Genomic DNA, 108,933 nt, shown 5'->3' on the forward strand with positions numbered 1-108,933 from the left:
CGCCGGCAAGCCGGCTCCTACGCAAGGTACGCTCGGTGTTGCGTTGCACCGTAGGAGCTGACTTGCCAGCGAAGGCGTTGGCAAGGGCGATGGAAGACTCAAGGGCCTCTTCGCCGGCAAGCCGGCTCCTACGCAAGGTACGCTCGGTGTTGCGTTGCACCGTAGGAGCTGACTTGCCAGCGAAGGCGTCGGCAAGGGCTATGCAAGGCTCTGGGACCTCTTCGCCGGCAAGCCGGCTCCTACAGGGCCAGGAGTTGCGCGGTGCACTGGGCGATGCGGCGGCAGGCTTCGGCCAGCCGTTCGCGGTCCAGCACCAGGGCAATGCGAATGTGCCCGACCACGCTGGGGCCGAAGGCTTCGCCCGCCAGCACCGAAACCCCATAACCCTCCAGCAGTCGCTCGGCGAACGCCTGGGCGCCCAGCCCGGTGCGGCGTACGTCGACCATGACGAACATGCCGCCATCGGGCAGCACTGGCCGCAAGCCCGGGCACTGCCCGAGCAGCGTGCACACCAGGTCGCGGCGCTGGCGGTACTCCTCGCGCATCCGTGGCAGTTCCGGCAGTTCGCGGGTCAGCGCCACCACTGCCGCATTCTGGATGAAGTCCGGCAGGCCGTAGAGCATGCACAGGGCCAGATTGCTCAGGTGCCCGGCCAGCACCGGCGGAGCGATCACCCAGCCCACCCGCCAGCCGCTCATGGCATGGGACTTGGACAGGCTGTTGATGGTGGCGGTGCGCCCGCCCATTCGCGGCAGACCGCCCGGGCTCAGGTGCTGGCCTTCGTACAGCAGGTCGCCGTAGACCTCGTCGGAAACCAGCCACAGGTCATGCTCCATGCACAACCGCGCCAGGACCTGCCAGTCATCAAGGGACAGGCTGGCCCCGGAGGGGTTGTTGGGGCTGTTGATGAGCATGGCCCGGGTCCGCGGGCTGATGCGCGCCGCCACTTCCTGCGGGTCCAGGCGAAAGCCCTGTTCGGCCCGTACCGGCACCGGCACCACGGTGGCGCCACAGGCACCGAACACCCCTTCGTAGGTGACGTACATGGGCTCGGCCACCAGCACCTCGTCCCCAGGGCCCAGCAGGCACTGGGCCACGGAGAACACCGCACACTGCGCCCCCGGCAGCACCACCACGTGCTCGGCATCGACGATCTGCCCGGTGCGCTGGTGGTGGCAACGGGCGATGCAACTGCGCAACGCCAGGTTGCCGCGCACATCCGAATAGTGGGTGTCACCGGCCAGCAGGCTGTCGATGGCCGCCTGGACCACCGGCCGGGGGGTGTCGAAATCCGGATCGCCGATGGTCAGCAACAGCACATCGCGCCCCTGCTCGCGCAAGGCCAAAGCTCGGTAATGGATATCCCAGGCGGCGGAACCTTCTCCGGCAATCCGTTGGGTCAGGGCTGAATAGCGCATCGCTTTCTCCATGAAAGATGCTTCAGCCAGAACCCTAGGTGCTGGCGCGGCACTCGTCGAGCGAGCGCCAGCGCCGTTGGACGCTTAGATCACAAAACGCGCCACCAGAGCGTTCAGGTCCACCGCCAGGCGCGACAGCTCATGACTGGCGGCGCTGGTCTGGTTGGCCCCGGCCGCCGACTGGGTGGCCAGGTCGCGGATGTTCACCAGGTTGCGGTCCACCTCGCGGGACACCTGCGCCTGCTCTTCCGAGGCGCTGGCGATCACCAGGTTGCGCTCGTTGATCTGGTTGATGGATTCGGCAATCTGCTCCAGGGCCACACCCGCGGCGCGGGCCAGTTCCAGGGTGCTCTGGGTACGCTGGTTGCTCTGCTGCATCGACTCCACCGCGTCGCCCGTGCCGTTCTGGATGCCGGCCACCATCTTCTCGATTTCCTGGGTCGACTGGGCGGTGCGATGGGCCAGGGCCCGCACCTCGTCGGCCACCACCGCAAAGCCGCGCCCGGCCTCGCCGGCACGGGCCGCCTCGATGGCCGCGTTGAGGGCCAGCAGGTTGGTCTGCTCAGCGATGGCCCGGATCACGTCCAGCACCTTGCCGATATCCCGGCCCTGGGTCGCCAGGCCTTCGATCATCACCGAGGTGCTCTGCACGTCGTGGGTCATGGTCTGGATCGCGTCCACGGTTTCCACCACCCGGTCGCGACCTTCGCGAGCGGCCTGGGTCGACTGCCGGGAAGCCTCGGAAGTGGACACCGCGTTGCGCGCCACCTCCTCCACCGCGGCGGTCATTTCGTTGACCGCGGTGGCCGCCTGTTCGATCTCGTTGTTCTGCTGCTGCAAGCCGCGGGAAGCCTCTTCAGTGACCGCGCTGAGTTCTTCCGAGGCCGAGGCCAGCTGGGTCGCCGAGCCGGCGATCTGCTCGATGGTGCGGCGCAGGCTGGCCTGCATCTCGGCCAGGGCCTGCAACAGCCGCGCCGGCTCGTCCTTGCCATCGACCTCGATGGCCTGGCGCAGGTTGCCGCCGGCGATCACCTGCGCGGCATTCAGGGCCCTGTTCAGGGGGGTAACGATGCTGCGGGTGAGCAACAACGCCAAAACAATGGTCAGCAGCGCGGCAAGCACAGCCACCGCCACAATCCCGGCGATGGCGCTGCTGTAGTGCTCGCCGGCAGCCTTGGAAGCGCTCCTGGCATCGGCGGCATTGATCGCGATCAGTTGGTTCAACTGCTCGCCCATCTGGTCTGTGCCTTCCTTGATCCGCGAATTGATCAGGCTGCGCATTTCATCCAGCTTGTTCTGGCGCGACAGTTCGAGCATCTCGTTCTGCGCCTGCAGGTAGTTGTCCAGGGTCGTAGCGAAGGTCTTGTACAGCGCCGCCTCCTGCGGCCCCGCCGGCAAGGCCGCATAGCTGGCCTGGGCCTTCCTGGCGTTGTCCACCAGCACGCCGATGCGCGTCTGGGCTTCTGCCAGGCCTGCCGGCTCGCGGTTCACCAGCACACGGAAGGAAAGAATCCGCAGGCGCAGCACGTTCTCGGTGAGGTTGCCGAGAAAGCCGACACTGGGCAGCTGGTTGCTTTCCATGTCCACCGAGGCTTCGCGGATCACCGCCATGCGATTGACCGCAAACACCCCCAGCACCACGACCAGCAAGGCAATGAAGGCAAAACCGAGGAAAGCACGAGGGGCGATATTCAGGTTACGCAAGGACATAGGACGACTCTCGAGGGAGAACGGGCGACGGGCATCCATGCCGTTGAGCCGTCGGCGCATCAGGGGCTGTGCCGACGTGGGGCGCCGCGCTGTTGGAAGTCCGCGGGCCTGTCAGAGATATCGGCCGAACTTGAGCTTTCATATGGCTGATTGTTAAAAATATTTCTGAATGTGACCGGTGTATCACTGCTGATACAACACAACGCGAAGTGAATCGATAAAGCGCTACAGCATCGCCCCTCAGCCACCGTTTTCGACCCTGGCTCCGGCCACCCGCCTCCCTATGAAAAGTGCAATTCATTCGCCGGAAAAGCCATTTAGTCCATTCCCGCGGCTGCCCATCATGGCCCCAGTCAATAAAAACAACGCTGAGACTGGATATGAAACCTGAAGACTTTCGTGCCGCAACCGACCGCCCGCTGACCGGTGCCGAATACCTGGCCAGCCTGCGCGACGACCGTGAAATCTACATCTATGGCGACCGGGTCAAGGACGTCACCACCCACCCGGCCTTCCGCAACTCCGCGGCCTCCATGGCCCGCCTGTACGACGCCCTGCACGACCCGGCCACCAAGGAGCAACTGTGCTGGGACACCGACACCGGCAACGGCGGCTACACCCACAAGTTCTTCCGTTCGGCGAAAAGCCCCGATGAACTGCGCCAGCAGCGCGACGCCATCGCCGACTGGTCGCGCCTGACCTATGGCTGGATGGGCCGCAGCCCCGACTACAAGGCCGCCTTCGGCAGCGCCCTGGGGGCCAACCCGGAGTTCTACGGGCGCTTCGCAGACAACGCCCGCACCTGGTACAAGCGCATCCAGGAAGCCTGCCTCTACCTCAACCACGCCATCGTCAACCCACCCATCGACCGCGACAAACCGGTGGATCAGGTCAAGGACGTGTTCATCTCGGTGGACGAGGAAGTCGAGGGCGGGATCATCGTCAGCGGCGCCAAGGTGGTGGCCACCAACTCGGCCCTGACCCACTACAACTTCGTCGGCCAGGGATCGGCCCAGTTGCTGGGGGACAACACCGATTTCGCCCTGATGTTCATCGCGCCGATGAACACACGGGGCATGAAGCTGATCTGCCGCCCTTCCTATGAACTGCAGGCCGGCATGACCGGCTCGCCCTTCGACTACCCGCTGTCCAGCCGCTTCGACGAGAACGACGCGATCCTGATCATGGACAAGGTGTTCATCCCCTGGGAAAACGTGCTGATCTACCGCGATTTCGAGCGCTGCCGCCAATGGTTCCCCCAGGGCGGGTTCGGCCGCCTGTTCCCGATGCAGGGCTGCACCCGGCTGGCGGTCAAGCTGGATTTCATCACTGGCCTGCTGGTCAAGGCCCTGCAATGCACCGGTTCCCTGGAGTTTCGCGGGGTCCAGGCGCAGGTTGGCGAAGTGGTGGCCTGGCGCAACCTGTTCTGGTCCCTGACCGACGCCATGCATGGCAACGCCAGTGAATGGATGAACGGTGTCTACCTGCCCAGCACCCAGGCGCTGCAGGCTTACCGGGTGCTGGCGCCCCAGGCCTACACCGACATCAAGAAGATCATCGAGCAGGTGGTGGCCAGCGGCCTGATCTACCTGCCCTCCGGCTCCCGCGACCTCAAGGACCCGGTCCTCAACCAGTACCTCGGCACCTACTGCCGGGGCTCCGGGGGCATGGGCCACGAGGAGCGGATCAAGATCCTCAAGCTGCTGTGGGACGCCATCGGCACCGAATTCGGCGGCCGCCACGAGTTGTACGAGATCAACTACGCCGGCAGCCAGGACGAGATCCGCATGCAGTGCCTGCGCCACGCCCAGGCCAGCGGCTCGATGAAAGCCATGACCGACCTGGTGGACAAGTGCCTGGGGGACTACGACCTCGACGGCTGGACCGTGCCGCACCTGAGCAACCCGGATGACATCAACATGCTGGACCGCATCCGCCAATAGCCACGAAGCCAGCGTGTGTAGGAGCTGGCTTGTGTAGGAGCTGGCTTGCCAGCGAAGACGCCCGCCAGAGCACCACAAGCCTCCAGGCCCGCTTCGCCGGCAAGCCGGCTCCTACAGGCCAAGTCCGCCGTCAGCCCCGCGTTGGCAGCCAGACACCCGGCTGCCCTGCGTCCACGAGGAATTCGTCATGTCTGTACTCGATCCCAAGCAACTCGCCTTTCGCAACGCCATGGCGCACATGACCGCAGCGGTCAACGTCATCACCAGCAACGGCCCCGCCGGCCGCTGCGGCATCACCGCCACGGCGGTCTGCTCGGTCACCGACAGCCCGCCGACCCTGATGGTCTGCGTCAACCGCAACAGCGCCCTGAACCCGGTGTTCAAGGGCAACGGGCGGTTGTGCGTCAACGTCCTCAGCGGCGAACACGAAGAAGTGGCCCGGCACTTTGCCGGCATGACCGGCGTGGCCATGGACCAGCGCTTCGGCCTGCACCCCTGGCGCGATGGCCTGCAGGCCCTGCCGGTGCTGGAGGGCGCCCTGGCCAGCCTGCAGGGGCGCATCACCGAGGTCCAGGAAATCGGCACGCACTCGGTAATGCTGGTGGAACTGGATGAAATCGGCGTGCTGGAGCACGGCGACTCACTGGTGTACTTCAGCCGTTGCTTCCATCGCCTGGCCCACCCTTGCCGGGCGGCCTGAACCCTTCCCTCCTGGCCGTCATTTCCCGCGCCTGGATGCCCGCCGGCATCCGGGCCAAGGGCCACCTCCTGCATCTGTAGGATGGCGCGGCTCTTCCAAGCCATCGATACTCGAACCAGGCCCTGCCCACGTCCCCTGACGTACCGGTCCCAAACCCCTTCCGTGACGAAAACAATAACAACGTCGCACAGAGGTACAGACCCATGAACCACCCCGAGCGTGCCCCGGCCAGCCTGTTGCAGGCCTTCAGCGAACTGACCCTTGAACTGCAGCAACTGGCGCAGAACAGGGACATCGAAAACCTGCACCAGCATGCACTGGCGCGCATCAGCAGGCTCCTGCCCTTCGACAGCGCCTGGTGGGGCCGTGCCGCACTGGTGGATGGCCTGCCGGATGAACACAGCTGCTACCTGTACCGCCTGCCACCGAGCTACCTGCCGGACTGGCAATCGATCCGCCACATCGATGTCACGGTGAGCCGGGTCCACGAGGTGCCGGGCCGGGCGGTGATCGTCGACATGGCCGATCCGGACAACGGCCCCGGCCTCAACTGGCTGGGCCGCCAGTACAACATCGGCGAACTGCTGTGCGTGGTGCACATCGACCCCCACACCCACCTGAACAATCACCTGGCGCTGTACCGCGCCCCGGGAGCGCCGCGCTTCAACCAGGGCGACTGCCACCTGCTGAACAACCTGATGCTGCACCTGGTGGCCGCAGTGTCGGCCAACCAGATCCGCACCCTGGTGGCCATGCGCGAGAAGCTCACCGGCCCGCGCAACCTGGCCCTGGCCGTGTGCGACCAGCGCGGCGTGCTGCAATGCGCCGAACGCGGCTTCGTCGACCTGCTGCTGCATGAATGGCCGCAGTGGAGCGGCCCGCAACTGCCCATGGCGCTAGACCCCGGCGGCTTCGAAGGCAAGTCCCTGCAGGTGGAATCCTCGGCGGTAGGCGACCTCTGCCTCCTGGCGGCCCGCAGCCGCAACCTGCTGCCCCGGCTCAGCCCACGGGAAAATGCCGTCGCCCAGTGCTTCGGCGAAGGCAAGACCTACAAGGAAGTGGCCCGGGACCTGGGCATGTCGCCCAACACCGTGCGCCATCACATTCGGGCCATCTACAGCAAGCTCGGGGTCAAGGACAAGGCCCGCATCGCCCAGTTGCTGCATGCCCCTCCCGGCTGATTCCGCCCCCTGACCACCCTTGACCAGTGCCGTCGAATGTGACGGCCACGGGCAGCCTTTGCCCTTTTTCCAGCCCCTGCCGTGTGCCGGCGAGCCGTTCGCCGAACAACAACTCCAACAAGAGACGCACCGCCCATGACCACGCCCGTGCCCCGCATCACCCTGGCCCTGACAGCTACCCTGGCCAGCCTTTCACTGAACGCCGCCGACCTCAATGCCCGGGACTTCTTCGCCGCCCCAGCGGGCACCAGCCTGGGCGTGCTGTACCTGCCCGCCACCCGCGCCGGTGATTTCCACGGCCCGGCCGACAGCACGGGCAAGGCCGAGCTGCGAGTCAATGCCATGGCCTACCGCCAAGTGTTCTTCAGCGACCTGTGCGGCACCCTCTGTACCCCGCAGTTCATCGTGCCCTTCGCCGATATCGACGCGCGCCTGCCCGGCGCCGAACGCCACACCGGCGAAAGCGGCTTTGGCGACCCCCAGGTGGGCGGCACGCTGTTCTTCATCAACCAGCCGCAAACCCGCACCTACAGCGGCCTGCTGACCCTGATCACGCTGCCCGTGGGCGAGTACCACGGGCGCAACCCCGACGTCTCCCCCGGGGCCAACCGCTGGGGCGCGACCTTTGTCTACAACTACACCCAGGGCCTGGGGGAAAAGTGGGTGCTGGAGGCCAACCTGGAAGCCCAGCTCTATGGCACCAACGACGACTACTTCGGCAGCGACCTCAAGCAGGACCCGCTCTACCGCCTGCAGGCCTTCGCCTCTTACGACTTCACCCCCGCCACCTATGGTGCCCTGCGCCTGATCCACGCCGATGGCGGCGAACTGCGGATCAACGACCGGCGCATCGACGACACCCACAAGCGCTACACCCAGGTCGGGTTCGAGCTCGGCCACTGGCTGGACAAGCAGAACCAGCTGATGTTCGGCCTGTCGCAGAACGTCGCCACCCAGAACGGCTTTGCCGGCACCGACGCCCTGCTGCGCCTGGTCCATGTGTTCTGACCCCCTTGCCTTAGGAGCCTGTCCATGAACACCCAGAACCCCGCCTTGAGCCAGAACCCGCCGATCACCCACCAACCCCTCGGGCTCCAGGCGGCCATCGTGCTGTTCGCCGCCATCACCCCCGCGGTGCTGCTGACGGCCCCGGCCATTGCCGCGCAACTGGCCAGCCAGTGGCAACTGAGCCCCTCCCAGATCGGCGACCTGTTTTCCGCCGAGCTGGGGGCCATGAGCCTGGCCACCCTGCCCGCCATCTGGTGGCTGAAACACATCGACTGGCGCCGCGCGGCGCTGTGCAGCGCCCTGCTGTTCATTCTCGCCAACCTGCTGTCGATGCTCGCCAACGACTATTCGCTGCTGCTGATCGCACGCTCGTGCAGTGCCCTGGCCGGCGGCTCGCTGATGATCATCTGCCTGGCCAGCGCCGCCGCCAGCCCCAACCCCAGTCGCGCCTACGGCTTCTGGGTGATGGGCCAGCTGGTGCTGGGGGCCATCGGCCTGAGCCTGCTGCCCATGCTCTTCGAACGCTTCGGCCTGGGTGCCTGCTACCTGATCATGGCGCTGCTGATGCTGCTGTGCCTGCCCCTGGCTCGCAGCTTTCCAGCGGGCGCGGCGAAGTCCGCCAGCCATGAAGCCAAGGCCCCGCCGGTTTCCAGGGCCAAGGCCACCCTGGGGATTCTCGGCATCCTGACCTTCTACATCAGCCTCAGCGGGGTCTGGACCTTCATCGGCGCCATCGGTGGCCAGTCCGGCCTTTCGGCACAGACCAGCGGCGACGTGCTGGCCATCGCCACCCTGATGGGCATTGCTGGCGCCCTGTGCGCCACCCTATTCGGCGATCGCCTGCCCCGTAGCGCCCTGCTCCTGCTGGGCTACGGCCTGATGGCCGGCTCGGTGCTGCTGCTTCTGGGCCAGCCGCAACTGGCGCGCTTTGCCCTGGCGGCGCTGGTGTTCAAGTTCACCTGGACCTTCATCCTGCCGCTGATCCTCGCGCGCATGGCCGAAATGGACCGCAGCGGCCGCCTGATGAACGCCTCCAACCTGGTGATCAGCGCCGGCCTGGCCATAGGCCCGACCATCGCCGGGCGGCTGATCGAAGGCAGCGGCGGCTTCCGCGGGCTGCTGCTGGCGGGCGCCGCAATCACCCTGCTGTCCATGGCCCTGGTACTCAGTTGCCGGCCTGCACGCTAACGCTCTCGGTGCCCTGGTGCCCCTGGCACCGAGGGCCTGGGCCAGCCGCTGTCGCGTTGTAAATTCCACCCTGAAAAATGGATATCACCATGACCTGTAAAAGCGCGTTTTTCTTCGACGAACTCAGCCTGTGGCACAGCGGCGGCCCCCACGTCCTGACCCTGCCGGTGGGTGGCTGGGTACAGCCGCCAGCCGCCGCCGGGCACGCCGAATCACCGGAAACCAAACGCCGTTTGAAAAGCCTGATGGATGTCTCCGGCCTGACCCGACAGTTGCACCTGCGCAGCGCCGCAGCGGCCACCGAAGACGACCTGCTGCGGGTCCACAGTGCTGCCTACCTGCAGCGTTTCAAGGCCTTGAGCGACGCCGGTGGCGGTCACCTCGGCGACGAGGCGCCGGTGGGCCCGGGCAGCTATGAAATCGCCCAGCTGTCCGCCGGGCTGGCCATGGCCGCCGTAGACGCTGTGCTCAGCGGCGAAGCCGATAACGCCTATTCCCTGTCCCGTCCACCGGGACACCACTGCACCCGCGACCAGGCCATGGGCTTCTGTTTCCTGGCCAACATCGCCATCGCCATCGAGGCCGCCAAGGCCCGTCATGGACTGGGCAAGGTAGCGGTCATCGACTGGGACGTGCACCACGGCAACGGCACCCAGTCGATCTTCGAGGAGCGGGCCGACGTGCTGACCCTGTCCCTGCACCAGGACGGTTGCTTCCCTCCGGGCTATGGCGGTGAACAGGACCGCGGGCGCGGCGCCGGCCTGGGCTGCAACATCAATATCCCGCTGCTGCCGGGCAGTGGCCACGACGCCTACCTGTACGCCATGCAGCGCATCGTGATACCGGCCCTGGAGCGCTTCGAGCCGGAACTGATCATTGTCGCCTGTGGCTATGACGCCAACGCCGTGGACCCCCTGGCGCGGATGCTGCTGCACAGTGACTCGTTCCGCGAGATGACCCAGTGCCTGAAGGATGCTGCCGAGCGCCTGTGCCGAGGGCGCCTGGTGCTGGTGCATGAAGGCGGCTACTCCGAGGCCTACGTACCGTTTTGCGGCCTGGCCACCCTGGAGGCGCTGTCGGGAATCCGCACCGCCGTCGCCGACCCGATGCTGGAGTTCGTACGCCTGCAACAGCCCAAGGAGCCATTCGTGACCTTTCAACGCCAGTTGCTCGACCTTCAAGCCCAAGCCATGGAGGCTGCCGGGCGCTGACCCCCGCTCTGGCGCCGGAACGGGCAAGCCCCGCCACCCGAGCGGCGGCATCCACCAACGGCGTTCCCCGGAGCCCGGGCTCCAGCCAGCGGAACGCCGCCCTGCCCAACCGGCCATTCTTCCCCCGCTCCCCTGGGCTACTTGCTGCAACAGTGTGGCCCGGGCGGGTCAGTTGCCTTGCTCCAGGCCCCGGAGATTGTCGCCACAGGCTTGACCGACGCTTTCGGCTGCCGGGCTTGCCAGGGTTGCGGCTACCCCAAGGGCGCGTGCCTCACTGGGGGTTTGCTGGAAGCGGCTCTTGAAGGCCCGGGCAAAATGCGCCTGGCTGGCAAAGCCGTGCCGGTAGGCGATCTCGCTGATATCCAGGCCCGCTCCCTGGCTGCTGCACAGCAGTTGACGGGCCTGTTGCAGGCGTTTTTCCAGGATGAAGCGACTGGGTAGCGTTTCTTCCAGAGCGAACAGCCGGGCCAGGTGCCGGGTGGAAATGCCGGTCTGGGCCGCCACCCGCTCGCAGCTCAGGGTCGGGTCGGCCAGCTGTTCATGGATGCACTGCTTGGCCGCCAGCAGGTAGGAGGCGCTCAGGGCGTTGATTGGCCGTTCCCCCACATGCCCGGCAATGATGCTGGCCAGAAGCTCGAAGGCCTGCTCCTGATAAGCCTCGGCCTCGGCGCACAGGGGCTGCTGGAAAAAGCCCCGGGTACGTTCGCCCAGAGTGCGCAACAACAGGCGCTGGACCCCGCTTTCGACGCTGATCCGCAAAGGCCGGTCGAAGCGCTTCAGGCAGCGCTCGGCGAACTGCTGCTGGGGAATATCGAAGATGAACTGGCGCATGGCCCCGGAAAAGCCGAACAGGTAGGGCTTGTCGGTGCGGTAGACCACCAGCTCCCCCGGCTCCAGCACCTGGCAGGCGCCATCCTGGTAGAAGAACGAACCGCTGCCGGTGACCAGGGACACGAAGATCGACTCCTTGGGCACGCCGCGGATCATCGAGGTGTCGCGCTCCACCACGTGTTCGTTGCCGACGATGCGGGCCAGACGCATGGCGCTCAATTGCAGGTTGTCCTGGCTGGCGGCGAAACCGCCCTCGGCGTAGGAGTTGCACTTGAGCCCCACCAGGGTGCTGGCGTTGTAGTCCTCCCAGAAGGCCAGGCGTTGGTCCAGGTCGACGGCCTGGGTGCTGGCATGCCGGGTTTCGAGCAAGGCGCATGGAGACATTGTTGTTCTTCTCATGGCGGCGGGATGTTCCCCGGACGGCAAGGCAGTGTCCGGACACCTGGGGCCGCAGGCACTGCGGGCTGCGGCCATTCATTAACATCTGAACTATATAGCCTGTCAACTTGAAACGCAGTGGGACCCGGTCGCTTTGAGCGCGTCATCGGCTCTCTATCGGCCGTAGGAAAAAAGCCGTCCGAAACAGACAAACAACCAGTCCGATCCGTGCAAACCCTTGCCCCGCTCCCGACCTAAAGTCTGCGCCGTACCCCCATGGCCGCCCTGCCCGGCTGCCCAGGCTCCTCCCATAACAACAACCGAGGCCCACCATGCCCGAAGCCGCCCACCGTGAATTCTGGAAAGACCTGCAACCGATCGCCAACTGCTTCAAGCCCGACGCCAAGCCGGAGGTCTACCTGCCCGACGCCGCCAGCGACGACCTGAGCCTGTACGTGCCCTTCACCGAGACCGTGTCCTCACGGCCACTGTGGATCTCCCCCAGCGAAAACCGCTGGTGCGACATTCTCCTGGCCCGCAGCGCCGGGCTGGTGAACCGCCACTACCACCCCCACGAAGTCTTCGCCTACACCCTGTCCGGCAAATGGGGCTACCTGGAGCACGAGTGGACCGCCACCGCCGGGGACTTCGTCTACGAGACCCCGGGCGAAGGCCACACCCTGGTGGCCTATGAACATGAGCAGCCGATGCGGGTGTTCTTCATCGTCAAGGGCCCGCTGATCTGGCTCGACGAACAGGGCGAGCCCGACGGCTACTTCGACGTGCACTCCTACATCGCCATGTGCCGCGCCCACTACGAAAAGATCGGCCTGGGCGCCGCCCATATCGACACCCTGTTCCGCTGACCGGCGCTGCCCACGCCTCCTTCGGAGAACCACCATGGCTTATAAAAACAACAAGGCCGGTTACGAGAACACCTTGCTGGGGGTGCTGTTCCTGACCTTCGGTTTCGTCTTTTTCGATCGTCTGGCGCTGTCCTTCCTGTTCCCCTTCATGGCTGACGAGTTGCAACTGAGCAACAGCCACCTGGGCATGCTGTCGTCGATCCTGGCCCTGGCCTGGGCGGTGTCCGGGGCCCTGGTGGGTGCCTGGTCGGACCGCCGGGGCGTGCGCAAGCCGTTGCTGATCGTCGCGGTGATCCTGTTTTCCCTGTGCTCGGCGCTGTCCGGGCTGGTCACCGGCTTTCTCAGCCTTTTGCTGTTCCGCGCCATCATGGGGCTGGCCGAGGGGCCGATCCTGCCGCTCTCCCAATCGCTGATGGTGGAAGCCTCCTCGCCCCATCGCCGGGGCCTGAACATGGGCCTGCTGCAAGGGTCGGCGGCGGGCCTGTTGGGCGCGGTGATCGGCCCGCCGGTGCTGATCGCCCTGGCCGAAGCCTACGGCTGGCGCCACGCCTTCATCATTTCGCTGATTCCCGGGCTACTGATCGCCCTGCTGATCTGGCGCTACGTGCAGCCCGACCCACCGCGACACGAACCGCGAGCGCACACCCCGTCCAGCCCGGGTGGCAGCCATCGCCTGGCCCTGCTCAAGAGCCGCAACATCGTGCTCTGCACCCTCATCAGCTGCGTGTTCCTGACCTGGTTCATCATCCTGATTTCCTTCACCCCGACCTTCCTGGTCAAGGTTCGCGACTACAGCCCGGCCAGCATGGGCACGGTGATGAGCTGCCTGGGAGGCGCCTGGGTGCTCTGGGGCTTCGGCGTGCCGGCAATCTCCGACCGCCTCGGCCGGCGCCCGACCCTGGTGCTGTTCTCGCTGATTGCCGCTTGCTGTCCCATCGCCCTGCTCTACGCCTCGTCGCCCTGGATGCTCGGGGTGCTGATGCTGCTGACCTACACCGGCCTGGGCTGCTTCACCCTGTTCATGGCCACCATCCCCGCGGAAACCGTGCCCCGCGAAGTCATGGCCACGGCCCTGGGCATGATCATGGGCATCGGCGAGCTGGTGGGCGGCTTCATCGCTCCGACCATTGCCGGCTTCGCCGCCGACCGCTTCGGCCTGTCGATCGTCATGTGGATGTCCTGCGGCGGCGCATTGCTGGCCGCCGTGCTGGCCCTGTTCCTCAAGGAAACCGCCCCCGCGGTACTGGCCCGCCAACAACGCCGGCACCCCGGCCCCCACCCTGCACCCAGCCCGAGCCTGGGAGGAAACCCATGATCAAAGCACTGCAATGGCATGCCGCCCGCGACCTGCGCCTGACTCAGTTGGAACCGCGCCAGCCCGGCCCCGGCGAGGTGCTGCTGCAAGTCGCCTACTGCGGCATCTGCGGCAGCGACCTGCATGAGTACGCCGACGGCCCTCACTCCATACCTCAGCAGGTGGCTCACCCGCTGTCCGGTTGCCGGGCGCCGCTGACCCTGGGCCACGAGTTCTGCGGCCAGGTAGTAGCCCTGGGCCCGGGCGTGGATGCGCGGCTATTGGGCCAGCGGGTGGCGGTGGAACCCGAATACCGCTGCGGCGAGTGCTCGTACTGCCAGATGGGCCAGTACAACCTCTGTGAATCCATGGGCTTTATCGGCCTGATGGGCGACGGCGGCTTTGCCGAACAGGCGGTGGTACCGGCCTACATGCTGCACCTGCTGCCGGACAGCGTCAGCTTCAAGCAGGCGGCCGTGCTGGAGCCGGCAGCGGTGGCCTACCACGCCTTGAACCAGAGCAGCCTGATGGCCGGCGACAGTTGCGCGGTGTTCGGCCTGGGGCCCATCGGCCTGCTGCTGGTGCTACTGGCACGGTTGCGAGGGGTGGAACGGATCTACGCCGTGGACCTGGACCCCGAGCGCCGGCGCCTGGCCCTGGAGTTCGGCGCCTCTGAGGCCCTGGACGGCGCCGACCCGCAACTGCAGGCACGCCTGCGGCAGCTGAGCGCCGGTGGTATCGACAGCGCCTTTGAGGCCGCCGGTAGCCAGCAGACCCTGAGCCATGCCCTGCACTGCCTGCGCAAGGGCGGCGAAGCGGTGCTGGTGGGCTTGATGGGCGACGTGCAGTTCGATGCCTTCCACCTGGTGAACAACGAGTTGCGCCTGCTCGGCAGCGTCGGCTACCGCCACGTCTACCCCGAACTGATCCAGCTGCTGGCCAGCGGGCGCCTGGACCTGAGCCGGGCGGTCACCCGCTGCCTGGCCCTGGAACAGGCGGTGGAGCAAGGCTTCCAGGCGCTGTTGCAAGACAAGAGCCAGATCAAGGTGCTGGTCAACCCGACCCCGGCCCTGGCCGATGCCTGAACAAACGATGTGCAACCGACACTCAAGACAAAAACAACAAGAATCGAGTACCCGACATGAATGCAACCTATGCGCTGTGCCCGCTGCTGGCCGCCTTGCTGCTGCCCCTTGATTGCCTTGCCCAGACGCCGCCCACGCCGCCCACGCCGCGTACCGGCCCGCTGTCCGACCTGGGGGACTACCTGGCCGACCGTGGCATCACGCCCCATGTGCAGTTCCTCAGCCTGGCCATGAAGAACCTGGACACGGGCCCCCGGCCCCACAGTTTCGGCAACAGCGGCGACCTGTTCGTCGGTGCCGATATCGATCTGGGGACCTTCGCCGGCCTCGACGGCGCAGCCCTGCACTTCGAGCAGACGCTGTTCATCCTCGACCACGAGACCGGCGTGCCCACCTCGCGCAACTGGCAGGGCGCCGCCGGCAGCTACTTCGGCGGCGCGCCGATCCACAACGACCTCACCAGCAACCAGTTGAGCCTGCTGACCTACCAGCAGACCTGGCTCGACGGCCGGGTCGACCTGAGCCTGGGGCGGACCAACGCCCGGCGCTACTTCTATATCTACAACTGCGAAAGCACGGTGACCTGCAACGACCCGATCATCGACTCTTCCACCGGCATCCTGCCGCCGCCCTACGGCAGCTGGGGCGGCTACCTGAAATACCAGCTGACGCCCCAGTGGTACGTGCATGGCGGCGCCTTCGAGTCCAACCCGGTGGACTACCTGAAGGAGCGCAAGGGCCTGGATTTCAGTACCGACGACGCAAGCGGCACCAGCCTGCTGCTGGGCATCGGCAGCCAGAACCGCGATGCCTACAGCTCCCACTACGAGCTCAACGGCTACTACAACACCTCCAAGCAGGTGGACCCGCTGACCGGGGCCATGGACTTCGGCACCGGCGGTGCCTTCTTCAAGTTCCAGCAGGCACTGTGGCGTGCCGACGCCGGTACCGGCAGTGCGCCCCAGGCCCTGCTGCTGTTCGGTTCGCTGTCGGCGGCGGCCGATGACAAGCAGCCCTTCAGCCAGTTCGCCGAGGCCGGGCTGACCTACCTCGCGCCCTTCGACCGGCCCCAGGACAAGCTCAACCTCAAGGCCAGCTACCTGCGCCTCAACGACCACCAGCTGCGCTTCCAGCAGCAGGCCCGCATCGCCAACGGCGGCGACCCGCGCCTGGGCGAACGCAATGTCTACGCACTGGAAGCCAACGCCCATATCGCCCTGACCCGGCAACTGGCCCTGGAGCCCAGCATCCAGTACCTGGTCAACCCGGACAACTTCTACAACCCCGAAGCCCGCGAGCTGAGCGGCAACGGCTTTGTCGTCGGCCTGCAAGTGACTCTCGACGTCGGCTCGCTGCTGGGGCTCTGAGATGGATTTCTGTGACTGCCAACGAGGTACCTCCGATGAGTGAAACAACCACGCAGACCTTCGACTACATCGTGGTGGGCGCCGGTTCCGCCGGTTGCGTGCTGGCCAACCGACTGTCCGCCGATCCCAAGGTCCAGGTGTGCCTGATCGAAGCCGGGCCCAGTGACCGCACCTTGCTGCCCGCCGCCTATGTGCGCACTCCGGCGGGGATCATCCGCCTGATCGCCAACCCGCGCTGGAACTGGATGCACCAGTTCAGCCCACAGGCCAGCAGTGGCGACGTGCCGATCCCCTGCCCCCGGGGCCGGGTCTGGGGCGGCTCCAGCGCGATCAACGGCATGATCTATATCCGCGGCCATCGCCTGGACTTCGACCGCTGGGCCGCCGCCGGCAACCAGGGCTGGAGCCATGACGAACTGCTGCCCTACTTCAAGCGCTCGGAGCATTTCGAACCCGGCACCTCGCCGTGGCACGGCCAGCACGGCGAGCTCAACGTCGCCGAGCAGCGCAGCCCGAGCCCGGTCAATCAGGTGTTCTACCAGGCCGCCACCGAGCTGGGCTGGAGCTACAACCCGGACTTCAATGGCCCGGAGCAGGAAGGCTTCGGGCCCTTCCATGTCACCCAGATCAACGGCGAGCGCTGCAGCGCGGCACGGGCCTTCCTGCACCCGATCCTGCACCGGCAGAACCTGACGGTACTGAGCAGCACCCTGACCCACCGGGTGTTGCTGCAAGGCACTCGTGCCAGCGGTGTGGAAATCAGCCAGGACGGCCGGGTCTGGCAACTGCAGGCACGCCGGGAAGTGATCCTGTGCGCCGGGGCGATCAACTCGCCGCAACTGCTGTTGCTGTCCGGCATCGGCCCGGCCGAGGAGCTTGCGCGCCACGGGATCGTTTCCCGCCACCCGCTGCCAGGGGTCGGGCTCAACCTGCAGGATCACCAGGACATCGTGCTGATGTACCGCAGCGACCCCGAACTGGGCTACGGCATTTCCGCCAAGGGCCTGCTGCCCCTGGCCCGCTCACCCTGGCAGTACCTGACCCGGCGCCAGGGCCCGCTGACCTCCAATACCGTCGAGTCCGGAGCCTTCCTGCGCCTTGCGCCCGAGGACCCGGTGCCGGAACTGGGGCTGATCGTCGCCCCGGCCCTGAAGAACCAGCCCCAGCGCCTGATCCCCGTGGGCCACGGCATCAGCCTGCATGTGGCGGTGATGCACCCGCAGAGCCGCGGCCGGGTGCGCCTGAATTCCGCCGACCCGCACGACAAGCCGCTGATCGACGCCAACTTCCTCAGCCACCCCGAAGACCTGCGCAAGCTGGTGGCCGGCTTGCGCCTGGTGCGCCAGCTGGCAGCGACCCGGGCCTTCTCCCAACGCCTCAAGGGCGAACTGGTGCCCGGCCCGCAGGTGCAGAGCCAGGAGCAGATCGAGCAATGGATCCGCCAGCACCTGGGCACGGTGTTTCACCCGGTGGGCAGCTGCAAGATGGGCCACGACGAACTGGCGGTGGTGGACGACCAGTTGCGGGTCCACGGCCTCCAGGGGCTGCGGGTGGCGGACGCCTCGATCATGCCGAGCCTGATCACCGGCAACACCAATGCGGCGGCAATCATGATCGGCGAAAAGGCCGCAGACCTGTTGCTGGGCACGGCACCGGCGCAACCGAGCAACGTGCTTCAAGGCGAAGCTTGCACCTGATGCCGGGGCTCAGGGGCGCTTGGGTGCATCGGCACTCCAGAGCACCGGCCAGTCTTCGTAGCCCAGGCCGCTGCAGGTGGGCATGCGCCGATAATCGGTGAGCTGGAAGGCCTGGCCATCGAAGTGCCAACTGGCCATTTCACCGCAGTCGCCTATCCCGCGGCCCATGAGGAAACTGCTGAGCTCGCCGGTCTCGGGGTAATAGTTGAGGCCCCCGGCATGGTCGACGCTGCCGGCCGGCAACGCCTGCATCTGCAGGGGCTGCAGCGCATAGGGCGCCGTGCGCGAGCGGCTGCTGATATCGAACAGGCAGATGTAGGCACCGCAATCGGAGAACTCGAAGACCAGCGCCTGCTGCGCGGTCAGGGGATAGACCTCGATCCTCGGTGGCATGACGTAGTCGTCGGCATCTTCGGTCTTTGCCGGCGGCAAGGTTTTGCGCACCGCCGCCAGCAGCCCGGTGCGCTCTCGGGCGCCGAGGGGCTTCACCCCGGGATAGGGGCGCAATGCCGCGGCCGGCTGCAACCCGGGCACCGCGCTGGCCGGCTGTTCGCCGGGTGCCGCCAGGGCGCTGACCGTGCCCAGGCGCTGCTGCACCTGGTCCACCCGTTGCAGCAAGTCCGGCAGCCCCTTGAGCAGCACCTGGGCCGGCTCCTCTCCCGGCAGTTCCAGCACCTGCGCGGTGCGCAGGCGCGCCAGCCATTGCCGGGCTAGGGGCTGGTCATCAACCCGGTAGTACTGTTGTTCACGGGTGCTGTCGGGGGCTTCCACTTCCTGGACCAGCGCCGCCAGCAAGCCGGGCTCCAGCGGCTGGCCATCCAGGCGCAATGCACCGAGTTCCAATGGCGCGCCCTGGTGCTCCAGTTGCAGTTGCAACAGGCCTTCGGGGCCGGCCTGGCTGCGGATTTTCAGGGTCAGGTGGTTGACCCGTTCGGCAAAATCGATGTTCGGCGCGTAGAGCAGTTGGCAGTCGCGGCGGTTGTCGCACGCGCCGATCCAGCCCTCCTGTTGCAACCACAGCGGCGTCAGCTCCGGCAGCTCCCGGGCCAGGCACGGCAAGGCGCCAAACACCAGCAGGGGCAACACAACGGTACGCAGCATGACGACGCTCCTTGTCGGGCAAAGGCGCGGATTCTGCCACGCCCGCCAGGCGGCGAATACCGCCAGGGTCAGTTGCCTGGGCGCGGCTCCATGGCATCAGCCCTGCCCCAGGGATCAGGCACCCGGCGCATTTGCGCCAGGGGCAGGCGCCTGCCCCTGGCGCAAGCGGTATTCCCCCGGCGCGGTCTTGGCGTAACGCTGGAAAAACCGGCTGAAATAGGCCGGGTCCTTGAAGCCCAGCTGGTAGCAGATTTCGTTGATCGAGCTGCCGGTGAACAGCAGCAGGCGCTTGGACTCCTGCATCACCCGTTCATGCACCAGGCGCTTGGACGGCAGGTCGGCGATGCGCCGGCAGACATCATTGAGGCGCGCCTCGGTCACTCCCAGGCTGCTGGCGTAGCGGCCCAGGGGCCAGTGCTCCAGGTAGCGGGCCTCGATCAGCTCGTTGAAGCGGTGGAAGATCTGCAGGTCTTCATGGCGTGCCGGGCGCGCCGTCAGGGAGTTGGCCGACAACCGCAGCAGGCTGATCATCAGCAGCCGAGTCAGGGCTTCCAGCGCCGGCTCGCGCCCCGGGCCCTGCCCGGCAATCTCCCGCTGCAATTCATGGAACAGGCCCTCCAGGCGTCGTACTTCGCCGGCGAACTGCGGCCCCAGGCGCGCCAGGGCCACGCACACCGGCGGCACCTGGGGCGCCGGGGCCAGTGCCGGGTCGGCGCCGATCAACTCCCACACCAGTTGCTGGCGCACGGTCAGCACATGGCCTTCGCTGTCGGCCTCGGTGACGAAGGCGTGGGGAATGGTCGGCGGGGTCAGGAAGAACATCGGCCCCGACTCCAGATACTGCTGATCGTCGAGGTAGACCCGCACCGCACCGCTCTGCACGTAATGCACCTGGAAGAAACGGTCGTGGCGATGCACCGGCATGTTGCGACCGAAGAAGCCGGCCAGGTTGCTGAGCTTGTCGTAGTGCACCTGGGCATCGGCGTAACGCTGGTCGTAGACCTGGCCGATGTTGATGTTGGGAATCGGTTGGCGTGGGTTCATGGCGCCCTTCTGTTTTTTATTTTGATCCACGCGGACCCTGCGCATCCTGCGTGATTCGCGGCTTGCCCGCCACTGCGGGATGGAAGCGGGCAGTCCATCGCTTGACGATCGTTAACATATTAAATATAACGTTAACACATTAACGAAATCGACCCACCAGCGGCAAGCCGCTACGGGTACGGACACCAGGAGAGCCCGATGAGCCGTGCACTGAACGATCACGCCGGCGGCACCCTGTTCGGCGTTGCGCTGAACTACCAGGGGTTGCTGCAGAGCCATCTGCAGAGCTTCACCCAGCCGCCCTACCAGAAGCCGCCGGTGAAGCCGGTGCTGTTCATCAAGACCCCCAACACCCGCAACAGCCATGAGGCGCCGGTGGTGTTTCCCCAAGGTGTGGAGCGCCTGCAGCCCGGCCCGGCCCTGGGCGTGGTGATCGGCAAGCGCGCCAGCCGGGTGCGCCTGGAAGACGCCCTGGAACACGTGGCCGGCTACACCATCGTCAACGAATTCAGCCTGCCGGAAGACAGCTACTACCGCCCCGCGGTCAAGGCCAAGTGCCGGGACGGCTTCTGCGCCCTGGGCCCGGAACTGGTACCGGCCGCCGAGGTTCCCGACCCCCATGCCCTGAGCCTGGAGCTGTGGGTCAACGGCGAGCGGGTGCAGCACAACAGCACCGCCAACCTGGTGCGCAGCATTCCCCAGCTGATTGCCGAGATCAGCGAGTTCATGACCCTGCACCCCGGTGACGTGCTGATCACCGGCACTCCGGAAGGCCGGGTCGATGTACGCCCCGACGATCGGGTCGAAGTGCAGATCAGCGGCCTGGGCCGCCTCGCCAACACCATCGTGGCCGAATAAGGAACCGACATGAAACATGCACGCATTCGTTATCAGGGCCAGGTCCACCAGGCCCTGGTCACCGGCCCCAACACCCTGCAACTGGAAGACGGCCGGGTCCTGGCCGAAGACCAGGTGCAGTGGCTGCCGCCGGCCACCGGGACCATGTTCGCCCTGGGCCTGAACTATGCCGACCACGCCGCCGAGCTGGCCTTCAAGCCGCCCACCGAACCGCTGGTGTTCATCAAGTCTCCCGGCACCTACACCGGCCACAAACAGGTGACCTGGCGCCCGGACAACGTCGCCTACATGCACTACGAGTGCGAGCTGGTGGCGGTGATCGGCAAGACCGCGCGCAACGTCAAGCGCGAGGATGCCCTGGACTACCTGGCCGGCTACACCCTGTGCAACGACTATGCGATCCGCGACTACCTGGAGAACTACTACCGGCCCAACCTGCGGGTGAAGAACCGCGATGCCACCACCCCGGTAGGCCCGTGGATCATCGACGCGGCCCAGGTACCCGAACCCAACAACCTGACCCTGCGCACCTGGGTCAACGGCGAGTTGCGCCAGCAAGGCAGCACCGCCGACATGATCTTCGACATCCCCTACCTGATCGAATACCTGTCCGGCTTCATGACCCTGCAACCGGGGGACATGATCGCCACCGGCACCCCCGAAGGCCTGTCCGACGTGGTGCCCGGCGATGAGGTGGTGGTGGAAATCGAAGGCATCGGCCGGCTGGTCAACCGCATCGTCAGCGAAAGCGACTTCTTCACCCATCACGCCCACCCGGAGCCCACTGCCGTGGCCAAGGAGCACGCATAAATGATCAAGCACTGGATCAACGGCCGCGAAGTCGAAAGCCGCGAAGTGTTCACCAACTACAACCCCGCCACCGGTGAAGCCATTGGCGAGGTGGCCAGCGGCGGCGCCGAGGAAATCGCCCAGGCGGTAGCGGCGGCCAAGGACGCCTTTCCGAAATGGGCCAATACCCCGGCCAAGGAACGCGCCCGGCTGATGCGCCGCCTGGGTGCGCTGATCGAAGAGAACGTGCCGCACCTGGCGGAGCTGGAAACCCTGGATACCGGCCTGCCGATCCACCAGACCCGCAACGTGCTGATTCCCCGGGCCTCTCACAACTTCGATTTCTTCGCCGAGGTCTGCACCCGCATGGATGGCCACAGCTATCCGGTGGACGACCAGATGCTCAACTACACCCTGTACCAGCCGGTGGGCGTCTGCGCCCTGGTGTCGCCATGGAACGTGCCGTTCATGACCGCCACCTGGAAGACCGCGCCGTGCCTGGCCCTGGGCAATACCGCGGTGCTGAAGATGAGCGAACTGTCGCCGCTGACCGCCAATGAGCTGGGCCGGCTGGCGGTGGAAGCCGGGATTCCCGCCGGGGTGCTGAACATCGTCCAGGGCTACGGTGCCACCGCCGGCGATGCCCTAGTGCGCCACCCGGACGTGCGGGCAATTTCCTTCACCGGCGGCACCGCCACCGGCAAGAAGATCATGCAGACCGCGGGCCTGAAGAAGTACTCCATGGAACTGGGCGGCAAGTCGCCGGTGCTGATCTTCGAGGACGCCGACCTGGAACGGGCCCTGGACGCCGCGCTGTTCACCATCTTTTCCCTGAACGGCGAGCGCTGCACCGCCGGCAGCCGGATCTTCATCCAGGAAAGCGTCTACCCGCAGTTCGTCAAGGAGTTCGCCGCCCGGGCCAGGCGCCTGATCGTCGGTGACCCGCAGGACCCCAAGACCCAGGTCGGCTCGATGATCACCCAGGCCCACTACGACAAGGTCACCGGCTATATCCGCATCGGCCTGGAAGAAGGCGCAACCCTGCTGGCCGGCGGCCTGGAACGCCCGGCCAACCTGCCGGCGCACCTGGCCCGCGGGCAGTTCATCCAGCCCACGGTGTTCGCCGACGTGGACAACAAGATGCGCATCGCCCAGGAAGAGATCTTCGGCCCGGTGGTGTGCCTGATCCCGTTCAAGGACGAGGCCCAGGCCCTGCAACTGGCCAACGACACCGAGTACGGCCTGGCCTCCTACATCTGGACCCAGGACATCGGCAAGGCCCATCGCCTGGCCCGTGGCATCGAGGCCGGCATGGTGTTCATCAACAGCCAGAACGTGCGCGACCTGCGCCAGCCCTTCGGCGGCATCAAGGGTTCGGGCACCGGTCGCGAAGGCGGCGAATACAGCTTCGAGGTCTTTGCCGAGATCAAGAACGTCTGCCTCTCCATGGGCAGCCACCACATACCGCGCTGGGGCGTGTAAGGTTCAGAACCGTCCCGGATCACCCCAACAAGAAGATGTTTCAGGAGAAGCACCATGGGCGAAGTCGTCATGGCCGCCAAGGTCTGCCACGTACCATCGATGTACCTGTCCGAACTGCCGGGCAAACACCACGGCTGCCGTGAGGCGGCCATTGCCGGGCACAAGGAGATCGCCCGCCGGGCCCGGGAGCTGGGGGCAGACACCGCGGTGGTGTTCGATGTGCACTGGCTGGTCAACAGCGGGTACCACATCAACTGCGGCGAGGCGTTCAACGGCACCTACACCAGCAACGAGCTGCCGCACTTCATCAAGAACATGACCTACGACTACCAGGGCTGCCCGGCGCTGGGTGAGCTGATCGCCGCCGAGGCCAATGCCGCCGACGTGCGCACCCTGGCCCACAACATTCCCAGCCTGGAACTGGAGTACGGCACCCTGGTGCCCATGCGCTACATGCACATGGACGTGCCCGCTGCCGAGCACTTGAAGGTGGTGTCCATCGCCGCCTGGTGCGCCTGGCACCGCCTCGAAGACAGCTTCACCTTTGGCGCCGCGGTGCGCCGGGCCATCGAGAAGAGCGATCGCAAGGTCCTGGTGCTGGCGTCGGGCTCCCTCTCCCACCGTTTCTCCAACGACCGCGAGGCTGAGGCCAACATCCATAACTGGACCCGGGAATTCGACAAGCAGGTGGACCAGCGGGTGGTGGAGCTGTGGCAGCAGGGCCGCTTCCGCGAGTTCTGCGCCATGCTCCCGGACTACGCCAGCAGCTGTCATGGCGAGGGCGGAATGCACGATACGGCCATGCTCCTGGGGCTGTTGGGCGGGCCTGAATACAACCGCCCAGCGGAAATCGTCACTCCGCTGTTCGGCAGCTCCGGCACCGGCCAGATCAACGCCATCTTCCCTGTCTAGGCCCAGCTGCCACCCTGACTCGCAAGCGGCCGGGTTCCCGCCGGCCACTTGCGAAGGAGTTCCCCATGCCGCATTTCATCGCTGAATACACCGACAACATCGAACAGGCTGCCGACCTGCCGGGGCTGTTCGAAAAGGTCCATGACTACCTGGGCGCCACTGGCGTGTTCCCCCTGGGGGGCATCCGCAGCCGCGGGGTGCGCCTGGACACCTGGCGCATGGCCGACGGCAAGCACGACTACGCCTTCGTCCACATGCGCCTGCAAGTGGGAGCCGGCCGCGACCTGGCCACACGGCGCCAGGTCGCCGAGGGCCTGTTCGAGATCATCAAGGCGCACTTCGCCGAGCTTCAGGGCCAGCGCCTCTTGGCCCTGTCGTTCGAAATGAGCGAGCTGGATGCCGAGCTGAACTTCAAGCACAACAACGTGCACGAGTTCCTGCGCGGACAAGCCTGAGGGTAGCCGCCGGTAGGAACCGGCTCGCCAGCGAAGCGGCCCTCAGGCCTTGTGCCAGCCCCGGATCCGTCTTCGCCGGCAAGCCGGCTCCTGCAGGCCGGCCACCCACACAAGAACAATAACGAGATCATTGCCATGCCCCACTCAACCCTTGCCACGGCGCCGGTCGCCGAGGTCGATGACTGCTATCGCAAGATCACCTGGCGGCTGATGCCGCTGTTGTTCGTCTGCTACATCTTTGCTCACCTGGACCGCATCAACATCGGTTTCGCCAAGCTGCAGATGACCCAGGACCTGGGCTTCAGCGACAGCGTCTATGGCCTGGGTGCCGGGCTGTTCTTCGTCGCCTACGCGCTGTTCGGGGTGCCCAGCAACCTGGCCCTGGACCGGGTCGGCCCACGGCGCTGGATCGCCTTCCTGATGCTGGTCTGGGGCCTGCTGTCCAGCGCCCTGATGCTGGTGGACAGCGCCTGGGGCTTCTATGTTTTGCGCTTTCTGCTGGGGGTCGCCGAGGCTGGCTTCTTCCCCGGCATCCTGGTGCTGCTCAACCGCTGGTTCCCGGCCAGCCGCCGCGGCCAGGTCACCGCCCTGTTCGCCATCGCCGTGCCCATGGCCGGAGTCATTGGCGGCCCCCTCTCCGGGTGGATCCTGGAAAGCTTCCACGACTTCGGCGGCCTGCGCGGCTGGCAGTGGATGTTCCTCATCGAAGGCCTGCCGGTGGTGCTGCTGGGCCTGGTGGTGCTCAAGGCCCTGCCGGAAAGCATCGAACAGGTGGGCTGGCTGACCCCGGCGCAGAAGACCTGGCTGCTGCAGGCCCTGCAACAGGAAGAACAGCACAAGTCCATCACCCGTTTCAGCGGCATCCTCAGGGACCGCCACGTCTGGCTGCTGGTGTGCATCTACTTCGCGGTGATGCTGGCGGTGAACACCATCGCCTTCTGGATGCCGACCCTGATCCACCACGCCGGCATCGCCCGGGACAGCAATGTCGGCCTGCTCAGTGCCCTGCCCTACCTGGCAGGCTGCCTGTTCATGCTCGGCGTCGGCCGCTCCTCGGACCGCCTGCGTGAACGCCGCTGGCACCTGGGGGTGCCGCTGCTGATGTCCAGCCTGGGGCTGATCCTCACCGGGCTGGCCCCGGACAACCCCTGGCTGGTGATGTTCGGCCTGCTGGTGGCGGGCATGGGCGCCAGCGCCGCCTTGCCGATGTTCTGGCAACTGCCGCCGGCCTTTCTCGCCAGCAGCACCCAGGCCGCGGGTATCGCCCTGATCAGTTCCTTCGGCAGCGTCGCCGCGTTCCTTGCCCCTTACCTGATCGGCGTGGTGCGCGACGCCACCCAAAGCGCCAGCCTGGCCCTCTACGCCCTGGCCCTGCTGATTGCCTGCGGCGCCTGGCTGGTGCTCCAGGTACCGGCTCATATCGTCAACCCTCGGGAGAAATAACCATGCTCAGCCCCTCGGATATCCAGGAAGCCGCCGCGCGCCTCAACGCCGCCGAGCGCAGCCGTGAACAGATCGGCCAGCTGTCCCTGCAATACCCCGCTATCAGCATCGAAGATGCCTACGCCATCCAGCGCAGCTGGGTGGAACAGAAAATCCGCGACGGGCGCAAGCTGGTGGGCCACAAGATTGGCCTGACCTCACGGGCCATGCAGGTTTCCTCGAACATCACCGAGCCGGATTTCGGCGCCCTGCTGGACGACATGCTGTTCGATGAAGGCAGCGACATTCCCTTCCAGCGCTTCATCGTGCCCCGGGTCGAGGTGGAACTGGCGTTCATCCTCGGCAAGCCGCTCAAGGGGCCCCACTGCACCCTGTTCGATGTGCTGGACGCCACCGACTGGGTGATCCCGGCGCTGGAGATCATCGATGCGCGCATCCAGCAGGTGGACCCGCAGACCCAGGCCACCCGCAAGGTCTTCGACACCATCTCGGACAATGCCGCCAACGCCGGGGTGGTGATGGGTGGCCGCGCCGTGCGTCCAGGGGATGTGGACTTGCGCAAGGTGCCGGCGGTGCTCTACCGCAATGGCGTGATCGAGGAGTCCGGGGTCTCTGCCGCGGTGCTCAACCACCCGGCCAAGGGCGTGGCCTGGCTGGCCAACAAGCTCGCGGCCTATGACGTCGGCCTGGAGGCCGGGCAGATCATTCTTGGCGGCTCCTTCACTCGCCCGGTGGCCGCCCGTCCCGGAGATGTATTCCACGTGGACTACGATCAGTTGGGCAGCATTGCCTGCCGTTTCGTCTGAGGAGACGGCCATGGACATGCCACTGAACCTGTTCAAGCAACGCCTGCAACAGCGCGAACCGCAGATTGGCCTGTGGCTGGGCCTGGCGGACGGCTACTGTGCCGAGCTGGCGGCCAACGCCGGTTTCGACTGGCTGCTGCTGGACGGCGAACACGCGCCCAACGATCTGCGCAGCCTGCTGGCGCAGTTGCAGGCCATTGCCCCTTACCCAGCCCAAGGCATTATCCGCCCGCCCATTGGCGATACCGCGCTGATCAAGCAATTGCTGGACATCGGCGCCCAGACCCTGTTGATCCCCATGGTGGAAAGCGCCGAGCAGGCACGCCAGCTGGTGCGCGCCATGCGCTATCCGCCACTGGGGGTTCGCGGCGTAGGCAGCGCCCTGGCCCGGGCGTCGCGCTGGAACAGCATCGCCGGCTACCTGGATCAGGCGGACGAGCAGATGTGCCTGCTGGTGCAGATCGAGAACCTCGAAGGCCTGCGCAACCTGGATGAGATTCTCGCGGTGGACGGGGTCGACGGGGTGTTTATCGGCCCGGCGGATCTGTCGGCGGCCATGGGCCAGCGGGGCAACCCCGGGCACCCGGACGTGGTGGCCGCGATTGAAGACGCCATCGTGCGGATTCGTCGGGCGGGCAAGGCCGCAGGGATTCTCAGTGCCGATCAGCGACTGGCGCGGCGCTGCATCGAGTTGGGGGCAAATTTTGTCGCGGTGGGCGTGGATACCACCGTCCTGATGAAGGGCCTGCAGAGCCTGGCCGGCCAGTACAAGACCCTGGACACCCCCACCAGCGAAGGCGGGGTTTACTGACGGGCGATGGCTGTAGGAGCCGGCTTGCCGGCGAAGGCGGTCTTGCGGATGCGGCAAGGCTTGAGGGCCTATTCGCTGGCAAGCCAGCTCCTACGGGGTGCCTAGTGGTTGCTGGCCAGGCGCCAGAGGCGGGCGATGTCGGCGGCGCGTTCGCGCAGCAGGCGCGGGGCTTCGCGGCAGGCCTGTTCCAGGCTCATGGGCCCGGAGGTCAGAGCGAAGGCCGCGTCCACGCCGTGGGCGTACATCTGCTGGTAGCCCTCGCCCAGGGTGCCGGCAATGACAATCACCGGAACCCCCTGCTCACGGGCGATGCGCGCCACGCCAAAGGGGGTCTTGCCGCGCAAGGTCTGGGCGTCGAAGCGACCTTCACCGGTGATCACCAGATCGGCACCGCGCACCGCCTGTTCCAGGCCCACCAGTTCCGCCACCACTTCCACCCCGGGACGAAATTGCGCGCCGAGAAACGCCTTGGCGGCAAACCCCAGGCCACCGGCCGCGCCGCTGCCGGGTTCATCACGCACATCCTTGGGCAGTACCTGGGCGCACAGGTCGGCGAAGTGTCCCAGGGCCTGGTCCAGTTGCTGCACCTGCTGCGCCGAGGCGCCTTTCTGCGGGCCGAAGATGGCTGAAGCGCCGTGCTCGCCGCACAGCGGGTTGTTGACGTCGGCGGCGATGTCGAAGCGCACCTGGGCCAGGCGCGGGTCCATGGCATCCAGTTCGATGTGGGCGAGGTCGGCCAGGGCCAGGCCGCCGCGAGGCAGTATCCGGCCCTGGCGGTCCAGCAGCTTGACCCCCAGCGCCTGCAGGGCCCCCGCGCCGCCGTCGTTGGTGGCGCTGCCGCCGATGGCCAGGATGATGCGCCGGGCACCGGCCTCCAGAGCGGCCTGGATCAGCTCCCCGGTGCCGAAGGTGCTGCTGTTGCACGCATCGCGCTGCTCCAGCGCCAGCAGTTGCAGGCCACTGGCCTCGGCCATTTCGATGATTGCCGTGTGGCTCTGGGGCAGCCAGCCCCAGCGCGCCTCCACGATCGCTCCCAGCGGCCCCTGGACCCGGTTGCTGCGCAGTTGCCCGTCACAGGCGGCGAGAATCGATTCCACCGTCCCTTCGCCACCGTCGGCCATGGGGCATTGGCACAGCTCGGCGTCGGGCCACACATCCGCCAGCCCCTGGGCAATGGCCTGGGCCACGCCTTCGGCACTCAGGCTGTCCTTGAACGAGTCGGGGGCGATGATGATCTTCATGGGTTTTCTCCGGTTCTTGTGCCGCCATGCTGCCATCTGGCGCAGGCGCTGACCCCGGGCCACTGCACAAGTCCGAGGGCGCTTTATTGTTCATTGCTACAACCGCGCAACCTCGCCTAGCGTTGAAACCGCTGCCGCAGGCTGCGAACGGGCGCGTAGCGCTCGCGAAGGTCTTGGAAGCGATACAGGTTTAGCTGGAGATTGCCAAGCAAGGCCCTGCGGGCCTTTGCGCAGCCTCGCCAAGGCTCGGCAGCGGCTACCACCCCTGTTGGATCGGGATAGGCGATGGTGGAGATCGGCGCGATAAATCAGGCCGGCTCGCTGCGGTGGGGCAGCAGCTGGACGCCAAGATAAAGAGCCAGCATGCCGTCCAGGCGCAAGGGGTCGACGCCGCTGAGCTCGGCTATCCGTTCCATGCGGTAGCGCAGGCTGTTGCGGTGGATGCCCAGGGCATCGGCGCAGGCCTGGCTCTGGCCGTCGTGGTCGCACCAGCTGCGCAGGGTCGCCAGCAACTGGCCGTTGCTGTCCTTGGCCAGGACCTTGCGCAACGGCGTCAGCAGTTCGTCCAGGGCGTCATCGTTGCGGTGGCGCCAGAGCATCACCGGCAGGCGGTAGCGGTTGAGGGTGAGCAATCGCGCATCCGGCAGGATATCCCGGCCGTAGGCCAGCAGGTCGCCGACCCGGCGGTAGCAGCGGCGCAATCCGGCCAGGCCCTCGGCCTGCCCGCCCACCGCCACCCGCAGGATGTTCCAGCCCTGGCCGTCGAGCTTTTCCAGCAGCCGCGGGTTGTCCAGGCTCAGGCTCGCCGGGCGGCACCAGAGCAGGGAACTCTTCGACGAGCTGACGCACCAGCTGTCCGGATAGCGGCTCAGCAACCAACTGCTGAGGCTATCCACGCCCTGCCCCGAGGCCGGTTCCTGGGCCAGTTCGAACAGATAGGGCGTACGCGCCAGCTGTGGCTTGAGGCCCATCTGCTGGGCTTCATCCACCAGCCGCGGTGAGTCGCCGCCGTCGCTCAGCAGCAGGGCCAGCAGGTCGTCGCAGCGCTGGCGCCGCCATTGCTGCTCGGCCTGCTGGTGGCGCTGGCCCACCAGCATCTCGGCGGTCATGCGCACCAGTTCGGCATAGGTGCGCAACTGCGCCGGGTCGCCGGTAATGCCCAGCACCCCGATCAGCCGCTGGTCATGCAGCAACGGCAGGTTGATGCCCGGCTGCACGCCCTTGAGCTGGCGCGCGGTGGGTTCGTCGATCTCCACCACCCGGCCGTTGGCCAGCACCAGTTGCGCGCCTTCGTGCCGGGTGTTGATACGCTCCGGCTCGCCGCTGCCAAGGATCAGGCCCTGGCTGTCCATGACGTTGACGTTGTAGGGCAGGATCGCCATCGTGCGGTCGACAATATCCTGCGCCAGGTCATGATCCAGTTCGAACATGGGGGGATGATCCTTGACGGCTACAGCTGCGGGGACGGGCCGCGGGGTACGCGGCGTTGTTCAGTGGCACAGGGCCCGGGGCCAATCGCTGTGCGCCGGCACAAAGACAGGCCCGCGCCGGTGACCGAGACTCTCAGGGCGGTCAACGTTACCCTTGCACCGCGAAAAATCATAATAAAGAGAGACACACCATGTCACAGAGCGCCGCTGCCCCACTGGCCCAGGCTGACGACAAGAACGCCGTCTACAAGCGCATTACCCTGCGCCTGATCCCCTTCATCTTCGTCTGCTACCTGTTCAACTACCTCGACCGGGTCAACGTTGGCTTCGCCAAGTTGCAGATGCTCGATGCCCTGAAATTCAGCGAAACGGTCTACGGCCTGGGCGCCGGGATTTTCTTCATCGGCTACGTGCTGTGCGGCGTGCCGAGCAACCTGGCACTGAACCGGTTCGGCCCGCGGCGCTGGATCGCGCTGATGATGATCACCTGGGGCACCTTGTCCACCTGCCTGCTGTTCGTCACCACGCCGACCCAGTTCTACACCCTGCGCCTGTTCACCGGGGCCGCCGAAGCCGGCTTCTTCCCCGGCGTGGTGCTGTACCTCTCGCAGTGGTTCCCGACCTTCCGCCGTGGCCGGATCATGGCCCTGTTCATGTCGGCGATCCCGGTGTCCGGCCTGCTGGGCAGCCCGTTTTCCGGCTGGATCCTCAACCACTTCGCCGCCGGCCAGGGCGGCCTCGCCGGCTGGCAGTGGATGTTCCTGCTGCAGGGCATTCCTACCGTGATCCTCGGCGCCCTGGCGTTCTTCCTGCTCAGCGACAGCTTCGCCCATGCCCAGTGGCTGACCCCGACTGAACGCGCGGTGCTGGAGGCCGACCAGGCCAGCGACCTCGCCAACCAGCCCAAGACCGCCAGCGACTCCCTGGCCGCGGTGTTCAAGAACCCGGCGATCTGGGCCTTCGGCCTGATCTACTTCTGCATCCAGAGCGGGGTCTACGCGATCAACTTCTGGCTGCCGTCGATCATCAAGAACCTGGGGTTTGCCGACAACCTGGTGATCGGCTGGCTGAGCGCCATTCCCTACCTGCTGGCGGCGGTGTTCATGCTGCTGGTGGGGCGTTCGGCGGACCTGCGCAAGGAGCGCCGCTGGCACCTTGTAGTGCCGATGCTGATGGGCGCCGTGGGGCTGCTGATCGCGGTTAACTTCGCCGCCAACCCGGCCATCGCCATTCTCGGCCTGACCCTCGCCACCATGGGTGCCCTCACCGGCCTGCCGATGTTCTGGCCGGTGCCCACCGCCCTGCTCAGCGCCGGTGCGGCTGCCGGTGGCCTGGCGCTGATCAACTCCATGGGCCAGATGGCCGGGTTCCTCAGCCCCTATATCGTCGGCTGGGTCAAGGACAGCACCGGTTCCACCGACGCCGCGCTGTACCTGCTGGCCGGGGTAATTGTTGCCGGCAGCCTGCTGGCGCTGCGCATGACCCGCACCCTAAACCGCTAAGCCCCGGCACTACACAGCCCCGGCCACGACAAAAGCCCGTTCGAGCCTCGGCTCCAACGGGCTTTTTCATGGCTGGGCTCAGGCCGGTGCCCCACCTTGTCGGGCGTAGTCGTGATTGATGCTCAACGCCCCCATCGCCGGAGCATCCAACTCCAGCACCAGGCCGCCGGGCAAGCGGACGAAGATCTGCCAGATGCCGTCTTCCGGCACCTGCGCCACTTGATGCTCCAGGCCACTGGCCTGCACCCGGCGCAACACGGCTTCGGCTGCCTCCTGGGTACTGAAGGCGATGTGGCTCAGGTGCGGCTCAGGGCAATGGGCCTGTTCGATGACGTGCACCAGCGCCGCCTCGCCCTGGTACAACCAGCGCCCGGGAAAGGGAAACGGCGGCCGCCGGCCCGCTTGCAGGCCCAACAGATCGGCGAAGGCCTGCTGCAACGCCTCGCCCTGGGCGCAGTTGAACGCCAGGTGATCGAAGCGCCAGTTCATAGCAGGCCTCCACCATCGACATCGATCAGGCTCCCGCTGATAAAGCCGTTCTCCATGGCCAGGATAAAGGCCGCCGCCACCTCATCCGGCTGGCCGACGCGGCCCACCGGCAGGTTGGCACCGGTGCGGGCGAACATGGCTTCGCGGGCGTCCTCGGGCATCCCGGCATAGGCTTCGGTGGCGGTGACCCCGGGGCTGATGACATTCACCCGGCGTGGCGCCAGCTCCTTGGCCAGGTGCTTGCCCAGGGCTTCGAGGGCGGCGTTGAGGGTGGTCTTGAGCACTTGCCCGGGGACCATTTTGCGCGACAGCAGGCCCGAGGTCAGGCTGATGCTGCCTTGCGGCGCGAGTGTCGGCAGCGCCGCCTGGACCGCGCGCCACACGCCCCAGAACTTCACCTCAAAAGCCCGCTGGGCATCCAGCAGATCGGTGTCGGCCAGGGGCTTGGCGGCAATGGCCGGACCGGCGCTGATCACCAGGTGATCGAAGGCCCCCACCCTGGCGAACAACGCCTTGAGACTGGCGGCATCGGTAATGTCCACGGCGATGCTGCAGGCCGATTCCGGCAGCTGTGCCTGCTGGCGCTGCAAGGCCTCGAGGCTGCGCCCCGCCAGTACCGCCCGAGCACCACGGGCCGCGGCCTGGCGCGCCACCGCAGCGCCGATGCCGCTGCCGGCGCCAATCACCACCAAGGTTTGCTGGGCCAGGCTTGAGTTGGAAAGAGTCATTGCGATCACCTGCTGCGATTGAAAGTGATTGCATCTTCCCAGCTTGCCAATCGAGGAAAAATCCAGCTAAAACGCAAAGATCTTTAAAGGATTTTTATTAATGAGCTCGATACTGGACCTGGAAATCTTCGTACGCACCGCCGATGCCGGGAGCATTTCCGCCGCGGCCCGCTCCCTGGGCCTGACCGCGGCAGCCGCCAGCATCGCCCTCAAGCGCCTGGAAACCCGCCTCGGCAGCCGTCTGCTGGCGCGTTCCACCCGCAGCATGCGGCTCACCGAGGAAGGCCGCCGCTACCTGGAAAGCGTGCGCCTGGCCCTGGCCACCCTGGAGGACGGCGAGCTGGCGCTCAAGCAGCAGAGCCAGGGCCTGGCCGGGGTGCTGCAACTGTCGGCGCCCTCGGACTTCGGGCGCAATGCCCTGCTGCCCTGGCTCGATGAATTCAAGGCCGAGCACCCGCAACTGCGCCTGCAACTGCGGCTCGATGATCGCCACGCCGACCTGTTCCGCGACGCTGTGGATGTGGCCCTGCGCTTTGGCGTGCCCGAGGATTCCAGCCTGGTGGCCTTGCCGATTCTCCCCGGGCACCGGCGCATCGCCTGCGCCAGCCCGGCCTACCTGGCCCGTTGCGGGGTGCCGCAAAACCCCGAGGCGCTGGCCGGGCACAGCGCCCTGCTGTACCTGCGCAATGGCCAGCCCTATGACCGCTGGCGTTTCAGCCGCGACAGCGAAACCCGCGAAGTCCTGGTGCGTGGCGATTACCTGTGCGACGACGGTGAGGTGGCCCGGCGCTGGGCCCTGGCCGGTCACGGCATTGTCTACAAGGCCCGGCTGGATGTGGCCGAGGACATCCGCGCCGGGCGCCTGGTGCCGCTGCTCGGCGACTGGCAAGGGGAACCGTCCCCCTTCAACTTGCTGTGCCCCCATCGCCTACAGGTTTCCCAGCGGGTGCGCCTGCTGCACAGTTTTGTGTTGCAACGCTGCCGGGCGCTGTGTCCCTGACCCGGTGCGGCCCCGGGGCGGTTGGCCGCTGCGCGGTTCGCCGGCAAGCCGGCTCCTACGGAACCTCCTTGCAGGAGCGGGCTTGCCAGCGATAGCGATCTCACGGGCACCTGTGCCGGCAAGGAGGCGCCATTCAGGCATTGCAGAGGCCCGGGGTTGTGGTATTTGATGGTCGCCCCCATGGCCGGAAACGCACTGGCCAGCCCTCTAGCACAAGGATTCCGCCCATGAGCTATCGCACCCTCGGCCATTCCGGTCTCAAGGTTTCCACCCTGACCCTGGGCACCATGATGTTCGGCGAGCAGACCAGTACCGAAGACTCGCTGCGTATCATCGACAAGGCCTGGGACCAGGGGATCAACTTCATCGACACCGCCGACGTCTATACCCAGGGCCGCTCCGAGGAGATCGTCGGCGAAGCCATTGCCAGCCACCGCCATGAGTGGGTGCTGGCGTCCAAGGTCGGCTTCGGTCCGGTGGACGGCGTGCCCAACCGCAGCGGCCTGAGCCGCAAGCACATCTTCAACGGCATCGAGGCCAGCCTGACTCGCCTGGGCACCGATTACCTGGATATCTACTACCTGCACCGCGAAGACCACAACACGCCTCTGGAGGTGAGCATCTCGGCCATCGGCGACCTGTTGCGCCAGGGCAAGATCCGCTACTGGGGCCTGTCCAATTATCGGGGCTGGCGGATTGCCGAGGCGATTCGAGTCGCCGACCAGTTGGGGGTGGACCGCCCGGTGATCAGCCAGCCGCTGTACAACATCGTCAACCGCCAGGCGGAGGGCGAGCAGATCACCGCCGCCCGCGCCTATGGCCTGGGCGTGGTGCCCTACAGCCCCCTGGCCCGTGGTGTGCTCAGCGGCAAGTATGCGCCGGACGTCACCCCGGACGCCGGCAGCCGCGCCGGGCGCCAGGACAAGCGCATCCTGGAGACCGAATGGCGGGTCGAATCCCTGCGCATCGCCCAGCAGATCCAGGAATACGCCCAGGGGCGCGGGGCCGGGATCGTCGAGTTCGCCATTGCCTGGGTACTGAACAACCAGGCGGTGAGCTCGGCCATTGTCGGCCCGCGCACCGAGGCCCAGTGGGACGCCTACACCCGGGCCCTGGAGGTGAAGATCAGCCCTGAGGACGAAGCCTTCATCGACGCGCTGGTGACCCCGGGGCACGCCTCGACACCCGGTTTCAATGATGTCGGCCATTTTGTCTCCGGACGTTTTGCGCACCTGGGCTAAACACGGCCCCTGGCCGCGCAAACCCAGCGGCCATCGCAGTCCGGCCTTTCCCTGGAAGGCCGGGCCGCGCCACAAACGAGAAATTTTCCCGCCGGGGTGTCGCAAACAGAGCAAAAATCCCGGGGCAAACCCTCTATATTCCCCCTCGCTCCACTCTCCCCTTCTTTTTGTGCATCCCGAGCGTTCGGGTTCTACGAGGACTGCGTGTCTAAAGGTATTGCGTTATCGGTTCTGGCGTCGGTGCTGTTTGCCGTCATGTATTTCTACACCTCGCTGCTGGCGCCCCTGACCGGGGTGGAGATCTTCGGCTGGCGGATGTTGCTGACCCTGCCCTGCATGACCCTGTTCATGCTGCTGGCCGGTGAATGGCATCGGGTCGACGAAGTGCTGCGACGGGTACGCAGCAAGCCCGTGCTGGGCCCGGCGCTGCTGCTGTCGTCGGCGCTGGTCGGGGTGCAGCTCTGGCTGTTCATGTGGGCACCGCTCAACGGCCACAGCCTGGATGTATCCCAGGGCTATTTCCTGCTGCCGCTGACCATGGTCCTGACCGGACGCATCGTCTATGGCGAACGTCTGTCGCGGCTACAGAAGCTGGCAGCAGTGCTGGCCTGCATCGGCGTGCTCAACGAGCTGTACCAGGTGGGCAGCTTTTCCTGGGCGACCCTGGTGGTGGCCCTGGGCTACCCGCTGTATTTCGTCTTGCGCAAGCGCCTGGGCACCGACCACCTGGGCGGCCTGTGGGTGGACATGGCCCTGCTGATGCCGGTGGCGCTGTGGGTGGTGCAGAGCGGCGAACAGGGCATTGCCGTGGTCGCGGCCCAACCCTGGCTGTACCTGCTGATTCCCGTGCTGGGGGTGATCAGTGCCTCGGCGCTGGTGTGCTACATCATTGCCAGCCGCTTGCTGGCCTTCAGCCTGTTCGGCCTGCTCAGCTATGTGGAACCGGTACTGCTGCTGTTGGTGGCGCTGCTGCTGGGGGAAAGCATCAAGGCCGGGGAATGGCTGACCTACGTGCCGATCTGGCTGGCGGTGCTGGTCCTGGTGCTCGAAGGCGTGCGCCATCTGCTGCGCCAGCGCCGGGGCTGAGCCCGGCTGCGGGGGTATCTCGCGTGCATCAAGGCCTGCGGTACAGGCTCAGGGCTTGATCTGCTTCAGTTCATTGAGCAGGGCCAGCAAGGCCTGCATCTTGTCTTCGCCGAACTGCTGCTGGATCTTCTGGTAATTGATTTCCATGTCGCCGCTCATGGATTCGAAACAGGCCTGGCCCTTGTCGGTCAGGGTGATGAACAGGCGGCGCTGGTCTTCCGGAGACTTGCGCCGGCTGACGTACTGGTCGCGCTCCAGGCGGGTCAGCACGCCGGTCATGCTCGGCGGCAGGATGCAGGCCATCTTCGCCAGCTGATGGCTCTCCAGCTCGCCGTTCTGGCGCAGGATGCGGATCACCCGCCATTGCTGTTCGGTCAGGTCGTGCTGGTTCAGCGAGGGACGGAAAAACGCCATGGCGGCCTCACGGGCCTGCAGCAGGGTCAAGGTCAGGGAAGGTCTGGGTGTGTTCATCGAGGCATCGGTCAGGGGCTGGGAATCGGGGGCGAAACATTAACACATTCACAATCGCCAACCGACAGGCAAAATAAAGCCCGACCAGAAACCTCCTGATCGGGCCTTGGACTCAAGCGTGCCGGGGCTTACTCGGTGGCGAGTACGCCACGACGCACCTGGTCGCGTTCGATCGATTCGAACAGTGCCTTGAAGTTGCCCTCGCCGAAGCCATCGTCGCCCTTGCGCTGGATGAATTCGAAGAACACCGGGCCCATCAGGGTTTCCGAGAAGATCTGCAGCAGCAGGCGCTTGTCGCCGGCTTCCGAAGAACCGTCCAGCAGGATGCCTCGCGATTGCAGCTCGTTGACCGGCTCGCCGTGGTTCGGCAGGCGCCCTTCAAGCATTTCGTAGTAGGTATCCGGTGGCGCGGTCATGAAGCGCATGCCGATCTTCTTCAGGGCGTCCCAGGTCTTGACCAGGTCGTCGGTGAGGAAGGCCACGTGCTGGATGCCCTCGCCATTGAACTGCATCAGGAACTCCTCGATCTGCCCGGCGCCCTTGGACGATTCCTCGTTCAGCGGGATGCGGATCATGCCATCCGGAGCGGTCATGGCCTTGGAAGTCAGGCCGGTGTACTCGCCCTTGATGTCGAAGTAGCGGATCTCGCGGAAGTTGAACAGCTTCTCGTAGAAGCCGGCCCAGTAGGCCATGCGCCCGCGGTACACGTTGTGGGTCAGGTGGTCGATGATCTTCAGGCCCGCGCCCTTGGGGTTGCGGTCCACGCCTTCGAGGAACACGAAGTCGATGTCGTAGATCGAGCTGCCCTCGCCGAAACGGTCGATCAGGTACAGCGGCGCGCCGCCAATGCCCTTGATCGCCGGCAGGTTCAGTTCCATCGGGCCGGTTTCAATGTGAATCGGCTGGGCGCCCAGTTCCAGGGCGCGGTTGTAGGCCTTTTGCGAATCCTTGACCCGGAACGCCATGCCGCACACCGACGGACCGTGCTCGGCCGCGAAGTAGGAAGCGACGCTATGGGGTTCGTTGTTGAGGATCAGGTTGATCGCACCCTGGCGATACAGATGCACGTCTTTGGAACGATGGGTCGCGACTTTGGTGAAACCCATGATCTCGAAGATCGGTTCGAGGGTGTTGGGGGTAGGCGATGCGAATTCGATGAATTCAAAGCCCATCAGGCCCATTGGGTTTTCGAAGATATCTGCCATGGTTGGCGCCTCATCATATTTTTAGAATTAACGGATCGTTAGTTGCTAGCAATGCTGAGGAGGGACGGTGGCGCACAGGAGATACCGCGCACGCTGCGGGCGAGGAAGTCACCATAGATCAGTTGAAACCCGAGAATCTTCATTTCGACCCTGTCTTACAGGCTGGGGGGCGAGGCTTCTGCTGCCAGAAGACTTTATTATTGTATGCGTAACCGGATTCTACACAGCGTAAAAGCCTTTGTCCGCATTCTCTATAAAATCGCCTTTTTTGCCCCGCCCGCAAGGGGTTTGTTGCACTGGTAGATACCGCCGAGAATCAGCGCCCCGCCCACCCCCATCACCGGGCTCAACTGTTCTCCCAGCACGAGCGCGCCGAGGATCACCGCCGTCAGCGGATTGAGGGCGATGAATACACCGCAACGGGTGGCACCGATCCGCCGCAAGCCGTCGTAATACCAGATATAGGCCAGCGCCGAGCCCAGCACGCCCAGGTACAACAGGCTCAAGCCCTGGGCCAGGTTCAGGCGAGCCACCGCCTGCAGGTCGAACTCGCCACGGATCAGGGTGGCGGCGCAGAGCATCAGGGTGCCCAGGAGGATCGAGCAGGTCACGGTTTGCAATGAGCCCAGGCTGTGGTTCAGCCCCCTGGAGAACAGCAAGTACACGCCCCAGCCCAGCACGCAGCCAAGAATCAGCAGGTCGCCTTGCCAGCTCCCGGCCTGCGCCGCCAGGGCCGAAGGGTCACGGCTGCAGATCACCAGGGCCGCGCCACAGAGGCACAGGGCAATGCCCAACAGCGTGCGCCGGCCCAGGCGCTCCTTGAACAGCGCCCAGGACGCCAGGGCAATCACCGCCGGGTTCAGGGCCACGATCAACGATGCCCGAGAAGCCTTGACCTGCTCCAGGCCGAGGAAGAAACACAGGTTGTAGAAGAAGATCCCGAAGAACCCCAATAGTGCCAGTTGGCCAAACTGCCTGAGGCTGGGCCGCACCAGGGGAATGCGCGCCACGGCCATGAAGCCGAGCAAGGCCAGGCTGGCCAGCAGGAACCGCAGGCTGGCGGCCAGCAAGGGCGAGAGCCCGCCGGCCAGGTAGCGCCCGGCAACGAAGGTGCCGCCCCAGATCATGGTGACTGTCGCCAGGCGGCCATACACCGCCAGGTCCCGGTATTCGCCCGCCAGGGGGCCGCTGATATTGCTTTCACTCATGGTCAAGACGCTCTGAGGCAATGGGTTTGTACTGCACGACCATTTTTTGTCTAATGCCTGATCATCGTAAAATGAGCTTTTACTCATGACCCTGACCCAGCTGGAGATCTTTTCCCTGGTGGCCGAACTCCAGGGCTTTACCAGCGCCGCCACGCGCCTGGGCATCACCCAGTCGGCGGTGTCTCATGCCATCAAGTCACTGGAGCAGGAGCTGCAGGTGGACCTGTTTCGCCGGCACCAGGCCCAGGTCGAACTCACCGACATCGGCACCCAGTTGCTGCTGCGCGCCCGGGCCATGCTCGGACTGGCGGCGACCCTGGCCCAGGAAGCCGCGGATGCCCGGGGCATGAAGCGCGGCACCTTGCGCATCGGCTCGTTCGGCCCCACCTCGTCGATCCGCCTCCTACCCCGGATTCTTCACGACTACCGCCGCGAATATCCGGACATCGAAGTGCATATCGACGAAGGCCCCGATCGCCAGGTCCTGCAATGGCTGGAAGAACGACGGGTGGACCTGGGCTTCGTGGTGTTGCCCCAGGAGCGCTTCGACACCGTGCCTGTGGTCGAGGACCAGTTGCTGGCATTGATTCCAGCCAGCCACGCCCTGGCCAGTGAAGCGCAACTGCGCCTGGACCAACTGTGCCATGACCCCTTCGTGCTCACCGAAGCCGGCTCGGCGGAGCTGGTGTCACGCCTGTTCATCGGTGCCGGCCTGCGGCCCAATATCCGCTACCGCAGCACCCAACTGCTGAGCACCCTGGAAACCGTGGCCCGCGGCGATGCCTTGAGCATCGTTGCCGAGTTGTCCCTGCCCCAGGCCGCGGACTCGCGCTACACCAGCCGCCCCCTGGAGCCTGCCGTGCGCCGCCAAGTGGGGATCGCGGTGCTCGACCGACGCCAGGCGTCGCCGGCGGCCCTGGCCTTCATCCAGCACGCGCAGCGCCTTTATCGCCGGTAAAAGCCGGCTATCCTGCGATGATCAAGACAGCCGCAGGGGCCATGCCCCCCGGTGCCATCCTCCCCCTCGCCCGCCGACAGGTCCGATCCATGCCCCTGACCGCCAAAGGTCCATTGAAGCGCTCTACCCGTACCTTCTGGACATTGCTGGCCATGCTTCTTCCCATCGGGCTCGGCGCCCTCATCCTCTACGCCCAGGCCGAACGAACACTGATGCACAGCAGCCTGGAAACCGCCGAAGAGGCCATCCGCCAGTTCGACCTGATGCTCGATAACACCGACATCGCCGCCAGGGCGCTGCTGCCCCAGGTGGGCCGCGATTGTGATGAAGTCCGGCAACTGGCCCTGCGCGAACAGGTCACCCGCCGGCCGTTCGTGCGCTCGACCAACCTGGTGTGGCGCAACAACAACTATTGCAGCTCCCTGCTCGGCAGTTTCGCAGTCCCGCTCAACCCCCTGGACTACGTGGACGGCCGCCTCTGGCTGATGAGCGGCAACCCTGTCACCCCCGACACGGCCCTGCTGGTCTATCGCTGGAGCGAGGGCGATCGCGCCGCCCTGGCCACCATCGACGGCTATCACCTGACCAATGCCCTGCGCCTGATCAGCCGCTTCGCCGACCTGCAATTGCAGGTCGGCGGGCATTGGCTGTCCAGCGACGGCCGTGTCCACGAGGGCAGCCCGCCACTGGCGGCCGTGGCCAGCCAGCAACTGAGCTCATCGCGCTATCCCTACAGCGTCAGCTCGGGGTTTCCCGAGGGCGACGTGTGGAGCTACATGAAGAGCCAGTACCCGGCGCTGTTCAGCCTGCTGGTGTTTTTCGGCGCGGCGGCGGGCGTACTTGCCCACTGGCTGCAAAAGCGCTCCGCCTCCCCCACCCACGAGCTGCAACGGGCACTGGGGGCCCAGGAGTTCATTCCGTACTTTCAGCCGGTGGTGCGCGGGGACACCCTGGCGTGGGCCGGCATCGAAGTCCTGATGCGCTGGCAGCATCCGAAAGAGGGGCTGGTGCGCCCGGACCTGTTCATCCCCTTCGCCGAGCATTCGGGGCTGATCGTGCCCATGACCCGCTCGCTGATGCAGCAGACCCAACAAACCCTGGCGCCCCATGCCGCGCACTTTACCGACGGTTTCCATATAGGTATCAACATCACCGCCAGCCATTGCCACGACCTGCAGTTGCTGGAGGACTGCCGGGAGTTCCTCGCCGGCTTCCCCCCAGGCAAGGTGATCCTGGTGCTGGAGTTGACCGAACGCGAACTGATCGAGCCCACGACCACCACCCACCAGCTGTTTGCCGCCCTGCACGAACTGGGTGTGATGATCGCCATCGACGACTTCGGTACCGGGCATTCCAGCCTGGGTTATCTGCGCCAGTTCAATGTGGATTATTTGAAGATCGATCAGAGTTTCGTCGCCATGATCGGTGCCGACGCACTGTCCCTGCATATACTCGACAGCATTATCGAACTCTCGGCCAAACTCGATCTGGGCATTGTCGCCGAAGGTATTGAAACTGCAGAACAGCGGGATTATCTAGCAGCTAAAGGGGTGGATTTCCTGCAAGGTTATTTATTCGGACGGCCCATGCCCAGTGCCGAATTTGTTGCAGCCCTGGCGCGCCATTAAATAGCCATACTCGAACAAAAAGTGCTGGATCTAACAACTCGGGGCTTGCACCAATTTGAATCAATTGGTCAATTTCGCATTTGACAAGAACAACCTGATTTACTCTTGATGCATTAACTACTACAATTTTTCCCGCCTGTACAAGATTCACAGGTAGGCCACTTAATCGAGCCTTAATCGGCTCATGGCTTATAGCTTTGTTTGTGGTTTGTATCAGCCAAATAGACTATTGGAGTGAAGATATTGTCCAGACTTGCTGAGTTTCGTGCTGCAGAAAAAGCACTTCAAGAACAGCTCGCGCAGCTTGAATCCCTGAAAAACGACGCCGGACTCAAGAAGGAAATCGAGTTCGAAGAAAAGCTCCAGGCCCTGATGAAGTCCTACGACAAGAGCCTGCGTGACATCATCGCCATCCTTGATCCCAACCAGGGCAAGGCCGGCCTGCCACAGGCCAACGCCCCCAAGCAGCGCCGTGCCCGCGTGGTCAAGGTCTACCAGAACCCGCACACCGGCGAACTGATCGAAACCAAAGGCGGCAATCACCGCGGCCTGAAGGCCTGGAAAGAACAGTACGGTGCCGCCACTGTGGATTCCTGGCTGCGCGCTTGAACAAAGCCGCACCCCGAAAAAGGCCCTGCATATGTAGGGCCTTTTACATTGAATAAGAAAATTCTTATTACGACTTGCATCTAAGGGAAGAGCCGAGCGAGATCCCACCCCTCTCCCTAGCTGATACATCGTGCAATAACGTCTGATTCCCAAGCAACTTCAGGCTTAATGCCTTTTCGCTAACGAACGGGTAACCCGCAGAAAGCGAACCGATTGGTTCAGATTTTTCCTTAAAGTTTAAGGCCGTTTCGTACAGCGAGTATTTCATCCTGGCTCTCGGCAAAAGCCGCAGCCTGGCCAGCGTATGAAAGTACATAAGCCTTATCCCCATTCAGTGCCGCCACCAATGTTTGCGAGAGCACATGCCGGCCATTCTGGGTAATGGTGCAAGTAGTCTCCAGCGCCTCGAGACGACTCAACTGCGCGGCATGAATCTTGTTACAGACACTCTGATAACCGCCCTGGGCAAAGTCCTTTTGCACCGACTTGCGCATCTCCAGCAATACCCCCTGCAGATTGACTACATGCCCACTGTCCACCTGAGTCATGGTCAACTCCATGACCATGAGTGGATTGCCAGCGGTATCGCTCTTGACCGCTCTCTGCCGGGACACCTTGGCGGCCTCTTCGCCTTCTTGGGCCGGCAGCGGTTCCACCGTCCAGCCCTGGGGCCAGGTCACTTGCGGCTCGGCCTCTGCAACACCGGCCAGCGCCAGTAGCAACAGAGCTGCGGCGCGGAACTTAAAAGACTCGATCATGCGTTTGCACACTGAGATAAAGGGGCCTGGAAGTCTGAGCCCGGCGCCAGGAATGGGCAATAGATCAGGAGCTTTGGGTTTGGCGCCAGCCGACCCACTTGCGTATCATTGCCCGATCCCAAGGATGTCCGAACCATTGCCAGCCAAGGCTGCTTGCCCCGGCAAGCAGTCTTGGCCGCACTTTCTTCTGGAGGGCCCATGAGCCTCAACGAACTCAATACCTTTCCCGGCGTGACCGCCCAACCGGATGCGGCCACTGCCCGTTTCGTGTTCAACCACACCATGTTGCGCGTCAAGGACATCACTCGCTCCCTGGACTTCTACACCCGGGTCCTGGGCTTTTCCCTGGTGGAAAAACGCGACTTCCCTGAAGCCGAGTTCAGCCTGTACTTCCTGGCCCTGGTGGACAAGGCACAGATCCCGGCAGACGCTGGCGCACGAACCGAGTGGATGAAGTCGATTCCCGGCATTCTCGAACTGACCCACAACCACGGCACCGAGAACGATCCAGCCTTCGCCTACCACAACGGCAACAGCGACCCGCGCGGCTTCGGCCACATCTGTATCTCGGTGCCGGACATCGTCGCCGCCTGCGAGCGCTTCGAAGCCCTGGGCTGCGATTTCCAGAAGCGCCTGAACGATGGCCGGATGAAAAGCCTGGCCTTCATCAAGGACCCGGACGGCTACTGGGTCGAGATCATCCAGCCAGCACCGCTGTAAACCTATGCAGGTGCGAAGCCGGCCTGTGTAGAAGCTGGATTGTCAGCACTTCCCTTCTCAAGGGCGGCGCAAGACCCAGCGGCCACTTCAGCGACAAGCCGGTGCCTGCCGGCACAGCAATAAAAAACCCCATGAGCCAGGCTCATGGGGTTTTGTTTTTCTAAGCGACCGATCAAGCCGGTGCTGAGGTACGGATCAAGTGATCGAATGCACTGAGGGAAGCCTTGGCGCCCTCGCCCACGGCTATCACGATCTGCTTGTAGGGCACCGTGGTGACGTCACCTGCAGCAAATACCCCAGGCAGCGAAGTCTCGCCGCGGGCATCGACGATGATCTCGCCACGAGGCGACAGCTCGACGGTGCCCTTGAGCCAATCTGTGTTGGGCAACAGGCCGATCTGCACAAAGATGCCTTCCAGGTCCACCGTGTGGAACTCGCCCGAATCACGGTCCTTGTAGGCCAGGCCGGTGACCTTCTGGCCGTCACCCTTCACTTCGCTGGTCAAGGCGCTGGTGATGACTTTGACGTTGGGCAGGCTGAAGAGCTTGCGCTGCAACACCGCATCCGCCCGCAGCTTGCTGTCGAACTCCAGCAGGGTCACGTGGCTGACGATACCCGCCAGGTCGATGGCCGCTTCGACACCGGAGTTGCCGCCGCCAATCACCGCCACACGCTTGCCCTTGAACAGCGGGCCGTCGCAGTGCGGGCAGAAGCACACGCCCTTGGCCTTGTATTCCTGCTCACCCGGCACGCCCATCTCGCGCCAGCGGGCACCGGTAGCCAGGATCACCGACTTGGCCTTGAGGCTGGCGCCGCTTTCGAACTGGATCTCGTGCAAGCCGCCGACTTCCTTGGCCGGCACCAGGGCACTGGCCCGCTGCAGGTTCATGATGTCCACGTCGTACTGCTTGACGTGCTCTTCCAGGGCGGCGGCCAGCTTCGGCCCTTCAGTTGCCTGCACCGAGATGAAGTTCTCGATCGCCATGGTGTCCAGCACCTGGCCACCGAAACGCTCGGCAGCCACACCGGTACGGATGCCTTTGCGAGCGGCATAGATGGCTGCCGAAGCACCCGCTGGACCACCGCCGACCACCAGCACGTCGAAGGCTTCCTTGGCGTTGAGTTTCTGCGCCTGCTTCTCCACCGCACCGGTGTCGAGCTTGGCGAGGATTTCCTCCAGCCCCATGCGCCCCTGGCCGAAGTTCACGCCATTGAGGTAGACACTGGGCACCGCCATGACCTTGCGTTCATCGACTTCGGCCTGGAACAGCGCGCCATCGATGGCCACGTGACGGATGTTGGGATTGAGCACCGCCATCAGGTTCAGCGCCTGGACCACGTCCGGGCAGTTCTGGCAGGACAGCGAGAAGTAGGTTTCGAAATTGAACTCGCCCTTGAGCGAGCGGATCTGCTCGATCACCTCGGCACTGGCCTTGGATGGATGGCCACCTACTTGCAGCAGGGCCAGCACCAGGGAAGTGAATTCGTGGCCCATGGGAATACCGGCGAAACGCAAGCTGATATCACTTCCCGGGCGATTCAACGAGAACGAAGGCTTGCGCGCGTCGCTGCCGTTATCGAGCAAGGTAATCTGGTTGGAAAGACTGACAATGTCTTTGAGTAACGCGAGCATTTCCTGGGATTTCGCACCGTCGTCGAGGGAGGCTACGATCTCGATCGGCTGGGTGACCCGTTCCAGGTAAGACTTCAACTGAGCTTTAAGATTGGCGTCCAACATACGGGCGATCTCCTGTTTTGATTCGGTAGAAAAAACAACGCCCGAGCGAATCTCGCCCGGGCGTTGTTTGAGGGCGGTGCAGCTGACTTAAGTGCGGATCACCGCCCTTGGGTAATGCATGGACTTAGATCTTGCCGACCAGGTCCAGGGACGGAGCCAGGGTGGCCTCGCCTTCTTTCCACTTGGCTGGGCAGACTTCGCCTGGGTGAGCAGCGACGTACTGAGCGGCCTTGATCTTGCGCAGCAGCTCGGAAGCGTCACGGCCTACACCGCCGTCGTTGATTTCAACGATCTTGATCTGCCCTTCAGGGTTGATCACGAAGGTGCCGCGGTCAGCCAGACCGGCTTCTTCGATCAGCACATCGAAGTTGCGGGAGATGGCCAGGGTCGGGTCGCCGATCATGGTGTACTGGATCTTGCCGATGGCTGGCGAAGTGTTGTGCCAGGCAGCGTGGGCGAAGTGGGTGTCGGTGGAAACGCTGTAGATCTCGACGCCCAGCTTCTGGAATTCGGCGTAGTTGTCGGCCAGGTCTTCCAGCTCGGTTGGGCACACGAAGGTGAAGTCAGCCGGGTAGAAGAACACGACAGACCATTTGCCTTTCAGATCGGCGTCCGACACTTCGACGAATGCGCCGTTTTTGAATGCGGTAGCTTTGAAGGGTTTAACTTGGCTGTTGATGATAGGCATCGTTGACTCTCCATCAGTGGTTGAGAACATTGGGTGAAAACTTGATGGGGAGAATCCTAACCAATGAATCGCCCCTTGGCTCATTGGCAAACCTGATACTGCCGATTGGTTTTGACTATCAGCCAACAGTATTAATAGAAGAAACCTTAATCTACTGCTGTACCGGCTTCTCGCCGATGCGCGCCATGCCCATGAACGGGTTGGCCTCGACGTAGCGCATGGCGGACTGCATGTCCTTCCAGCCGACATAGCTCATCAGTGATTTCAGATCCCAACCGCTGCGGTGCGCCCAGGTGGCGAAGCCCCGGCGCAGGGAATGGCTGGTGTAGTGTTCGCCAGCGATACCGGCACGCTCCAGGGCTTGGCGCAGCAACGCGATCACGCTATTGGCATGCAACCCCTGCTCGCTCAGGCGCCCCCAGCGGTTGATGCCGCGAAACACCGGCCCGCGCACCAGCGCCGCGCTGTTGATCCACTCGATATAGGCCTGCACCGGGCACAGGCGCAGCAAGGCCGGGGTGTGAAAGGTCCGCCCAAGGTTGTCACGGTCACTCTTGCTGCGGGGCAGGTAGAGGCTGATGCCCGACCCGGCCACCGCTTGCACATGCTCGATCTGCAAGCGGCACAGCTCATCACTGCGAAAGCCCCGCCAGAAGCCCAGCAAGATCAGCGCCCGATCACGCCGGGCACGTAACAGATCCCCCTGGCGCTGTTCAGCTGCGGCACTCGCCACCTCCTCATCTAGCCAGGCGACGACCTGTTCCAGGTGCTGCAGCTCCAAGGGTTGCGCCTGTTTTTCCTGTACCGGGTGCAGCGCACGGATGCCCTTGAACACCTGGCGCACCACCGGTGCCTTGGTCGGGTCGGCAAAGCCCTGGCTGCTGTGCCACTGGGCCAGGGCCGACAGGCGCAACCGCAGGGTATTGATCGACAGCTCACCGGCATAGGCGGCCAGGTAGCGGGCCACGCTTTCGGCCGTAGCCGGAAGGAAACCGCCCCACTGCACTTCGAAATGCTCGATGGCCGCCCGATAGCTGCGACGGGTGTTGTCGCGGGTGGCGGCTTGCAGATAACGATCCAGCTCGCTCATGGCAGCTCAACTCAGTCAAATGTACGGCGATGGCTGGCGGAAACCGCCCTCAGCACCTATCACACGGGGTAATACCATAATATCCCATGTCAGTTTCAGGCTTTTGATAATTTCACATCTGCTGTACAATTCAATGTAATTACATACCACGTAACACAGTACTAAATCGTCGGAGGATGCATGGCTCGCGGAGGCATAAACAAGGCGGTGGTGAAGAAAGCGCGTCAGGCGATTCTTGCCCGCGGCGAACACCCCAGCATCGATGCAGTACGCATCGAAATGGGCAATACCGGCTCGAAAACCACCATCCACCGCTATCTCAAGGAGCTGGATGACGGCGCCAGCCGGCGTGACAGCGGCCCTGCACCCCTGGACCAAGAACTGGGTGAACTGGTGGGGCGCCTGGCGCAACGCCTGCAGGAGCAGGCCCAGGAACCCCTGGCGCAAGCCCTCGCCCACTTCGAAGAACAGAAGCAGGTGCTGGAACACCAGTTGAACGAAGCCCACCAGCTTCAGGAGCAGTTGCAACAGCAGTTGCAGATTCAGGCCAGCGCCCTGGCCGGGGAAAGCGCCGCCCTGCAAGACACTCGCTCCATGCTGCAGAGCGAACAGACCCGCAACGCCGAACTCAACCAGGCACTCAAGGGCCTTGAGCTGCGGCTGGAGGACAAGGAGCAGCAGATCCACTCCCTGGAGGAAAAGCACCTGCATGCCCGGGACGCCCTGGAGCACTACCGCGCGGCCAGCAAGGAACAGCGCGAACAGGAGCAGCGCCGCCACGAAGGGCAGCTGCAACAGATCCAGATGGAGCTGCGCCAGGCCCAACAGAGCGCGCTGGTACGCCAGGACGAGATCACCCAACTGCATCGCGATAACGAGCGCCTGCTCAGCGAACAGCGCGCCATCCACAAAGAGCTCAAGCAAGCCCAGGATGCCGCCAGCAAGAATTCGGCGCTGCAGGCCCGCCTGAGCGAACAGGTCGCCCGCCAGGACAGCGAAAGCACCCTGCTCCAGGAACGCCTGCGCGTTGCCCAGGAAGAAGTTCAGGCACTCAAGGAACAAACCAGGAAACAGGCTCGATCGAGCAAGGAGATGGAGTTGCGCGCCACCAAGGCCGAGGCCGGCCTGGAGGCGTTGCGCCTGGCTGCTGCCACCAAGGCCCAGCCAGACGCACCTGCGAAGGCTTGATCAGCCCGCGACAGGCGTACGCATGGTGACGAACTCTTCGGCGGCCGTCGGGTGCACGCCGATGGTTTCGTCGAAGTCGCGCTTGGTCGCCCCCGCCTTCAGGGCAATCGCCAGGCCCTGAACGATTTCACCGGCATCCGGGCCGACCATGTGGCACCCCAGGACCTTGTCGCTGTCGGCGTCCACCACCAGCTTCATCAGAGTGCGTTCCTGGCAGTCGGTCAGGGTCAGCTTCATCGGCCGGAAGCGGCTCTCGAAGATCTGCACCTTGTGCCCCGCTTCTCGCGCCTGCTCTTCGGTGAGGCCGACGGTACCGATGTTCGGCAGGCTGAACACCGCCGTAGGAATCATCTGGTAATCCACGGGACGGTACTGCTCGGGCTTGAACAGGCGCCGAGCCACGGCCATGCCCTCGGCCAGGGCCACCGGCGTCAGTTGCACGCGGCCGATGACATCGCCAATCGCCAGGATCGACGGCTCACTGCTCTGATACTGCTCGTCCACTTCGATGAAACCGCGCTTGTCGAGCTTCACGCCGGTATTCTCCAGCCCCAGGTTGTCCAGCATCGGCCGGCGCCCGGTGGCATAGAACACACAATCGGCGGCCAGCTTGCGACCATCCTTGAGGGTGACCTCAAGACTGCCGTCGGCCTGCTTGTCGATGCGCTCGATGTCGGCATTGAACTGCAGGCCCAAACCACGCTTGGTCAGTTCCTCCTGCAAGTGCTTGCGCACTGCGCCGTCGAAACCGCGCAGGAACAACTCACCGCGATACAACAGCTGGGTATCGGCGCCCAGGCCATGGAAGATCCCGGCAAACTCCACCGCGATGTAGCCACCGCCCACCACCAGCACGCGCTTGGGCAGCTCCTTGAGGAAGAAGGCCTCGTTGGAACTGATGGCATGCTCACGCCCCGGGATATCCGGGATCTGTGGCCAGCCGCCGGTGGCAATGAGGATGTGCTTGGCGCTGTAGCGCTGGCCGTTGACCTCTACCTGGTGCGGATCGATCAGCTTGGCGTGGCCTTCATGCAGGGTCACGCCGCTGTTGACCAGCAGATTGCGGTAGATGCCGTTGAGGCGATTGATTTCGCGATCCTTGTTGGCGATCAGGGTCGCCCAATCGAAATTCGCCTCACCCAGGGACCAGCCGAAACCCGAGGCCTGCTCGAAGTCTTCGGCGAAGTGCGCGCCGTACACCAGCAGCTTTTTCGGCACGCAGCCGACGTTGACACAGGTACCGCCCAGATAGCGGCTTTCAGCGACCGCGACCTTCGCGCCAAAACCCGCCGCGAATCGCGCACAGCGCACACCGCCGGAACCGGCACCAATTACATAAAGATCAAAATCGTAGGCCATTTCACTCTCCCAGGCAGGCTGACAAGCATAACCGCAGATGGCGATCGGGTCAGCGCAGAGGTCTACATAAGGGCGACAAATGAAAAAGCCACCCGAAGGTGGCTTTTCCGAAAAACCCGTGCAGCGGCTATCAGTAAGCCTTGCCGGTCTTGTAGAAGTTCTCGAAGCAGAAGTTGGTTGCGTCGATGTAGCCTTCGGCACCACCGCAGTCGAAACGCTTGCCCTTGAACTTGTAGGCCATCACGCAGCCGTTCTGCGCCTGCTTCATCAGGGCGTCGGTGATCTGGATCTCGCCACCCTTGCCCGGCTCGGTCTGCTCGATCAGGTCAAAGATGTCCGGAGTCAGGATGTAACGACCGATGATCGCCAGGTTCGACGGTGCGTCTTCCGGCTTTGGCTTCTCGACCATGCTGTGAACGCGGTAGATGTCGTCACGGATCATCTCGCCAGCAATCACGCCGTACTTGTTGGTTTCCTGCGGATCGACTTCCTGGATGGCCACGATCGAGCAGCGGAACTGCTTGTACAGCTTGACCATCTGGGTCAGTACGCCGTCGCCTTCGAGGTTGACGCACAGGTCGTCCGCCAGCACCACGGCGAAGGGTTCGTCACCGATCAGCGGGCGGCCAGTCAGAATGGCGTGGCCCAGGCCTTTCATTTCGGTCTGGCGAGTGTAGGAGAACGAGCACTCGTCCAGCAGCTTGCGGATACCGACCAGGTATTTCTCCTTGTCGGTGCCCTTGATCTGGTTTTCCAGCTCGTAACTGATGTCGAAGTGGTCTTCGAGGGCGCGCTTGCCGCGGCCGGTCACGATGGAGATTTCATTCAATCCGGCATCCAGCGCTTCTTCAACGCCGTACTGGATCAGTGGCTTGTTCACCACCGGCAGCATTTCTTTAGGCATGGCTTTAGTCGCTGGCAGGAAGCGAGTACCGTAACCGGCTGCTGGGAACAAGCATTTCTTGATCATATGAGTCCTTAAAAAGGCTGTGTGTACGAGTTTCGGCGCAGTCTAATGAGGGCGCGAGCGCCTTACAATGCCCCGCGCTGGCTAACCGCTGCCATCATAGAGAAATAAAGTGCCGGATAGTTCCGCAGCATCCTCCAGATAGCCTGCCAGGTAAACCTCCATCACCGCGCAGCGCTTGTAAACCGGCACCTGCACAGGGTTGCCGGAATGCCCCAGGCATCGACCAGGCACACCCTCGACTCAACGGCCAAGGCGGGCCATCCGGACTCCATGATGGCACCGTTTTCGCCCTGGCGATGTTCACCCGCAGGCACCACAACTCCCTCACCCAGAGGGGCTGCGGCACTTTTGCAGGCCCGCGGAGGACTAAGGTGACGTGCTGTACCGAAATGGCCATTAGCTATAGCATCGCCACTGGCATGCACGGCCACTTCACCCCCTCCCCCTCAGATGACGAAATCCCCCATGAACAGACTTTTCACTGTCACCGCAGTACTGGCCCTGAGTGGATGTGCCACCGCCTCCAATACCTACCTGGCCAATGGCGAACAAGGCCTGAGCATCGATTGCTCTGGCGAGGCCAGCTCCTGGGCCAGCTGTTACGAGAAAGCCGAGGCGTCCTGCGCCGGCACCGGCTATCGGATCGTCAGCACTGTCGGCACGCCCGCCACCAAGGAAAGCGACAAGACCCTCGGCGTCGATGTTGGCAACTATAAGAGCCGCAGCGTGGTAGTGGTCTGCAAGTAGAAGGCGCACGCCCTCTACATATGAATTTCGGCGAACTTGATGCCCAGGCCACGAATGGTTTCGATCAGGTCGTCGAGACGGCAGAAAGACTCCACCTCGTCGCTGTCGTCCACCAGAAAATAGCTGCGCCCGGCGCTCTTCTTGAAAAACACAATCCATTCCCCTGAATTGGCCGGGTTCTGGATCACGTGGGTGGCAGAGATCAAGCCCTCTGCATGCTTTGCCCTGACATCTTCCCGCTTCATGCTTTCTCCCAAAAAATCGATGCCGCCCAGGCGTGAGCCCGGGCGGCACCGGCAACAATGGGCGCTAGTTTATCGGATGCCCTGGCCTATCAGCACGCCTTCTACCGTCTGACCGTACAAATTCACCCCATCATTGGCGTGGAACTTGACCCGGGTCTTCTCGATGGAACCCTCCACCAGGCGCGGGTCCTGCGGCCGCTCGTGGCTGTTGACGAACGCCGCCACGTCCCAGGCCTGCTGATCGCTCAGGCTGCCGCCCTTGCCCAGAGGCATGTTGTGCTTGATGAAGGACGCCGCAGTATTGATCCGGTGCATCCCTGCACCCCAGTTGTAGGAATCCTTGCCCCAGAGTGGCGGCATCACGTAATCCGCACCGGCCTTCTGGCCCTGGCCGTTGTCACCGTGGCAAACCGCACACTGCGCCTGATACACCGTCGCACCCTGCTTGAGGTCGTAGCCTTTGGCGGGCTGCGCCACGTCGGGATACCCGCGCCCGGGCAGCTCGACGCCCAGCGGCGCCTTGCTCGCCAGCCAGTAGGCATACACCGACAGCGCGGTAATCTGCGGACTGTCCGCCGCCGGCGGCTTGCCACCGTTCATGCTGAACTGAAAACAGCCTTGCAGGCGCTCGGCAAAGGTATTCACCTTGTCGTTCTTCTTGCGATAGGCCGGGTACATCGGGTACGCGCCCCACAGTGGCGCCGAGTTGGCCAGGCGACCCTGATCAAGGTGGCAATTGCTGCAATTGAGGCCGTTGCCAACGAACTGCGGCGCCAGGCGCTTGGTATCGACGAACAGGGCGTAGCCTTCGCGTACCAGCTTGCCGTAGGCATTGTCCGGCAGCTCGCTTTCAGCCGGCGGCTTGAAGTACTCGACATGGGCGGAAGCGCTCGGCGCCGGGATCTGCGACTGGTCCTCCATGGCGATGGTGGCGGCCTGGACCTGGATCGCGAGCAGGCTCAGCAGCGCCCCTGGAATCAATAGTTTCATGGGCGCGCCTCCTGGGAGTTCAAGGTTGCAAAGTAGTCCGCCACGGCAGCCACTTCTTCGGCGCTCAGGGATTTGGCGATGTGCCCCATCAGGTCATTGGGGTCGTTGTGGCGGGTACCTTCACGCCAGGCGTTGAGCTGTGCCACCAGGTAGCTGGCAGGCTGCCCGGCCAGGGGTGGGAAGGCGGTACCGACGCCCACGCCACCCGGTCCGTGGCAACTGACGCACTCGGGCACTTGCCGTTCCCAGGCACCACGCAGGGCCAGGCGCTCACCGACACCGGTGGCCACCTGGCTACGGCTGACAGGAGCCAGCTTGGGCGCAGGCATGGCGGCCAGGGTCGTGGTGACCGCGGTGATTTCCTCTTCACTCAAGGCCTTGGCCAGCGGTTGCATCACAGGGCTGGTGCGGGCGCCGCTGCGAAAGTCGTGCAACTGCTTGCCCAGATATCCCGCTGGCAACCCGGCAAGGCGTGGAAACCCGGCCGGAGCCAGGCCCATGCCATCGGCGCCATGGCAGGCCAGGCAAGCCGTCGCCCCCGGCTGGGCGCCTCCCTGGGTAAAGACTTTCTGCCCCTCCACGGCATGGGCAGTTTGAACCAACAGCAGCATCAGGCCACTCAATAGCATTCGATCCAGTGGGATCATATGGACTCCATTATTCTAGTTATATGCTTAGACCTGCATGGCATAAGCACACAAATAGTAGGTCAATTGATCCACCGGGACAACGCGAAATTGCCCCGCGCCTATCGAATACCGAACAGCAAAACAAGGTTTTACCAGGCGAAAAAAAGCGGCTAATCGCCGCAGTGCAACAAGGCTTCTGCCCACGCAAAAGCAGCCCCGGGCCGCGCTTGGCGGCGCTACCCGGGGCCTGGGGCAAAGTCTGGAGAAGGGATGCAAGCGGGTAACCGGGGCCGGTCACCCGCAGGGAGCAACGGCTCAGCCGGAAATACAGGACTCACCGGCCTTGCGCACATCCTGAGGGCGCAAGGGGTTGTTGCTCATCTGCTCGTGCAGCTTGATGCTGCTGCCACCGGAACGCTCTTCAATGTAGAACACCGCAGCCGGGGCCGGCGACAGGCTCTGGGGCACTAGCACCCGAAAGCCGTCCTTGTGTGGCTCGACCTGCAGCGCGCCGCGGCTGCCGGAGAGTTTGTCGGTCAGGCACTTGGCGTATTCCTGAGGCTTCTTGCCGGAAATCACGCTCAGGGTTGGCGGTGTCTGGTTGATGTCCGAGACGCTTGCGCAACCGCCGATGGCCAAGACCAGAACCCACACCCAGCGTTTCATGTAAAAACCTCCAATAAAGTCCCTCCGACAGCAAAGACGCTGTTTTTCTCCGGAGGCACGGCTTTATCGCCGATAAAAATCCAAATAACTGTTTTAAATTGTCAAAGCTCGACGCCGGGGCCGAATAATACTCCTTTGGGCCTGATAAACTGCGCCACCGCCCACGCAAACGTTTTTTGCTTTTGTAGCTATAGCCCTTCTGGAGGCGCCCATGAAATTCATCCACCAGCGCGAGCACCTGAACGAAGACGATATCGTCGTCATCGAATGCTCCCAGGTCTGCAACATTCGCCTGATGAGCGACGCCAACTTCCGCAGCTTCAAGAACGGCGGCCGTCATACCTATCACGGCGGCGCCTTCGACAAGTTCCCGGCAAAGATCACCGCCCCCAGCACTGGCTTCTGGAACATCACCATCGACACCGTCAACCGTCGGCCCATCAGCGTGACCCGCAAGCCGAACCTGACGCATTCGATCCGCATCATTCGCCGCTCCAGTTCGAAACTGCGCTAAGCCCTCCCCTCGCGACAACAGGTAGCCCCGTGCCCCAGACCACCAAGTACGTCATCAAATACAAGCTCAACGGTGAGCGCCGCTTCGAATTCGCCCAGCTGCAGACCGGCTCCGAGGAAGAAGCCCGGGCCGCCCTCGAGGCGCTGCATGGCCAGTCCGACGATGTCATCAGCGACGTCAGCGTCAGCAAGGCCTTGTAGAGCGCCGCTGCGCACCACCGATTCAAGCGCAAGCAACGGAGTGTTCGGCGGCCAACCGTGCCGCAGACTGGCCGGGTTCCCTACCGCCCAGGACACTCCCGCCATGCCTGCCCCCTCGCTACACGATCGCTTGCAACAACTGGATTGGGCCCGCATCGAGCAGGCCCTCGACCAGGATGGCTGCGCCCGCCTCGAAGGCCTGTTGACTCCAGCGCAATGCCAGGCCCTGAGCCGGCTTTACCAGAGCCCCGAGTTGTTTCGCTCGAAAGTGATCATGGCCCGCCATGGTTTTGGCCGTGGCCAGTACCAGTATTTTGGCTATCCGCTGCCGGAGCCCGTGGCGCAATTGCGCCAGTTGCTCTACCCGCGCCTGGTGGACCAGGCCAACCGCTGGAACCGCCTGATGAATATCGACGCCCAATACCCGACGCAACACGCCGCCTTCATCCAGCGCTGCCACGACGCCGGGCAGATGCGCCCGACGCCCTTGCTCTTGCAATACGGCCCCGGGGACTACAACTGCCTGCACCAGGATCTGTACGGCGAGCACGTATTCCCCTTGCAAGTGGCCTTCCTGCTGTCGCAGCCGGGAAGCGACTTCAGCGGCGGTGAACTGGTGCTCACCGAACAGCGCCCACGCATGCAATCGCGGCCGCAGGTCATTGGTCTGAAGCAGGGTGATGGGCTGGTTTTCGCCGTGCATCATCGCCCGGTAGCCGGAGCGCGCGGGCACTATCGGGTGACCTTGCGCCACGGTGTCAGCCGCATTCACAGTGGCCAACGCCATACCCTTGGAGTGATTTTTCACGATGCACTGTAATGATGGCGGCCCAGCCACCCTCGGGCTGTTCAGTGACAGCGACCTGCAGCAGCCTGCCCGCGTCGAGGTCCTGGGCCCACAATCCCGGGTATTGCGCGGCTTCGCCCTGCCCTGGGTCGAAGCGCTGCTGCCGCAACTCGATGCCGTGCTCGCCGCTGCGCCCTTTCGCCAGATGCAGACGCCCGGCGGCTTCACCATGTCGGTGGGCCTCAGCAGTTGCGGGCAACTGGGCTGGACCACCGACCGCAGCGGCTACCGCTATAGCCCCATCGACCCGCAAAGCCAGCGCCCCTGGCCAGCACTGCCCAAGGTATTCCAGGAGCTGGCCGAAGCCGCGGCCGAGGCTGCCGGCTTTCCCGGGTTCGCCCCGGACTCCTGCCTGATCAACTGCTACCGGCCGGGGGCAAAGATGTCACTGCATCAGGACAAGAACGAGCGCGACTACTCAGCCCCTATCGTGTCCCTGTCCCTGGGCCTGCCGGCGATCTTTCTCTTCGGCGGCCGGCAGCGCAGCGACAAGAGCCAACGGGTCGCGCTGCTGCATGGCGATGTGGTGGTCTGGGGCGGCGTCGACCGCCTGCGCTATCACGGAGTGCTGGCCCTCAAGGACGGCCACCACCCGCTGTTGGGCCAGCAACGGATCAACCTGACCTTGCGCCGGGCCGGCTGACGTTGAGAATTCAAGCGCAAGACCCGGAGTGCCGAACGGCCCCAGCTTGGTTAATCTGGCCGCCACCGCTTACCGAGTACCGACCATGACCGCCTTGTCGCGCAAGCACCGCATCGAACAGGACCCCCGCTGGCAAGCCGTGCTCAAGCGCGATGCCAGCGCCGACGCCAGCTTTGTCTACGCCGTGCGCACCACCGGCGTCTATTGCCGCCCCAGCAGCCTGTCGCGCTTGCCCAAGGCCGAGAATGTCGAATTCTTCGACAGCGCCGAGCAAGCCGAAGCCGCCGGCTACCGCCCGAGCAAGCGCCTGGCCAGTGACCAGACCCAGGTCGCGGCGCACCATGCCACGCTGGTGGCGCTGGCCTGCCGGCAGATCGAGGGCGCCGAAACACCGCCCAGCCTGGGCCAGTTGGCGCAGCAGGCCGGCATGAGCAGCTATCACTTTCACCGAGTGTTCAAGGCCGCCACCGGGCTGACCCCCCGGGCCTATGCCAACGCGCAACGCTCACGCAAGGTACGCTCCCACCTGGAACGCGGCCAGTCGGTCACCGAAGCCCTGTATGACGCCGGCTTCAACTCCAACAGCCGTTTCTACGAAGCGGCCGACCAGTTGCTGGGCATGACGCCCAGCGACTACCGCGCCGGCGGCCCCAACACCGATATCCGCTTCGCCCTCGGCCAGTGTTCCCTGGGGGCAATACTGGTGGCGCAAAGCGCGCGCGGTGTGTGTGCGATTCTCCTGGGGGATGAACCCGGCCCGCTGCTGGAGCAACTGCAGGACAAGTTCCCCCGGGCCAACCTGATCGGTGCCGACCGCGATTTCGAGCGCCTGGTCGCCCAGGTAGTGGGGTTTATCGAGGCCCCGGCCATTGGCCTGGACCTGCCCCTGGATCTGCAGGGCACGGTGTTCCAGGAGCGGGTATGGCAGGCCCTGAGGAGCATTCCTCTGGGCAGCACCGCCAGTTACGCCGAAATTGCCCAGCGCATTGGCGCGCCCAAGTCCATGCGCGCCGTGGCCCAGGCCTGCGCGGCCAACAGCCTGGCGGTGGCCATTCCCTGCCACCGGGTGGTACGCAGCGACGGCAGCCTTTCGGGCTACCGCTGGGGTGTGGAACGCAAGCGTCAGTTGCTGGAGCGCGAAGCGGCCTGCGAGGCCTCGATGCCGATGTAGATCGCCACCGAATCGGCACTGGTGTAGACCTCGAAATCCGTGGCGAAGGCGCGCCGGACCTGGGGGTTGTCCTGGAAGTAGGCCCAGATCAGCCCCCAGGTCTGGATCACGCAATCGGGCATAGCGCCCTTGGCACTGAACACCAGGTAGTCCCCGCCCTGGACAGCCACGCTCGGGTAGTCGGCGCAGGCACCTTCCAGCGCCACGCCGGCGGTCACGTCGAAGTGCCCGCTGGCATCGGACTCGTAGTTGGAATAGACGCCGTAGACGAACGAATCAGCCTGGCGAGGGCTGATCTTGTCGAACAGCCCCTCGACATAGAAGCGCTGCCACATCGGCCCGATCCGGGCGCTGTCGGCCTGTTGCTCGGCGGCGTTGAGGGTCCTTACTTGCAGGCCTGCAACGCTGAACGGCAGTACTTCACGCAGTTTTACATCCATGGTCAGCCTTCCTTGAGGGGTGCGATGAGGAAAAATATCCGCCGCAGTCTAGCGCCGGATCGACGCCGCCGACAGCCGTCGGCAGCGGCCGCCGTATCGGTTGCAAAGGCCTGGAATCGAGCCCCGTGGAAAAGTCAGCTGGCCTCGGGGCGCCATCTCCTGATAAAAACCACGGGCTGCATCGTCTAAACCTGCCGACGGAGAATTCCCGCAAATGAGCCAATGGACTGATCGCCGCCTCTTAGACCTGCTGGGTATCGCCCTGCCCATCATCCAAGCGCCCATGGCCGGCCCCTCCGGCTCCGCCATGGTGATCGGCGCCTCCCGGGCCGGTGCTCTGGGCTCCCTGCCCTGCGCCATGCTCGACGCCGGGCAGATCCGCCAGGAAGTACAGGTGATTCGCTCAGCCACGCAGAACCCGTTGAACCTGAACTTCTTCTGCCACCAGGTGCAGCCCGTCGATGCCGAACACGAGCAACGCTGGAAGAACGCCCTGGAGCCCTACTATCGCGAGCTGGGCGCCGACTTCGATGCTCCGACCCCGGTCAGCAACCGCGCGCCCTTCGATGAGAGCACCTGCCAACTGGTGGAAGAGTTGCGCCCTGAAGTCGTGAGTTTCCACTTCGGCCTTCCAGAGCCTTCGTTGCTGGCCCGGGTCAAGGCCACCGGAGCCAAGGTGCTGTCCTCGGCCAGCACCGTCGATGAAGCGCTCTGGCTGGAGGAGCGCGGCTGCGACGCGATCATCGCCATGGGCTACGAAGCCGGCGGCCACCGGGCAATCTTCCTCGGCGACGATCTCAACAGCCAGGTCGGCACCATGGCCCTGGTGCCGCAGATCGTCGACGCGGTGCAACTGCCGGTGATTGCCGCCGGCGGCATCGGCGATGCCCGGGGCATCGTCGCGGCGCTGGCCCTGGGAGCCTCGGCGGTGCAACTGGGCACCGCTTACCTGTTCACCCCGGAAGCCAAGGTCAGCGCCGCCCACCACCATGCCCTGCGCCACGCCAAGGAAAGCGAAACCGCGTTGACCAACCTGTTCACCGGGCGCCCGGCCCGGGGCATCGTCAACCGCGTCATGCGCGAAATCGGCCCCATCAGCCCGTTGGCGCCGGCCTTCCCCCGGGCCGGCGGCGCCTTGATGCCGCTGCGTGCCAAGGACGAGGCGGACTTCGCCAACCTCTGGTCCGGCCAGGCCCTGCGCCTGGGGGTGGAACTGCCCGCCTACGAACTGACCCTGCGCCTGGCCGAACAAACCCTGGCACAACTGCGCAGACGCTGATTCACTAGAGCCGCGATCCACATCGCGGCCCGGGCAACAAGCGCTGGCAACAGAGTTCCGTTCATCGACAAATCGCTATATATTCCGCTATATAGCGATTCCCCCTCGCCTTGGTGCAGGCCCCTTCCAATAACTCACTGCCCAACGCATCCGTCCCCCCAATGGAGCTGTTTGATGAACCTTCGCGCCTCAGGTTTTGCCCCGACTTGCCTCGCCGCCCTGCTCGCTGTCTTCGCCCTGGGTTCGGCCCAGGCCGATGAAGTACAGGTCGCGGTGGCCGCCAACTTCACCGCACCGATCCAGGCGATTGCCGCCGACTTCGAGAAAGACACCGGGCACAAACTGGTGGCCGCCTACGGCGCTACCGGGCAGTTCTATACCCAGATCAAGAACGGCGCGCCTTTTGAAGTCTTCCTCTCGGCCGACGACAGCACCCCGCAAAAGCTCGAAAGCGAAGGCGACATCGTCAAGGGCTCGCGCTTCACCTACGCCATCGGCACCCTGGCCCTGTGGTCGGCCAAGGACGGCTACGTCGACGCCAAGGGCCAGGTGCTCAAGGACAACCAGTACCAGCATCTGTCCATCGCCAACCCGAAAGCCGCGCCTTACGGCCTGGCCGCAACCCAGGTACTGGCCAAGCTGGGCCTGACCGACAAGGTCAAGGACAAGATCGTCGAAGGCCAGAACATCACCCAGGCCTATCAGTTCGTTTCCACCGGCAATGCCGAGCTGGGCTTCGTCGCCCTGTCGCAGATCTACAAGGACGGCAAGGTCACCAGCGGTTCGGCCTGGATCGTCCCGGCCCAGATGCACGACCCGATCAAGCAGGACGCGGTCATCCTCAACAAGGGCAAGGACAACCCGGCCGCCAAGGCACTGGTGGACTATCTCAAGGGGCCAAAAGCCGCCGCGGTGATCAAGTCCTACGGCTACCAACTGTAAATGAGCCTGTCGAGTGCCGATTTTTCCGCCATCTGGCTGACCCTCAAGCTGGCGTCCCTGACCACGCTGATCCTGCTGGTGGTCGGCACTCCGATAGCCCTGTGGCTGTCGCGCACCCGCTCCTGGCTGCGGGGGCCGATCGGCGCCGTGGTGGCTCTGCCCCTGGTGCTGCCACCCACGGTGATAGGTTTCTACCTGTTGCTGGCCCTGGGGCCCAACGGCTTCTTCGGCCAGTTCACCCAGTCCCTGGGGCTGGGCACCCTGACGTTCAGTTTTGCCGGCCTGGTGCTGGGCTCGGTGATCTACTCCATGCCCTTCGTGGTACAGCCGTTGCAAAATGCCTTTTCTGCCATTGGCAGCCGTCCCCTGGAAGTGGCCGCAACTCTGCGCGCCAACCCCTGGGACACCTTTTTCACGGTGATCCTGCCCCTGGCGCGGCCAGGCTTCATCACAGCCTCGATCCTCGGCTTTGCCCACACCGTCGGCGAGTTCGGCGTGGTGCTGATGATCGGCGGCAACATCCCCAACAAGACCCGAGTGGTCTCGGTGCAGATCTACGATCACGTCGAGGCCATGGAATACGCCCAGGCCCACTGGCTGGCCGGGGCCATGCTGGTGTTCTCGTTCCTGGTGCTGCTGGCGCTGTACTCCAGCCGCAAGACCAAAGCCGGCTGGAGCTGAGCCGATGAGCATTCACGTCAAGCTGCACCTGGGCTACCAGGACTTCGCCCTGGATCTCGACCTGCAACTGCCAGGGCGCGGGGTAACAGCCTTGTATGGACATTCGGGCTCGGGCAAGACCACCTGCCTGCGCTGCATCGCCGGCCTGGAAAAAGCCGGCCGCGGGCGCATCCAGATCAACGACGAAGTCTGGCAGGACAGCCAGCGCAAGCTGTTCGTCCCGCCCCACAAGCGCTCCCTGGGTTATGTGTTCCAGGAGGCCAGCCTGTTCGCCCACCTGTCCGTGCAAGCCAACCTGGAATTCGGCCTGCGGCGCATTGCCAAGGCACAGCGCCGGGTGGACATGGCCCAGGCCACTGAACTGCTGGGCATCGGCCACCTGCTGCAGCGCCACCCGCAGCACCTTTCCGGCGGCGAGCGCCAGCGCATCGGCATTGCCCGGGCGCTGCTCACCAGCCCGCGGCTGCTGCTGATGGACGAGCCCCTGGCGGCCCTGGATTCGAAACGCAAAAGCGAGATCCTGCCCTACCTGGAACGCTTGCACGACGAGCTGGATATCCCGGTGCTGTACGTCAGCCACTCCCAGGATGAAGTGGCGCGCCTGGCCGACCATATCGTCCTGCTCAGCGATGGCCGGGCCCTGGCCAGCGGCCCCGTGGGCGAGACCCTGGCGCGCCTGGACCTGCCCCTGGCCCTGGGTGACGACGCGGGCGTGGTGGTGGAAGGCCGGGTCAGCCATTACGACCCGGACTACCAGTTGCTGACCCTGCAACTGCCCGGCAGCCAGCTGACTATCCGCGTGGCCCACGAGCCTCTGGCACTGGGCAAGGCCTTGCGGTTCAAGGTCCAGGCCCGGGACGTCAGCCTGAGCCTGCAGGACAGCGAGCACAGCAGCATCCTCAACCGCCTGCCGGTAACGGTGCGCGACGAAATCCCCGCGGACAACGCCGCCCATGTGCTGGTGCGTCTGGACGTGGCGGGCAGCCCGTTGCTGGCGCGCATCACCCGCTTCTCCCGGGACCAGTTGAGCCTGCACCCCGGGCAGCAACTCTGGGCACAGATCAAGGCAGTGGCCGTCCTGGCGTAAACCGCAGAGAAAATCGGCACCCTTGGCCGAGGCCGCGGTCCATGGTCTACCGGCCCGCACTTTGCCCAGGACCTGCCGCCATGCCCGACGCTTGCGATACCCCCGCCCTGCCCGCCGACCTGCACTACACCGACGACCGCCAGCCGGGCATCCGGCGGCGCAAGCTGCGGGGCAAGTTCGTCTACTACGACGCCCAGGGCCAGCGCCTTACCCAGGCCGCCGAGGTACAGCGGATCAACGCCCTGGCGATTCCCCCGGCCTACGCAGAGGTGTGGATCTGCCCCGACCCCAAAGGCCATCTGCAGGCCACCGGCCGCGACGCAAGGGGCCGCAAGCAGTACCGCTACCACCCGCGTTGGCGCGAAGTGCGCGACGGTGACAAGTACGCTCGCCTGCTGGCGTTCGGCAACGCCTTGCCCAAGCTGCGCCGGCAGTTGCAGGCGCAATTGGCGGTGCCAGGCTTCAGCCGGGAAAAGGTCATGGCCACCTTGATCCTGCTGCTGGATGAAACCCTGATCCGCGTCGGCAACAGCCAGTATGCCCGGGACAATCGCTCCTACGGCCTGACCACGTTGCGCAACCGCCATGTACAGGTCAGCGGCAGCGCCATCCACTTCCAGTTCCGTGGCAAGAGCGGGGTCGAGCACCAGATCACCGTCAAGGACCCGCGCCTGGCACGGGTGGTCAAGCGCTGCCTGGAGTTGCCTGGGCAGCAGCTGTTCCAGTACCTGGACGAAGACGGTCAACGGCACCACGTCAGCTCGTCGGACATCAACGCCTGCCTCCAGCAACTGACCGGAGCCGACTTCACCGCCAAGGACTACCGCACCTGGGCCGGCAGCGTCCTGGCCCTGGAGCGGTTGCGCCAGCAGCCTTGGGAGCCCCAGGCCGAGGCGAAGAAACACATAGTGGCAACGGTCAAGGAAGTGGCCCGGGAACTGGGTAACACTCCGGCAGTGTGCCGCAAGTGCTACATCCATCCGGCGCTGCTGGAGCGCTTCGTCCTCGGTGAGTTGGCGCAGTTGCCCAAGGCCCGGGCCCGCCAGGGCCTGAAGGCCGAGGAAGCGGGCCTGGCGAACTTTCTGCGGCGCCTGGCGAAGGAGGCCCAACCGGCCTGACGACGGCCACCTTCGAATTTGCGTACTTGTCAGTCAGAGAATTCTGAGGTTAGGCTACGCACCTTCTTTCCCGTCCAAGGACGATTGCCGACGTGAACAACTAAGCCTTCCAAAAATGTATCCGCGATGAGCACTGCTAGCGCTCATTGGCCTGTTGCCACATTTTCCGGAGGTGCTGATGACTCACGTCACCCGGCTGCCCGTACTGGTTTCCCTGAACCAGCTGACCTATCAATTCGCCAATGGCGAAACCCTGCTTGATGCCCTGAACCTAAGTTTCGATCGCCTGCCCACGGCCATCGTCGGGCGCAATGGCGTGGGCAAGTCCCTGCTGCTGCGCCTGATCGCCGGCGAGCTGCAACCCTCCTCCGGGAGCATCAGCCACACTGCCAGCGTGGCCTATGTGCCCCAGGACCCGCAGATACAGCCGGGGCAGAGCGTGGCCCAGGTCGCCGGCCTCGCCGAGACGCTGGGCGCCCTGCAGCGCCTGGCCGACGGCAGCGCCAGCCTGGAAGACCTGCACCGGGTGGATGATCGCTGGGACCTGGCCCAGCGCCTGCGCCTGGCCCTGGATGAAGCCGGCCTGGAGCACGTGGAACCGCAGGGCCCGGCGGACGTCCTCAGCGGCGGCCAACTGGCCCGGGTGGTGCTGATCGGCGCCCTGCTGGGCAACGCCGACCTGCTGCTGCTCGACGAGCCCAGCAATCACCTGGACCGCCACGGCCGGCGCTGGCTGACGGAACAACTGCAAGGCTGGCGTGGAGGGCTGATCCTGGTCAGCCATGACCGCCAGTTGCTCATGCAGGTGCAACGCATCGTCGAACTCGGCCCCCAGGGCGCCCAGGTCTATGGCGGCAACTATGCGCTGTACCAGGCGCAGCGCCAGGCCCACAGCGAGGCGGCGCAGGCGGCGCTGGACCATGCGCGTACCCAGCGCAGCCGCGAGCACAAGCGCCTGCAACGGGAACACGACACCATCCAGCGCCACGCCGCGGCTTCGCGCCGGTACGCCAAGACCGCCAACGTCTCAGGCTTCGAACGGGCCAAGCTGCTCGGCGCCGCGCGGGACATCATGGGCCAGGTACGCCACACCCATCAGGGGCACAAGAGCGAGCTCGACGAGCAGGTGCGCGACGCCTTTGCCCGGGTCGGCGCGCAGTCACCGACCTTGCTCACTCTGCCCGCCACCACCTTGCAGGCCGGCCAGCCGGTATTAAGTCTGCTGCAGGCGCAACTGCCCTGGCTGGACCCGCAAGCCCCGGCCAGCCGCCTCACCTGCAACGTCGTCGGCCCGGCGCGCATCGCCCTGGTCGGCCCCAATGGCTGCGGCAAGTCCACCTTGCTGAAACTGCTGGCCGGCCAGTTGCAGCCACTGAGCGGCGAATGCCGAGTGGCGGTAGCCAGTGCCTATCTGGATCAGCATCTGGCGCAACTCGATCCCGCACACTCACTGCTCGAACAACTGGGCAACGCCGCCACGCCCCTGGAGGAAAGCGCCTTGCGTACCCGCCTGGCACGCCTGCAACTGGATGCCCGGCGGGTGCTGCAACCCTGCGCGCAACTGAGCGGCGGCGAGCGCCTGAAAGCCGCCCTGGCCCTGGCCCTGTGGGGCGGCAACCCAGCCCAACTGCTGTTGCTCGACGAACCCACCAACCACCTGGACCTGGAATCGGTGCAGGCCTTCGAATGCGCCCTGCGGGACTTTCCCGGGGCCCTGGTGGTGGCCTCCCACGATCAGGCCTTTCTCCAGGCCCTGGCGCCGACCCATGAGCTGCAATGCTCGGCCCTGGGCTGGCACCTCAGGGAGCAGCAGCCATGAAACAGCGGCTTACAACGACGGGCCCTGCGCAGCCGCAGGCCCGTGCTAGATTCGCCGCCTCACAATCCATGGACAGGAGCGTCACGCCATGCAGTTCGGATACACCATCATCTACGTACCCGAAGTCGAAGGTTCCTTGCGCTTTTTCGAGCAGGCCTTTGGTTTCAAGCGGCGGTTTCTCCACGAATCCGGCACCTATGGCGAGCTGGAAACCGGCAGCACTACCCTAGCCTTCGCCGACCATGACCTGGCAGAAATGAATTTCCCGGCCGGCCATGTGGCGGCTCACTCCTCGCCCAAGCCCCTGGGCATGGAACTGGGGCTGGTCACCGCAGACGTGCAGGCGGCCCATGCCCGGGCCCTGGAGCACGGTGCCCGGGAACTGGCGCCCCCCACAAGCAAGCCCTGGGGGCAGACGGTGTCCTATGTGCGCTGCCCGGACGGCACTTTAGTGGAGCTGTGCACCCCGGTCGCGCCCTGAACGCCCGGAGGCGTTGAACGCTACTTGAGCCTGACGGCGGTGCCGGTGGCGAAGACCACTACCATGCCACCGCGCCCTGCCGGCATGCTGATCTCGAAATCCACGCCGACCACCGCATCGGCGTTGCATTGCCGGGCGCGCTCCTTGATTTCATTGGTGGCCTGTATCCGCGCTTCCTTCAGGGCGCGCTCCAGGGTCTGGGAGCGGCCGCCGAAAAAGTCGCGCATGCCGGCGAACAGGTCACGGACCACGTTGATGCCGTGGACCGATTCGGCGCTGACGATGTCCAGGTAGCTGGCAATTTCCCGGCCTTCGATATGGGCGGTGGTGGTGACAATCATGTGTTTCTCCCTTGAACGGACCACTCGCCCCGGCACTTCGGGGCGGCAAAACCGGGGATGGTAACAGAGCCCGCCCAAGGCTTTGCCACAAACGACAGCCCCGCTCTGGAGCGGGGCTGTGGGTCACGGTTTCAAGGGACGTTCTTCATCCAGTTCCGACAGGCTTTTGCCATCATCCGGATGCTTCCAGGTCTGCGGAGGCGGCTCCTTGTGTTCAACCTCGTAGGGTGCCGTCTCATCGCTGCGTTCCTGCTCGTAAGGGCGTTGCTGTTGCGTTGCCATGCCCACCTCTCTTCCTGAAGGGATTTTTCACTCGCCTTAGCAGGTTAGAACAGATCTGCCGGTGGCTCGGGGTTTGCCGACAAAACAACGAACGTCGCCTGTGCCCTGCGGTCGTAAAAGTATGGAGACGCATCGAACACACGACGCGTGCTCCATACTCACTCCGAAGGAGAAACGCGATGGTTACTCACTTCAAGGTCGCCGGGCACCTGGCCTGCGGTCATCACGGCACCCAACTGGCCTCCACCGGCGAACTGAACCGGGTCAAATGCCGCAGTTGCCGAAACACTGAGGTCTACAAGGAGGCCCGACGCAACCAGCGCAATGCCGCTCGTCGGGCTGCACGCAAGGCCAAGGCCAGCCATGGCGGCCAACTCTGGCGTAACGCCTGGACCGAACGCCTGACCGCCCTGCCGGGCCTGCAGCGTCTGCCACGGGGCTTTCACGGCCAGCCCTTCGTCTGAAACCGAAGCACGCCAGCGTGCCGGCCGAGTACGGGACTGGGCAAGGCCGGCCCCCTGAGGCGCAAGATGAAACTTCTTTCACCCAGCGGCGAAAAAGCGCTGTGTATAGTCGCCTCGCTCATTCAAGCAACTACGTTCGCCCGCACTCCCCGCGGGCTTTTTTTTGCCCGCGGGAAAGTGCGTTGGCGGTTTTTCAGTCCTGCTCGAGTTCCTTGCAGTCCTTGAGCAGGGTTTGCTCCGTGGCGGTGTGGTCCGCCTCCAGGAACGAGAGCACCCCCATCTTGCCCTTGGTGTGCCAGCGGAAGCTGTTCTGCTCGTCGTCCGCCACGTACAGGGCGCCGGAAGCGGAACGCGCGATGTGCATGGGGATCAACTGGTCCTTGTAATACAGCGTGGCAAACGAGGAGCCGTTGTCGATGTTCAGGTAGGCGGCGTCGATGCGCACCTGCCCTTCACACTGGTAGCGCGCTACCTGGCTCTGGTAGGCCGGCTCGGCGGTAGTGGTCTGGGCAGCCTGTGCCAAGAGCGCCTGGCTTGAAGCCAGAACTGCGGCGCAGAGCATTGCAGGATGAATTTTCATGGTGTTCCCCCAGTCGTTCAAAGATGCCCAATGGGACTGGCAGGGGCGTTTTTAGTTCAGGCTGATCAAGCCCCTCGGACCATGGTGCGACAAAGCTCGAGATAGAACTGCGGGTCGGTGAGGAACGGGGTCGACAGTCACATCGGCACCGCGGTCTAGCGGCTCCGGGGGCGCTCCGGGAAACAGCTCCCGCTGATGCCGCGGTCCCGCAGCCGCGAGCATCGCCCTGGACGCTGGCCCACCGACCGCCCCGACAAGGAAACCTCCACATGCCGGTAGACATCAGCACACTCGACATCGCCACCCCACTGCCCACCTCGGCCAGCAACCCTCTGGCACTGGAGCTCAACGGCAACCTCGCCCTGGCCCAATGCCCGAGCGTGATCTCGCGCCTGGCAGATGGCTCGATACAACTGTGCGCGCCGACCCGGGGCGCGGCGAGCAAAAGCACCCATCGAACCCGCTGCGAGTGGAAGGAATCCCGCTACTGGGCCCTGAGCAGCGCCGCCGATCATTGGAACCGCCAGCAGATGACCCTGACCAAGGTCAACTCGGCGCAGAAAGTGGTGGTTGCGCAAATGCATGTACGCGATGACGTGAATCCGGCCGTCAAGGTGTTCTGGGACAAGGGCACCCTGACCTATGCCCTGCGCCAGAGCTTCAACGGCGCCGACCCCAGGCCGCTACCGCTGCTCGGCGGCGTCCCGCTCGACGCGCTGTTCCAGCTCAGCATCCACTGCACCTACGCTGGGCTGATCACCATCGGCGCCAGTTGCAATGGTCAGCAAGCCAGCTCTCCCCCGCACGCCCTGGACTCGACCTGGGATGGCCAGGTATTCGACTTTCATGGCGGGATCTACAACCAGATCGATTTCACCCCCAGCACTCCGGCGGAGGATGGCTCGGCCTGCATCATCAGCCAGCTGTCGCTCAGCCACGCCTAGCACCTGGCTGGGGGGGTTGCCTTGCGGTAGTCACGCCGTCCGGGTGCTCCTGGCACCTTGTCAGGAAGGTACCTGCTCCTCGCTGCGATCACGGGGCATCAGGGCCAGGTAGTCGGCCAGCGCATCCCCGGCCAGGGGCTTGATCATGATCCGCACCTGGTGCTGCAAGCGCCCCAGCTCGATCCCGTCACGGGTACGCACCTGGGCATAACCGCAGGCATTCCAGAAACCCTGTGCCCGGGCATTGTCCTGGACCACGCTCAAGCGCAGCCAGCGTGCGCCCTCGCCCGCAGCCCAGGCCTCCAGCTCAGCGTGCAACTGCCGGGCAAGGGAGCTGCCGTGACAGGGGGTAGCCAGCATGAACAGGCCTATGTGCCAGACCCCTTGTGCCAACAGGTCGGTGACAATGCTGACGAACGCCAGCAGGCGCCCTTCACTGTCGAAGTAACCGATTTTCCACTTGTGGGTGTAGGACCAGCCCGCTGGCAGTGCATCATCGATCTCGTCGCGCGCCTCGTCCGGCTGCGGCGCTGCACCGTGGACGATATGGAAATACTCCGGGTTCTCGACAAAGAAACGCTGCAACAGCGCTGCGTCATCCAGGGTGATTTCCCTGGGCGCGAGCCCGGTTGCTGATGACGGCAGTAGCCTTGATTGCATGCTGTGGAGCCCCTGGAAGACGCTAGGCCGGCAGGTCGGCGACGGATCCTAGCGTCCGGCCTGGCCCTGAGGACAGAGTTTATTTGTTGGAAAAATGTGTACCGCCCAGCGCTCGCTTCACAGCGGGCCGCCCTCGCCGCTTTGTTATGATCGGCCCTCACCACGCCCAGCGTTTATCCAGCAGGCCCGCGCCTGCGTTACCCGCGGAATCCATCCCATGCCCAATCCCTTGTCTTCCCCTGGCTACCAGCGGCTGCTGGCCCTGCAGCAACGCATCCATGAGTTCACTCGGGAGCAGGCCGCCGAGCACGACGACACCGGCGAAGACCCGGCCGGCCCATTGTGGGCCAGCGACTACAACTACCTGGCCCTGGCGCCGATGCGTGACGGCCTGCATCTGGAGTACTACGGCGAGCTATGGGACGAGCCCTTTGCCTGGACCCTGGAATGCCTGGCAGAGCAGAGCGTGGCGGACATCCTCAGCTCGCTGCTGTTTTCCGGTGCCGATGAAGGCGCGAACGGTACCCGCGAGTGGGAGTTCAGCCCCTTGCTGGACAGTGCGGTGCAATTTCCCCGCCTCAGGTCATTGGCGATTCGCCCCACCGAACCTCAGGACCATAACGTTTCGTTGATCCAGAAGGCCGGCACCATCATGGAAGAGGCCGGTGAAATCGCCCGCTGGGTAGCAAAGACCCCGTACCTTAGCGAACTGACCCTGCCCAATGCCCCCAACGCGGACTTCTTCCAGGTCGACCTGCCACACCTTGCGCAACTGCGTATCGGCGCCCATTTCGACACCCAGGGTTTTATCGACAACCTCGCAGGCTCCAGCAACCTGCCGCGGTTGAGCAGCCTGGATTTCAGCGAATCCAGCGCACTTCAGCAAAGCTGGGCAAAAGACCGCGAGGAGCACGCCATCACGTCTTTTACCAGCTATGAAAGATTGTTTGCCAGCCACGCGTGCGACCCATTGCGGGCGCTGCGCTTGCGCAATACCTGCCTGAGCCTGGAACAATTCGAAGCCCTGCAGCGCCAGAGACCCAAACTGCCGATCATGGTGATCCAGGCCACCACTGGCGGTTACGTGAAGAATTTCGCCCGGCAGGTATTTCCCTGGCAGCACCTGGTGCAGCCCGACCCGGGCAGCGATGAGCCTCAAGGCTGAAGCGAAGATTGATTGGCCACCGTCTCGGAGCAAGTGGCTCTTGGAACGCTGTGCCTGCGCATATGCAAGACTCATCGAGTCTTTGAAATCACGTCACTCATGTATTGATTCAAATCGCGAAAATCCTTAACGCTCCAAGCATGCGGGGGCACCTTCACACCGTTCTCCCGCAAAGTTCTGGGAATCAAGTCTCCATTGGGACGCAGTATTACCGACGACACAATCACACCCGGATACTCTTTGAGTCGTTTTTTGAAAGCAGGGGTCGTCAGATCAGGTGTAGGAGGATTGCTCTTATTGGCCAACGGCCCAGTTCCCTTGATATCGGCGCCGTGACACATGGCACATCGTTGCACATAGAGACTCTTGCCATTGGTGTTGTCCGCAAAGGAAAGCGTTGCTTGAATCAGCGAGAGCCCCCCCAGCGAAGCGATGAGCAATGCTTTTATGTTCATTTTTGCATCTGGCCTTGTTGTAGAAATCAGATCCCGGAGGCGGCGCAGCAACGCTCTGGGTCACATCTGAACCGAGAGTGTTGGTCAGCAACAGGCGTGTGTTTGCCAGAGGTGAACTTCAGCTCAAACGCAGTTCCGCATTCCATGCCGCCTCAAAAACCAGAAAGTAACTTATTGATTTATTTTGTTATTTCTAGTTACAAACATTGAAAGCTGGCCATTCTCCTTTGCCCCGTCCTTGCTTGCAAGGCTCACCTTCAGCCTGTTCACACTGCATCTGCACTTGGCCGCAACGCCTTGCTCCATCGCACCCGCCCCGCCTCTACGGGCGGGGCTGGGTGAGCGCCAGGCCCTTCGCCTCCCAAGGCTCAACTTAAAAGTGGCCTACCAGTAACCCCGCTTAAAGCAAGGAGCGTGGCGGGGAGAGGAAACGAAAAAGCCCTGCACAATCGCAGGGCTCGCTTTCACAGCATCAGGATCAATCAAGCAAATCCCAGGTCAGAGCGACGGCCGCAGCCGGGACGTTTGCAGCGACCCACAGGCCTTGTCCCGCAGAGACAAAGAGTGGGTTAGGCATCAACAGCTCAGAGCCGGAACCCGCAGCTGTATTGCCGTTCCCCGCAAAGATGATGGGCTTGGATTCATCACCGATACCGGTCGGTGCCGAGGTGCCCGAGTAGAGCCCCAACGCGCCGTTGGAGGGGCTAATCAAACCAGTCTGAATAATCAGTCCATGAGTGTTTTCTGCGGGGTCTACAATTTTCACAACACGCGCCGGATTCATGGTTACGTTGCGAAAAAATTTGCCGACTTTAACTACTGACATAGTTTCACCTATTGAGCTTAATGATTTGTGCGGAGGCTTCCGCTTTCATGTCGCTCAAAGGCGATAAGTTAGAAGCTCTTGGCTTTCAATAAGCAGGCCACTAAAGCCCGATACAACCAAGCGTAACCTTTACTTGGTAATCAACATGTCGATGGTGCTGGTGTCGCAGACGTAGTTGGCCTTCTTGTCGAGGACCAAGTAAATGGCAGAGGATTGGGTGACAGGCACTTTGCTGACCGAGAAGACCGCGCCGCTGCCTCTGACCAAGCTACCCGACTGAAGAACCGTGTCGCCCTGATTCAAAGACCAAGCCACGCCATCACCGCAACTGTCATGAACGCTGTTAACTCGCCCGAGAATGTTGATCTCGCCGACCACCGGACTGGTCCAGCGAATAACCGTCTGGCTATTCTGGCCTGGGTGAAAGGCCACGTTGCCAGCCGCAATGGTAAAGCTGCCGTTTGCCGTGTAGGTGTAAGGTTTCATGTGAACCGAAACATGCGCCCCAGAAACTTGGTCCATCCAGCAAGTAGCTGGGAGGTTGTTACACGAATCGGCTTTGAAGTATGGCAATAGGATGTAATTTTCAGCCTTGTTCACGCCGGAGAAGTTCTGCATAAACGACCAAGGTGAGCCTGGTGGCGCGCTCTCCTTCGCCAGGATTACATCCCTTGCCAAATTCCAGGACATGGCTGTGTCAGCAAAGGCGCTCATGCTGGCACCAAAACACGCCAAGAGACCGAGCAGGGAAACACTGATAGTTTTTTTCATTTGGATTGACCTATTGAGTCGAATGATTTGTCGCGGAAGACTCCGCTCTCATGTCGCTCAAAGGCGATGGCTCCAGGCTCGAGGCCTTCACACGGATGCATGCAAATCAGCATCAAGCTGATATTCACCTCCTATGCACCCGCGGAGTGGGGAAATTCTCTCAACAAAAAACTGTATATGCAACCAGTATTATCTGCCCTGTGCTCTATCTCTCCTGCCCGGAAGGGTCCAGACCCGTACCAGGAAGAACGGCCTGCCCATCGCACACGCGGCCTCGGGCAATGGATGTGACGGAGCTGAAAACGCAAAGGTCCCGATCTTGTCGAGGGCACTTCAGTTAGGCGGTCTTGAAACCCGCCTGACTACCGACATTGGGGAATCGGCAGCTCACTGCAAGTGATACAGCCAGCGATTATCGAGAGAAAGCTGCCCTTACCATGACAACGCAGGCAGCAAAAATGGCAGCTCCAATGCCGAGCGAAATACTGCGGCCTTCCCACTCCAGAGCATTCACAAAATCAGCGAGAGGGCAGACAGAAGTTCGAGAGCCAATAGGCCCGACTAAGGTGGAGATATTCTCAGCACGATAGATCCGGAGAACTCACCAGGTTCAACAGCTCCTTTGCTGAACAGCGTTGATTTGACCAAAACCGGCGTAGATATGCCCTCCTGCACTTTGATTGAAGCACCCTGCGCCGCTGGTTTGCCTTCAATCGTGAGTTTGGAGTACAAGCTGCCATCCGCTCTAAGATTAACGCGGGAATCACTTTCCCGGCTCGCATATATGATTACGCTAGACGCACCGGTACATGACAACTGCAGGTTAGTAACTGCCTCGTTACCATCTATTGCACGATCACTGACATTGTCATGAACAATTGTTTTATTTCCACCCACATCACACTTAAGCGCTGGCTTGACAACTCGGACACAAGGCCCATACAAAGCATATACTCCGCCGATAGTACTGCTCACCTCGGAATAAGCCAAGGAAATACAGAACGTACTCGGAACATAAGTCCACCTTGGAACAACAAAGGACCCATGCAGCGGCATCGAAAAACCTTTCTCCTGCAATTGATGAAGAACATATCCTGGTGACGAGGAAGTCTTAATTTCATAGCGATAAGGCGTATCTATCCAGGAAGAATATTCTCCAGGGGCAGGCGCACCAACTATTATCACAGTACATTTACTCATACTCACCGTATTACAAATATATTCATTCGGCCCCCAATTTGAAACTGTAAAATAGTATCTAGTACCAGCTGGCTCATACACGCTCTTCGTTGAAACTATCGAAATAGCAAAAGCAGTATCAACCATTAGAAAAAGCAAAAAAATACTTGCAACTCTATAGAACCTATAAAATTTCAAGGTATTAAATCCCGACCCAGTAAATGAGCCGAAAGAATATAAATCCCCCCTGGTTTTAGATCTAAGAATCTACCGCTTCTTTTTGTAGGACCGTTCCGAAAGCATATGGATGGTCTCCTGCATGCCTTCTATCTAAACTGACTTGTGTAGAGCTTGCAGCCCTACCTGCTGAATGGGCGAAGCCAAGGATTCAGGCAGCCGCCGGGAGTGGGCAGACGCAGGCTTCCTCAAGCAGTTCCGGGCAATTGCCAAGGCTAGCTGGTGACCATGGTCAGCTCACATAGATCATGCTCCAGGGACGAAGTAGCAGAGGACCAATTACTACGCGATGACTGGGAACTACCCGAGCCTGTGCAGCCTGGAGCTCCCCAGTCCTAGCCGTAGGGCTGGGGGGCAATGGAGCCACGAACACGCTTGGGGATTATTGCCGGAGGTTAGGCTGGGTGGGAATCAGGTCCTGAATTTGAGCACAAGAGTAGGTGTTGGAGTAGTCATGGAAACGTGGCTTTATTTCGGCGCCATAGGTCACGCACTGGAACGCCGACGAACCTTTTTGCAAGATCAGAAAGTGCACCAGGCCGACTCGTGCTGGCGCCTGGTAGGCCGCCTTGACTTCATAGCCGCTACGCAACAACTCGCTCACCGGAGTGGTGTCGTCCGCCAGGGAGAATGGGCTAGCGCCTACGAGGCCCAGCAGGGAGATGCTCAGGGAGATTTTTGCAATACGCTTGGTGATTGGCATGAATCCGTCGTCCATGAATGGAAAATGCCAAGTTACCTAAATTCAGCAACCCCGTCACGATCCCGGCCCGATCGAATTGCAGAATTTGGCGACCTGTGGAGCAGTTTGAACAGTCCAGCCCCGGATGCGATCAGCACCCTATGAAGCATGCCAATTGGCGCTCGTCCCGGCCGGTGCAGGCCGTTCGAGAATCCGTTTGAAACACCCCGGCCAGTCGAGCGCAGAGCCGCCTCACCTCGATAGTGGCTGGAGAGACGTGCTTCGTTCATTTATCCAGATTCAATGGTTCCTGCATTCGGTCCCCTATCATTCCCCGCAACCACGCAGCATGAAACTCCATCTCCTCCAGAGAAGTGCCCTCGGCCAATCGATATACGAACTCCTTGCCCCTCGGCCCCTGGCACACGACACTAAAAAGGCCATCGCGGTCATAACTGGCGAGCACGTAAGGGCAGATACAAATGATGTCGCTAAATGGCACTTGCACTTCGGCGGGCTTGCGAGCGCGACGGGTGACCATGAGAGTAAGCAGTTGCTGGTTTTCGTCGAACGTGAAGGCCAGCACTCTAGATGCAGAAAAAATCCACGCGAAGACCAGCCCCATGAGCACAACAGACCCACACAGGAGCTGGATGAACAACGACGTTGTGAGGCTAGACCCATCGCTGCTCGGTTCAGCTGGGATCGCTTCGAACCCGAGAAGGAGCAGTAGCGTCAGCACCAAGCCCGGCAACAACCCAAGCACCACAAAGCAGAAACCCAAAATGGCCGCACCCGTGCTTCCAAGGGTCAGCAAGTCCGGGCCGCGATGCCAAACAGGTGGGTGAACGGCAGGGTTTTCAGCGCTTGACGCAACTAGAGGCGTTGCGATGCGGTGAGGTGGACTTTGACCATTCATCTAGCAGGCTCCAGAGATGTAGCGTAGACGGTACCACTACTGCCAGATAGTTCGGCCTAGAGTTACCAGGCTTTTTTCACCACCTCTACTTGCGAACTTCCCCCAAAGAACCACCGGCAAATACCTGGCGATCAGGGCGCCAACAAATAGACGCACATAGCGGATTCATCGATGCTGAAGGGGCGCAAGCCCTTCTCTGCCGCAAGAGCATGCCAAGTATCCGAGCGCTGAGTTGATTTACCCGCCTACTCGACAACTAGTGACAGCGTGATCTATCAATCAAGATCAAGTTGCCGCCATGCTATCCGGCACACGCTCTTGCTCGCCTGATCAAGTAGTAGGCGATCCCCAAGGCAATGATTGCGGGCCCCACGTTATCGAGCTTTGTAGGACCATCGGCCAAATGTCGCCCGGCCTGCACGAGCATGAGGACAGCACCGACATACAGGATCGCCACCTTAAAACGCTTCCAGCTCATTTAGCCCTCCCGCTTTGGAAGCGAACGTACCAGAACACCTTCACCCTTCTAAACGACCAATTATTTTGCCGCCACCACAAAAGGCAGCGCCTGCATGGAAGATCACCATAAGCCACAACTGCGCATACGCCCGGCGGCACGACCAAGTGCGTGCCGAAGCTGATCGTGGCAGAAGATGACACCCCGATGACGGAGGCGATGTTACGCAGGAGGTTTGATATGGCCAGAAAGGCCATTGGAGTTGAAAAAGCCTACTTCAAGATGCGCGTTTTGCGCGCCAAGGCTGGCACAGACAAGGCGGAATCGAGCAGCGATATCATGCAGGCCAAAGATCAACTTGGGCATACCACCGTAGTAATGACCGAGCAGTACATCCGCACCCGCAAGGGCAAGAAGGTCTCACCCACAAAGTAAATTGCGGAGCAGTATTTGAAGTTGCGAATTGATTCAGAGTAAGGCTCACTCAAAAAACCGTGCAAGCCCTTGAAATAGATGGTGCCCGAAGCCGGAATCGAACCGGCACGCCCTTACGAGCGGGGGATTTTAAGTCCCATGCGTCTACCAGTTTCGCCATTCGGGCGGTAGCGCGATAACGCGGCACTGGAACATTCAATCGGCATCAGGCCGTCCAGTGTTTGAAGCAGGGAGTGGAATATATACATCCAGTCCTTGTGAAGCAAGGTCGAAGCCGGCAAAAAAGCCCGGTTCCCGACTCGCTGTCGAGGGTAAAAAAACACGGTAAATCAGAGATCTACAGCGTCATCCCGAGGTTCAACCAGGGGCCGCACGGCCTCTCGCCAATTCCCTCAGCGGCGGCAAGACTAACATGGCGCCATAAGCCAACCAACTGATTTTTAAAGACTTATCCTGAAGTGACAGCCTCGGACGAAGCTCCTGCCAGCAATGTCCAGCAAGAGCTTCCTCCCCGGGCAGCCCTCAAGCTTGCGCGGAAAAACTCAAGGAGAGCTTGAGCGCGTCGTCCTTGGCGACCGCCTGCTCGGCCTCCAGATGCGCCGCGAACTCCTGCTCCACAGGCGCCTCGGGACCTTTGACTTGAGCAACCGAGCGGTTGTGTTCCAGTACTTTCGAGAGTTGGGCGTAGCTGTAGTTGGCGGGAGGCGTATTGCCGATGTTCATGAAGACCTTCCTTGAATGGGTAAAGACCAAGCCAGGTGCAGAAAGCCTCGAGCACCGCCCGAGTTGCGCACCCTTGGGTGAAAATGGCGAGGGAGGTTAACAGCTATAACCAGAAAGACGTACATCAAGCGCCTGTGGAGTTCGCCCAGTACAGATGACCTCGCCATCCATGAACCGGTAAAGAGTCATAGATACTGGGCGAACGCTGTAACGCTATGCCCTCGCAATGACATGTTCAACTGTCAGCAATACGCGCCTCCCCGCCCCCTCAGCCGGCGTAGTGGGTGAAGGCCCCGGCAAAGGCTCGGCGCCCTGCCCGCAATTCGGTACGCAGCTCGCCAATCAGATTGGAAATGTCGCGCACGCTGGTGAGTTCGGCAGTGGAGACACCGGTGAGCAGCAAGTCCACCCGGCCCGACTCTGCATCGTAGATCTTGATGGTCAGGGAGCCGTTGGGGTTCAGGGCGCAGGCGCAGGACAGCGGGAGAAAGCCGGACTCCAATATGTGGCAAAGCTCGCTGGTAGAGAGCATGGCTTCTCGCCTGTATGGGGGAGGTGAAGTTCGCCCGTTCAGGATAGGCCTGTATACGCTTTTGTGTATCAGAAAAAACACAGAGAAATGTTAACTACCCCGCAGTTATCGAATGCCTGCGCAATGCCTCAGCGCTTCGAAATGATGAAGGCTTGTGCATGGCCGGGCTGTTTTTTTTCGTGGCGACTCTGTAGTTTCCACAACATGAACCCGATCCCCCGGCCTGGCCTCGCAGCGATTATTACCCCCTTCATCAGCAAGGTGGGCTAGCGGCCGTCCAGGCTGTCAAAAACCCGCCTCGGAGGCGGGGTTGACCACCACTCTTCTGAGGCAACTACCCCAGGAGAAAACCATGAAGCACTCATCACCCGCCGTACTGCATTTACTGTGCGGCAAGATCGCCTCGGGCAAGTCCACCCTGGCCAGGCAGCTGGCAGAGGCGCACGGCAGCGTCCTGATCTCTGAAGACCAGTGGCTGGCAGGCCTGTATCCGGAGCAGATTCATTCGATCGCCGACTACCTGCTCCACGCCCAGCGCCTGGCAAGTGTGCTGGAACCGCTGGTGATCGCCATGTTGCGCGCTGGAACCTGTGTCGTCCTGGACTTTCCCGCCAATACCGTCGCCCAGCGAACCTGGCTGCGAGCGCTGGCGGACCAGGCCGGCACCCCTCATCAATTGCATGTACTGGATGTGGATGAAGCCCAGTGCAAGGCAAGGCTGCGCGAGCGCAATCGTCTGGGCGATCACCCGTTTGCCGCCAGCGACGAGCAGTTCGAACGGATTAGCCGCTACTTCGTGCCGCCTCAGGAGGAGGAAGGGCTGCACATCGTCCGGCACTAGGCGTATCGGCAGTCACGGTCGGGTGAGCCAGGTGCCCGATCGTGAATCCTGTGCATCCAGCCCATGGGAAAAAGCGGCCCGTGACAAATTCCAGGCAAAAAAAAGCCCAAGTAGCTGATGGACACTTGGGGCTAAAAATGCATAAACCGTGGTAGGTGAACGCAGGGCTATAGTAACGGAATCGTACATTCTGTAACAACATATTTTGAGAAAAAAACCACAAATAAAATCACCTAAGTCATTAAATATCCACACTTTTTTTGAGTCTTTGGATTTCAGGACAGATTTCTGGAAGGCCTCCATCAGTGTTGGAGCCGCGAAAAAAAGGTGCCAGCCATGCACCTGCAATGCTTCGTGAAGCATTCAACAAAATAGCGTTGAAAATTCACAGAATCGCAACAGACAGATAACAGCAGCCACCTTAAATTGCCGGCACCCGTCCGAATGGAATGTGCCGGTATGAATGAATTTCTTGATGCCCTGCCCTTGCTGCTCTGCCTGACGACCTTCGCCTGGTGCTGCTGGGGCTAGAACCAGCCCGACCTCCGACCGCGACCACCGCCCGCCCCTTCCCGCCCTGCCCCTCTGGATATGCCTGGCAAAGCCTTACACCGGCTCGGCGAGCCTGTGGGCGCTGAACAAGGCCTGCCCGATAGCCCGGGCCCTTTGCAGATTGGCGGCTTGGGCGCCGGACTCCGACTCGTACAGCAACTGCGACGTCAGCACACTGGCCCCGCAGTAATCGAAGATCCCGTGATCAATCTGAGCCTGCATCGCTTCGAGGTAACGGTGACGCTCATAGGTACCGGCATCAGCCCCAGCCACCCCCACCAGATGCACCCGAAGGCGCCCCAGCTTTTTCACCAACCTGGCATCGGCCTGGAAATCAAACGCCCAGCCATTGCTGAACACCCGGTCGATCCACCCCTTGAGCAGCGCTGGCATGGACCACCAGTAGACCGGATAGACCAGTACCAGAGCATCAGCGCGATCGATCCGGGCCTGCTCGGCGAGAACGTCCACAGGAGGGGTGACCTGGGTTCTGTGTACCGCAATATCTGCGGCGCCGAAGCGCGGCTCGAAGCCTTCGCTCCAGAGATCGGCAATCTCGAAGGAGTGCTCCGCAGACTCGGCCAGGCCTTCGGCAATCTGCCGGGCAAGGCTGTGGGTCAGGGACCTGGGGTCGTGATGGGCAAAGACAAGAAGTGCGTGCATGGCGACTACTCCCACAAGCGCATTGCGCTGATTGCAGAGGGTTTATATACTTTTAGTAAATTACGAACAATAACCTACCTTTGGTATATAAGCATGTCAAGCCGCCAGAACACCGATGCCTCACCGCGCCGTCGCCTGACACGGGAACAGCGCCTGCAGCAGTTGATGGGCGTGGCCTGGCAGATAGTTCGCGAACAAGGCACCGAGGCCCTGACACTGGGGCACCTGGCAGAACAGGCCGGTGTCACCAAACCCGTGGTCTACGATCATTTCGACACTCGGGCGGTACTCCTGGCGGCCCTCTACCAGGACTACGATCAGCGTCAGACCGCACTCATGGAGCAGGCGCTGGAGACCGCCAGCCCCACGCTGGCGGCTCGCGCCGATGTGATTGCCGCGTCCTATATGGATTGTGTGCAACGCCAGGGCCGCGAAATCCCTGGGGTGATCGCCGCCCTGGCCAGCTCGCCAGAGCTGGAACAGACCAAGCGTGAATACGAGGCCACCTTCCTGGAAACCTGTCGAGGTGCCCTTGAGCCCTTCGCGAACGGCGCCGTGATAGGCACCGCGGGCCTGCGGGCCATGCTCGGCGCCGCCGAAGCGCTGTCCCATGCCGCCACACTGGGAGAGATCAGCTTCGGCCAAGCCCAGGAAGAGCTCTGCGACACCATCGTGGCCATGATCGAAAGAGCCCGCGCCAGGCAACGCACGCCGGCATCCGGCGCTTCCCGTTAATTGTGAACCGACTCTTGAAAACACGCCCCGAAGGGGTACCGCAAGGACGCTGCAATGCTATTGACCCAACTGGAACTGCTGGACGAACTGCTGCAACGCTATCGCGGCGAGCTGGGCAAGGATTTCACCGGCTATCGCAACCATGTGTACCGGGTCATCAACTTCTGCCACCTGCTTACAGGCACTGATGCCCTGCAGTTGCAGAAACTCTCCATTGCCGGAGCCTTTCATGATCTGGGGATCTGGACCGCCGGGACCTTCGACTACCTGCCACCCTCGTTACACCTGGCCGAAGCCTATCTGGAGGAAATCGGCAGGCTGGAATGGGCAGCCGAGGTGCTGCCAATGATTGAACTGCACCACAAGATCACCCCTACTGCCGCGCAGCCGGATAGCCTGGTGGAAGGCTTCCGCCGCGCCGACTGGATTGATGTCTCCCTGGGCATGCTGAGCTTCGGTCTATCGCGCCAGGATCGGCGTCGAGTGTTTGCCGCATTTCCCGATGCCGGCTTTCATCTGCGCCTGGTTCAATTGTCCGCCAGACGGCTGTTGACCCGTCCCTGGAACCCCCTTCCCATGCTGCGTCTGTAGACCTGTAGCAGAAGCCTCCACTCGGAACGCGTAGACTGCAGCGATCCCAGGCAAAACCGGCCGCGTATCCACGGCCGCCATCAATGAGAACACCCATGCCGCCCCACCCGCCAACCGGCCCCCTCGCCCCCACGGGCTTGCCATCCCAGGCCCCACAATCCGTAGCCCAGGCGCTTGCCCCGGACGCCATCGGGATCAACCCCGATGCCAGCCAGGTGCTCTCGGTGTTCGATTTCGACGGCACCCTGACCCGCCATGACAGCTTCGTACCCTTTCTCAGGTTTGCCTTTGGCCACCGCCAGTTCAACCGGCGGATACTCGGCCTGGCCCTGCCCAGCCTGAGGTTCCTGGTGCGCCGGGTCGATCGCGACCAGCTCAAGACGCAACTGATCAGCACCTTCCTCACAGGCGTCGAGGCCGCCTGGCTCCAGCAGCGGGCAGAAGCTTTCTGCCAGCAGGCCTGGAACCGACTGATGCGCCCGGCGGGCCTGCAGGCGGTGGCCCAGGAGCTGCGCTCAGGCGCCCTGGTAACCCTGTGCTCTGCCTCCCCGGCCCTGGTCCTGCAACCTTTCGCCACACGCCTGGGGATCAGCTTGATCGGCACCGAACTGGAGGTGGTCGACGGCATACTGAGCGGGCGTATCACCGGCAACAATTGCCGTTGCCAGAACAAGGTCCTGCGCCTGGAAAGCGTCTACGGTCCGCTGAACCAGTATCGGCTCCGGGCCTGGGGCGATACCCGCGGCGACCGTGAGCTGCTGGCTGCAGCCCAGGACGCCCACTGGCGGCACTTTCACCCTTCCTGGCGGCGCGGGCAGCGAGCACGCTGAGACACCGGCCAGCCTGCGGGCGATAACGCCCTGGCAGCCACCAGCCAGAATCTGCTGGCTACCCCAGAACCTGGCCGTCGCACAGCAACCCGCCGCACCCGCGGCATCGAACCAGGCGCCAGGGCTCAGTCAGCCGTAGCCCCCAGGCGCTGGCGCATGCTGGCACTGGCCGCGGGCCCGGCTTGCACCGTGCACGCCTGCAATGCCACCAACCGGCCGCTGGCGACCTCCGCCATCACAGGCTGTACCGCAAGCCCGGTTTCCCGCTCGACAAGTTGCACGCTCTCACCTTCGGGAGCGTAGTGACGATTGCCCCAGGCCACGAAAGCCATGAGCACCACGCGAAAGTCCTCGCCCTTGGCCGTGGGCACATATTGATAGCGCAGAGGGCGCTGGCTGTAGGCCTCACGCACGAGCAACCCATCCTCCACCAGGGAATTGAGACGCCGGGTCAGCATGTTCGGGGCGATCTCCAGGCTGCGGGCAAACTCGTCGAAGCGCCGCAAGCCATGCAAGGCATCGCGCATGATCAAGATGCTCCACCACTCCCCCACCCGCTCCAGGCCTCGGGCGATCGGACACTCGGCTTCAATCAGACTCTTTCGTTGCATGGCTGGCTCCTGCACTGCACCTCGGTAATTATGGATTCGGATGTTACTTTCATGATGATAGTATCGTCCACGTTTCGTTGTTCCCCAATCACGTACGCTGAAGGAGCAGGATCCGCATGAGCAAACGCATCGTAGTCACCGGCATGGGCGCAATCACGCCACTGGGTTGTGGAGTCGAACAGGTATGGCGGCGCCTGCTGGCAGGCCAGTCCGGCATCCGCTCGTTACCGGAAGAACTCATCGGCGAGCTGTCGACCACCATCGGCGGCCAGGTGCCCGACTCGCTCCAGGACCCGGAGGCCGGCTTCGACCCGGACCAACTGCTGGCCCCCAAGGAACAGCGCAAGATGGATCGCTTCATCCTCTTCGCCCTGGCCGCGGCCGAGGAGGCCCTGGCCCAGGCCGGCTGGAAGCCGGATACCGCAGAAGCCCAGGAACGCACGGCCACCATCATCGCCTCCGGGGTGGGCGGCTTCCCGGCCATCGCCGAAGCGGTGCGCACCACCGACAGCAAGGGCCCGCGCCGCCTGTCGCCGTTCACCATTCCCTCGTTCCTGAGCAACATGGCCGCCGGGCACGTGTCGATCCGCCATGGTCTCAAGGGCCCCCTGGGCGCGCCGGTGACCGCCTGTGCCGCCGGGGTCCAGGCGATTGGCGATGCCGCGCGGATGATCCGCGCCGGGGAAATCGACATCGCAGTGTGTGGCGGTGCAGAAGCAGCCATCCACCGGGTCAGCCTGGGCGGCTTCGCCGCAGCCCGCGCCTTGTCCAGCGAATTCAACGACACCCCGGAACGCGCTTCCCGCCCGTTCGACCAGGCTCGGGATGGTTTTGTCATGGGTGAAGGCGCCGGCCTGCTGGTCATCGAGGAACTGGAACATGCCCTGGCCCGCGGCGCCCGGCCCATCGCCGAGCTGGTGGGCTACGGCACCAGCGCCGACGCCTACCACATGACGGCCGGCCCGGAAGACGGCGACGGCGCCCGTCGCGCCATGCAGCAGGCCCTGCGCCAGGCCGGTATCCAGGCATCCCAGGTGCAGCACCTCAATGCCCACGCCACCTCCACCCCCGTGGGTGACAAAGGCGAGCTGGCTGCTATCAGAACGGTGTTCGGCACCGACAGTGGACTGGCCATCAGCGCCACCAAATCCGCCACTGGCCACCTGCTGGGTGCGGCCGGAGGAATCGAGGCGATCTTCACCATCCTCGCCCTGCGCGATCAGATCGCCCCGGCCACCCTCAACCTGGAAAACCCGGACAGCGCCGCCGCAGGGCTGGACCTGGTCAGGGGGCAGGCTCGCCAACTGGCCATGCAATACGCACTGTCCAATGGCTTCGGCTTTGGCGGGGTGAATGCCAGCGTGCTGTTCAAACGCTGGGAATAGCCCTTCGGGCCAGGGCTCCCTGCCGGGGTTTGAGTTGCGATTGGCTGAAACCCCGGCAGCCCCATCAGTTCAACACGTCATTCAGCACTTCGTAGATGACCCCGCTGGCAATGGCCACCAGGATCAGGTCCGTACCGGCCTGCCGCCACTCATACCCCTCATAGCGTGGCAGTTGCCCGAGCAGCCGGCTGTCCAGCTTCTTGGCGATGCCTGGTGGAAGGGGCTTGCCACGGGCCAGGTTCTTCTGGATACCGGGAGGCAACGCCGGTCCCGGGCTCCAGTAATCACGGTGCCCACCCAAGATGCCGAGCACGTTGCCACGATCGATGCTCGGGCCATGGCTCCAATCGTCAGCAGCAGGTTTCTTGCCCTTGCCGTGGCCCTCCCGGTTGCCCTGGCCACGATCATCCTGGGCGTCCTGCTTGGAATGGCCTTGCCCCTTGCCCCCGCCCGGATCGGCCAGAGCCAGGGGGGAAGCCGCAGCCAGGAACAGGCAGGCAAGAACGGTAACAAGCGGACGCGATGTGTGCATGGTGGTTCTCCTCAGGCAGCGATTGCCAGAATCAACTCTAGACGGCCTTTCTATCCTGGGGTCGTCCCCGCCCCTGAGCACGGATCGGCCCGCCCACTCACCTGCCCGTTCAGCCCAGCTGAACCTCGAGAGTCAAAGGCTGCAACTGTGCTGGTATTCAAAGGGAAACATCAGCGTATCCACCACCCCGGAAAACGGCGCATCCAGCGCCAGAAACGGCCAGAGCACGCCGTTGTTTTCCTTTGCCAGGGCCCAGTCCATGCGCACGCCGATATAGGGACAGGTGTAGGGAGTGGTTCGGGTCATCAATGCCGTGCACCCGCTCAGCCCCAGGGTCAGCACCAGCCACAACAGACTACGCAACACGTAACGTCCTTATTACTTGCATCGGCAAGCACCATGGGTGCTGCATGACCAACGCTTCAGAGATCGAGATCAAGCCTTGTAGTCGCAATGGATCTGCAGGCTTTCGGTAGGGTTGCGATGAATCTGAAAACCGCACTGCCCCAGGGTGGCCTTGACCTCCTCCACTACCGCCGAGTAACGCGCCTTGCGCTGTTCCTGGCGGGCCGGCGAGGTAAACACACCCAAGGGCAGAAAGCGCAAGCGCTTGCCATCGAGGACGATGGACACGTCGACATGAGTGCCGTCCACGTCATGGCCATTGGAGCCGAAAATATCCTCCAGTTCCTGCTTTCGCCGCGGGTAACACAGGCAGAAAAGCCGGATGCCCAGCCAGCGCGACAGGGTTCTGAAAAACCCCAGGCAACTGCTGTTGGGTTCGTAACCCCGGGTTACCAGCAGTTGCACGGAGCGAGGCAATCTCGACTGGACCTCAAGCAGTTGGGCAAAGACCCGGGCATCTATCGAGACCTCTGAAGACGGCCAGCGTGGCCCTATCCTCAAGCTCTGGTGATCACCCTTTTTCAAAATCAGCATGCAGATCAAATCTGGTTTCCAGGCGGACCAGAATGGTACACAGAGCGGCCCCTGAGCGCTGGAAAATCGCCGTACAAAAAACCCGCTCACTGGCGCAACTCACCCCTTTTCTCCCCGTGACAGCCCACCGACGGTTTAGTTAAACTGCTAGTGGCTCATAGCCATTACCCTTCATCACAGTGACCGCAGGGGCTGTATGTACGACTTAACGAATCTGGTCATTGTCGATAGCCGCTTCGGCTTGAACGTCTTGCAGGTCACCGCGGACCTGGTTGCCGGCGCACTGGAAGAACTGCTGCAAAGTTGCGCAAGCGGCGCGAACATCACCCAGAAACTGGATTACTCCATCCTGAGCATCTACCAGGACAAGCTTGAAGCGGCCATCCGCGATATGAGCCTCCCGGTCCTCCCCATGCTCAGTGCTGCCGACAGCCTTTGCTGACAAGCCGCCAACAGGGGATGGCCGGGCTGAGGTTTCCTGGCAACGCCTGAGCAAACCCTTTACATTGCCCGCCGCCCCCCCTCTTGATTAAGGACAGATCAACATGAAGCTTGTTTACGCCCTCTCACTTGCAGCGCTGGCCCTGGTTGGATGCGACAAGAAACCCGAGCCGGTGGCAACCGGCCAGGCAGGCGCTGCCGCCCAGTGCTTCAAGGACACCGATTGCAAGGGTGATCGGATCTGCGAGACCGGCAAGTGTGTATCGCCACAGGCGGCTCCTGCCCTCGGCGAGCGCCCCGCCCCGACAGTCGCCACCCAACCGGCCCCAGAAGCGCCCCGGGTCAGCTACGTACCACTGATCATCAGCGGCGACGACATCGGTGGCGTATTCACCACCAGCACCCGCGAAATGGGCGGTTCGGCCATCAACTATGTATCCCGCGCCGGTGTCGTCAACGTGATGGACTACGTGGTTGAAGACCCGGACCTCACAGGATACGTCGCCGTCGAGAAAGCCTATGCCTTCGGTGGCAAGTATCTGCTGGTGGTCTCCACCGGAGAAGGTGGCGCCAGCTGCCCCGCCACCACCTACGCCTTCACCTTTGACAGTGCCTCGGAATCGGTGACCGGCAAGATGGAAATCAACAACTGCTCGGAGCTGGTCGAAAGCCTGGCCGATGGCAACAAGCTGATCGTCAAGAAAGAAGACGTGCAGCACGTTTTCTACAATGGCGATGTGAAGTAGGACCTGCACGGCTGGCTGGCCAACCTGGTGCGCTGAGGGGGCTGCTCGCCCCCTCTCAGCGCCGGAGCGCGTACGTCAGCCAGCACTCGCTTTCGATAGCGAGCGACCTGTTACAGACATCACCCTGGGAATGTTTAGGAAATTCCCGCATGGGCAGCCCATTTCGTCATGTCTTGAAGGGATATGTTCCCACCACAGACGACAAGGCCAATAACCGCGTCGGCAGGCAGCCTGGGCGCGGTGGCAATGACCGCGGGCACAAGCGCGCCAGAAGCCAGCTCAACCCATTGCCTTGCCCCTTGCGCAAAGGACAACATGCCCTTGATCGCCTCTTCGTCAGGGACCACAACCATGTCTTCGACATAGTGACGAGCGTGGGCAAACATCAGCTCGTCGATGATCGGAACGCCAAGGGTGGAGACGATCGAACTGACGTCGATATCCACCGGCCTGCCCGCCTGCAAGGCCTGGCTCATGGAGTGTGCGCCGGCGGTCTCTACGCCCCAGATCCGGATCCCGGGCTTGATTGCCTTCAAGGCCGTGGCCACTCCCGCCAGCATCGCCCCGCCGCCGACCGCGACAAACACGTCGGTCAGGGACGGGCAGTCGGCAATGAACTCAAGGGCCAGTGTTCCATGCCCCTCGGCAATCAGCGTGTCGGCGCAATCGTCGATCACCACATAGCCCTCTGCCTCCAGGGTCTTGGCCCGGGCAAAGGCAGCATGCACATCCGGTTCGACAATGACCGTACTGCCGGAGGCGCGAATGCGCTCGACCGACGAAGACGGCGCGCTCTCGGGCATGATCACCGTCACCCTGGCGCCGAAGCGCTTGGCCGCCTCGCCGATGGCAATGCCGAAGTTACCCCCACTGACGGCGACGAAGTGGCTATCGCCCAGGCCCTCCTGCAACGCCGAGAACTTGTTGAGTACCCCGCGGGCCTTGAATGAACCACCGGCCTGCAGGTTTTCAAGCTTGAGAAAGACAGGTCGTTCAACCATGCCTGCCAGCATTGAACTTTCCACCGTCGGCGTACGAACTACCGATCCATCTATCCGCTGCGCTGCTGCAACGATGGATTTGAAATCAATCAGCTGAGTCATCTGGGGCCAATATCCTTGGTCTGAATGTGTGCAGGACTCCCAACGTCCGTGCCTGGCCAGCTTCGCCAGCCGCGATGAACGCTACAGGACAAACCGGGGAATGCGCCACCTATTCAAGAGTTAGGGACAGCCGATGAGCAACCTGGAGTAGCTCTGGATCATCGCTGCAAAAACAGCGTCGCCCAGTGGTAGGCTAGCGGCCCTCCACCACCAGGAAGCCTTCCCAGTGACGCCCATCATCTGCGCCAACGAGTTCGACATCTGTGTTTCCATGCCCGACTTCGTCACCTGGGCGCAGGACGAGCCTGTTCCCAACGCCGATCTGGCGGCGGCATTGAACACCCTGGGAATCGCTCTCGACATTCGCAAGCTGTACACCAGCTACTTCGACGAAACCCCGGTTGGCGCTGGCGACGTCCACATTTATCCGGGTACCGAAAGTGCAAGCCTACTGGTCATCGATCTCTACCGAGACCCCACCGACCAACTGGATATCGTCAGTATTTCGTTGAAGATAGAACCTCTGCTGCTGCCCTTGGCCCTGCCTCATCTACGAGGTTTTTTTGATGCTGCCGAGTGCCAGGTCGCCTTCAGGCAGTCCAGCCATTCACAGCAGTTGCGCGCGCTGATCGATGAAACCCGATACCCCGCCCCAGCCGATGAAAACGGCTATCGGCAGCAGCTGATTGCCCATCTTTGAAGAACCGGCCACAGGCGCTTCGACACCTGCCGATCAGGCCCAAGGCAGAAGCAGGCCCGACCTGGGCCGGGCCTGCCATTGGCAACTAGCTCAAGGGCATTCGCAGGTGGACGGACCGAATACCGGGCCGCTGCACGGATCTTCGGACGGGCCGAACACCGGGCAAGAAGCCTGGGCCGTCAGGGTGAAGCCCCACAGCAGCAATACCGCCAACATCACTTTTTTCATTTGCGACCTCCTGGTCAGTCATCCAGTCACCCATGCCCCCTGACGAGGGCACGGACATTCATCAAGGGCATTCGCAGACCGTAGGCCCGAGCACCGGGCCAGCGCACGGATCCTCTCCCGGCCCCAGCACCGCGCAGTCGGCTTGCGCCGTCAGCGAAAACATCCACAACAGCAGCGAAGCCGCCAGCATTTTCCTTTTCAACCTGACCTCCTTGGTCGAGACCTCGATAGTGTTCTGTGCCCTGCTCCGTCACCAGAGGCGGACACAGGCCCCCTGTATGGCATGACGCAGGCTCAGTCCGCGCGCCCTGCCGCCGGGCCCGAGACAGCAAAGACCACTGCCGGCGATTGCGCCAGTGTGGCGTGTTGTCGCGCCTGTATGGCCGGCGAAAATCAGCGCACGGCGACTCTTCAGCACAACCTTGCACTGGCCATGCCGATATTTTTCAGATTATCTTTTGCCGAAAATCCAGGAACACAAGGAATCTGTGTCATGCCTTCACTCAAGCTCGTATGCCTTGCCCTCACGGTTCTGACCATCAGCGCCTGTGCCATCCCAACAGCCAAGACCGAACCCAACGACGTCGAGATCGCCGCCCAGAAACTGGTGGGGCAGCCGGCCAAGAATGCGTTTCAACTGTTCGGCAGGCCCGACCAGGGCATGGGGCCTTCTTCCTACGGCAGTGGAGGTTTCTACCTGTGGAACCGGGTGCAGACCCATACCACGCCAGAGAAGGTCTTCGTGCAGACCGGCGTCGAGTACGTCGGCCAGAAGGAGACCTGGGTAGGCATTGGCGGTGGCGGAGTCGGCGGCATGATGCCGGTGGGGAGCGAAGCGGTCTATCGCAAGACCGGGTATGAGGAAAACCGGACAGTGCTCGATTACTTCTGCAGCATCACCCTGTACACCGATAGCCAGAACATCATCACCGATGCCAGCGTAATCGACTGCAACAGCAAGAAGTGATCGGGTGATCCAGCTAAACAGGGCCGCCACCCAGTCTTGTGCACCCAGGGTTCACCCCGGGTGGCCGGCCCGCGTCCCTTAGCTGATATCATTCGGCAACTTACCCGCCGAGTCGCACACATGAATCGCCGCAAGAAAATCAACCAACTGCTGAAGGCCAACGCCAAGAAGGCCAGCGCCAAACTGGCACCGAAGAAGAAGTGCACCTACATCAGCAAGGCCGATCGCTTGAAGCTGGCGGCTGAAGCCGTTCAAGACCCGATCATCGCACCCGAAAGCTGATCCAGCCCCCCCCAACAGCCTTGGCCGCCGTAGCACACTGCCCCCCTCCCTGAGCGGCCCTGGCCTTTACCTGAATCACCCTGCCCCCTCGGGCCTGAGCGCTCCATCGACCTCCTGCGGCCTGCCCTGGGAAGCTGCCCGCCGCAGTTTCCGCGGCTCTGCTCGATAGCGGCAATACGCCATTAGCACATTTGCCCTAATCGACCCACGACGCCCGGCGCACCTATATTTCTACCCTTGAGCGGCCCACCTGCTGCCACGAACAAAAAACTCGAGGAGCGCCCTCTGGTCATGGCAGCCACTCACCAGAGTCCGCCCTGCCCGTCGCCCGATACAGCCCCTGAGCTTGGCCACTCACTGTCTTGCCAACGGACTGAGTTGATTTTTCTTCACCCGCAAGCACCGCCTCCAGGTGCCCACCACAGCAAAGGATTGTTGCCCTATGCTCACCTCCCTCAGACCCTGGCTGCCCGCCTTGCTGCTGTGCAGCCCGCTGGCTGCACAAGCGGAAAGTGCCCCGGCCGGCGACTTCTGGATGATTCATCACCAGGGCAGCCTCAACAAGAACGAAGCCTTCATCGTCGACGGTGAACCTTCCAACATCTTCCTGCGCAAGGGCGGTGTCCGTTCGCTGGGCGTCTATCAGCTCTACGAAGAAGGCGGCAAGCCAACGATGACCGCGTATGACGTCGAAGTCGACTGCGCGAAGAACCGGGTGCGCCTGAACGGCGCGCAGAACTACAGCAAGTTCTTCAACGACTTGCGCCCGAAGAAGGTTTCCACTCAATGGCAAAAGCAGCCCGAGCCCTGGATAGCCCAGACCCGGGACTTCCTCTGTCATCCGGAGCAGCGCCAGGCGAAACAGATGTATCCGCTCGGCAAGATGCCTACCTCGCAGATGATTTCGGCCGCTCCGGGGCTGTTCCAGTTAATGAATCACGAGCACACCAAGACGGCCATCCTGAAGATCGTCGACCAGGCATTCGATCAGATGCCCGCCAAATGAACGCACTATTTATGGAGAACGTGCGATGAAAAGACTGCTCGCACTGGGAATAGCCGCCATCCTGCTCAGCGGATGCTCGGCCATTCCGACCCTGCCCGAAGCCCAGGCCCGCAACTACTGGAAGAACCGCCCGGTTGGCGAGGCGATCGAGCACTTTGGCGTCCCCAACCAAGTCGCCACCGCCCCCGAAAAGGACTGGGTGGTACTGATCTATAAACGCGACACCTCGTACACCTCACGCGAAGCGCTCGGCACCTACACCGGCCCACAGAACGGCCAACTGGTACACGCTGAATACTGGGGCGACGTGACCAACTCAGCCAGCTGCGAAATTCGCGTCGCCATCAACCGCGCCAGGCAAGTGGACTACCTGCTGACTCGAGGCCGATGCGCCGGCATAAAGCTCAAGCCAGAAGCCTGACCCTCCATGACCTCGACCCGGGTGGCCAGAGCCACGCTGGGTCAGAGGTCCGGGTTTGACAGAGGCAGCCTCTGAAGTGAAGAGAAGCTGCGGCCACACCGATAATGACCCAGGCAGGGTCCAACGTACCGCTCACCGGCTACCCTTCGAAAAGCGTTGTTCGCATTGGCCGTCTTATCGGGCACGACACGAGCACACTCATCACTGCTTGAGCAAATCACTCGGTTTCCAGCTCTGGTCAAAGAATGCCTGCTTGGGCCCGTAAAGCCGCACGATCACCAGGAAGCCCTTGTCCGGTACGGTCTTGATCCAGTTCTTGCCCTCGCCCGGAGATTTCGGGCCAAAGTAGATATCGGTGGAGCCGTCGCTGTTCTGCACCGGCTTATCCATCTGATTGAGAGACGGGAACGGCTGGCCGTTGTCCAGGCCCGAGGCGGTCAGGTTGTCGTAGGCGGTCACCGACCAGAACAACGCCGCAGGTACATTTGCCGGCAGGTTGAGCTTGTAGGTCTGGGCACCGTCGAGGAACTTGCCGTCGGCATCACGGGTGGTCGCGGGATACTTGGCACCGACACCGACCATGTTCATGACGCCCTCTCCCTGCCTCTACCTGCGCAGGTCGTTATGGGCCTGCGAAGTCGAATTCGCACAGCGTTCAGAGTTCGATATGTGAGGTCAATCACAGCGTATTCTTGCTCTTTGCGCATGCCATCGGACCGGCCTTCCTAAATATTGCGCTCTACCCTCAAACCATTAATATTGCTGTTCAACATCCCCTGCCAACGCCCATCAAGGATTGATACATGAAACTGTTCCGGCAGCGCTCTGCCCTACCCGCCGCGTTGCTCCTCGCTCTTTCCCTCTCCGGTTGCGTCTCCGATCTCGATTCGGGTGCCTACGGCAGCATGGACGATCCGCGCTACGCGCAGCTGTTGGACCAGGTGGACGCAGCACTCAAGGCGAACATGGCGGTGGTGCTGGTGGCGGACGTGATGCCGCACAAGTCGCTGAGCGATGCGCTGACCATGACTCAATGGACGCCGACGGTGATCTGGGAATACGAGAAGGATCCGAAGGTGACCTTCGGCCGCAAGTTCCAGACCAACGCGCTGCAGAGGCCGCCTGGCGAAACCTATCTGTTCAAGGCCTTCGAGGTGCATATCCTGCCACCAGGCAAATACTTGCTGACCGGCGGCGACGATTACCAGATCCACGGCTTGCTCGACCAGGTCGGCGCCCGCAGCGGCCCACCCGGTTCGGGCCATGGCGCCAACGGGACCGCCTACCTGTCCCCCGAGCTGTACCGCGAGTACTACAGGGAAGAGGTCTGGAAGGACGCGACCTATGGCAGCGAGACCAAGACCGAAGGTGTCTGTACCGCCGTGCTCAGGGCTTCGGGTGCCTGCGTGAGCTGGGGTGAACAGCAATATACCCAGACGACGGCGCTCTCCCCGGGCGGCTATTACCAACAGACCGATTCTCGCGACGTTCCCGCGATCAAGGTCCAGGCGCGCCTGCCGGTCGACAAGGCGCTTGCCAGTTTCACCATCCAGGGCGGCCAATTGCTGCTGGCCCCACGCATGCACCTGAAGACCCCTGGCTACAAGTACCAGCAGTCGAAGTGCCGGGCGATCGACCCGAAGAAAATCGAGTGCCCTCTCGACAACCTGACCGTCTACACCTGGCCGGCGCCCATGAGCTTTACGCAGAATCTCATCGAGCAGCGCAACCTGAGCGAGAAGCACCGGCAGTTGCTGTCCAGGCTCCAGCCCATGCAAATCACACCGCTGGGCAAGCAAGGCATGGAAGATCCCATCTGGGGCGTGCCGTTGTCACTGGCCAAGTAAGACAAGTCCGGGGGTATGGGCGTCTCATCGAATACCGTGTCGAGCATGCGCTCGGGGGCCTGTTTGCCTGAATTCGGCACGCCCCCAGTGCAGGCCGGCCGACTGCCCACTTGCCCCTCCTGGCAATTGGAATACTGCGATGAATAAACGCGTCCCCGCCCTGATTTTCTCATCCGCCTTGCTGGCCGCATGCGGCCCCAACAAAATTGTCTACGACCTGCCTTCACCCAGCGGGAAATATCATGTGCAAGTACGCCAGTGCCCGCAAAGCGGATCCATCACTTGGAGCGAGAAGCTCCAGGTCTCGGTACTGGAATCCGGCGTATCGGCAGCCTGCCAATCTGCGGTACAAGCCTTGGCTCAGTTCGACGCCAATGAGGCCGCAAGCCAGCTCCAGCTCGAATGGATTTCAGATACTGAACTCAGGGCCTGGCTGCCAGGCTTCAACCTCGACTACGGGCCATCATCGGCAACCTACAAACACGACAATCCGGTCAAGGTGACTTTCTCGCCCAAATAATGAGCGCTGGGTTTGCCAGGTATCGACTTACATCGAACGCTTCTCTACCCAACGTCGATATTGGCGGGTGCGAAAGGCCATGGCGAGTTGTTGCAGCACCAGCGCACGCAACGGCGACACGCTCGGATCGGTTTTTTTGGCCCGGCTGAGTTTGCGTAATTGATACTTGACCACCGCCATATTGGCCAAGGCCGCAATGGCCTTGTTTTTCCAGGTGATCGGCGGCAGTTGCGGCGTACTGTCTTTGCCCAGCAGCCAATCACGGGGCAGGTGCGGATCGATGGCCAGCGCCGTGCCGATCCCCACCATGTCCACGCCACTCTGGACGACCATTTCAGCGATCGGACGTCGCCGCACTCCCCCTGTGACCATGACCGGCATCCTGGCGACGGTGCGGATGTCACGCGCAAACTCAACGAAATAGGCCTCGCGCGCCAGGGTACGACCGTCACGGGCTTCGCCCTGCATGGCCGGCGCCTCGTAGCTGCCGCCTGACAACTCCACCAGATCCACCCCCAGCTCGTTGAGCAGTTCAACCACCTTCCGGGCGTCGTCGGCGGTGAAGCCTCCCCGTTGAAAATCGGCGGAGTTGAGTTTGACCGCCACCGCAAAATCGGCAGACACCACGGACCGTACCGCCTTGACGATTTCCAGCAGCAGGCGCGCGCGGTTTTCCAGGGAACCGCCCCATTCATCGGTTCTTTGATTGGTCAGCGGCGAGAGGAACTGACTCAGCAGATAGCCGTGTGCGGCGTGGATCTCCACACCAGTGAACCCGGCCTGCTCACCCAGACGCGCGGTACGGGCGAAACGCTGGATGACATCATCGATCACACTCGCAGTCATCGCGTGAGGCGTTGCGAAACGTTTGGACATCTTGCCCAGGTCCAGCGGTATGGCCGAGGGTGCCCAGGTTTTCTGCCCGAGGTTTGCCTGCATCTGGCGACCAGGGTGGTTGATCTGCAACCAGAACTGCGCGCCGCCGGAACGGCCAATCCGCGCCCAGCGCTTGAACTTGTCCAGTTGCTGCTCATTTTCCAGCACCACACCGCCGGGCCCGGTCATGGCACGGCCATCGACCATCACGTTGCCGGTGATGATCAGGCCCGCACCACCCTCGGCCCAGGCCTGATACAGGCGCATCAGTTCTTCGGAAGGTGCCTGGTCGGCATCGGCCATATTCTCTTCCATGGCGGCCTTGGCGATACGGTTCTTGATGGTCGAACCGTTGGGAAGCATCAGGGTATCGAACACATTCATGGGGGTAGCCCTCAGTGGAGATGGAGCCACCTTAAGATTGAAGTGAACTTGAAGGTCAATAGCCTTTTTGCAACTTCACCCAAGAATCTTTACTCGATGCTCAAGGCGCCCGAGCCGGGCAGCTTGGTCACCAGATCAGCCCCCAGCAGCTTGGCGGGCGTGTAGGCACCGCCCGTCGGACGCACCTGCAACAGATGACCGACCACACTCAAGGCGGCATGAATCGTCAGGCTGTAGACGTTGGTGGTATGCACCCGCGCGACCTTGCGATCGCCCCGAGCGTTACGGGCCTCGCCCCACACATAGGTGCCTTGGTCGGCACGTTTTTGTTCGTCCGGGCCTACCACTGTCTTGCCGATGCGCTCCTTGAGCAGCCTCTGTACCCAGGGCCACCCCAGCAACGGGCGGATGAGGTTGGCGAATCTGGCACCGCGGATCATGCCGGCAGAGCCCGGTATGAACACTTCGATATTGGGTATGCCGGTGGTGTGATAGGCCGTCGAGATATCGCCCCAGGGAATAGTCATCGAAAGTTTCTCACCGGCGCCGAAGTCGATACGCCGTACCCGATACGCCAGCGGCACCGAGACGATCCTACCGTCACGACGGACCTTGCCGCCCTGCGCCATGCCCTCGATGGAGGTCTTGGCAGTACCGGGCGAAAAGCTGGAACGGGAATCGAAGCCCAATGCCAGGTGCGTGGCATCCGGCAGCGCGTCTTTCAGTGCGGCGGCGACACAATCGGTCGGGACTACGTCGAAGCCGACGCCGGGGCAAATGACCACCCCCGCGGCTCGCGCCCGCTCATTCAGGGATTGGGCATGTTCGAATACGGCGATCTCGCCGGTGATGTCCAGGTAGTGCGCACTGGCCCGCAGGCAGGCTTCGATCATCGGTGCCGCGGTGGCTGAAAACGGCCCCGCGCAATGCAGCACCAATCCAAGTCCCTTGACCTGCGCAAGCAAGCGCGCATCGTCATCCAGCCCGAACACCCGGGCCTCGAGGCCCAGTTCCCGGGCCAAGGCTTCGACCTTGTCGCGATTGCGCCCGGCCAGCACCGGCCTGAGCCCGCGCTTGACGGCGTCGCGAGCGATCAACTCGCCGGTATAGCCATTGGCGCCATAGATCATCCATTTCATCTGCGTATCCAGGTTGTCTTGCTGACTCATGCGTTGCTCCAGACTGGATTGATAACGTGCGTTATTGCCTTGCCCCTTGCGCATCAGACGCTAGCGTTAAAGTCAGGTTGAGGGTCAAGCAGAAGTACGAGCGCATCCGCGGAAATTATTTGCCGTCGCGGGGTTGACCTTAAAGCCAGGTTTAAGGTGAGCATGCGCCGAACTGCTCGCCTGATGAAGCCGGAATGATGATCAAGCCCCTTGTTTCCTGTGTATTGATATTGATAGGTGGTGCTTTCATGACGATTGCCAATGCTCAGCCTAATTCCTCGATGGCAGGTTCCAGGGAGCACCAGATACTGGTGATCATGACCAACCACGCCAGCTATCCCTCACGCAGCGATACCACCGGGTTGTGGCTGACGGAGCTGACACATTTCACCGATGTGGTGGAGGCTGCCGGCTACACCACAGTATTTGCCAGCCCCAAAGGGGGCGCGGCGCCTCTGGACGAGCGGAGCCTGGGGTGGTTGTACATGGACAAGGCCGCCCGGCAGCATTTGCAGTCTGCAACCTTTCGCGCTCGGCTGCAGAACACGCTGCCGAGCGCTGATGTGGACCCTTCCCGCTTCAGCGCCATTTATTTCACCGGGGGCCACGGGGTCATGTGGGACTTCCCCAACAACCCAGATCTGCGGCGCGTGGCCGAAACCATCTACAACCAGGGCGGCATCGTCTCAGCCGTGTGCCATGGCGTAGCGGCTCTCCTGGATCTGAAAGATGACCAGGGCCGGTTGATCATCAAAGGCAGAAACATCACCGGATTCTCTGATCGCGAAGAGTGGCTATCGGGAATGAAAAGCCAGGTGCCCTTCTTCCTTGAGGACCGGCTCGTAAGCCAGGGCGCGCGTTACCACAAGGGCTGGCTGCCGTTCACTTCCTTTGCCCTGACTGATGGAAGACTGGTGACCGGCCAGAACCCGCAATCGCCTCGGGCCGTAGCTGAAGCCGTGACCGCCGCGCTCTGCGCGAGCGACGTAACTCGCTGCCCCTCAGGGTCGATCCCGGCCCCTTGAAAAAGAGCGACTGAAACTTGCAACCGAGCTTTCGACTGCATTGCTGTTCAACCCATTTGCCAACGCAGCGTTGGCGCAGACGCCTGAAATGCCCAGTCCGACCGACACCACCCTCATCGATATCGCCGGCCATCAGGTGCCCGTCGTCAAAGGCGGTCTCTACGACCGCTTTCGGTCCAACCCGCCACTATCGGTAATCGCCGCCGAAATACCAGGCGTTGATCTGAGCTGGTTCAAGAGCCTGGAAAAGAACAAGGTCGAGATAGGCTTCCAGTCGTTTTCGCCCAACTTCTACTACCAGAACAGCCAGGTTACGGCTGTCTACACGGCCGACCTCGACCGGCTCCGGGTGCTGATGCCGACCGAACTGGCAGCAACGGTGCAACCGCTGCAGATCTGGCCGGGGCGTGGCCTGATCGCGTTCACCGCGTATACCTACGAGCATTGCGATAACGACGCCTACAACGAGGTGGCCGTGTCGATCATCACCAACAAACCCGGCAAAGCCAACCTGGGTCCGCTCACATTGATTGGCCAGTCAATCTCGGGAGACTTCTGGGGTTACGTGCTCAAGTTGCCGGTCAATACAGAGTTGGCACGGGTACGCGGTGTCGTCGGTTACAACCTGCCGAAGTGGCTGACCGGCATTGACCGCAAAGAGAGTGCGCAATCGGTGGTCTATGACATCACCGACAGCCAGACCGGCAAGCTGGACCTCTCCTTCACCGCGAAAAAGCTCGAGAAGTTATCCCGCAATGTCAAAATCATCACCAACAGTTTCACCAACCTCGATCACCAGGGCCAACTGGCCTACGGATATGCTGTTTCCCGCCAGCTCAGCCACGGTTCCAGCCGTGACGCCGATGCGGCCATCCTCAGATTGGGCGACGGCAGCCTGTCGAACTACATCCGCTCCCTGAAGCTGGGGAAACTGCTGAAGTACGAATACGTACCGCAGTTCCAGAGCGCACTCTATGCGCCAAAACCGCTCGCTACGCTGGTTGGCGAGCGCTGAGAGCCGGGACGCCCGTCAGGCCCCGTACGCCTGGCGGGTGGTTCTCTTCCTGGCGGCCCCTGCCGCACGTTTGCCCGAAGCAGGCGCCACGCCCTCTTCGCGCAAACGATTGATCAGCATTTGCGCATTGTCCGCACACGCCATGCCCTCGGGTTTGCCCTCGATGCCCTTGATGACCAGCAGCAGTTGCTCCTTGTTCTGGGCCAGCCGCTGCTGCAGGACTTCAATTTCCTCGACCTTTTGCTTGAGGCCACCCAGCAACTGATCGTGTTGCCAGCCACTGGCATTCATCGGCATCAACTGGCGGATTTCATCCAACGAAAAGCCCGCTGCCTGGGCGCCGGTAATGATCTCGAGAACCCATTCGGTATCCGGTGCGTAATCGCGATATCCATTTGCCTTGCGCTCGACCGATTTGATCAGGCCACTGGCCTCATAGAAGCGGATGCGAGAAGGCGCCAACCCGCTGATTTTCGCCAATTCACCAATTCTCATACCTCACCCCTAAAAACCGTTGACCTTGAAGTTGACTTTAAACCTAAAGTCATAAAGCGGCCAAGCTGCCCAGGTTCGATGCATTGCTCCACCGTCATGGGCTCATGGGTAGACGCAGATCAATCGACAAACACAGCCTCTGCAACACCTATGGAATGGGCTGCACTTCGTTCATCAGGGCCAAGGCCGAATCTCGAGTCGGTCGAGGCCATACCTTCACTCGGGAGATACGAACATGGGATACGTCACTACGCGGGACGGTGTTGAAATCTTTTACAAGGACTGGGGGCCAGGTGATGCCCAGGTCATCTTTTTCCATCATGGATGGCCGCTCAGCGCAGACGATTGGGACGCGCAGATGCTCTTTTTCCTGGACCACGGCTATCGGGTCGTTGCCCACGACCGACGGGGGCATGGGCGCTCCAGCCAGGTCTGGGACGGCCACGACATGGATCACTATGCCGACGACGTTGCCGCCGTGGTCGACCACCTCGGCGTACAAGGCGCCGTCCATGTCGGACACTCCACAGGCGGGGGTGAGGTCATCCATTACATCGCGCGCCACGGTGAAGACCGGGTGTCGAAGGCCGCCATCATCAGCGCCGTGCCGCCGCTGATGGTTCAGGCTCCGAACAATCCTGGCGGTTTGCCTAAATCGGTTTTCGACGACCTGCAGAGCCAACTGAAAGCCAACCGCGCACAGTTCTATTACGACGTTCCGGCAGGACCTTTTTACGGCTACAACCGCCCAGGTGCGAAACCGTCCGAGGGCATCGTGTGGAACTGGTGGCGACAAGGCATGATGGGCTGTGCCAAGGCACACTATGACGGAATCGTGGCGTTTTCTCAGACCGACTTCACCGAGGATTTGAAGGGCATCAAGATCCCCGTACTGGTGATGCACGGGGACGATGACCAGATCGTGCCCTATGAAAATGCCGGAGTTCTGTCCGCCGGACTTCTGCAAAACAGCATCCTGAAAATCTACCCCGGCTTCCCCCACGGAATGCCGACAACTAACGCCGATACCATTAACGCTGATCTACTGGCGTTCGTGCGTAGCTAAACCACTGGGGCGGGTAAAGACCCGCCCTTGCTGGCTTAAAACCAGTAAATCGCCGGGGCAAAGACCGAGTCGCCGCCCTCGCCCGCGAGCCACGCTCAATGAAGTTGCAAGGCAGCTAAATAGCCGCCCTCGGAAAACACTGGACTACGAAACACCCGCCGAACGATTTAGCCCATCTGTTGCATCGACCGGTTGAATCCACAGCCAGAAGCGGTCACTGCATAAACTCGGCGCACGCGAACCGGCAAACCGGAACGCCTGCGGTGTCCACGCTCTGGAAAAAGACTCAGGTGCCCAAGTACTTTAACAACAGGGCCAACACCCAATCCTCTTGCGAGGCCAATGCCGTGCTGATCTCCTCGCATCTCCCATTCAGAGACAGCAGGTTGCCAGCCAGTACTTCTCCACTGGACATGCACATATCCAAAACAATACTAAAAACCCCGTTACCTACCTGCTTGCTTTCAAAAACAAGCTCAACCTCTTTAGGGAAGATCGTCACGTAGACGAAGAGTATTCCATTCGCGTATGTGTAGTGGCCATGATTTCTTTTGAGTAAAACATTCTGGCTTTTCGAAGCCTTCACATAAACATTATCTAGAAACCTTTGAAGGATAAGCAAAGGCTCTGGCTTTTCAGTGCTCATTGGGTTTCCTTGCGAGCAGTAGACTTCAACACGCCATTCTAACCAACATCGACGGCGCCCGAGCTGCACGATGCGCAAGGGCGGCCATCTGCGGGTCATTGCCCTCTGTGATGAGTAGTTGTTCTTAGCTATCAGCTTACCAGCCCAGGGCCTCGCCCCCCCCCCCCCAACAACCAGCTCGCCAAATGCAACCAAGGTAGCGAGAATAGGACCTCGAACCCCTACCTGAATCTGCACTGACCGCTTTCGGCCGATTGCTGCTGCACGATAAGAGTAAAAGATGGAGCTGTATGATGATTGATAGCCTGGAGGTTCAAGAGTTCGATTACCTTGAACAGGCGTTACTTGAAGCGAGCGTGCCTTTCAGTGAAATAACACGTCAGTACGCACGCTATTTGCTCAGTCTGATCGACGGCGGTGTACTTGCTAGCATTTCCACCCCTAAGTTGAAAGTGCTGATTCCATACATCGAAAAAAGCATCCAGCGAGAACCTATAGAAAGCGATGGGGATCTCCGGAGAAGGCTTGTACTAGAACTCTGGACGGTAGAGCAACAGCACCGTAAATCAGATGAAGACTTTGCGAACCTCATACGCTGTGTACTTTTTTGCTTTGCAACAGAAGAGTGCTGGATAGAGGAAGGCACTGGGGACGCGACGCCTATCTATCTTTATTTTCTGGCTCTAAAAAAAATACTACCTGGCACAAGAAAAGCCTTTATCAAAGGCTTTCAAGATTTTATTGCAGCCAACGGGAAATACACGTTTCACGAATAGATCGGCCCGGCCGGGCATCTTTAGATTCACTGCGCTGAAACGCCGCCAGACGGGCCTTGGCGGGCCGAAACTCTCGAAACCGCCGGGATGTTCGCCATTCCTCGCGGTATATCTTAAAATGCGCGGTTGCCGAAGAACCGTCATGACCATAGCCATGAAAGGCTTCCATTCTTTACAGATAAGTGTGGTCAAGATGAACAAGCCTTTCATTACACTGTGCCCTGAAATTACTCGGGCGCACGCGCTGACATTGATGGATTGGTTGGAGGATGAGCGCGTTACCTGCTTTCTGAGCGATTCGCGTCACGTCTCCCGCTCCATCGAACAAGTCATCGATCGGACTCAATTGCCGGTCCTGACCCATCTATTCAACCGGGACGGCCGGTTCTTCATGGCCTATGACCGGCATGACGTCCCGGTGGGCTTTGTCCGTCTGGTCAAGACCGGCTCCAATTGCGAGATAGTCCTGGTCATCGGAGACAGCGACAAATGGGGCCGGAACCTGGGCGCCCGCACCATCCGCGAAGGCATGAAACTGGCCTTCCTCGACATGCGGGCCGAGAAGCTCATCGCCAAGATCCACCCGGACAATACGCGCTCGCTGAAAGCCTTTCAGCGCAGCGGCTTTGTGCTTGAAAGCGAAACGCCGACATTGAAATCATTTTCCATGACGGCCGAGCGCTATCTCCAGTTCTTGCGCAAAGGTACCGTTGTCGACTCCACTGAGATCTACATCACTGAAATCGACAAGGCCAGGCTCGAGAGCCTGATCGTGTTCGAGCAAGGCCCGACGATTGTTGAACTCGAACATGAGCTTGAGCGAGCCATTGTCGTCAAGCCCCAGCAGGTGGCGCGCAACGTCATCACGATGAACTCCAGGGCCTTGCTGCAACTGGACGACGAAGAGATCGAAGTGGCCTTGGTCTACCCTGAAGACGCGGACAGCACCGCAGGGAAGCATTCGGTGTATTCCGATATAGGCGCCGCCATCCTTGGCTATCAGGAGGGGGACACCATCGACTGGCGAATCTCTGATCGCACCCGCCGGATTGAAATCAGGAAAGTGCTTTACCAGCCGGAGGCTGCGGGGGATTTCCACCTGTAATTGCGAACTTTGCTTAGTGTTCGACCATCAAGCGCGAGCGTTTCCCAGAGGACAGCGCCTCGCGCTCCAGGCGTGAGCACCCCACCGCTTCGACACCTCCAATAGGTGCCCGTAATACTGGTGCCAAAGGGTGCCGAGCAGATCTCCCTCAGGCGCTCCGCATCTCGTCGCTACAACTCAAGAGCTCGATTGAAACCCGGGTTATTCAGGTTGCCGCGGCCTGCAGACTTGGCATGTACCTGGCCACCGCCTTCGAACCATGCGAACCGATGTCGCCGGCTACAGCGACTTGGCTGGTGCAGCGATCCCTTCCGATCGTCTAAGGAGTGGACATGCTGTTTTCCAGATACAGAAAAAGCGCTCACCCCGAGGGTATTAAAACCTCGTGACATATTCGCTGGATTGCTTATGGCGGGGTATTTTGTAATAAATTTGCAACATAAAAAACATGCTGATAATTTTTAAATATGGAATATCCCATCACATAAGAATATTCCTATTTTAATGAAAAATATGATTGCGCCATTGACACATTTATATTTTTTTGTCTGAAAAAACAGGAGTAACGGATCTGTGGGTTAGCCCGCTGAAAGGAGAACTCTGCTATGAAACTACACCACTCACTATTTCTAGCACTACCACTACTTGTGTATTCCTCGCTCTCATTGGCGACACCAAACTGTGCAATAAAAGAGCAGAAAATCAGAACACAACTCGAGTATGCAACTCACTATGGCAATATTCATCGCATTGCCGGGTTGAATCGCGCCTTGACCAATGTGCAGACCTATTGTTACGACGGCTACAAAAATGGCTATACCGGATACGATTACACCTCTGCGACTAAATCCACCACGCCTTCTCCCACTCCATTGTATGCGCCGATTCGGCATTCTCAAGTGGCGGAAAAGCAGCGTAAAGTAGAAAAAAGCAAGGAAAAGCTGCAAGAGGCACAGCTTAAAGGTAAACCAAGCAAAATCGCCAAGCAGCAGAGAAAATTGGATGAAGCCGAATTTGAACTAAGGCAGGCGCAGTCATTGGAGCAACAACCTGGTTGATGCGAGCAACGTTTAATCTCGGATAAACAACGCTGTAATAGCCTTTATGCCTGAAGGTGACCGATCACTCGGTCACCGAACTGCGCTATAAAGATATTATTTTATTTGTATCTACCTTGCTCATGCCTACATATGAATCACTTCAGCCCCCTTCCATTCGCAAGCTGAACAACTCAGGGTTTCACCGCTACCGCTGCCACCTTCTGGCCTCAGATCGACGATCCAATTGGCCGATTTGATGGCATCCAGGTCACGCACTCAATGGAGAGAACGCTCCCTCAAACGCCAGGCTAAGAACAGGCTATTTGCAGAATCGATCCCCACAATTGCGGAAGCGATTACCCAAATCCCAGGCAATAAAAAACCCCGTAGACGTTAATCTACGGGGTTTTCAAGGGTGGAGGCCGAGGTCGGAATCGAACCGGCGTAGGCGGATTTGCAATCCGCTGCATAACCATTTTGCTACTCGGCCCCAAATGCCCAATGCCTGAAACACAACACTGGACACGTACAAACTGGAACGGCTAACGAGATCAACTTCATCTCGTAACTCTTTGATTTCTAAAGAGTTTTTCGGTTTCCTCGCTGAGGAATGGTCGCAATTATGGACGTGTTTTCCATTCCTGGCAACTCCTATTCGAGATTTTTTCTGCCGGGCTGTTTCTACAGGTTTCCGGGCTGAGCCAATCCGTCGGGCGAACAGCCTGGTGTTCGCCAACGAGGCGGGATGATTGCACAAACCCATCCAGATAGCTGCCCCCTTCTGTGTTTGCCCACCTACCCGATCGGGTTATGGCGTGGGCCGGGGCGCTCGCGGACAGTTACGCCAACGGCTCGACCCGGGCTCCTTCCATCACGTTCAAGGCGGAATTGAAGTATGCGTACAGCTTTCCCTGCGATGTTTGGCGTGGTTCTGGCACTGACGGCGACTTGGGCCCAGGCCGGTGAGCCTGGAGACAAGACCCTGCGCCTGTACAACTGGTCGGACTATATCGGCGAGAACACCCTCGCCGGGTTCGAGAAGGCCACCGGGATCAAGGTGATCTACGACACCTTCGATTCCTATGAAACCGTCCAGGGCAAGCTGCTGCCGGGGCGCTCCGGCTACGACCTGGTGGTGCTCAACGCGGCCCTGGTGCCGCCCTTGATCAAGGCGCGGGTGTTCCAGCCGCTGAACAAGGCTTTGCTGCCCAGTTGGCAGAATCTCGACCCGCAGGTGCTCAAGAGCCTGGAAAGCTACGACCCGGGTGTGCAGTACTCGGCGCCCTATACCTGGGGCAGCAATGGCGTGACCTATAACGTCGACAAGGTCCGTGAGCGCATGCCGGACGCGCCCATCGGTTCTCTGGCCATGCTCTTCGACCCCAAGGTGGTGTCGCGCTTCGCCGATTGCGGGGTGACGCTGCAGGATTCGCCCACCGACATTCTGCCGCTGGTGCTGGCTTACCTGGGGCGCAATCCCAACAGCGCCGCCCCCGAGGATTTGAAAGCGGCGCAGGATGCCTTGATGGCGGTGCGCCCCTATATCCGCAAGTTCGACTCCACCAGCTACCTCAATGGCCTGGCCAATGGCGACCTGTGCGTCAGCGCCACCTGGTCCGGCGACTACGCCACGGCCCAGGCCAGGGCCAACGAGGCCGGGGCACCGGTCAAGCTCGACTATTTCATTCCCAGGGAAGGCTCGCTGATCTGGTTCGACGATTTCTATATCCCCGCCGACGCGCCGAACGTGGCCAGCGCCCATGCCTTTATCCAGTACCTGCTGCAACCTAAGGTAATGGCCGAGGTCAGCGACTACATCCGCTACGCCAACGCCAACCTCAAGTCCACGCCACTGTTGAGCGCCGAGGTGCGGGACAACCCGGCGATCTACCCCGATGCCCAGACCCGCGAGCGGCTGTTCACCCAGAAGATCCAGACGCCCGCCAGCACCCGGCTGATCACCCGTACCTGGAACATGGTGAAGATCGGCAAGTGAGCCCCCCCCCGAACCCACAGACTTTCCACCCCATATTGCTACCCGAGGTGAAGCCCATGGCTATCCAACCCGACGCCTTCTTCCAGCAGTTCGACGATTCGAAACTGGTGGCCGCCGACAAGGCGCACTACATGCACGGCTTCCATATGTTCGACGAACACCGCGAGCAGGGGTCGTTGAATATCGCTGCCGGCGACGGCGCCTACATCTATGACACCGCCGGCACCCGCTACCTGGATGCCGTAGGCGGCATGTGGTGCACCAATATCGGCCTGGGCCGCGAGGAAATGGCCGAGGCCATCGCCGACCAGGTGCGGCAACTGGCCTACTCCAACCCGTTCTGCGACATGGCCAATGTCAGCGCCATCGAGCTTTGCCAAAAGCTGGCAAGCCTGGCCCCAGGGGACCTGAACCACGTGTTCCTGACCACCGGCGGCTCCACCGCGGTGGACACCGCCTACCGCCTGGTGCAGTTCTATCAGAACAGTCGCGGCAAGCATGAGAAGAAGCACGTGATCTCGCGGCACAACGCGTACCACGGCTCCACCTTCCTGACCATGTCCATCGGTAACAAGGCCGCTGACCGAGCGCCTGAATTCGACTTCATGAGCGACCTGTTTCACCACATCTCCTGCCCCAACTACTACCGGGCGCCGGCCGGCATGAGCGAAGCGGACTTCCTGGAGTTCCTGGTAGCGGAATTCGAAGACAAGATCCTCACCCTGGGCCCGGACAAGGTGGCGGCGTTCTTCGCCGAACCCATCATGGGCTCCGGTGGGGTAATCATTCCTCCCGAGGGTTATCACCGGCGCATGTGGGAAATCTGCCAGCGCTACGACCTGCTGTATGTCGCCGACGAAGTGGTGACCTCCTTCGGCCGCCTGGGTGCTTTCTTCGCCTCCGAGGAAGTGTTCGGCATGCAGCCGGACATCATCACCACTGCCAAGGGCCTGACCTCGGGCTACCTGCCCCTGGGCGCGTGCATTTTCTCCGAGCGCATCTGGCAGGTCATCGGCGAGCCGGGCAAGGGTCGCTGCTTCACCCACGGTTTCACCTATAGCGGGCACCCGGTGAGTTGCGTCGCGGCGTTGAAGAACATCGAGATCATCGAGCGGGAAAACCTGCTGGCCCATGTCGAAGAGGTCGGCGTCTATATGGAGCAGCGCCTGCAGACCCTGGCCGAACTGCCCCTGGTGGGCAGCGTGCGCTGCAAGCGGCTGATGGCCTGCGTCGAATTCGTCGCCGACAAGCGCACCAAGGCGCTGCTGCCCGACGGGCTGAACATCGCCGAGCGCATCCATCTGCGGGCCCAGGCCAAAGGCTTGTTGGTGCGCCCCATCGGCCATCTCAATGTGATGTCGCCCCCCTTGATCATCACTCGCCAGCAGATCGACGAAATAGTCGCCACCTTGCGCGACTGCATCCTCGAAGCCGCCGCCGAACTGCGCCAGAACGGCCAGTACCTGGGCCAATGACCCCTAGCCGCTGGCAGCACGAATATCGGCCCGGGGTCTTACCGGGCCTGCGCCCGACCGTTAGACTGCCGGGCATGAGCGCACCAGCAAACACTTCTACCGCCCCCCTCAGCCTCCCTGCCCTGCAGGCCTGGCACGCCTGCCTGGCCCAGGCCTTCGGCAGTGTGGACGATGGCACTTTCCTGCAGCACCTGGCGACGGCGCTGAACGCCCTGACGCCCATCGAATCGATGATGATCAGCCTGGAACGCAAGGGCCTGCCACCGCAATTGCTGCATGAACGGGGCATAGTCGGCGCCTACCGCGACGAGATCATCAACCGCTACTTTTCCCGCGGTTATTTGCTGGATCCGTTCTGCCTGGCGGTGGAAAACGGCCTGGCCGAAGGTTTCTATCACCTGTCGGAAATCGCCCCGGACGACTTCTTCAGCAGCGAGTACTACAAGACCTACTACCTCAAGACCGGGGGCGCGGAAGACAGTTACTACATCGTCGACCTCGATCCCCAGAGCAAGATTTCCCTGTGCATGTTCCAGGGCCTGAGCGGCGAGCGCTTCGCCAGCGAACCCCTGGCGCTGCTGCGGGCGGTGGAACCGCTGGTGCGCGAGCTGATCCGCCGTTTCGGCAGTGGCGGCCTGCAATCGCTGTTGCGCCAGGCCAGTCAGGACGAACTGCCCGCCCCGGCACCGGCCAACTTCAACCAGCAGATCGAAGCGGCGTTCATGAGCTTTGGCCAGCCACTGCTGACGGTTCGCGAGCGCGAAATTGCCCACCTGATCCTGCGGGGGCACTCGGTAAAATCCACGGCCAAGGTGCTGGAGATTTCCCCGGAAACCGTGCGCATGCACCGCAAGAACCTCTACACCAAGCTGACCATCAACTCCCAGGCCGAGCTGTTCGCGCTATTCATCGACTGGCTGACCCAGCCCGCACCCACCAGCCAAAGCCCCCTGTAGGAGCGAGCGTGCTCGCGATGCACTCAAAAACGCCGCGGTCACTGAGTGAACGCGGCGTTTTCGTTGACGATCTTCGCGAGCAAGCTCGCTTCTATGGCCTTTCCATCAGCGAGCGGCCCAGGCGTTGAAACGCTGCTCCAGCTCCTCGCCATGATCGACCCAGAACCCCGCATCCACTGCCCTGGCGCCCTTCAAATTGGCTTCGAAGGTCGGCAGTTGCCGCTGCACCGCCTCAGGCAGCAACGGCAGCGCCTGACGATGCACCGGCCCGTAGGGGATGTTTTCAGAGAACACTTTCTGCGCCTGGGGCTGGCTGGCGAACAGAATGAAGGCTTCGGCCAGGGCCTTGTTCGGCGAGCCCTTGACCACCGCCCAGTACTCCGGGTCGTACAGGCTCTGGGGCCAGAGGATACTCAGCTGCATGCCCTCCTTCTGGGCCATGGCAATGCGCCCGTTGTAGGCTGCGCTCATCACCACGTCACCGGCCACCAGCCACTGCGGCGGCTGAGCCCCGGCTTCCCACCACTGGATGTAGGGCTTGATCTGGTCGAGCTTGGCAAAAGCCCGGGTCACGCCCTCGGGGGTGTTGAGCACCTGATACAACTGGGCAGGCGCCACACCGTCGGCCAGCAAGGCAATTTCCAGGGTGTACTTGGCGCTCTTGCGCAAGCCGCGCTTGCCGGGGAAGTCCTTGAGGTTCCAGAAATCCGCCCAGGACTGCGGCGCCTTCGCCAGCTTCTGCGGGGCAAAGGCCATGACCATCGACCACACATAAGTGGCGACCCCGCATTCGGTCAACGTGCCGGGCACGTACTGCGCCGGGTCCCCGAAACGGGCCAGGTCCAGGGGTTCGAACAGACCCTCGTCACAGCCACGCAGCAGCTCCGGGCTCTCCACTTCGACCACATCCCAGCTGGTCTTGCCGACATCGACCATGGCCTTGATCTTCGACAGCTCGCCATTGTATTCGCCGGCCACTACCCGGGCCGCCCCGCTCTGGTTGAATGGCTGGAAGTAGGCCTGCTCCTGAGCCTGTTTGGTGGCTCCGCCAAAGGAAATGACCGTGAGGTTCTGCGGCTGGGCGTAAGCCCCGGTGCACAGCAAGACCCAAGACAACGCAACGCCGCAACGCAAGGTGTTGGACATGAAACCCATCCTCAAGAAAGCCGGCTCGCCCGCACGAACCCGCACAACAAGAGCCTGGAAGCGACCGTATGCAACGGGCGGTACAGCACCAGGCACTACGAGTCTTGGTCAGCGGCGCAAGGGCTCGCGCGGCGCAGGCCGCGTAGCCGGATCATCACCGTTGCGGGCTCTGCGGCCCTGATCGTTTGGTGTAGTGGCGACCCGTCCGGAGCAACCGGCCGTGGTCATGCGCGAATGGCAGTTCATCGCTTGCTCCCTGTTGTTTTTGTAGGAAGAACAAATCGATCGGCAGTGCATCGCAGGAGCGCCCGTGGCAGTCGGGCAGGCGGATGCAGGGGTTCATTGTTTCCATAACCCGGGGCGTTGCGAAACGAGGTTTTTGTGAGGCACAGGCAAGGGAAAAGCTGCCTAGAGGACAGCCGGGGTAAAAAAGCCGCAATCGGGCCAGCCGGCATAACGCAAAACACCCCGCAGGCATATCACGCCTGCGGGGGTACCTTGGTCGATCAGGGCTTCAGTCCAGCAGCACCAGCAATCCCGAGATTACCCCGATGCCCAGCACCGCCGAGAGCAGCATGCTGCTGGACACCTCGGTTTCGTAGGTCTTGTAGCGCGAGGCCAGGATGAAGACGTTCACCGCCACCGGCAGCGCCCCCATGATCACCGCGATCTTGATCAGGAAGTCGCTGAGGTCGAACACATAACGGGCCGAAACGAACACCAGCACCGGCAGCAGCACCACCTTCAACAGCGCCAGGGCCAGGGAATCCCCCTGGATCAGGTTGTG

Annotated in this window: 116 protein-coding genes, 2 tRNA genes and 3 pseudogenes (1 of these 121 running past the window's edge); 68 read left to right on the plus strand and 53 right to left on the minus strand. The window is 62.5% G+C overall.

The genetic code is table 11. From position 1 onward, the window contains the following. Nucleotides 1-239 precede the first annotated feature (239 nt). From AC1RMG_RS17740 to AC1RMG_RS17750, 3 genes and pseudogenes are all read right to left on the minus strand, one after another. Nucleotides 240-1,418: a pyridoxal phosphate-dependent aminotransferase gene (locus tag AC1RMG_RS17740; RefSeq protein ID WP_123430673.1), complete on the minus strand. Its 1,179-nt coding sequence runs from the start codon at nucleotides 1,416-1,418 to the stop codon at nucleotides 240-242. A gap of 84 nt (nucleotides 1,419-1,502) precedes the next feature. Beyond that, nucleotides 1,503-2,366, minus strand: coding sequence for a methyl-accepting chemotaxis protein (locus tag AC1RMG_RS17745; protein ID WP_370059506.1), 864 nt, complete (start codon nucleotides 2,364-2,366; stop codon nucleotides 1,503-1,505). Next, nucleotides 2,361-3,188 (minus strand): annotated as a pseudogene (locus AC1RMG_RS17750) (MCP four helix bundle domain-containing protein); the annotation flags it as partial. The gene AC1RMG_RS17745 and the pseudogene AC1RMG_RS17750, both read right to left, overlap by 6 nt. 320 nt (nucleotides 3,189-3,508) lie before the next feature. On the opposite strand from AC1RMG_RS17750, the gene hpaB reads away from it, so the two are divergent. The 6 genes from hpaB (at nucleotide 3,509) to AC1RMG_RS17780 (ending at nucleotide 10,359) form a co-directional block, all read left to right on the plus strand. After that, a complete protein-coding gene (gene hpaB, locus AC1RMG_RS17755; protein ID WP_015635861.1) occupies nucleotides 3,509-5,071 on the plus strand; it encodes a 4-hydroxyphenylacetate 3-monooxygenase, oxygenase component in 1,563 nt (520 codons plus the stop codon). A 187-nt stretch (nucleotides 5,072-5,258) separates the two neighbouring features. Then, nucleotides 5,259-5,771 carry a 4-hydroxyphenylacetate 3-monooxygenase, reductase component gene (gene hpaC, locus AC1RMG_RS17760; protein ID WP_011061639.1) on the plus strand — a complete coding sequence of 171 codons (513 nt, stop codon included), beginning with the start codon at nucleotides 5,259-5,261 and terminating at the stop codon, nucleotides 5,769-5,771. 203 nt (nucleotides 5,772-5,974) lie between these two features. Next, nucleotides 5,975-6,952 carry a helix-turn-helix transcriptional regulator gene (locus tag AC1RMG_RS17765; protein ID WP_011061640.1) on the plus strand — a complete coding sequence of 326 codons (978 nt, stop codon included), beginning with the start codon at nucleotides 5,975-5,977 and terminating at the stop codon, nucleotides 6,950-6,952. Nucleotides 6,953-7,087: 135 nt separating this feature from the next. Beyond that, complete coding sequence (locus tag AC1RMG_RS17770; protein ID WP_015635863.1) at nucleotides 7,088-7,960, plus strand: transporter; 873 nt, start codon at nucleotides 7,088-7,090, stop codon at nucleotides 7,958-7,960. 24 nt (nucleotides 7,961-7,984) lie between these two features. Next, complete coding sequence (locus AC1RMG_RS17775) at nucleotides 7,985-9,148, plus strand: MFS transporter (protein WP_493169763.1); 1,164 nt, start codon at nucleotides 7,985-7,987, stop codon at nucleotides 9,146-9,148. 89 nt (nucleotides 9,149-9,237) lie between these two features. After that, nucleotides 9,238-10,359 (plus strand): class II histone deacetylase, encoded by a 1,122-nt coding sequence (locus AC1RMG_RS17780; RefSeq protein WP_026020252.1) that lies wholly within the window; start codon nucleotides 9,238-9,240, stop codon nucleotides 10,357-10,359. A 168-nt stretch (nucleotides 10,360-10,527) separates the two neighbouring features. On the opposite strand, the gene AC1RMG_RS17785 is transcribed toward AC1RMG_RS17780, so the two are convergent. Then, the gene (locus AC1RMG_RS17785; protein ID WP_072450165.1) at nucleotides 10,528-11,574 is read right to left on the minus strand and encodes a helix-turn-helix domain-containing protein; all 1,047 of its coding nucleotides are present in this window, start codon (nucleotides 11,572-11,574) and stop codon (nucleotides 10,528-10,530) included. A 326-nt stretch (nucleotides 11,575-11,900) separates the two neighbouring features. Between AC1RMG_RS17785 and AC1RMG_RS17790 the strand changes: the two genes are divergently transcribed. From AC1RMG_RS17790 to AC1RMG_RS17810, 5 genes are read left to right on the plus strand one after another with little or no spacing between them, the layout of a single operon-like run. Further along, complete coding sequence (locus AC1RMG_RS17790) at nucleotides 11,901-12,434, plus strand: 2,4'-dihydroxyacetophenone dioxygenase family protein (protein WP_011061645.1); 534 nt, start codon at nucleotides 11,901-11,903, stop codon at nucleotides 12,432-12,434. Between the two features lie 34 nt (nucleotides 12,435-12,468). Next, entirely contained in the window at nucleotides 12,469-13,749 is a 1,281-nt protein-coding gene (locus tag AC1RMG_RS17795; RefSeq protein WP_065364199.1) for an MFS transporter, read from the plus strand. Further along, entirely contained in the window at nucleotides 13,749-14,813 is a 1,065-nt protein-coding gene (locus AC1RMG_RS17800; protein ID WP_092137437.1) for a 2,3-butanediol dehydrogenase, read from the plus strand. The genes AC1RMG_RS17795 and AC1RMG_RS17800 overlap by 1 nt, the downstream gene beginning before the upstream one ends. Nucleotides 14,814-14,869: 56 nt before the next feature. Continuing rightward, on the plus strand, nucleotides 14,870-16,180 hold the full coding sequence (locus AC1RMG_RS17805) for a carbohydrate porin (RefSeq protein ID WP_493169766.1): 1,311 nt from the start codon (nucleotides 14,870-14,872) through the stop codon (nucleotides 16,178-16,180). 35 nt (nucleotides 16,181-16,215) lie between these two features. Further along, nucleotides 16,216-17,877 (plus strand): GMC family oxidoreductase, encoded by a 1,662-nt coding sequence (locus AC1RMG_RS17810; protein ID WP_053158917.1) that lies wholly within the window; start codon nucleotides 16,216-16,218, stop codon nucleotides 17,875-17,877. 9 nt (nucleotides 17,878-17,886) lie between these two features. On the opposite strand, the gene AC1RMG_RS17815 is transcribed toward AC1RMG_RS17810, so the two are convergent. Continuing rightward, the gene (locus tag AC1RMG_RS17815; RefSeq protein ID WP_262212021.1) at nucleotides 17,887-18,978 is read right to left on the minus strand and encodes a DUF1176 domain-containing protein; all 1,092 of its coding nucleotides are present in this window, start codon (nucleotides 18,976-18,978) and stop codon (nucleotides 17,887-17,889) included. A gap of 114 nt (nucleotides 18,979-19,092) precedes the next feature. Beyond that, nucleotides 19,093-20,022: a 4-hydroxyphenylacetate catabolism regulatory protein HpaA gene (hpaA, locus tag AC1RMG_RS17820; protein ID WP_011061651.1), complete on the minus strand. Its 930-nt coding sequence runs from the start codon at nucleotides 20,020-20,022 to the stop codon at nucleotides 19,093-19,095. A gap of 198 nt (nucleotides 20,023-20,220) precedes the next feature. Between hpaA and AC1RMG_RS17825 the strand changes: the two genes are divergently transcribed. The 8 genes from AC1RMG_RS17825 to hpaI all read left to right on the plus strand — a co-directional run bounded on the left by AC1RMG_RS17825 (nucleotide 20,221) and on the right by hpaI (nucleotide 27,578). Beyond that, entirely contained in the window at nucleotides 20,221-20,880 is a 660-nt protein-coding gene (locus AC1RMG_RS17825) for a fumarylacetoacetate hydrolase family protein (protein WP_236203135.1), read from the plus strand. 9 nt (nucleotides 20,881-20,889) lie between these two features. Next, nucleotides 20,890-21,690, plus strand: a complete 801-nt coding sequence (locus tag AC1RMG_RS17830) for a fumarylacetoacetate hydrolase family protein (protein ID WP_493169769.1) — start codon at nucleotides 20,890-20,892, stop codon at nucleotides 21,688-21,690. Beyond that, entirely contained in the window at nucleotides 21,691-23,151 is a 1,461-nt protein-coding gene (gene hpaE / locus AC1RMG_RS17835; RefSeq protein ID WP_041118525.1) for a 5-carboxymethyl-2-hydroxymuconate semialdehyde dehydrogenase, read from the plus strand. It begins immediately after the preceding gene. 54 nt (nucleotides 23,152-23,205) lie between these two features. Beyond that, nucleotides 23,206-24,063 (plus strand): 3,4-dihydroxyphenylacetate 2,3-dioxygenase, encoded by an 858-nt coding sequence (hpaD, locus tag AC1RMG_RS17840; RefSeq protein WP_065364203.1) that lies wholly within the window; start codon nucleotides 23,206-23,208, stop codon nucleotides 24,061-24,063. Nucleotides 24,064-24,128: 65 nt separating this feature from the next. Further along, on the plus strand, nucleotides 24,129-24,518 hold the full coding sequence (locus AC1RMG_RS17845) for a 5-carboxymethyl-2-hydroxymuconate Delta-isomerase (RefSeq protein WP_011061656.1): 390 nt from the start codon (nucleotides 24,129-24,131) through the stop codon (nucleotides 24,516-24,518). A gap of 135 nt (nucleotides 24,519-24,653) precedes the next feature. Continuing rightward, complete coding sequence (locus AC1RMG_RS17850; protein ID WP_011061657.1) at nucleotides 24,654-25,961, plus strand: MFS transporter; 1,308 nt, start codon at nucleotides 24,654-24,656, stop codon at nucleotides 25,959-25,961. Nucleotides 25,962-25,963: 2 nt separating this feature from the next. After that, complete coding sequence (gene hpaH, locus AC1RMG_RS17855) at nucleotides 25,964-26,767, plus strand: 2-oxo-hept-4-ene-1,7-dioate hydratase (protein WP_015635875.1); 804 nt, start codon at nucleotides 25,964-25,966, stop codon at nucleotides 26,765-26,767. Between the two features lie 10 nt (nucleotides 26,768-26,777). Next, a complete protein-coding gene (gene hpaI / locus AC1RMG_RS17860) occupies nucleotides 26,778-27,578 on the plus strand; it encodes a 4-hydroxy-2-oxoheptanedioate aldolase (RefSeq protein WP_053158925.1) in 801 nt (266 codons plus the stop codon). 101 nt (nucleotides 27,579-27,679) lie between these two features. Here the strand turns inward: hpaI and AC1RMG_RS17865 are convergent, their stop codons facing one another. Then, nucleotides 27,680-28,819 carry a glycerate kinase gene (locus AC1RMG_RS17865; protein ID WP_041118529.1) on the minus strand — a complete coding sequence of 380 codons (1,140 nt, stop codon included), beginning with the start codon at nucleotides 28,817-28,819 and terminating at the stop codon, nucleotides 27,680-27,682. Nucleotides 28,820-29,127: 308 nt separating this feature from the next. Beyond that, nucleotides 29,128-30,249: a sugar diacid recognition domain-containing protein gene (locus tag AC1RMG_RS17870; protein ID WP_011061661.1), complete on the minus strand. Its 1,122-nt coding sequence runs from the start codon at nucleotides 30,247-30,249 to the stop codon at nucleotides 29,128-29,130. 191 nt (nucleotides 30,250-30,440) lie between these two features. Between AC1RMG_RS17870 and AC1RMG_RS17875 the strand changes: the two genes are divergently transcribed. After that, nucleotides 30,441-31,751: an MFS transporter gene (locus AC1RMG_RS17875; RefSeq protein ID WP_493169772.1), complete on the plus strand. Its 1,311-nt coding sequence runs from the start codon at nucleotides 30,441-30,443 to the stop codon at nucleotides 31,749-31,751. Nucleotides 31,752-31,829: 78 nt separating this feature from the next. Here the strand turns inward: AC1RMG_RS17875 and AC1RMG_RS17880 are convergent, their stop codons facing one another. Next, nucleotides 31,830-32,240, minus strand: a complete 411-nt coding sequence (locus AC1RMG_RS17880; protein WP_493169774.1) for a VOC family protein — start codon at nucleotides 32,238-32,240, stop codon at nucleotides 31,830-31,832. Beyond that, the gene (locus tag AC1RMG_RS17885; RefSeq protein WP_493169776.1) at nucleotides 32,237-32,968 is read right to left on the minus strand and encodes an SDR family oxidoreductase; all 732 of its coding nucleotides are present in this window, start codon (nucleotides 32,966-32,968) and stop codon (nucleotides 32,237-32,239) included. Before AC1RMG_RS17885 ends, AC1RMG_RS17880 begins: the two co-directional genes overlap by 4 nt. 100 nt (nucleotides 32,969-33,068) lie before the next feature. Between AC1RMG_RS17885 and AC1RMG_RS17890 the strand changes: the two genes are divergently transcribed. From AC1RMG_RS17890 to rarD, 3 genes are all read left to right on the plus strand, one after another. Then, on the plus strand, nucleotides 33,069-33,968 hold the full coding sequence (locus AC1RMG_RS17890) for a LysR family transcriptional regulator (RefSeq protein WP_493169778.1): 900 nt from the start codon (nucleotides 33,069-33,071) through the stop codon (nucleotides 33,966-33,968). A gap of 227 nt (nucleotides 33,969-34,195) precedes the next feature. Further along, complete coding sequence (locus tag AC1RMG_RS17895) at nucleotides 34,196-35,209, plus strand: aldo/keto reductase (RefSeq protein WP_053151983.1); 1,014 nt, start codon at nucleotides 34,196-34,198, stop codon at nucleotides 35,207-35,209. Nucleotides 35,210-35,413: 204 nt separating this feature from the next. Then, complete coding sequence (rarD, locus tag AC1RMG_RS17900) at nucleotides 35,414-36,295, plus strand: EamA family transporter RarD (protein WP_015635880.1); 882 nt, start codon at nucleotides 35,414-35,416, stop codon at nucleotides 36,293-36,295. 48 nt (nucleotides 36,296-36,343) lie between these two features. On the opposite strand, the gene hpaR is transcribed toward rarD, so the two are convergent. From hpaR to AC1RMG_RS17915, 3 genes are all read right to left on the minus strand, one after another. Further along, a complete protein-coding gene (hpaR, locus tag AC1RMG_RS17905) occupies nucleotides 36,344-36,766 on the minus strand; it encodes a homoprotocatechuate degradation operon regulator HpaR (RefSeq protein WP_011061668.1) in 423 nt (140 codons plus the stop codon). Nucleotides 36,767-36,894: 128 nt separating this feature from the next. Further along, nucleotides 36,895-37,971 carry a 4-hydroxyphenylpyruvate dioxygenase gene (hppD, locus tag AC1RMG_RS17910; protein WP_011061669.1) on the minus strand — a complete coding sequence of 359 codons (1,077 nt, stop codon included), beginning with the start codon at nucleotides 37,969-37,971 and terminating at the stop codon, nucleotides 36,895-36,897. Between the two features lie 251 nt (nucleotides 37,972-38,222). Next, nucleotides 38,223-39,179, minus strand: coding sequence for a DMT family transporter (locus AC1RMG_RS17915; RefSeq protein WP_493169781.1), 957 nt, complete (start codon nucleotides 39,177-39,179; stop codon nucleotides 38,223-38,225). Between the two features lie 85 nt (nucleotides 39,180-39,264). Between AC1RMG_RS17915 and AC1RMG_RS17920 the strand changes: the two genes are divergently transcribed. The 3 genes from AC1RMG_RS17920 to AC1RMG_RS17930 all read left to right on the plus strand — a co-directional run bounded on the left by AC1RMG_RS17920 (nucleotide 39,265) and on the right by AC1RMG_RS17930 (nucleotide 42,374). After that, on the plus strand, nucleotides 39,265-40,137 hold the full coding sequence (locus AC1RMG_RS17920; protein ID WP_125062400.1) for a LysR family transcriptional regulator: 873 nt from the start codon (nucleotides 39,265-39,267) through the stop codon (nucleotides 40,135-40,137). Nucleotides 40,138-40,226: 89 nt separating this feature from the next. Beyond that, nucleotides 40,227-41,765, plus strand: coding sequence for an EAL domain-containing protein (locus AC1RMG_RS17925; RefSeq protein WP_493169783.1), 1,539 nt, complete (start codon nucleotides 40,227-40,229; stop codon nucleotides 41,763-41,765). A gap of 243 nt (nucleotides 41,766-42,008) precedes the next feature. Then, a complete protein-coding gene (locus AC1RMG_RS17930; protein ID WP_015635884.1) occupies nucleotides 42,009-42,374 on the plus strand; it encodes a histone-like nucleoid-structuring protein, MvaT/MvaU family in 366 nt (121 codons plus the stop codon). Nucleotides 42,375-42,604: 230 nt separating this feature from the next. On the opposite strand, the gene AC1RMG_RS17935 is transcribed toward AC1RMG_RS17930, so the two are convergent. Continuing rightward, complete coding sequence (locus tag AC1RMG_RS17935) at nucleotides 42,605-43,132, minus strand: DUF4946 domain-containing protein (protein ID WP_015635885.1); 528 nt, start codon at nucleotides 43,130-43,132, stop codon at nucleotides 42,605-42,607. Between the two features lie 198 nt (nucleotides 43,133-43,330). On the opposite strand from AC1RMG_RS17935, the gene gloA reads away from it, so the two are divergent. Continuing rightward, complete coding sequence (gloA, locus tag AC1RMG_RS17940) at nucleotides 43,331-43,852, plus strand: lactoylglutathione lyase (protein ID WP_011061675.1); 522 nt, start codon at nucleotides 43,331-43,333, stop codon at nucleotides 43,850-43,852. A 172-nt stretch (nucleotides 43,853-44,024) separates the two neighbouring features. Here gloA and ahpF read toward each other — a convergent pair whose 3' ends face one another. From ahpF to AC1RMG_RS17955, 3 genes are all read right to left on the minus strand, one after another. Continuing rightward, entirely contained in the window at nucleotides 44,025-45,590 is a 1,566-nt protein-coding gene (ahpF, locus tag AC1RMG_RS17945; RefSeq protein ID WP_011061676.1) for an alkyl hydroperoxide reductase subunit F, read from the minus strand. 124 nt (nucleotides 45,591-45,714) lie between these two features. Then, nucleotides 45,715-46,278, minus strand: a complete 564-nt coding sequence (gene ahpC, locus AC1RMG_RS17950) for an alkyl hydroperoxide reductase subunit C (RefSeq protein ID WP_011061677.1) — start codon at nucleotides 46,276-46,278, stop codon at nucleotides 45,715-45,717. A 151-nt stretch (nucleotides 46,279-46,429) separates the two neighbouring features. Next, on the minus strand, nucleotides 46,430-47,368 hold the full coding sequence (locus tag AC1RMG_RS17955) for a site-specific integrase (RefSeq protein ID WP_011061678.1): 939 nt from the start codon (nucleotides 47,366-47,368) through the stop codon (nucleotides 46,430-46,432). Nucleotides 47,369-47,548: 180 nt separating this feature from the next. Here AC1RMG_RS17955 and AC1RMG_RS17960 point away from each other — a divergent pair, with 180 nt between their 5' ends. Next, a complete protein-coding gene (locus tag AC1RMG_RS17960; protein WP_475263973.1) occupies nucleotides 47,549-48,556 on the plus strand; it encodes a DNA-binding protein in 1,008 nt (335 codons plus the stop codon). Here the strand turns inward: AC1RMG_RS17960 and gorA are convergent, their stop codons facing one another. After that, nucleotides 48,557-49,915, minus strand: a complete 1,359-nt coding sequence (gorA, locus tag AC1RMG_RS17965) for a glutathione-disulfide reductase (protein ID WP_041118540.1) — start codon at nucleotides 49,913-49,915, stop codon at nucleotides 48,557-48,559. It lies immediately after the preceding gene. Between the two features lie 130 nt (nucleotides 49,916-50,045). Beyond that, complete coding sequence (galU, locus tag AC1RMG_RS17970; RefSeq protein WP_011061681.1) at nucleotides 50,046-50,885, minus strand: UTP--glucose-1-phosphate uridylyltransferase GalU; 840 nt, start codon at nucleotides 50,883-50,885, stop codon at nucleotides 50,046-50,048. A 465-nt stretch (nucleotides 50,886-51,350) separates the two neighbouring features. On the opposite strand from galU, the gene AC1RMG_RS17975 reads away from it, so the two are divergent. Beyond that, complete coding sequence (locus AC1RMG_RS17975) at nucleotides 51,351-51,632, plus strand: hypothetical protein (protein WP_011061682.1); 282 nt, start codon at nucleotides 51,351-51,353, stop codon at nucleotides 51,630-51,632. A 14-nt stretch (nucleotides 51,633-51,646) separates the two neighbouring features. Here AC1RMG_RS17975 and AC1RMG_RS17980 read toward each other — a convergent pair whose 3' ends face one another. From AC1RMG_RS17980 to AC1RMG_RS17995, 4 genes are all read right to left on the minus strand, one after another. Next, nucleotides 51,647-51,877, minus strand: coding sequence for a hypothetical protein (locus AC1RMG_RS17980; RefSeq protein ID WP_011061683.1), 231 nt, complete (start codon nucleotides 51,875-51,877; stop codon nucleotides 51,647-51,649). Between the two features lie 69 nt (nucleotides 51,878-51,946). Beyond that, nucleotides 51,947-52,798, minus strand: a complete 852-nt coding sequence (locus AC1RMG_RS17985) for a c-type cytochrome (protein ID WP_370059508.1) — start codon at nucleotides 52,796-52,798, stop codon at nucleotides 51,947-51,949. 65 nt (nucleotides 52,799-52,863) lie between these two features. Then, nucleotides 52,864-53,514: a c-type cytochrome gene (locus tag AC1RMG_RS17990; RefSeq protein WP_011061685.1), complete on the minus strand. Its 651-nt coding sequence runs from the start codon at nucleotides 53,512-53,514 to the stop codon at nucleotides 52,864-52,866. Between the two features lie 297 nt (nucleotides 53,515-53,811). Further along, nucleotides 53,812-54,162, minus strand: coding sequence for a hypothetical protein (locus tag AC1RMG_RS17995; protein ID WP_125062405.1), 351 nt, complete (start codon nucleotides 54,160-54,162; stop codon nucleotides 53,812-53,814). 211 nt (nucleotides 54,163-54,373) lie between these two features. Here AC1RMG_RS17995 and AC1RMG_RS18000 point away from each other — a divergent pair, with 211 nt between their 5' ends. The 5 genes from AC1RMG_RS18000 to ada all read left to right on the plus strand — a co-directional run bounded on the left by AC1RMG_RS18000 (nucleotide 54,374) and on the right by ada (nucleotide 57,537). Further along, nucleotides 54,374-54,676 (plus strand): DUF1883 domain-containing protein, encoded by a 303-nt coding sequence (locus AC1RMG_RS18000; RefSeq protein ID WP_011061687.1) that lies wholly within the window; start codon nucleotides 54,374-54,376, stop codon nucleotides 54,674-54,676. A gap of 29 nt (nucleotides 54,677-54,705) precedes the next feature. Beyond that, entirely contained in the window at nucleotides 54,706-54,876 is a 171-nt protein-coding gene (locus AC1RMG_RS18005) for a hypothetical protein (RefSeq protein WP_015635890.1), read from the plus strand. A 103-nt stretch (nucleotides 54,877-54,979) separates the two neighbouring features. Next, nucleotides 54,980-55,696: a 2OG-Fe(II) oxygenase gene (locus tag AC1RMG_RS18010; protein WP_262212027.1), complete on the plus strand. Its 717-nt coding sequence runs from the start codon at nucleotides 54,980-54,982 to the stop codon at nucleotides 55,694-55,696. Beyond that, complete coding sequence (alkB, locus tag AC1RMG_RS18015; protein WP_011061690.1) at nucleotides 55,686-56,366, plus strand: DNA oxidative demethylase AlkB; 681 nt, start codon at nucleotides 55,686-55,688, stop codon at nucleotides 56,364-56,366. The genes AC1RMG_RS18010 and alkB overlap by 11 nt, the downstream gene beginning before the upstream one ends. An 85-nt stretch (nucleotides 56,367-56,451) precedes the next feature. Next, entirely contained in the window at nucleotides 56,452-57,537 is a 1,086-nt protein-coding gene (gene ada / locus AC1RMG_RS18020) for a bifunctional DNA-binding transcriptional regulator/O6-methylguanine-DNA methyltransferase Ada (RefSeq protein WP_011061691.1), read from the plus strand. Here ada and AC1RMG_RS18025 read toward each other — a convergent pair. Next, entirely contained in the window at nucleotides 57,489-57,977 is a 489-nt protein-coding gene (locus tag AC1RMG_RS18025; protein WP_011061692.1) for a GyrI-like domain-containing protein, read from the minus strand. The two genes, ada and AC1RMG_RS18025, sit on opposite strands and share 49 nt — an antisense overlap. Before the next feature lie 214 nt (nucleotides 57,978-58,191). On the opposite strand from AC1RMG_RS18025, the gene AC1RMG_RS18030 reads away from it, so the two are divergent. From AC1RMG_RS18030 to AC1RMG_RS18060, 7 genes are all read left to right on the plus strand, one after another. Continuing rightward, entirely contained in the window at nucleotides 58,192-59,256 is a 1,065-nt protein-coding gene (locus AC1RMG_RS18030; RefSeq protein WP_015635893.1) for an NAD(P)H-dependent flavin oxidoreductase, read from the plus strand. Nucleotides 59,257-59,430: 174 nt separating this feature from the next. Continuing rightward, nucleotides 59,431-60,198, plus strand: a complete 768-nt coding sequence (gene modA, locus AC1RMG_RS18035; protein ID WP_011061694.1) for a molybdate ABC transporter substrate-binding protein — start codon at nucleotides 59,431-59,433, stop codon at nucleotides 60,196-60,198. Next, entirely contained in the window at nucleotides 60,199-60,879 is a 681-nt protein-coding gene (gene modB, locus AC1RMG_RS18040) for a molybdate ABC transporter permease subunit (protein WP_015635894.1), read from the plus strand. A gap of 4 nt (nucleotides 60,880-60,883) precedes the next feature. After that, nucleotides 60,884-61,966 carry a molybdenum ABC transporter ATP-binding protein gene (gene modC / locus AC1RMG_RS18045; protein WP_011061696.1) on the plus strand — a complete coding sequence of 361 codons (1,083 nt, stop codon included), beginning with the start codon at nucleotides 60,884-60,886 and terminating at the stop codon, nucleotides 61,964-61,966. Between the two features lie 80 nt (nucleotides 61,967-62,046). Continuing rightward, complete coding sequence (locus tag AC1RMG_RS18050) at nucleotides 62,047-63,084, plus strand: DNA topoisomerase IB (protein ID WP_015635896.1); 1,038 nt, start codon at nucleotides 62,047-62,049, stop codon at nucleotides 63,082-63,084. A gap of 178 nt (nucleotides 63,085-63,262) precedes the next feature. Beyond that, nucleotides 63,263-64,903 (plus strand): ABC-F family ATP-binding cassette domain-containing protein, encoded by a 1,641-nt coding sequence (locus AC1RMG_RS18055; RefSeq protein ID WP_493169788.1) that lies wholly within the window; start codon nucleotides 63,263-63,265, stop codon nucleotides 64,901-64,903. Nucleotides 64,904-64,991: 88 nt separating this feature from the next. Further along, nucleotides 64,992-65,384 carry a VOC family protein gene (locus tag AC1RMG_RS18060; protein WP_011061699.1) on the plus strand — a complete coding sequence of 131 codons (393 nt, stop codon included), beginning with the start codon at nucleotides 64,992-64,994 and terminating at the stop codon, nucleotides 65,382-65,384. Between the two features lie 20 nt (nucleotides 65,385-65,404). Here the strand turns inward: AC1RMG_RS18060 and AC1RMG_RS18065 are convergent, their stop codons facing one another. Together AC1RMG_RS18065 and AC1RMG_RS18070 are read right to left on the minus strand one after the other, a co-directional pair. After that, on the minus strand, nucleotides 65,405-65,725 hold the full coding sequence (locus AC1RMG_RS18065) for a YbjQ family protein (RefSeq protein ID WP_011061700.1): 321 nt from the start codon (nucleotides 65,723-65,725) through the stop codon (nucleotides 65,405-65,407). A 123-nt stretch (nucleotides 65,726-65,848) separates the two neighbouring features. Further along, nucleotides 65,849-66,007 (minus strand): hypothetical protein, encoded by a 159-nt coding sequence (locus AC1RMG_RS18070; protein ID WP_011061701.1) that lies wholly within the window; start codon nucleotides 66,005-66,007, stop codon nucleotides 65,849-65,851. A 179-nt stretch (nucleotides 66,008-66,186) separates the two neighbouring features. Here AC1RMG_RS18070 and AC1RMG_RS18075 point away from each other — a divergent pair, with 179 nt between their 5' ends. Next, on the plus strand, nucleotides 66,187-66,471 hold the full coding sequence (locus AC1RMG_RS18075) for a hypothetical protein (RefSeq protein ID WP_015635899.1): 285 nt from the start codon (nucleotides 66,187-66,189) through the stop codon (nucleotides 66,469-66,471). Between the two features lie 193 nt (nucleotides 66,472-66,664). Here the strand turns inward: AC1RMG_RS18075 and AC1RMG_RS18080 are convergent, their stop codons facing one another. Next, nucleotides 66,665-67,051, minus strand: a complete 387-nt coding sequence (locus AC1RMG_RS18080) for an MliC family protein (RefSeq protein WP_047337039.1) — start codon at nucleotides 67,049-67,051, stop codon at nucleotides 66,665-66,667. A 269-nt stretch (nucleotides 67,052-67,320) separates the two neighbouring features. On the opposite strand from AC1RMG_RS18080, the gene AC1RMG_RS18085 reads away from it, so the two are divergent. After that, entirely contained in the window at nucleotides 67,321-67,995 is a 675-nt protein-coding gene (locus AC1RMG_RS18085; protein WP_053158956.1) for a polysaccharide lyase family 7 protein, read from the plus strand. 60 nt (nucleotides 67,996-68,055) lie between these two features. On the opposite strand, the gene AC1RMG_RS18090 is transcribed toward AC1RMG_RS18085, so the two are convergent. Continuing rightward, on the minus strand, nucleotides 68,056-68,655 hold the full coding sequence (locus tag AC1RMG_RS18090; RefSeq protein ID WP_011061704.1) for a GNAT family N-acetyltransferase: 600 nt from the start codon (nucleotides 68,653-68,655) through the stop codon (nucleotides 68,056-68,058). Between the two features lie 217 nt (nucleotides 68,656-68,872). On the opposite strand from AC1RMG_RS18090, the gene AC1RMG_RS18095 reads away from it, so the two are divergent. Then, the gene (locus tag AC1RMG_RS18095; protein WP_262212032.1) at nucleotides 68,873-69,820 is read left to right on the plus strand and encodes a hypothetical protein; all 948 of its coding nucleotides are present in this window, start codon (nucleotides 68,873-68,875) and stop codon (nucleotides 69,818-69,820) included. A gap of 71 nt (nucleotides 69,821-69,891) precedes the next feature. Here the strand turns inward: AC1RMG_RS18095 and AC1RMG_RS18100 are convergent, their stop codons facing one another. The 6 genes from AC1RMG_RS18100 to AC1RMG_RS18125 form a co-directional block, all read right to left on the minus strand. Beyond that, entirely contained in the window at nucleotides 69,892-70,275 is a 384-nt protein-coding gene (locus AC1RMG_RS18100) for a c-type cytochrome (protein WP_125063871.1), read from the minus strand. 478 nt (nucleotides 70,276-70,753) lie between these two features. Further along, on the minus strand, nucleotides 70,754-71,101 hold the full coding sequence (locus tag AC1RMG_RS18105; protein ID WP_125063870.1) for a hypothetical protein: 348 nt from the start codon (nucleotides 71,099-71,101) through the stop codon (nucleotides 70,754-70,756). A 129-nt stretch (nucleotides 71,102-71,230) separates the two neighbouring features. Next, nucleotides 71,231-71,872, minus strand: coding sequence for a hypothetical protein (locus tag AC1RMG_RS18110; protein ID WP_041752304.1), 642 nt, complete (start codon nucleotides 71,870-71,872; stop codon nucleotides 71,231-71,233). Between the two features lie 561 nt (nucleotides 71,873-72,433). Then, nucleotides 72,434-73,249 (minus strand): MrpH family fimbial adhesin, encoded by an 816-nt coding sequence (locus AC1RMG_RS18115; protein ID WP_493169794.1) that lies wholly within the window; start codon nucleotides 73,247-73,249, stop codon nucleotides 72,434-72,436. 421 nt (nucleotides 73,250-73,670) lie between these two features. Further along, nucleotides 73,671-73,991 carry a hypothetical protein gene (locus AC1RMG_RS18120; protein ID WP_019093051.1) on the minus strand — a complete coding sequence of 107 codons (321 nt, stop codon included), beginning with the start codon at nucleotides 73,989-73,991 and terminating at the stop codon, nucleotides 73,671-73,673. 265 nt (nucleotides 73,992-74,256) lie between these two features. After that, complete coding sequence (locus tag AC1RMG_RS18125; RefSeq protein WP_493169800.1) at nucleotides 74,257-74,889, minus strand: hypothetical protein; 633 nt, start codon at nucleotides 74,887-74,889, stop codon at nucleotides 74,257-74,259. 634 nt (nucleotides 74,890-75,523) lie between these two features. Between AC1RMG_RS18125 and AC1RMG_RS18130 the strand changes: the two are divergent. Then, nucleotides 75,524-75,781, plus strand: a pseudogene (locus tag AC1RMG_RS18130) (tyrosine-type recombinase/integrase); the annotation flags it as partial. A 79-nt stretch (nucleotides 75,782-75,860) separates the two neighbouring features. Here the strand turns inward: AC1RMG_RS18130 and AC1RMG_RS18135 are convergent. The 3 genes from AC1RMG_RS18135 to AC1RMG_RS18145 form a co-directional block, all read right to left on the minus strand. Next, a tRNA-Leu gene (locus AC1RMG_RS18135) sits at nucleotides 75,861-75,947 on the minus strand. Nucleotides 75,948-76,303: 356 nt separating this feature from the next. After that, complete coding sequence (locus tag AC1RMG_RS18140) at nucleotides 76,304-76,504, minus strand: hypothetical protein (RefSeq protein WP_015635906.1); 201 nt, start codon at nucleotides 76,502-76,504, stop codon at nucleotides 76,304-76,306. 268 nt (nucleotides 76,505-76,772) lie between these two features. Continuing rightward, nucleotides 76,773-77,036, minus strand: a complete 264-nt coding sequence (locus tag AC1RMG_RS18145; protein ID WP_015635907.1) for a DUF1652 domain-containing protein — start codon at nucleotides 77,034-77,036, stop codon at nucleotides 76,773-76,775. A gap of 352 nt (nucleotides 77,037-77,388) precedes the next feature. Here AC1RMG_RS18145 and AC1RMG_RS18150 point away from each other — a divergent pair, with 352 nt between their 5' ends. Continuing rightward, nucleotides 77,389-77,877: a P-loop nucleotide/nucleoside kinase family protein gene (locus tag AC1RMG_RS18150; protein ID WP_015635908.1), complete on the plus strand. Its 489-nt coding sequence runs from the start codon at nucleotides 77,389-77,391 to the stop codon at nucleotides 77,875-77,877. A gap of 606 nt (nucleotides 77,878-78,483) precedes the next feature. Here AC1RMG_RS18150 and AC1RMG_RS18155 read toward each other — a convergent pair. After that, the gene (locus AC1RMG_RS18155; protein WP_103408333.1) at nucleotides 78,484-79,092 is read right to left on the minus strand and encodes an NAD(P)H-dependent oxidoreductase; all 609 of its coding nucleotides are present in this window, start codon (nucleotides 79,090-79,092) and stop codon (nucleotides 78,484-78,486) included. A 93-nt stretch (nucleotides 79,093-79,185) separates the two neighbouring features. Between AC1RMG_RS18155 and AC1RMG_RS18160 the strand changes: the two genes are divergently transcribed. From AC1RMG_RS18160 to AC1RMG_RS18170, 3 genes are all read left to right on the plus strand, one after another. After that, complete coding sequence (locus AC1RMG_RS18160) at nucleotides 79,186-79,827, plus strand: TetR/AcrR family transcriptional regulator (RefSeq protein WP_493169804.1); 642 nt, start codon at nucleotides 79,186-79,188, stop codon at nucleotides 79,825-79,827. 54 nt (nucleotides 79,828-79,881) lie between these two features. Beyond that, on the plus strand, nucleotides 79,882-80,418 hold the full coding sequence (locus AC1RMG_RS18165) for an HD domain-containing protein (RefSeq protein WP_072450127.1): 537 nt from the start codon (nucleotides 79,882-79,884) through the stop codon (nucleotides 80,416-80,418). A gap of 95 nt (nucleotides 80,419-80,513) precedes the next feature. Next, entirely contained in the window at nucleotides 80,514-81,248 is a 735-nt protein-coding gene (locus AC1RMG_RS18170) for an HAD family hydrolase (RefSeq protein WP_493169806.1), read from the plus strand. Between the two features lie 125 nt (nucleotides 81,249-81,373). On the opposite strand, the gene AC1RMG_RS18175 is transcribed toward AC1RMG_RS18170, so the two are convergent. Continuing rightward, the gene (locus AC1RMG_RS18175) at nucleotides 81,374-81,859 is read right to left on the minus strand and encodes a winged helix-turn-helix transcriptional regulator (RefSeq protein ID WP_011061714.1); all 486 of its coding nucleotides are present in this window, start codon (nucleotides 81,857-81,859) and stop codon (nucleotides 81,374-81,376) included. Nucleotides 81,860-81,975: 116 nt separating this feature from the next. Here AC1RMG_RS18175 and fabF point away from each other — a divergent pair, with 116 nt between their 5' ends. Beyond that, nucleotides 81,976-83,244, plus strand: a complete 1,269-nt coding sequence (gene fabF, locus AC1RMG_RS18180; RefSeq protein ID WP_011061715.1) for a beta-ketoacyl-ACP synthase II — start codon at nucleotides 81,976-81,978, stop codon at nucleotides 83,242-83,244. 64 nt (nucleotides 83,245-83,308) lie between these two features. Here the strand turns inward: fabF and AC1RMG_RS18185 are convergent, their stop codons facing one another. From AC1RMG_RS18185 to AC1RMG_RS18195, 3 genes are all read right to left on the minus strand, one after another. After that, entirely contained in the window at nucleotides 83,309-83,776 is a 468-nt protein-coding gene (locus tag AC1RMG_RS18185) for an anti-virulence regulator CigR family protein (protein WP_125063867.1), read from the minus strand. 132 nt (nucleotides 83,777-83,908) lie between these two features. Beyond that, entirely contained in the window at nucleotides 83,909-84,142 is a 234-nt protein-coding gene (locus tag AC1RMG_RS18190; RefSeq protein ID WP_011061717.1) for a YceK/YidQ family lipoprotein, read from the minus strand. Between the two features lie 69 nt (nucleotides 84,143-84,211). Beyond that, nucleotides 84,212-84,586 carry a hypothetical protein gene (locus AC1RMG_RS18195; protein WP_152686259.1) on the minus strand — a complete coding sequence of 125 codons (375 nt, stop codon included), beginning with the start codon at nucleotides 84,584-84,586 and terminating at the stop codon, nucleotides 84,212-84,214. Nucleotides 84,587-84,911: 325 nt separating this feature from the next. On the opposite strand from AC1RMG_RS18195, the gene AC1RMG_RS18200 reads away from it, so the two are divergent. After that, complete coding sequence (locus AC1RMG_RS18200; protein ID WP_493169809.1) at nucleotides 84,912-85,157, plus strand: hypothetical protein; 246 nt, start codon at nucleotides 84,912-84,914, stop codon at nucleotides 85,155-85,157. A gap of 103 nt (nucleotides 85,158-85,260) precedes the next feature. Then, a complete protein-coding gene (locus AC1RMG_RS18205) occupies nucleotides 85,261-85,902 on the plus strand; it encodes a hypothetical protein (protein WP_015635915.1) in 642 nt (213 codons plus the stop codon). Between the two features lie 134 nt (nucleotides 85,903-86,036). Here AC1RMG_RS18205 and AC1RMG_RS18210 read toward each other — a convergent pair whose 3' ends face one another. Further along, nucleotides 86,037-87,005, minus strand: a complete 969-nt coding sequence (locus AC1RMG_RS18210) for a threonine ammonia-lyase (protein WP_493169811.1) — start codon at nucleotides 87,003-87,005, stop codon at nucleotides 86,037-86,039. Between the two features lie 226 nt (nucleotides 87,006-87,231). On the opposite strand from AC1RMG_RS18210, the gene AC1RMG_RS18215 reads away from it, so the two are divergent. Further along, nucleotides 87,232-87,705: a hypothetical protein gene (locus AC1RMG_RS18215; protein WP_015635917.1), complete on the plus strand. Its 474-nt coding sequence runs from the start codon at nucleotides 87,232-87,234 to the stop codon at nucleotides 87,703-87,705. A 90-nt stretch (nucleotides 87,706-87,795) separates the two neighbouring features. On the opposite strand, the gene AC1RMG_RS18220 is transcribed toward AC1RMG_RS18215, so the two are convergent. Continuing rightward, entirely contained in the window at nucleotides 87,796-87,933 is a 138-nt protein-coding gene (locus tag AC1RMG_RS18220; protein WP_011061723.1) for a PA0050 family protein, read from the minus strand. Nucleotides 87,934-87,994: 61 nt separating this feature from the next. Continuing rightward, on the minus strand, nucleotides 87,995-88,135 hold the full coding sequence (locus AC1RMG_RS18225; protein ID WP_003083582.1) for a PA0050 family protein: 141 nt from the start codon (nucleotides 88,133-88,135) through the stop codon (nucleotides 87,995-87,997). Between the two features lie 291 nt (nucleotides 88,136-88,426). Here AC1RMG_RS18225 and AC1RMG_RS18230 point away from each other — a divergent pair, with 291 nt between their 5' ends. From AC1RMG_RS18230 to AC1RMG_RS18245, 4 genes are all read left to right on the plus strand, one after another. Continuing rightward, nucleotides 88,427-88,900, plus strand: a complete 474-nt coding sequence (locus AC1RMG_RS18230) for a hypothetical protein (protein ID WP_015635918.1) — start codon at nucleotides 88,427-88,429, stop codon at nucleotides 88,898-88,900. A gap of 120 nt (nucleotides 88,901-89,020) precedes the next feature. Beyond that, nucleotides 89,021-89,182 (plus strand): DUF2986 domain-containing protein, encoded by a 162-nt coding sequence (locus tag AC1RMG_RS18235; protein ID WP_019093064.1) that lies wholly within the window; start codon nucleotides 89,021-89,023, stop codon nucleotides 89,180-89,182. A 442-nt stretch (nucleotides 89,183-89,624) separates the two neighbouring features. Beyond that, nucleotides 89,625-90,188 carry a hypothetical protein gene (locus AC1RMG_RS18240; protein ID WP_011061726.1) on the plus strand — a complete coding sequence of 188 codons (564 nt, stop codon included), beginning with the start codon at nucleotides 89,625-89,627 and terminating at the stop codon, nucleotides 90,186-90,188. A gap of 25 nt (nucleotides 90,189-90,213) precedes the next feature. Further along, nucleotides 90,214-90,609 (plus strand): hypothetical protein, encoded by a 396-nt coding sequence (locus AC1RMG_RS18245; RefSeq protein ID WP_011061727.1) that lies wholly within the window; start codon nucleotides 90,214-90,216, stop codon nucleotides 90,607-90,609. A 201-nt stretch (nucleotides 90,610-90,810) separates the two neighbouring features. On the opposite strand, the pseudogene AC1RMG_RS18250 reads toward AC1RMG_RS18245, so the two are convergent. Further along, nucleotides 90,811-91,200, minus strand: a pseudogene (locus tag AC1RMG_RS18250) (DUF1214 domain-containing protein); the annotation flags it as partial. Between the two features lie 212 nt (nucleotides 91,201-91,412). On the opposite strand from AC1RMG_RS18250, the gene AC1RMG_RS18255 reads away from it, so the two are divergent. Both AC1RMG_RS18255 and AC1RMG_RS18260 read left to right on the plus strand, forming a co-directional pair. Next, nucleotides 91,413-92,456 (plus strand): hypothetical protein, encoded by a 1,044-nt coding sequence (locus AC1RMG_RS18255; protein WP_011061732.1) that lies wholly within the window; start codon nucleotides 91,413-91,415, stop codon nucleotides 92,454-92,456. A 139-nt stretch (nucleotides 92,457-92,595) separates the two neighbouring features. After that, complete coding sequence (locus AC1RMG_RS18260) at nucleotides 92,596-92,976, plus strand: hypothetical protein (protein ID WP_011061733.1); 381 nt, start codon at nucleotides 92,596-92,598, stop codon at nucleotides 92,974-92,976. Nucleotides 92,977-93,003: 27 nt separating this feature from the next. On the opposite strand, the gene AC1RMG_RS18265 is transcribed toward AC1RMG_RS18260, so the two are convergent. Together AC1RMG_RS18265 and AC1RMG_RS18270 are read right to left on the minus strand one after the other, a co-directional pair. Further along, complete coding sequence (locus tag AC1RMG_RS18265) at nucleotides 93,004-94,236, minus strand: NADH:flavin oxidoreductase/NADH oxidase family protein (RefSeq protein WP_011061734.1); 1,233 nt, start codon at nucleotides 94,234-94,236, stop codon at nucleotides 93,004-93,006. Nucleotides 94,237-94,325: 89 nt separating this feature from the next. Then, nucleotides 94,326-95,405: a saccharopine dehydrogenase family protein gene (locus AC1RMG_RS18270; protein ID WP_493169814.1), complete on the minus strand. Its 1,080-nt coding sequence runs from the start codon at nucleotides 95,403-95,405 to the stop codon at nucleotides 94,326-94,328. 194 nt (nucleotides 95,406-95,599) lie between these two features. Here AC1RMG_RS18270 and AC1RMG_RS18275 point away from each other — a divergent pair, with 194 nt between their 5' ends. Further along, a complete protein-coding gene (locus AC1RMG_RS18275) occupies nucleotides 95,600-96,430 on the plus strand; it encodes a type 1 glutamine amidotransferase domain-containing protein (protein WP_401154125.1) in 831 nt (276 codons plus the stop codon). A gap of 88 nt (nucleotides 96,431-96,518) precedes the next feature. After that, nucleotides 96,519-97,445, plus strand: coding sequence for an acetoacetate decarboxylase (ADC) (locus tag AC1RMG_RS18280; protein ID WP_401154534.1), 927 nt, complete (start codon nucleotides 96,519-96,521; stop codon nucleotides 97,443-97,445). A 15-nt stretch (nucleotides 97,446-97,460) separates the two neighbouring features. Here AC1RMG_RS18280 and AC1RMG_RS18285 read toward each other — a convergent pair whose 3' ends face one another. Beyond that, nucleotides 97,461-97,940, minus strand: coding sequence for a MerR family transcriptional regulator (locus tag AC1RMG_RS18285; protein ID WP_019092743.1), 480 nt, complete (start codon nucleotides 97,938-97,940; stop codon nucleotides 97,461-97,463). A 235-nt stretch (nucleotides 97,941-98,175) separates the two neighbouring features. On the opposite strand from AC1RMG_RS18285, the gene AC1RMG_RS18290 reads away from it, so the two are divergent. Continuing rightward, the gene (locus AC1RMG_RS18290; RefSeq protein WP_401154123.1) at nucleotides 98,176-99,006 is read left to right on the plus strand and encodes an alpha/beta fold hydrolase; all 831 of its coding nucleotides are present in this window, start codon (nucleotides 98,176-98,178) and stop codon (nucleotides 99,004-99,006) included. Between the two features lie 286 nt (nucleotides 99,007-99,292). Here the strand turns inward: AC1RMG_RS18290 and AC1RMG_RS18295 are convergent, their stop codons facing one another. After that, nucleotides 99,293-99,652 (minus strand): hypothetical protein, encoded by a 360-nt coding sequence (locus AC1RMG_RS18295; protein ID WP_125063882.1) that lies wholly within the window; start codon nucleotides 99,650-99,652, stop codon nucleotides 99,293-99,295. 293 nt (nucleotides 99,653-99,945) lie between these two features. Between AC1RMG_RS18295 and AC1RMG_RS18300 the strand changes: the two genes are divergently transcribed. The 3 genes from AC1RMG_RS18300 to AC1RMG_RS18310 all read left to right on the plus strand — a co-directional run bounded on the left by AC1RMG_RS18300 (nucleotide 99,946) and on the right by AC1RMG_RS18310 (nucleotide 102,591). Continuing rightward, nucleotides 99,946-100,428 (plus strand): hypothetical protein, encoded by a 483-nt coding sequence (locus AC1RMG_RS18300; protein ID WP_342403142.1) that lies wholly within the window; start codon nucleotides 99,946-99,948, stop codon nucleotides 100,426-100,428. 142 nt (nucleotides 100,429-100,570) lie between these two features. After that, on the plus strand, nucleotides 100,571-101,533 hold the full coding sequence (locus tag AC1RMG_RS18305) for a bifunctional GNAT family N-acetyltransferase/nucleoside diphosphate kinase regulator (protein WP_493169817.1): 963 nt from the start codon (nucleotides 100,571-100,573) through the stop codon (nucleotides 101,531-101,533). Nucleotides 101,534-102,138: 605 nt separating this feature from the next. Beyond that, on the plus strand, nucleotides 102,139-102,591 hold the full coding sequence (locus AC1RMG_RS18310) for a DUF1090 domain-containing protein (protein WP_262212046.1): 453 nt from the start codon (nucleotides 102,139-102,141) through the stop codon (nucleotides 102,589-102,591). Nucleotides 102,592-102,989: 398 nt separating this feature from the next. Here the strand turns inward: AC1RMG_RS18310 and AC1RMG_RS18315 are convergent. Then, nucleotides 102,990-103,063 (minus strand) — tRNA-Cys (locus tag AC1RMG_RS18315). Nucleotides 103,064-103,468: 405 nt separating this feature from the next. Here AC1RMG_RS18315 and AC1RMG_RS18320 point away from each other — a divergent pair. From AC1RMG_RS18320 to AC1RMG_RS18330, 3 genes are all read left to right on the plus strand, one after another. Further along, nucleotides 103,469-104,569, plus strand: coding sequence for a polyamine ABC transporter substrate-binding protein (locus tag AC1RMG_RS18320; protein ID WP_493169819.1), 1,101 nt, complete (start codon nucleotides 103,469-103,471; stop codon nucleotides 104,567-104,569). A gap of 56 nt (nucleotides 104,570-104,625) precedes the next feature. Next, nucleotides 104,626-106,044, plus strand: coding sequence for an aminotransferase (locus AC1RMG_RS18325; protein WP_011061747.1), 1,419 nt, complete (start codon nucleotides 104,626-104,628; stop codon nucleotides 106,042-106,044). Nucleotides 106,045-106,118: 74 nt separating this feature from the next. Further along, nucleotides 106,119-107,000, plus strand: a complete 882-nt coding sequence (locus tag AC1RMG_RS18330; protein ID WP_093403747.1) for a helix-turn-helix transcriptional regulator — start codon at nucleotides 106,119-106,121, stop codon at nucleotides 106,998-107,000. A 105-nt stretch (nucleotides 107,001-107,105) separates the two neighbouring features. On the opposite strand, the gene AC1RMG_RS18335 is transcribed toward AC1RMG_RS18330, so the two are convergent. Together AC1RMG_RS18335 and AC1RMG_RS18340 are read right to left on the minus strand one after the other, a co-directional pair. Further along, entirely contained in the window at nucleotides 107,106-108,146 is a 1,041-nt protein-coding gene (locus AC1RMG_RS18335) for an ABC transporter substrate-binding protein (protein ID WP_011061749.1), read from the minus strand. Between the two features lie 514 nt (nucleotides 108,147-108,660). Then, on the minus strand, nucleotides 108,661-108,933 hold the 3' end of the coding sequence (locus AC1RMG_RS18340; RefSeq protein WP_077934337.1) for an AEC family transporter. It continues 675 nt past the right edge of the window; the window shows 273 of its 948 coding nt (coding positions 676-948); its start codon lies off the right edge, out of view — the gene reads right to left on this strand; it ends in the stop codon at nucleotides 108,661-108,663.

The organism is Pseudomonas sp. GW822-FHT04H02 (genome assembly GCF_058800645.1).

Coding starts and splice junctions, on each gene's coding strand:
- AC1RMG_RS17745 (WP_370059506.1), bottom strand. CDS start 2,366: ATGCAGGCCAGCCTGCGCCGCACCATCGAGCAGATCGCCGGCTCGGCG.
- AC1RMG_RS18050 (WP_015635896.1), top strand. CDS start 62,047: ATGCCCGACGCTTGCGATACCCCCGCCCTGCCCGCCGACCTGCACTAC.
- hpaE (WP_041118525.1), top strand. CDS start 21,691: ATGATCAAGCACTGGATCAACGGCCGCGAAGTCGAAAGCCGCGAAGTG.
- AC1RMG_RS17960 (WP_475263973.1), top strand. CDS start 47,549: ATGGCTCGCGGAGGCATAAACAAGGCGGTGGTGAAGAAAGCGCGTCAG.
- AC1RMG_RS18310 (WP_262212046.1), top strand. CDS start 102,139: ATGAAACTACACCACTCACTATTTCTAGCACTACCACTACTTGTGTAT.
- AC1RMG_RS18235 (WP_019093064.1), top strand. CDS start 89,021: ATGAATCGCCGCAAGAAAATCAACCAACTGCTGAAGGCCAACGCCAAG.
- AC1RMG_RS18055 (WP_493169788.1), top strand. CDS start 63,263: ATGACTCACGTCACCCGGCTGCCCGTACTGGTTTCCCTGAACCAGCTG.
- AC1RMG_RS18100 (WP_125063871.1), bottom strand. CDS start 70,275: ATGAACATAAAAGCATTGCTCATCGCTTCGCTGGGGGGGCTCTCGCTG.
- AC1RMG_RS17805 (WP_493169766.1), top strand. CDS start 14,870: ATGAATGCAACCTATGCGCTGTGCCCGCTGCTGGCCGCCTTGCTGCTG.
- AC1RMG_RS18125 (WP_493169800.1), bottom strand. CDS start 74,889: ATGAATGGTCAAAGTCCACCTCACCGCATCGCAACGCCTCTAGTTGCG.
- hpaA (WP_011061651.1), bottom strand. CDS start 20,022: ATGAACCCACGCCAACCGATTCCCAACATCAACATCGGCCAGGTCTAC.
- AC1RMG_RS17990 (WP_011061685.1), bottom strand. CDS start 53,514: ATGATCCCACTGGATCGAATGCTATTGAGTGGCCTGATGCTGCTGTTG.
- AC1RMG_RS17765 (WP_011061640.1), top strand. CDS start 5,975: ATGAACCACCCCGAGCGTGCCCCGGCCAGCCTGTTGCAGGCCTTCAGC.
- AC1RMG_RS18160 (WP_493169804.1), top strand. CDS start 79,186: ATGTCAAGCCGCCAGAACACCGATGCCTCACCGCGCCGTCGCCTGACA.
- AC1RMG_RS17850 (WP_011061657.1), top strand. CDS start 24,654: ATGCCCCACTCAACCCTTGCCACGGCGCCGGTCGCCGAGGTCGATGAC.
- alkB (WP_011061690.1), top strand. CDS start 55,686: ATGCACTGTAATGATGGCGGCCCAGCCACCCTCGGGCTGTTCAGTGAC.
- AC1RMG_RS18285 (WP_019092743.1), bottom strand. CDS start 97,940: ATGAGAATTGGTGAATTGGCGAAAATCAGCGGGTTGGCGCCTTCTCGC.
- AC1RMG_RS18120 (WP_019093051.1), bottom strand. CDS start 73,991: ATGCCAATCACCAAGCGTATTGCAAAAATCTCCCTGAGCATCTCCCTG.
- AC1RMG_RS17740 (WP_123430673.1), bottom strand. CDS start 1,418: ATGCGCTATTCAGCCCTGACCCAACGGATTGCCGGAGAAGGTTCCGCC.
- AC1RMG_RS18140 (WP_015635906.1), bottom strand. CDS start 76,504: ATGAACATCGGCAATACGCCTCCCGCCAACTACAGCTACGCCCAACTC.
- AC1RMG_RS18245 (WP_011061727.1), top strand. CDS start 90,214: ATGAAAAGACTGCTCGCACTGGGAATAGCCGCCATCCTGCTCAGCGGA.
- AC1RMG_RS17870 (WP_011061661.1), bottom strand. CDS start 30,249: ATGTTCGAACTGGATCATGACCTGGCGCAGGATATTGTCGACCGCACG.
- AC1RMG_RS18325 (WP_011061747.1), top strand. CDS start 104,626: ATGGCTATCCAACCCGACGCCTTCTTCCAGCAGTTCGACGATTCGAAA.
- AC1RMG_RS18185 (WP_125063867.1), bottom strand. CDS start 83,776: ATGCACACATCGCGTCCGCTTGTTACCGTTCTTGCCTGCCTGTTCCTG.
- AC1RMG_RS18335 (WP_011061749.1), bottom strand. CDS start 108,146: ATGTCCAACACCTTGCGTTGCGGCGTTGCGTTGTCTTGGGTCTTGCTG.
- ahpC (WP_011061677.1), bottom strand. CDS start 46,278: ATGCCTATCATCAACAGCCAAGTTAAACCCTTCAAAGCTACCGCATTC.
- AC1RMG_RS17980 (WP_011061683.1), bottom strand. CDS start 51,877: ATGAAGCGGGAAGATGTCAGGGCAAAGCATGCAGAGGGCTTGATCTCT.
- AC1RMG_RS18030 (WP_015635893.1), top strand. CDS start 58,192: ATGAGCCAATGGACTGATCGCCGCCTCTTAGACCTGCTGGGTATCGCC.
- AC1RMG_RS18075 (WP_015635899.1), top strand. CDS start 66,187: ATGGTTACTCACTTCAAGGTCGCCGGGCACCTGGCCTGCGGTCATCAC.
- AC1RMG_RS17785 (WP_072450165.1), bottom strand. CDS start 11,574: ATGTCTCCATGCGCCTTGCTCGAAACCCGGCATGCCAGCACCCAGGCC.
- AC1RMG_RS18230 (WP_015635918.1), top strand. CDS start 88,427: ATGCCTTCACTCAAGCTCGTATGCCTTGCCCTCACGGTTCTGACCATC.
- AC1RMG_RS18240 (WP_011061726.1), top strand. CDS start 89,625: ATGCTCACCTCCCTCAGACCCTGGCTGCCCGCCTTGCTGCTGTGCAGC.
- AC1RMG_RS18080 (WP_047337039.1), bottom strand. CDS start 67,051: ATGAAAATTCATCCTGCAATGCTCTGCGCCGCAGTTCTGGCTTCAAGC.
- AC1RMG_RS18280 (WP_401154534.1), top strand. CDS start 96,519: ATGCCCAGTCCGACCGACACCACCCTCATCGATATCGCCGGCCATCAG.
- modA (WP_011061694.1), top strand. CDS start 59,431: ATGAACCTTCGCGCCTCAGGTTTTGCCCCGACTTGCCTCGCCGCCCTG.
- hpaB (WP_015635861.1), top strand. CDS start 3,509: ATGAAACCTGAAGACTTTCGTGCCGCAACCGACCGCCCGCTGACCGGT.
- hpaR (WP_011061668.1), bottom strand. CDS start 36,766: ATGAACACACCCAGACCTTCCCTGACCTTGACCCTGCTGCAGGCCCGT.
- AC1RMG_RS17985 (WP_370059508.1), bottom strand. CDS start 52,798: ATGGAGGACCAGTCGCAGATCCCGGCGCCGAGCGCTTCCGCCCATGTC.
- AC1RMG_RS17955 (WP_011061678.1), bottom strand. CDS start 47,368: ATGAGCGAGCTGGATCGTTATCTGCAAGCCGCCACCCGCGACAACACC.
- AC1RMG_RS18095 (WP_262212032.1), top strand. CDS start 68,873: ATGCCCAATCCCTTGTCTTCCCCTGGCTACCAGCGGCTGCTGGCCCTG.
- AC1RMG_RS18330 (WP_093403747.1), top strand. CDS start 106,119: ATGAGCGCACCAGCAAACACTTCTACCGCCCCCCTCAGCCTCCCTGCC.
- AC1RMG_RS17770 (WP_015635863.1), top strand. CDS start 7,088: ATGACCACGCCCGTGCCCCGCATCACCCTGGCCCTGACAGCTACCCTG.
- hppD (WP_011061669.1), bottom strand. CDS start 37,971: ATGGCAGATATCTTCGAAAACCCAATGGGCCTGATGGGCTTTGAATTC.
- hpaC (WP_011061639.1), top strand. CDS start 5,259: ATGTCTGTACTCGATCCCAAGCAACTCGCCTTTCGCAACGCCATGGCG.
- hpaH (WP_015635875.1), top strand. CDS start 25,964: ATGCTCAGCCCCTCGGATATCCAGGAAGCCGCCGCGCGCCTCAACGCC.
- AC1RMG_RS17880 (WP_493169774.1), bottom strand. CDS start 32,240: ATGAACTGGCGCTTCGATCACCTGGCGTTCAACTGCGCCCAGGGCGAG.
- ahpF (WP_011061676.1), bottom strand. CDS start 45,590: ATGTTGGACGCCAATCTTAAAGCTCAGTTGAAGTCTTACCTGGAACGG.
- AC1RMG_RS17815 (WP_262212021.1), bottom strand. CDS start 18,978: ATGCTGCGTACCGTTGTGTTGCCCCTGCTGGTGTTTGGCGCCTTGCCG.
- AC1RMG_RS17895 (WP_053151983.1), top strand. CDS start 34,196: ATGAGCTATCGCACCCTCGGCCATTCCGGTCTCAAGGTTTCCACCCTG.
- AC1RMG_RS18200 (WP_493169809.1), top strand. CDS start 84,912: ATGTACGACTTAACGAATCTGGTCATTGTCGATAGCCGCTTCGGCTTG.
- AC1RMG_RS17975 (WP_011061682.1), top strand. CDS start 51,351: ATGAACAGACTTTTCACTGTCACCGCAGTACTGGCCCTGAGTGGATGT.
- AC1RMG_RS18170 (WP_493169806.1), top strand. CDS start 80,514: ATGCCGCCCCACCCGCCAACCGGCCCCCTCGCCCCCACGGGCTTGCCA.
- AC1RMG_RS17890 (WP_493169778.1), top strand. CDS start 33,069: ATGAGCTCGATACTGGACCTGGAAATCTTCGTACGCACCGCCGATGCC.
- AC1RMG_RS18255 (WP_011061732.1), top strand. CDS start 91,413: ATGAAACTGTTCCGGCAGCGCTCTGCCCTACCCGCCGCGTTGCTCCTC.
- AC1RMG_RS17875 (WP_493169772.1), top strand. CDS start 30,441: ATGTCACAGAGCGCCGCTGCCCCACTGGCCCAGGCTGACGACAAGAAC.
- AC1RMG_RS17845 (WP_011061656.1), top strand. CDS start 24,129: ATGCCGCATTTCATCGCTGAATACACCGACAACATCGAACAGGCTGCC.
- AC1RMG_RS18065 (WP_011061700.1), bottom strand. CDS start 65,725: ATGATTGTCACCACCACCGCCCATATCGAAGGCCGGGAAATTGCCAGC.
- AC1RMG_RS18165 (WP_072450127.1), top strand. CDS start 79,882: ATGCTATTGACCCAACTGGAACTGCTGGACGAACTGCTGCAACGCTAT.
- ada (WP_011061691.1), top strand. CDS start 56,452: ATGACCGCCTTGTCGCGCAAGCACCGCATCGAACAGGACCCCCGCTGG.
- AC1RMG_RS18000 (WP_011061687.1), top strand. CDS start 54,374: ATGAAATTCATCCACCAGCGCGAGCACCTGAACGAAGACGATATCGTC.
- AC1RMG_RS18155 (WP_103408333.1), bottom strand. CDS start 79,092: ATGCACGCACTTCTTGTCTTTGCCCATCACGACCCCAGGTCCCTGACC.
- AC1RMG_RS18320 (WP_493169819.1), top strand. CDS start 103,469: ATGCGTACAGCTTTCCCTGCGATGTTTGGCGTGGTTCTGGCACTGACG.
- AC1RMG_RS17780 (WP_026020252.1), top strand. CDS start 9,238: ATGACCTGTAAAAGCGCGTTTTTCTTCGACGAACTCAGCCTGTGGCAC.
- AC1RMG_RS17790 (WP_011061645.1), top strand. CDS start 11,901: ATGCCCGAAGCCGCCCACCGTGAATTCTGGAAAGACCTGCAACCGATC.
- AC1RMG_RS18265 (WP_011061734.1), bottom strand. CDS start 94,236: ATGAATGTGTTCGATACCCTGATGCTTCCCAACGGTTCGACCATCAAG.
- AC1RMG_RS18085 (WP_053158956.1), top strand. CDS start 67,321: ATGCCGGTAGACATCAGCACACTCGACATCGCCACCCCACTGCCCACC.
- AC1RMG_RS17825 (WP_236203135.1), top strand. CDS start 20,221: ATGAGCCGTGCACTGAACGATCACGCCGGCGGCACCCTGTTCGGCGTT.
- AC1RMG_RS18260 (WP_011061733.1), top strand. CDS start 92,596: ATGAATAAACGCGTCCCCGCCCTGATTTTCTCATCCGCCTTGCTGGCC.
- hpaD (WP_065364203.1), top strand. CDS start 23,206: ATGGGCGAAGTCGTCATGGCCGCCAAGGTCTGCCACGTACCATCGATG.
- gloA (WP_011061675.1), top strand. CDS start 43,331: ATGAGCCTCAACGAACTCAATACCTTTCCCGGCGTGACCGCCCAACCG.
- AC1RMG_RS18305 (WP_493169817.1), top strand. CDS start 100,571: ATGACCATAGCCATGAAAGGCTTCCATTCTTTACAGATAAGTGTGGTC.
- AC1RMG_RS17810 (WP_053158917.1), top strand. CDS start 16,216: ATGAGTGAAACAACCACGCAGACCTTCGACTACATCGTGGTGGGCGCC.
- AC1RMG_RS17885 (WP_493169776.1), bottom strand. CDS start 32,968: ATGACTCTTTCCAACTCAAGCCTGGCCCAGCAAACCTTGGTGGTGATT.
- modB (WP_015635894.1), top strand. CDS start 60,199: ATGAGCCTGTCGAGTGCCGATTTTTCCGCCATCTGGCTGACCCTCAAG.
- AC1RMG_RS17915 (WP_493169781.1), bottom strand. CDS start 39,179: ATGAGTGAAAGCAATATCAGCGGCCCCCTGGCGGGCGAATACCGGGAC.
- AC1RMG_RS17935 (WP_015635885.1), bottom strand. CDS start 43,132: ATGATCGAGTCTTTTAAGTTCCGCGCCGCAGCTCTGTTGCTACTGGCG.
- AC1RMG_RS18110 (WP_041752304.1), bottom strand. CDS start 71,872: ATGAAAAAAACTATCAGTGTTTCCCTGCTCGGTCTCTTGGCGTGTTTT.
- AC1RMG_RS18070 (WP_011061701.1), bottom strand. CDS start 66,007: ATGGCAACGCAACAGCAACGCCCTTACGAGCAGGAACGCAGCGATGAG.
- hpaI (WP_053158925.1), top strand. CDS start 26,778: ATGGACATGCCACTGAACCTGTTCAAGCAACGCCTGCAACAGCGCGAA.
- AC1RMG_RS18275 (WP_401154125.1), top strand. CDS start 95,600: ATGATGATCAAGCCCCTTGTTTCCTGTGTATTGATATTGATAGGTGGT.
- AC1RMG_RS18145 (WP_015635907.1), bottom strand. CDS start 77,036: ATGCTCTCTACCAGCGAGCTTTGCCACATATTGGAGTCCGGCTTTCTC.
- AC1RMG_RS18220 (WP_011061723.1), bottom strand. CDS start 87,933: ATGAAAAAAGTGATGTTGGCGGTATTGCTGCTGTGGGGCTTCACCCTG.
- AC1RMG_RS18210 (WP_493169811.1), bottom strand. CDS start 87,005: ATGACTCAGCTGATTGATTTCAAATCCATCGTTGCAGCAGCGCAGCGG.
- AC1RMG_RS18295 (WP_125063882.1), bottom strand. CDS start 99,652: ATGAGCACTGAAAAGCCAGAGCCTTTGCTTATCCTTCAAAGGTTTCTA.
- AC1RMG_RS18290 (WP_401154123.1), top strand. CDS start 98,176: ATGGGATACGTCACTACGCGGGACGGTGTTGAAATCTTTTACAAGGAC.
- AC1RMG_RS18205 (WP_015635915.1), top strand. CDS start 85,261: ATGAAGCTTGTTTACGCCCTCTCACTTGCAGCGCTGGCCCTGGTTGGA.
- AC1RMG_RS18300 (WP_342403142.1), top strand. CDS start 99,946: ATGATTGATAGCCTGGAGGTTCAAGAGTTCGATTACCTTGAACAGGCG.
- modC (WP_011061696.1), top strand. CDS start 60,884: ATGAGCATTCACGTCAAGCTGCACCTGGGCTACCAGGACTTCGCCCTG.
- AC1RMG_RS18175 (WP_011061714.1), bottom strand. CDS start 81,859: ATGCAACGAAAGAGTCTGATTGAAGCCGAGTGTCCGATCGCCCGAGGC.
- AC1RMG_RS17795 (WP_065364199.1), top strand. CDS start 12,469: ATGGCTTATAAAAACAACAAGGCCGGTTACGAGAACACCTTGCTGGGG.
- AC1RMG_RS17865 (WP_041118529.1), bottom strand. CDS start 28,819: ATGAAGATCATCATCGCCCCCGACTCGTTCAAGGACAGCCTGAGTGCC.
- AC1RMG_RS17830 (WP_493169769.1), top strand. CDS start 20,890: ATGAAACATGCACGCATTCGTTATCAGGGCCAGGTCCACCAGGCCCTG.
- AC1RMG_RS18025 (WP_011061692.1), bottom strand. CDS start 57,977: ATGGATGTAAAACTGCGTGAAGTACTGCCGTTCAGCGTTGCAGGCCTG.
- gorA (WP_041118540.1), bottom strand. CDS start 49,915: ATGGCCTACGATTTTGATCTTTATGTAATTGGTGCCGGTTCCGGCGGT.
- AC1RMG_RS18105 (WP_125063870.1), bottom strand. CDS start 71,101: ATGTCAGTAGTTAAAGTCGGCAAATTTTTTCGCAACGTAACCATGAAT.
- AC1RMG_RS17775 (WP_493169763.1), top strand. CDS start 7,985: ATGAACACCCAGAACCCCGCCTTGAGCCAGAACCCGCCGATCACCCAC.
- AC1RMG_RS18060 (WP_011061699.1), top strand. CDS start 64,992: ATGCAGTTCGGATACACCATCATCTACGTACCCGAAGTCGAAGGTTCC.
- AC1RMG_RS17995 (WP_125062405.1), bottom strand. CDS start 54,162: ATGAAACGCTGGGTGTGGGTTCTGGTCTTGGCCATCGGCGGTTGCGCA.
- galU (WP_011061681.1), bottom strand. CDS start 50,885: ATGATCAAGAAATGCTTGTTCCCAGCAGCCGGTTACGGTACTCGCTTC.
- AC1RMG_RS18090 (WP_011061704.1), bottom strand. CDS start 68,655: ATGCAATCAAGGCTACTGCCGTCATCAGCAACCGGGCTCGCGCCCAGG.
- AC1RMG_RS18150 (WP_015635908.1), top strand. CDS start 77,389: ATGAAGCACTCATCACCCGCCGTACTGCATTTACTGTGCGGCAAGATC.
- AC1RMG_RS18270 (WP_493169814.1), bottom strand. CDS start 95,405: ATGAGTCAGCAAGACAACCTGGATACGCAGATGAAATGGATGATCTAT.
- fabF (WP_011061715.1), top strand. CDS start 81,976: ATGAGCAAACGCATCGTAGTCACCGGCATGGGCGCAATCACGCCACTG.
- AC1RMG_RS18010 (WP_262212027.1), top strand. CDS start 54,980: ATGCCTGCCCCCTCGCTACACGATCGCTTGCAACAACTGGATTGGGCC.
- AC1RMG_RS17920 (WP_125062400.1), top strand. CDS start 39,265: ATGACCCTGACCCAGCTGGAGATCTTTTCCCTGGTGGCCGAACTCCAG.
- AC1RMG_RS17925 (WP_493169783.1), top strand. CDS start 40,227: ATGCCCCTGACCGCCAAAGGTCCATTGAAGCGCTCTACCCGTACCTTC.